Source organism: Achromobacter sp. ACM04 (genome assembly GCF_014851465.1).
Lineage (GTDB): Bacteria > Pseudomonadota > Gammaproteobacteria > Burkholderiales > Burkholderiaceae_B > Achromobacter > Achromobacter aegrifaciens.
In genome coordinates this window covers 841,020-955,629 of sequence record NZ_JACUZS010000002.1, presented here as the reverse complement: position 1 = coordinate 955,629, position 114,610 = coordinate 841,020, and the positions used below count along the sequence as shown (strand labels likewise).

Annotated in this window: 97 protein-coding genes (2 of these 97 only partly in view); 49 read left to right on the top strand and 48 right to left on the bottom strand. The window is 66.7% G+C overall.

The window, feature by feature from the left end:
* Window positions 1–499: the 3' end of a class I adenylate-forming enzyme family protein gene (locus IB259_RS15160; RefSeq protein ID WP_175159880.1), read on the top strand. It extends 1,040 nt beyond the left edge of the window; 499 of the gene's 1,539 nt are visible here — the last part of the coding sequence; its start codon lies off the left edge, out of view; the stop codon is at window positions 497–499.
* Window positions 500–515: 16 nt separating this feature from the next.
* Here the strand turns inward: IB259_RS15160 and IB259_RS15155 are convergent, their stop codons facing one another.
* Window positions 516–1,424 (bottom strand): LysR family transcriptional regulator, encoded by a 909-nt coding sequence (locus IB259_RS15155; protein WP_054452101.1) that lies wholly within the window; start codon window positions 1,422–1,424, stop codon window positions 516–518.
* A gap of 135 nt (window positions 1,425–1,559) precedes the next feature.
* On the opposite strand from IB259_RS15155, the gene IB259_RS15150 reads away from it, so the two are divergent.
* The gene (locus tag IB259_RS15150) at window positions 1,560–3,086 is read left to right on the top strand and encodes an argininosuccinate lyase (RefSeq protein ID WP_054452100.1); all 1,527 of its coding nucleotides are present in this window, start codon (window positions 1,560–1,562) and stop codon (window positions 3,084–3,086) included.
* A gap of 45 nt (window positions 3,087–3,131) precedes the next feature.
* Here IB259_RS15150 and IB259_RS15145 read toward each other — a convergent pair whose 3' ends face one another.
* The 16 genes from IB259_RS15145 to IB259_RS15070 form a co-directional block, all read right to left on the bottom strand.
* Window positions 3,132–5,612: a heavy metal translocating P-type ATPase gene (locus IB259_RS15145; protein WP_192329427.1), complete on the bottom strand. Its 2,481-nt coding sequence runs from the start codon at window positions 5,610–5,612 to the stop codon at window positions 3,132–3,134.
* Window positions 5,613–5,714: 102 nt separating this feature from the next.
* Complete coding sequence (locus IB259_RS15140) at window positions 5,715–6,449, bottom strand: cytochrome c biogenesis CcdA family protein (RefSeq protein ID WP_192329425.1); 735 nt, start codon at window positions 6,447–6,449, stop codon at window positions 5,715–5,717.
* A 15-nt stretch (window positions 6,450–6,464) separates the two neighbouring features.
* Window positions 6,465–7,319, bottom strand: a complete 855-nt coding sequence (gene ccmI, locus IB259_RS15135) for a c-type cytochrome biogenesis protein CcmI (RefSeq protein ID WP_119450387.1) — start codon at window positions 7,317–7,319, stop codon at window positions 6,465–6,467.
* A complete protein-coding gene (locus IB259_RS15130; protein WP_082400815.1) occupies window positions 7,316–7,774 on the bottom strand; it encodes a cytochrome c-type biogenesis protein in 459 nt (152 codons plus the stop codon). The genes ccmI and IB259_RS15130 overlap by 4 nt, the downstream gene beginning before the upstream one ends.
* Window positions 7,771–8,292, bottom strand: a complete 522-nt coding sequence (locus IB259_RS15125; protein WP_054452096.1) for a DsbE family thiol:disulfide interchange protein — start codon at window positions 8,290–8,292, stop codon at window positions 7,771–7,773. The genes IB259_RS15130 and IB259_RS15125 overlap by 4 nt, the downstream gene beginning before the upstream one ends.
* Window positions 8,289–10,265: a heme lyase CcmF/NrfE family subunit gene (locus IB259_RS15120; RefSeq protein WP_192329423.1), complete on the bottom strand. Its 1,977-nt coding sequence runs from the start codon at window positions 10,263–10,265 to the stop codon at window positions 8,289–8,291. Before IB259_RS15120 ends, IB259_RS15125 begins: the two co-directional genes overlap by 4 nt.
* Entirely contained in the window at window positions 10,262–10,729 is a 468-nt protein-coding gene (gene ccmE, locus IB259_RS15115; protein WP_175212657.1) for a cytochrome c maturation protein CcmE, read from the bottom strand. The genes IB259_RS15120 and ccmE overlap by 4 nt, the downstream gene beginning before the upstream one ends.
* A complete protein-coding gene (ccmD, locus tag IB259_RS15110) occupies window positions 10,722–10,904 on the bottom strand; it encodes a heme exporter protein CcmD (protein WP_370126740.1) in 183 nt (60 codons plus the stop codon). The genes ccmE and ccmD overlap by 8 nt, the downstream gene beginning before the upstream one ends.
* Window positions 10,901–11,635 (bottom strand): heme ABC transporter permease CcmC, encoded by a 735-nt coding sequence (ccmC, locus tag IB259_RS15105; protein WP_042795263.1) that lies wholly within the window; start codon window positions 11,633–11,635, stop codon window positions 10,901–10,903. The genes ccmD and ccmC overlap by 4 nt, the downstream gene beginning before the upstream one ends.
* A gap of 7 nt (window positions 11,636–11,642) precedes the next feature.
* The gene (gene ccmB, locus IB259_RS15100) at window positions 11,643–12,311 is read right to left on the bottom strand and encodes a heme exporter protein CcmB (protein WP_054452339.1); all 669 of its coding nucleotides are present in this window, start codon (window positions 12,309–12,311) and stop codon (window positions 11,643–11,645) included.
* Window positions 12,312–12,323: 12 nt separating this feature from the next.
* Window positions 12,324–12,938 carry a cytochrome c biogenesis heme-transporting ATPase CcmA gene (gene ccmA / locus IB259_RS15095; RefSeq protein ID WP_125472239.1) on the bottom strand — a complete coding sequence of 205 codons (615 nt, stop codon included), beginning with the start codon at window positions 12,936–12,938 and terminating at the stop codon, window positions 12,324–12,326.
* Between the two features lie 189 nt (window positions 12,939–13,127).
* Window positions 13,128–13,961, bottom strand: coding sequence for a copper resistance protein B (locus IB259_RS15090; RefSeq protein ID WP_225591326.1), 834 nt, complete (start codon window positions 13,959–13,961; stop codon window positions 13,128–13,130).
* A 218-nt stretch (window positions 13,962–14,179) separates the two neighbouring features.
* The gene (locus IB259_RS15085; RefSeq protein ID WP_192329421.1) at window positions 14,180–16,015 is read right to left on the bottom strand and encodes a copper resistance system multicopper oxidase; all 1,836 of its coding nucleotides are present in this window, start codon (window positions 16,013–16,015) and stop codon (window positions 14,180–14,182) included.
* Between the two features lie 42 nt (window positions 16,016–16,057).
* The gene (locus IB259_RS15080) at window positions 16,058–16,549 is read right to left on the bottom strand and encodes a plastocyanin/azurin family copper-binding protein (protein ID WP_042795260.1); all 492 of its coding nucleotides are present in this window, start codon (window positions 16,547–16,549) and stop codon (window positions 16,058–16,060) included.
* A gap of 78 nt (window positions 16,550–16,627) precedes the next feature.
* Entirely contained in the window at window positions 16,628–18,010 is a 1,383-nt protein-coding gene (locus IB259_RS15075; protein ID WP_192329419.1) for a heavy metal sensor histidine kinase, read from the bottom strand.
* Window positions 18,007–18,681 carry a heavy metal response regulator transcription factor gene (locus IB259_RS15070; RefSeq protein ID WP_119450383.1) on the bottom strand — a complete coding sequence of 225 codons (675 nt, stop codon included), beginning with the start codon at window positions 18,679–18,681 and terminating at the stop codon, window positions 18,007–18,009. The genes IB259_RS15075 and IB259_RS15070 overlap by 4 nt, the downstream gene beginning before the upstream one ends.
* Window positions 18,682–18,967: 286 nt before the next feature.
* Between IB259_RS15070 and IB259_RS15065 the strand changes: the two genes are divergently transcribed.
* Complete coding sequence (locus IB259_RS15065) at window positions 18,968–20,110, top strand: glycosyltransferase (RefSeq protein WP_054452088.1); 1,143 nt, start codon at window positions 18,968–18,970, stop codon at window positions 20,108–20,110.
* A gap of 25 nt (window positions 20,111–20,135) precedes the next feature.
* On the opposite strand, the gene IB259_RS31005 is transcribed toward IB259_RS15065, so the two are convergent.
* Window positions 20,136–20,258 (bottom strand): putative transporter small subunit, encoded by a 123-nt coding sequence (locus tag IB259_RS31005; protein WP_208949752.1) that lies wholly within the window; start codon window positions 20,256–20,258, stop codon window positions 20,136–20,138.
* Between the two features lie 28 nt (window positions 20,259–20,286).
* Window positions 20,287–21,978 (bottom strand): sodium:solute symporter family protein, encoded by a 1,692-nt coding sequence (locus tag IB259_RS15060; protein ID WP_054452087.1) that lies wholly within the window; start codon window positions 21,976–21,978, stop codon window positions 20,287–20,289.
* 612 nt (window positions 21,979–22,590) lie between these two features.
* On the opposite strand from IB259_RS15060, the gene IB259_RS15055 reads away from it, so the two are divergent.
* Window positions 22,591–23,793, top strand: a complete 1,203-nt coding sequence (locus IB259_RS15055) for an amidohydrolase family protein (RefSeq protein ID WP_192329417.1) — start codon at window positions 22,591–22,593, stop codon at window positions 23,791–23,793.
* Here IB259_RS15055 and IB259_RS15050 read toward each other — a convergent pair.
* Window positions 23,777–24,649, bottom strand: coding sequence for a LysR family transcriptional regulator (locus IB259_RS15050; protein WP_054452085.1), 873 nt, complete (start codon window positions 24,647–24,649; stop codon window positions 23,777–23,779). The two genes, IB259_RS15055 and IB259_RS15050, sit on opposite strands and share 17 nt — an antisense overlap.
* 129 nt (window positions 24,650–24,778) lie before the next feature.
* On the opposite strand from IB259_RS15050, the gene IB259_RS15045 reads away from it, so the two are divergent.
* Entirely contained in the window at window positions 24,779–25,450 is a 672-nt protein-coding gene (locus IB259_RS15045) for an ankyrin repeat domain-containing protein (RefSeq protein ID WP_192329414.1), read from the top strand.
* A 71-nt stretch (window positions 25,451–25,521) separates the two neighbouring features.
* Here IB259_RS15045 and prpF read toward each other — a convergent pair whose 3' ends face one another.
* The 8 genes from prpF to IB259_RS15005 all read right to left on the bottom strand — a co-directional run bounded on the left by prpF (window position 25,522) and on the right by IB259_RS15005 (window position 36,606).
* Window positions 25,522–26,706 carry a 2-methylaconitate cis-trans isomerase PrpF gene (prpF, locus tag IB259_RS15040; RefSeq protein ID WP_054452083.1) on the bottom strand — a complete coding sequence of 395 codons (1,185 nt, stop codon included), beginning with the start codon at window positions 26,704–26,706 and terminating at the stop codon, window positions 25,522–25,524.
* Window positions 26,707–26,768: 62 nt separating this feature from the next.
* Window positions 26,769–29,378, bottom strand: a complete 2,610-nt coding sequence (gene acnD / locus IB259_RS15035) for a Fe/S-dependent 2-methylisocitrate dehydratase AcnD (RefSeq protein ID WP_192329412.1) — start codon at window positions 29,376–29,378, stop codon at window positions 26,769–26,771.
* Window positions 29,375–30,085, bottom strand: a complete 711-nt coding sequence (locus tag IB259_RS15030; protein ID WP_054452081.1) for a GntR family transcriptional regulator — start codon at window positions 30,083–30,085, stop codon at window positions 29,375–29,377. Before IB259_RS15030 ends, acnD begins: the two co-directional genes overlap by 4 nt.
* Before the next feature lie 130 nt (window positions 30,086–30,215).
* On the bottom strand, window positions 30,216–32,018 hold the full coding sequence (locus IB259_RS15025) for an NAD(P)/FAD-dependent oxidoreductase (protein ID WP_175159904.1): 1,803 nt from the start codon (window positions 32,016–32,018) through the stop codon (window positions 30,216–30,218).
* A gap of 206 nt (window positions 32,019–32,224) precedes the next feature.
* Complete coding sequence (locus IB259_RS15020; protein ID WP_192329410.1) at window positions 32,225–34,117, bottom strand: sigma-54-dependent Fis family transcriptional regulator; 1,893 nt, start codon at window positions 34,115–34,117, stop codon at window positions 32,225–32,227.
* A 107-nt stretch (window positions 34,118–34,224) separates the two neighbouring features.
* The gene (locus tag IB259_RS15015; protein WP_054452078.1) at window positions 34,225–35,196 is read right to left on the bottom strand and encodes a tripartite tricarboxylate transporter substrate binding protein; all 972 of its coding nucleotides are present in this window, start codon (window positions 35,194–35,196) and stop codon (window positions 34,225–34,227) included.
* Window positions 35,197–35,227: 31 nt separating this feature from the next.
* On the bottom strand, window positions 35,228–36,016 hold the full coding sequence (locus IB259_RS15010; RefSeq protein ID WP_054452077.1) for an alpha/beta fold hydrolase: 789 nt from the start codon (window positions 36,014–36,016) through the stop codon (window positions 35,228–35,230).
* On the bottom strand, window positions 36,013–36,606 hold the full coding sequence (locus IB259_RS15005; protein WP_054452076.1) for an amino acid synthesis family protein: 594 nt from the start codon (window positions 36,604–36,606) through the stop codon (window positions 36,013–36,015). Before IB259_RS15005 ends, IB259_RS15010 begins: the two co-directional genes overlap by 4 nt.
* A 126-nt stretch (window positions 36,607–36,732) precedes the next feature.
* On the opposite strand from IB259_RS15005, the gene IB259_RS15000 reads away from it, so the two are divergent.
* The gene (locus IB259_RS15000) at window positions 36,733–37,641 is read left to right on the top strand and encodes a LysR family transcriptional regulator (protein WP_119450374.1); all 909 of its coding nucleotides are present in this window, start codon (window positions 36,733–36,735) and stop codon (window positions 37,639–37,641) included.
* A 20-nt stretch (window positions 37,642–37,661) separates the two neighbouring features.
* Here the strand turns inward: IB259_RS15000 and IB259_RS14995 are convergent, their stop codons facing one another.
* A complete protein-coding gene (locus IB259_RS14995; protein ID WP_125470169.1) occupies window positions 37,662–38,567 on the bottom strand; it encodes a LysR substrate-binding domain-containing protein in 906 nt (301 codons plus the stop codon).
* A 102-nt stretch (window positions 38,568–38,669) separates the two neighbouring features.
* On the opposite strand from IB259_RS14995, the gene IB259_RS14990 reads away from it, so the two are divergent.
* The 14 genes from IB259_RS14990 to IB259_RS14925 all read left to right on the top strand — a co-directional run bounded on the left by IB259_RS14990 (window position 38,670) and on the right by IB259_RS14925 (window position 55,333).
* Window positions 38,670–42,212: an indolepyruvate ferredoxin oxidoreductase family protein gene (locus IB259_RS14990; protein ID WP_192329409.1), complete on the top strand. Its 3,543-nt coding sequence runs from the start codon at window positions 38,670–38,672 to the stop codon at window positions 42,210–42,212.
* Between the two features lie 315 nt (window positions 42,213–42,527).
* Window positions 42,528–43,385, top strand: coding sequence for an N-acyl homoserine lactonase family protein (locus IB259_RS14985; RefSeq protein WP_054452072.1), 858 nt, complete (start codon window positions 42,528–42,530; stop codon window positions 43,383–43,385).
* Window positions 43,386–43,394: 9 nt separating this feature from the next.
* A complete protein-coding gene (locus IB259_RS14980; RefSeq protein WP_054452071.1) occupies window positions 43,395–44,354 on the top strand; it encodes an ABC transporter ATP-binding protein in 960 nt (319 codons plus the stop codon).
* Window positions 44,351–45,064, top strand: a complete 714-nt coding sequence (locus tag IB259_RS14975) for an ABC transporter permease (protein ID WP_119450371.1) — start codon at window positions 44,351–44,353, stop codon at window positions 45,062–45,064. The genes IB259_RS14980 and IB259_RS14975 overlap by 4 nt, the downstream gene beginning before the upstream one ends.
* A complete protein-coding gene (locus tag IB259_RS14970; RefSeq protein WP_192329408.1) occupies window positions 45,061–46,437 on the top strand; it encodes a GldG family protein in 1,377 nt (458 codons plus the stop codon). Before IB259_RS14975 ends, IB259_RS14970 begins: the two co-directional genes overlap by 4 nt.
* A complete protein-coding gene (locus IB259_RS14965) occupies window positions 46,434–46,973 on the top strand; it encodes an electron transporter SenC (protein WP_082400813.1) in 540 nt (179 codons plus the stop codon). The genes IB259_RS14970 and IB259_RS14965 overlap by 4 nt, the downstream gene beginning before the upstream one ends.
* A gap of 315 nt (window positions 46,974–47,288) precedes the next feature.
* On the top strand, window positions 47,289–48,194 hold the full coding sequence (locus IB259_RS14960) for a branched-chain amino acid ABC transporter permease (RefSeq protein WP_054452067.1): 906 nt from the start codon (window positions 47,289–47,291) through the stop codon (window positions 48,192–48,194).
* Window positions 48,194–49,174 (top strand): branched-chain amino acid ABC transporter permease, encoded by a 981-nt coding sequence (locus IB259_RS14955; protein ID WP_054452066.1) that lies wholly within the window; start codon window positions 48,194–48,196, stop codon window positions 49,172–49,174. Before IB259_RS14960 ends, IB259_RS14955 begins: the two co-directional genes overlap by 1 nt.
* A gap of 2 nt (window positions 49,175–49,176) precedes the next feature.
* A complete protein-coding gene (locus tag IB259_RS14950) occupies window positions 49,177–49,917 on the top strand; it encodes an ABC transporter ATP-binding protein (RefSeq protein WP_054452065.1) in 741 nt (246 codons plus the stop codon).
* Window positions 49,918–49,921: 4 nt separating this feature from the next.
* Window positions 49,922–50,578 (top strand): ABC transporter ATP-binding protein, encoded by a 657-nt coding sequence (locus IB259_RS14945; protein WP_192329407.1) that lies wholly within the window; start codon window positions 49,922–49,924, stop codon window positions 50,576–50,578.
* Between the two features lie 17 nt (window positions 50,579–50,595).
* Window positions 50,596–52,032: an aldehyde dehydrogenase family protein gene (locus IB259_RS14940; protein WP_119450368.1), complete on the top strand. Its 1,437-nt coding sequence runs from the start codon at window positions 50,596–50,598 to the stop codon at window positions 52,030–52,032.
* Between the two features lie 25 nt (window positions 52,033–52,057).
* A complete protein-coding gene (locus IB259_RS14935; RefSeq protein WP_192329406.1) occupies window positions 52,058–52,810 on the top strand; it encodes a glucose 1-dehydrogenase in 753 nt (250 codons plus the stop codon).
* A 57-nt stretch (window positions 52,811–52,867) separates the two neighbouring features.
* Window positions 52,868–53,992, top strand: a complete 1,125-nt coding sequence (locus IB259_RS14930; protein WP_125470160.1) for a zinc-dependent alcohol dehydrogenase family protein — start codon at window positions 52,868–52,870, stop codon at window positions 53,990–53,992.
* Between the two features lie 36 nt (window positions 53,993–54,028).
* Window positions 54,029–55,333, top strand: coding sequence for an ABC transporter substrate-binding protein (locus tag IB259_RS14925; protein WP_054452060.1), 1,305 nt, complete (start codon window positions 54,029–54,031; stop codon window positions 55,331–55,333).
* Window positions 55,334–55,624: 291 nt separating this feature from the next.
* Here IB259_RS14925 and IB259_RS14920 read toward each other — a convergent pair whose 3' ends face one another.
* Entirely contained in the window at window positions 55,625–57,391 is a 1,767-nt protein-coding gene (locus tag IB259_RS14920) for a diguanylate cyclase (protein WP_192329405.1), read from the bottom strand.
* A gap of 197 nt (window positions 57,392–57,588) precedes the next feature.
* Entirely contained in the window at window positions 57,589–58,629 is a 1,041-nt protein-coding gene (locus IB259_RS14915; RefSeq protein ID WP_175212641.1) for a DUF2235 domain-containing protein, read from the bottom strand.
* Window positions 58,630–58,970: 341 nt separating this feature from the next.
* Here IB259_RS14915 and IB259_RS14910 point away from each other — a divergent pair, with 341 nt between their 5' ends.
* Window positions 58,971–59,723 carry a 5'-methylthioadenosine/adenosylhomocysteine nucleosidase gene (locus IB259_RS14910; protein ID WP_192329404.1) on the top strand — a complete coding sequence of 251 codons (753 nt, stop codon included), beginning with the start codon at window positions 58,971–58,973 and terminating at the stop codon, window positions 59,721–59,723.
* Window positions 59,724–59,735: 12 nt separating this feature from the next.
* Here the strand turns inward: IB259_RS14910 and IB259_RS14905 are convergent, their stop codons facing one another.
* Window positions 59,736–59,900 carry a hypothetical protein gene (locus IB259_RS14905; RefSeq protein WP_166738255.1) on the bottom strand — a complete coding sequence of 55 codons (165 nt, stop codon included), beginning with the start codon at window positions 59,898–59,900 and terminating at the stop codon, window positions 59,736–59,738.
* A 56-nt stretch (window positions 59,901–59,956) separates the two neighbouring features.
* Complete coding sequence (locus IB259_RS14900) at window positions 59,957–61,348, bottom strand: tetratricopeptide repeat protein (protein WP_225596862.1); 1,392 nt, start codon at window positions 61,346–61,348, stop codon at window positions 59,957–59,959.
* A 181-nt stretch (window positions 61,349–61,529) separates the two neighbouring features.
* Between IB259_RS14900 and IB259_RS14895 the strand changes: the two genes are divergently transcribed.
* Entirely contained in the window at window positions 61,530–61,976 is a 447-nt protein-coding gene (locus IB259_RS14895) for a hypothetical protein (RefSeq protein ID WP_225588880.1), read from the top strand.
* Here the strand turns inward: IB259_RS14895 and IB259_RS14890 are convergent.
* A complete protein-coding gene (locus IB259_RS14890) occupies window positions 61,973–62,242 on the bottom strand; it encodes a PAAR domain-containing protein (RefSeq protein WP_042795237.1) in 270 nt (89 codons plus the stop codon). The two genes, IB259_RS14895 and IB259_RS14890, sit on opposite strands and share 4 nt — an antisense overlap.
* Window positions 62,243–62,278: 36 nt before the next feature.
* On the bottom strand, window positions 62,279–62,530 hold the full coding sequence (locus tag IB259_RS14885; protein WP_054452057.1) for a hypothetical protein: 252 nt from the start codon (window positions 62,528–62,530) through the stop codon (window positions 62,279–62,281).
* Window positions 62,531–62,702: 172 nt separating this feature from the next.
* On the opposite strand from IB259_RS14885, the gene tssA reads away from it, so the two are divergent.
* Window positions 62,703–63,803 (top strand): type VI secretion system protein TssA, encoded by a 1,101-nt coding sequence (tssA, locus tag IB259_RS14880; RefSeq protein WP_192329654.1) that lies wholly within the window; start codon window positions 62,703–62,705, stop codon window positions 63,801–63,803.
* Between the two features lie 57 nt (window positions 63,804–63,860).
* On the opposite strand, the gene IB259_RS14875 is transcribed toward tssA, so the two are convergent.
* The 5 genes from IB259_RS14875 to IB259_RS14855 all read right to left on the bottom strand — a co-directional run bounded on the left by IB259_RS14875 (window position 63,861) and on the right by IB259_RS14855 (window position 71,730).
* Complete coding sequence (locus tag IB259_RS14875; protein WP_119450364.1) at window positions 63,861–64,655, bottom strand: OmpA family protein; 795 nt, start codon at window positions 64,653–64,655, stop codon at window positions 63,861–63,863.
* 2 nt (window positions 64,656–64,657) lie between these two features.
* Window positions 64,658–65,641 (bottom strand): type VI secretion system-associated protein TagF, encoded by a 984-nt coding sequence (gene tagF, locus IB259_RS14870; protein WP_054452055.1) that lies wholly within the window; start codon window positions 65,639–65,641, stop codon window positions 64,658–64,660.
* The gene (gene tssM, locus IB259_RS14865) at window positions 65,638–69,342 is read right to left on the bottom strand and encodes a type VI secretion system membrane subunit TssM (RefSeq protein ID WP_225596882.1); all 3,705 of its coding nucleotides are present in this window, start codon (window positions 69,340–69,342) and stop codon (window positions 65,638–65,640) included. Before tssM ends, tagF begins: the two co-directional genes overlap by 4 nt.
* 119 nt (window positions 69,343–69,461) lie before the next feature.
* A complete protein-coding gene (locus IB259_RS14860) occupies window positions 69,462–70,850 on the bottom strand; it encodes a hypothetical protein (protein ID WP_192329402.1) in 1,389 nt (462 codons plus the stop codon).
* Between the two features lie 28 nt (window positions 70,851–70,878).
* Complete coding sequence (locus IB259_RS14855; RefSeq protein ID WP_054452053.1) at window positions 70,879–71,730, bottom strand: M15 family metallopeptidase; 852 nt, start codon at window positions 71,728–71,730, stop codon at window positions 70,879–70,881.
* Between the two features lie 310 nt (window positions 71,731–72,040).
* Between IB259_RS14855 and IB259_RS14850 the strand changes: the two genes are divergently transcribed.
* From IB259_RS14850 to IB259_RS14815, 8 genes are all read left to right on the top strand, one after another.
* Complete coding sequence (locus IB259_RS14850; RefSeq protein WP_054452052.1) at window positions 72,041–72,790, top strand: hypothetical protein; 750 nt, start codon at window positions 72,041–72,043, stop codon at window positions 72,788–72,790.
* Between the two features lie 26 nt (window positions 72,791–72,816).
* Window positions 72,817–75,690 (top strand): type VI secretion system Vgr family protein, encoded by a 2,874-nt coding sequence (locus IB259_RS14845; protein WP_192329401.1) that lies wholly within the window; start codon window positions 72,817–72,819, stop codon window positions 75,688–75,690.
* 13 nt (window positions 75,691–75,703) lie between these two features.
* Complete coding sequence (locus IB259_RS14840) at window positions 75,704–76,663, top strand: DUF4123 domain-containing protein (RefSeq protein ID WP_192329399.1); 960 nt, start codon at window positions 75,704–75,706, stop codon at window positions 76,661–76,663.
* A complete protein-coding gene (locus IB259_RS14835; RefSeq protein ID WP_054452049.1) occupies window positions 76,656–77,435 on the top strand; it encodes a DUF3304 domain-containing protein in 780 nt (259 codons plus the stop codon). The genes IB259_RS14840 and IB259_RS14835 overlap by 8 nt, the downstream gene beginning before the upstream one ends.
* Window positions 77,428–79,746 (top strand): DUF2235 domain-containing protein, encoded by a 2,319-nt coding sequence (locus IB259_RS14830; RefSeq protein WP_054452048.1) that lies wholly within the window; start codon window positions 77,428–77,430, stop codon window positions 79,744–79,746. The genes IB259_RS14835 and IB259_RS14830 overlap by 8 nt, the downstream gene beginning before the upstream one ends.
* A gap of 190 nt (window positions 79,747–79,936) precedes the next feature.
* Window positions 79,937–80,467, top strand: a complete 531-nt coding sequence (locus IB259_RS14825; protein WP_147400242.1) for a hypothetical protein — start codon at window positions 79,937–79,939, stop codon at window positions 80,465–80,467.
* 75 nt (window positions 80,468–80,542) lie between these two features.
* Window positions 80,543–80,899, top strand: coding sequence for a hypothetical protein (locus tag IB259_RS14820; RefSeq protein WP_192329397.1), 357 nt, complete (start codon window positions 80,543–80,545; stop codon window positions 80,897–80,899).
* Between the two features lie 20 nt (window positions 80,900–80,919).
* Window positions 80,920–81,279: a hypothetical protein gene (locus IB259_RS14815; protein ID WP_192329395.1), complete on the top strand. Its 360-nt coding sequence runs from the start codon at window positions 80,920–80,922 to the stop codon at window positions 81,277–81,279.
* Between the two features lie 10 nt (window positions 81,280–81,289).
* Here the strand turns inward: IB259_RS14815 and IB259_RS14810 are convergent, their stop codons facing one another.
* From IB259_RS14810 to tssJ, 5 genes are all read right to left on the bottom strand, one after another.
* Window positions 81,290–81,916: a hypothetical protein gene (locus tag IB259_RS14810; protein WP_054452045.1), complete on the bottom strand. Its 627-nt coding sequence runs from the start codon at window positions 81,914–81,916 to the stop codon at window positions 81,290–81,292.
* Window positions 81,897–87,101, bottom strand: coding sequence for a type VI secretion system tip protein TssI/VgrG (tssI, locus tag IB259_RS14805; protein WP_192329393.1), 5,205 nt, complete (start codon window positions 87,099–87,101; stop codon window positions 81,897–81,899). The genes IB259_RS14810 and tssI overlap by 20 nt, the downstream gene beginning before the upstream one ends.
* A gap of 25 nt (window positions 87,102–87,126) precedes the next feature.
* Complete coding sequence (gene icmH, locus IB259_RS14800; RefSeq protein WP_223283522.1) at window positions 87,127–87,882, bottom strand: type IVB secretion system protein IcmH/DotU; 756 nt, start codon at window positions 87,880–87,882, stop codon at window positions 87,127–87,129.
* Between the two features lie 33 nt (window positions 87,883–87,915).
* Window positions 87,916–89,262, bottom strand: a complete 1,347-nt coding sequence (gene tssK, locus IB259_RS14795) for a type VI secretion system baseplate subunit TssK (RefSeq protein ID WP_054452043.1) — start codon at window positions 89,260–89,262, stop codon at window positions 87,916–87,918.
* Between the two features lie 65 nt (window positions 89,263–89,327).
* Window positions 89,328–89,945 carry a type VI secretion system lipoprotein TssJ gene (gene tssJ, locus IB259_RS14790; RefSeq protein ID WP_225588881.1) on the bottom strand — a complete coding sequence of 206 codons (618 nt, stop codon included), beginning with the start codon at window positions 89,943–89,945 and terminating at the stop codon, window positions 89,328–89,330.
* Window positions 89,946–90,134: 189 nt separating this feature from the next.
* Between tssJ and IB259_RS14785 the strand changes: the two genes are divergently transcribed.
* The 18 genes from IB259_RS14785 (at window position 90,135) to IB259_RS14700 (ending at window position 112,881) form a co-directional block, all read left to right on the top strand.
* On the top strand, window positions 90,135–90,800 hold the full coding sequence (locus tag IB259_RS14785; protein WP_054452042.1) for a hypothetical protein: 666 nt from the start codon (window positions 90,135–90,137) through the stop codon (window positions 90,798–90,800).
* A gap of 45 nt (window positions 90,801–90,845) precedes the next feature.
* Window positions 90,846–91,370: a type VI secretion system contractile sheath small subunit gene (gene tssB / locus IB259_RS14780; protein WP_013396290.1), complete on the top strand. Its 525-nt coding sequence runs from the start codon at window positions 90,846–90,848 to the stop codon at window positions 91,368–91,370.
* Window positions 91,363–92,856 (top strand): type VI secretion system contractile sheath large subunit, encoded by a 1,494-nt coding sequence (tssC, locus tag IB259_RS14775; RefSeq protein WP_059371264.1) that lies wholly within the window; start codon window positions 91,363–91,365, stop codon window positions 92,854–92,856. The genes tssB and tssC overlap by 8 nt, the downstream gene beginning before the upstream one ends.
* 41 nt (window positions 92,857–92,897) lie before the next feature.
* Window positions 92,898–93,401, top strand: coding sequence for a type VI secretion system tube protein Hcp (locus IB259_RS14770; protein ID WP_006395404.1), 504 nt, complete (start codon window positions 92,898–92,900; stop codon window positions 93,399–93,401).
* A 62-nt stretch (window positions 93,402–93,463) separates the two neighbouring features.
* A complete protein-coding gene (gene tssE, locus IB259_RS14765) occupies window positions 93,464–93,949 on the top strand; it encodes a type VI secretion system baseplate subunit TssE (protein WP_054452040.1) in 486 nt (161 codons plus the stop codon).
* A 54-nt stretch (window positions 93,950–94,003) separates the two neighbouring features.
* Complete coding sequence (gene tssF / locus IB259_RS14760; protein ID WP_175161380.1) at window positions 94,004–95,842, top strand: type VI secretion system baseplate subunit TssF; 1,839 nt, start codon at window positions 94,004–94,006, stop codon at window positions 95,840–95,842.
* A complete protein-coding gene (gene tssG, locus IB259_RS14755; RefSeq protein ID WP_175161300.1) occupies window positions 95,806–96,897 on the top strand; it encodes a type VI secretion system baseplate subunit TssG in 1,092 nt (363 codons plus the stop codon). The genes tssF and tssG overlap by 37 nt, the downstream gene beginning before the upstream one ends.
* A gap of 18 nt (window positions 96,898–96,915) precedes the next feature.
* Complete coding sequence (gene tssH, locus IB259_RS14750; RefSeq protein ID WP_192329391.1) at window positions 96,916–99,615, top strand: type VI secretion system ATPase TssH; 2,700 nt, start codon at window positions 96,916–96,918, stop codon at window positions 99,613–99,615.
* Window positions 99,616–99,629: 14 nt separating this feature from the next.
* The gene (locus IB259_RS14745) at window positions 99,630–102,332 is read left to right on the top strand and encodes a type VI secretion system Vgr family protein (protein WP_192329389.1); all 2,703 of its coding nucleotides are present in this window, start codon (window positions 99,630–99,632) and stop codon (window positions 102,330–102,332) included.
* A gap of 17 nt (window positions 102,333–102,349) precedes the next feature.
* Window positions 102,350–103,195 (top strand): DUF4123 domain-containing protein, encoded by an 846-nt coding sequence (locus IB259_RS14740; RefSeq protein WP_054452036.1) that lies wholly within the window; start codon window positions 102,350–102,352, stop codon window positions 103,193–103,195.
* Complete coding sequence (locus IB259_RS14735) at window positions 103,185–105,821, top strand: T6SS effector BTH_I2691 family protein (RefSeq protein ID WP_054452035.1); 2,637 nt, start codon at window positions 103,185–103,187, stop codon at window positions 105,819–105,821. Before IB259_RS14740 ends, IB259_RS14735 begins: the two co-directional genes overlap by 11 nt.
* A 17-nt stretch (window positions 105,822–105,838) precedes the next feature.
* Window positions 105,839–106,750, top strand: a complete 912-nt coding sequence (locus IB259_RS14730; protein WP_225596861.1) for a DUF6708 domain-containing protein — start codon at window positions 105,839–105,841, stop codon at window positions 106,748–106,750.
* A gap of 80 nt (window positions 106,751–106,830) precedes the next feature.
* Window positions 106,831–107,529 (top strand): glutathione S-transferase N-terminal domain-containing protein, encoded by a 699-nt coding sequence (locus IB259_RS14725; RefSeq protein WP_119450347.1) that lies wholly within the window; start codon window positions 106,831–106,833, stop codon window positions 107,527–107,529.
* A 63-nt stretch (window positions 107,530–107,592) separates the two neighbouring features.
* Entirely contained in the window at window positions 107,593–108,519 is a 927-nt protein-coding gene (locus IB259_RS14720) for a LysR family transcriptional regulator (protein WP_192329385.1), read from the top strand.
* 77 nt (window positions 108,520–108,596) lie between these two features.
* A complete protein-coding gene (tcuA, locus tag IB259_RS14715) occupies window positions 108,597–110,012 on the top strand; it encodes an FAD-dependent tricarballylate dehydrogenase TcuA (RefSeq protein ID WP_125470132.1) in 1,416 nt (471 codons plus the stop codon).
* Window positions 109,999–111,228: a tricarballylate utilization 4Fe-4S protein TcuB gene (gene tcuB / locus IB259_RS14710; protein WP_054452028.1), complete on the top strand. Its 1,230-nt coding sequence runs from the start codon at window positions 109,999–110,001 to the stop codon at window positions 111,226–111,228. The genes tcuA and tcuB overlap by 14 nt, the downstream gene beginning before the upstream one ends.
* A 74-nt stretch (window positions 111,229–111,302) precedes the next feature.
* Window positions 111,303–112,277 carry a tripartite tricarboxylate transporter substrate binding protein gene (locus IB259_RS14705; RefSeq protein ID WP_054452027.1) on the top strand — a complete coding sequence of 325 codons (975 nt, stop codon included), beginning with the start codon at window positions 111,303–111,305 and terminating at the stop codon, window positions 112,275–112,277.
* A gap of 40 nt (window positions 112,278–112,317) precedes the next feature.
* Window positions 112,318–112,881, top strand: a complete 564-nt coding sequence (locus tag IB259_RS14700; protein WP_192329383.1) for a hypothetical protein — start codon at window positions 112,318–112,320, stop codon at window positions 112,879–112,881.
* A gap of 14 nt (window positions 112,882–112,895) precedes the next feature.
* On the opposite strand, the gene IB259_RS14695 is transcribed toward IB259_RS14700, so the two are convergent.
* The 3 genes in view from IB259_RS14695 to cydB are tightly spaced (at most 28 nt apart) and all read right to left on the bottom strand, a layout consistent with a single transcriptional unit that may run on beyond the window.
* A complete protein-coding gene (locus IB259_RS14695; RefSeq protein ID WP_054452025.1) occupies window positions 112,896–114,308 on the bottom strand; it encodes a PLP-dependent aminotransferase family protein in 1,413 nt (470 codons plus the stop codon).
* 28 nt (window positions 114,309–114,336) lie between these two features.
* Window positions 114,337–114,480: a DUF2474 domain-containing protein gene (locus tag IB259_RS14690; RefSeq protein ID WP_082400805.1), complete on the bottom strand. Its 144-nt coding sequence runs from the start codon at window positions 114,478–114,480 to the stop codon at window positions 114,337–114,339.
* Window positions 114,480–114,610, bottom strand: the final stretch of a protein-coding gene (gene cydB, locus IB259_RS14685; protein WP_125470129.1) for a cytochrome d ubiquinol oxidase subunit II. It continues 877 nt past the right edge of the window; only the last 131 of its 1,008 coding nucleotides appear in the window; the start codon falls outside the window, past its right edge; it ends in the stop codon at window positions 114,480–114,482. The genes IB259_RS14690 and cydB overlap by 1 nt, the downstream gene beginning before the upstream one ends.

Sequence of the window (114,610 nt, the reverse complement as noted above, 5' to 3'; positions counted from 1 at the left end):
GGTCGACGACGACAACCGGCCGGTCGCCGTAGGCGCAGTGGGCGAGATCGTGGTGCGCGGACGTCCTGGGCGCACGCTGACCCTGGGCTACTACCGCGACCCGGCGGCGACGCAGGCCGTGTTCGAGGGCGGCTGGCTGCACACCGGAGATCTCGGCTACCAGGACGCCAAGGGCAACTTCTTTTTCTTCGGCCGCAAGAAGGAAGTGATCAAGCGGGCCGGCGAGAACATCTCGGCCGCGGAAGTGGAGGAGGCCCTGATGGGGCATCCGGCCGTGCGCGACGTGGCCGTGGTGGGTATACCCGATCCGGTGCGCGACCAGTCGGTCAAGGCTTTCGTCGTGCTGCACGCAGGGCACCAGGCGGATGCGGATGCCATCAAGACCTATTGCGCCGGGCGGCTGGCGTACTTCAAGGTGCCCGAGCACGTGCAGTTCATGGCTGAGCTGCCGCGCAACGCCAGCGGCAAGGTGCAGAAGCGCGCGCTGCTCGACGCCTGAACGCGGCCGCGAGTTCTCAGGCGTGGCCGGTAGCCGCCTTGCCCAGCCGGGCAAGGGCTTCGGCGACCTGATGGACGACGGACTGGCCCTGGTTGCGGTGGATGGCGATGGTGAACTCCAGCGTCAGCGGCGTCAGCGCCGGGTCCACCAGCACCAGGGTGCCGGCGCGAACTTGTTCGGCCACCATCATTTCCGGCAGCTGCGCGATGCCGCCGCCCGCCTCGACGACTTCGATCAGGCTGTTCAGACGATTGCAGCTGCAGATGTTGTCCAGGTTGGCGCCCATGTCGCGCAACTCGTCCTGCGCCGGGCCAAAGAAGCCCGACGGACGCGATACGCACCACAGCGGCTCGGTTTGCAGTAGCGATTGCATGCTGCGGGGCTTGCCTTCCGCGTCGCTAAGCAGCCGGGACGAGACCATCCACGACATGCGGGTCGTGCCCAGCGATTCGCAGATGAACTGGTCGTCGCGCAGATGATTGGCCATGATGGCAATGTCCAGCGCGCCGGACGTCAGGTGCTCCTGCAGCTTGATCGCCAGGTCCAGCTCGATCTCGTAGGAAACGCGCGGCAGGGCGCGGCGCAGCTCGGGCACCACGCGTGAAAACCAGGTCATGGAAATCTCGCCCATGCCGATGCGCACCGTGCCGGCCGCATTGTTGACGGCCTCCGCGTCGGTGAAGGCGTCTTCCACCGCCAGCAGCAGCGGTTCCACGCGTTCGACGAAACGGCGCGCGGGCACCGTCAGTTCCAGCCGGCGGCCGCGCTTTTCGAAGAGCGGAAAGCCCAGCGACTGCTCCAGCTCTTTCATGCGCGCCGAGACGGCGGGTTGGGAAGTGTGCAGCCGTTCGGCCGCAGCGCGGAAGCTGCCCAGCTTGGCGATCTGGCACAGGGTTTCGGCGTTGGTCAGATTCGGACGGGGCATGGGCGAATGTCGTGGTTTTTGCGCGGTATGTTAAAGGAAATCGTCAGGAAATCCCGCCTGGCTCGGTGAAATCCGCCATTTCCCCCCGTCAGGCCCGTCGATACACTGGCCGCTCGCCATCCTAACGAGACAGCCATGAGACATCTACTTCCCGCCCTGAGCGCCGCGCTTGCCTTGACGCTCGGCGCGCAGGCATCGGCCCAGCAAGCCCAGCCCGCGGCCTCCGTGCCGCGCGATCCGTTCTTCTGGCTGGGCGAGATCAACAAGGCCACTGCCGTCATCAACACGGACGAGGGGCTGCTGGACAAGTCCATGGCGCCGCGACTGGCGGCCGGCGTGGCCAAGGTGATCAACGACGGCAACCAGCCGGGCGCCAAGCGCCCGGCCAGCGTCATCACCTTCGAGCCGCTGCTGATCAAGGCGGCGGGCGAGGATGTGACGCTGCTGCACGCGGGGCGCTCCAGCCAGGACATGCACGCGACCTACCGCAGCGCCATCCTGCGCGACAAGCTGCTGGACCTGGCGGCCCAGCTGAACGCCACCTCCACCACGCTGGTGGAACTGGCGGGCAAGCATGCAGCTACCATCGTGCCGAACTACACCAATGGCGTGGCGGCGCAGCCTAACAGCTATGGGCACTATCTGCTGGGGCAGGCCGCCGGCCTGGCCCGCGACGCCCAGCGCATCCGTGAGGCCTACGTGCGCATCGACCGTTCGCCGATGGGCACGACGGTGCTCAACGGCACCAGCTGGCCGCTGGACCGCAAGCGCATGGCGCAGTACCTGGGCTTCGCCGCACTGGTGGACAACGCCTATGACGCCTCGCAGATCTCGTCCATGGATCAGCCGGTGGAAGTCGCCTCCATCGTCACCAGCATTGCGCTGCGCACGGGCAATTTCGTCGAGGACGTAATGACCCAGTACGCCCAGCCGCGTCCCTGGATCCTGCTGGAAGAGGGGGGCGGCAACACCTACGTGTCCAGCGCCATGCCGCAGAAGCGCAATCCCGGCCTGCTCAACGATACCCGCAGCGATGCCTCCACGGCCGTGACGCTGGCCATGGGGCCGGTGGTGCAGACGCACAACATCACGCCAGGCATGAGCGATCCGAAGGACGTGAAGCAGAATTCCGCCATGGTGGATGCCGGGATTTCGGCGCTCAAGCGCTGGGACCGGGTGTTGAAGGCCATGGTCCTCAGCCCCGACCGCGCGCTGGAAGAACTGAACAGCGACTGGACGGCCTCGCAGGAACTGGCCGACGTGCTGATGCGCAAGTACAAGCTGCCGTTCCGCGACGGCCACCACTTTGCGTCCGAGGTCGTCAGCTACGCCAAGGCCAACAACATCAAGCCGCTGGACTTCCCGTATGAGCAGGCGCGCCGTATCTATGCGGACGCCATGAAGGACTCGAAGTACGGCAACGAACTGCCGATGAGCGAGGCGGAGTTCCGCTCCACGCTGGATCCCGTGGCCATCGTCAAGAACCGCGCCACTTCGGGCGGTCCGCAGCCGGCGGAAATGGAGCGCATGCTGAAGGAAGCGCGCGCGCAGCTGGCTGAGCAGGACGCCTGGATCAAGGCGCGCCGCGCCCACATCAACGATGCGCTGGCGGAGCTGGACAAGAAATTCGGCGCGCTGGTGGCCAGCGCGCCGAAGCAGTAGAACCTGCGGGAAGAGCGCTTCCCGGCGGCTGCCGGGAAGCCCCGCTCAGCCGCGGGCCGGGAAGGGCGCGGCGAAGCGGCGCAGCCGCAACGCGTTGCTCAGCACGAACACGCTGGACAAGGCCATCGCGCCCGCCGCGAACACCGGAGACAGCAGGCTGCCGTTGACCGGATACAGCAAGCCAGCCGCTACCGGGATCAGCGCCACGTTGTAGGCAAACGCCCAGAACAGGTTCTGCTTGATGTTGCGGATGGTGGCCTTGGACAGCGCGATGGCGTTGGGCACGCCGCCCAGGTCTCCCGACATCAGCACCACGTCGGCGGCTTCGATGGCGATGTCCGTGCCGGTGCCGATGGCCAGGCCCACGTCCGCTTCGGCCAGGGCCGGCGCATCGTTGATGCCGTCGCCCACGTAGGCGATGGGACCGTACTGCTGCTTCAGGCGCTGCACCGCCGCGACCTTGCCGTCGGGCAGCACTTCGGCGACGACTTCGTCGATGCCGAGCTGGCGGGCGATGGCCTCGCCGGTGCGGCGGTTGTCGCCGGTGATCATCGCGACCTTCAGACCCAGGTCATGCAGGGCGCGGATCGCGGCGGCCGTGGTTTCCTTGATGGGGTCAGCCACGGCGATCATGGCGGCCAGCTGGCCGTTGATGGCGGCGTACAGCGGCGTCTTGCCTTCGTCGCCCAGGCGCGCGGCGTCCGAACCGAAGGACTCGACGCTCAGGCCCAGTTCGCGCATGAAGCGGTCAGCGCCGATCTCGACCAGGTCGCCGTCGACCCGGGCGCTGACGCCAAAGCCGGTGATCGATTCGAATTGCGAAATCGTGCCCAGCGCAATGTTCTCGGCGCGCGCCGCATCCACGATGGCTTGGGCGATCGGGTGTTCCGACTTGGCCTCGACGGTGGCAACCTTGCCCAGCACCGCAGCGCGTTCGAAGCCCTGTGCAACGATCAGGTCGGTCAGCTCGGGACGGCCCTTGGTCAGCGTGCCGGTCTTGTCCACGGCCACGACCTGCGCGTCCTTCAGCGATTGCAGCGCTTCACCCTTGCGGAACAGCACGCCCATCTGCGCGGCGCGGCCCGTGCCCACCATGATGGAGGTCGGCGTGGCCAGGCCCATGGCGCAGGGGCAGGCGATGATCAGCACGGCCACGGCATTGACCAGCGCGAAGGTCAGGGCGGGTTCGGGGCCGAACGTCAGCCAGATGATGAAGGTCACGACGGCCGCCGCCATGACGGCAGGCACGAACCACATGGTGATGCGGTCCACCAGGGCCTGGATCGGCAGCTTGGAGCCTTGCGCCTGTTCGACCATGCGGATGATCTGCGCCAGCAGCGTGTCGCCGCCGACCTTGGTGGCGCGGAACGTCAGCGCGCCGTTCTGGTTGACGGTGCCGCCGACCACTTCGGAGCCGGGCTGCTTTTCGACGGGCACGGGTTCGCCGCTGATCATGGACTCGTCGATGAAGCTGTTGCCTTCCACCACCTCGCCATCCACCGGGATGCGTTCGCCGGGGCGGACTTCGATCAGGTCGCCCGCCACCACTTCCTCGATGGCGAGTTCCAGCGTCGCGCCGTTGCGCACGACGCGCGCGGTCTTGGCCTGCAGGCCGAGCAGGCGCTTGATGGCCTCGGACGTATTGCCCTTGGCGCGTGCCTCCATGTAACGGCCCAGCAGGATCAGCGCCACGATGACCGCGGCGGCCTCGTAATAGACGTTGACGGTGCCGGCGGGCAGTAGTCCGGCCGCGAAGGTGGCGACCACCGAATAGGCATAGGCGGCGGACGTGCCCACCGCCACCAGCGAGTTCATGTCGGGCGCGCCGCGCAGCAGCGCGGGGATACCTTTCTTGAAGAAGCGCAGGCCGGGGCCGAACAGCACGATGCTGGCCAGCACGAATTGCAGGTACCAGCTGTTCTGCGTGCCGATGGTTTCGGCGATGACGTGGTGGAACGCCGGCACGATGTGCGCGCCCATTTCCAGGATGAACACCGGCAGCGCGAAGATCGTGGCGACGGTCAGCGCGCGCTTCAGTGACTTCAGCTCGGCGGCCTGGCGTTCGGCCACGGCGTCGGTGTCGCTGGCTTCGGCGGCCAGGGGCTTGGCTTCGTAGCCGGCCTTGGCCACCGCCTGGATCAGGGCGCTGGCGGGCACGCCGCCGGCCGCGGTGATGCTGGCGCGCTCGGTGGCGAGGTTGACGCTGGCGCTGCTGACGCCGGGCACCGCCTTCAGGGCTTTTTCGACGCGGCCCACGCAGGAGGCGCAGGTCATGCCGGTGACCGACAGTTCGATCGTGGTTTCGGCGACGGCGTAACCCGCCTTCTGCACCGCCTGCACGGCGGCGGCGACGTCCGGCGCCCCTGCAAACGTGATGTCGGCGCGTTCGGTCGCCAGGTTGACGCTGGCCTGGTTGACGCCCGGCACGGCCTTCAAGGCCTTTTCGACCCGGCCCACGCACGAGGCGCAGGTCATGCCTTCGATAGGCAGGCTGACCGCGACGCTGTCTGCTGGGATGGCACTCATATCCGCTCCTTGAAAACTTGGAATTTCCTGCTGATGGGTGTCACTATAAAGATTCCAATGATGTCAAGGTCAAGCGTTTGATCGGACGAGTTTTGACCTGGCTCAGCCCAGTCTGCCCAAGGCGGGGAAGGTCAGCAGCATCCAGATGGCGAAACGGGCCAATTGGCCGGTGGCGATGGCCCAGCCCATCACGATCAGGATCAGCCCGGTCAGGATCCGCAGGATCCGGCCGGCGCGTTGCAGGCCCTGCATGCGGCGCAGGAAGGGGCTCATGAACCAGGCTGCCGCTAAAAAGGGGACGCCCAGTCCCAGTGCGTAGACGCCCAGCAGGGCCATGCCCTGGCCCACACTGGCCGAGGCCGCGCCCAGCGCCAGGATGCCGGCCAGGATCGGGCCGATGCAAGGCGTCCAGCCGAATCCGAACGCGGCGCCCAGGATCGCGGCGCTGCCGGGGCTGCCCTGGCCCGCCGGATCGAACCGGTAGTAGCGCTGCGCCCAGGCGGGCAGGCGCAGGACGCCCAGCAACATCAAGCCCGCCAGCGCGATGATGGCGCCTGCGGCCAGGTTCAGTTCGTAGCGGTAGGACAGCAGCAGGCGGCTCAGCGCCGTGACGCTGGCCCCGAAGATGACAAAGACAGTAGAGAAGCCGGCGACGAAGCAGGCCGCCAGCCCCAGCATGCGCCAGCGCAGCGCACGGCCATCATCCGCGGACGCGCCGGATCCGCCCGCGATGTAAGACAGATAGCCTGGCACCAGCGGCAGCACGCAAGGCGACAGAAACGATGCGGTCCCCGCGATGAAAGCGGTGGCCAAGCCGATGAGGGACAGGTCAAGCATGACGGGCCGCCGCGATCATGGCGCAGCGCCTTCGCGCTGGCGCTGGCGGGCCAGCGTGATGCCCTCATTGACGGTGCGCGCCATGTCGCTGCCGGCAGGCAGCCTGGCCAGCAGGCGTTGCCAGAAATCGATGGCCGCCGGGAAATCGCGCTGGTCAAAGCGGCTTGCGCCCGCCAGCATCAGGGCCAGCGGCTCCTCGGGGTTGAGGTCCAACGCGCGCCGCAACAGCTGGTCAGGCTGTCCGCCGAAACCCCGGTTGGCGCTGAGCACCAGCGATTCGGCGTACTCGGCCAGGGCTGCCGGGTTGCTGTCCACCACCGGCGCGGCCCGGGCAAAGGACTGGACCGCGTCGGCGTGCCGGCCGAAGTAGCGGTGGGAACGGGCCAGCATCAGCCACCCCTGATAGTCGTCGGGATTGCTCGCCAGGCGGGTCTCAAGTTTGGCCACCATGGCCCGGATGTCGGCGGCGGTGACCTCGGGTTGTGCGACAGGCGCCTGAGGCGGGGCGATGGCGGCGGGGTTGCCCAGCGCCACATAGGCAATTATGGCGGCCAGAGGCAGCGCGAGGGCCAGGCTCGCAGGCAGCAGCCGGCCGGGGTTCGTCGCCGTGGCACGGTCTTGCGTTTCGCCGGCTTCTTCCAGCGCCAGCCGCTGTAGCTCGGTGCGCGCTTCGGCGAAGGCGTCTTGCGAGAGGATGCCGTTGGCGCGGTCCCGCTCCAGCTCGCGCAGCTGGTCGCGCAGCACCGCCACGTTCGCCGCCCGGCGCTTGTTGGCGGCGCTGGCGGCGGGCGCACGCCGCAGGGCGGCGATCAGCCATAGGGTGACGACGGCGGCCATCAACGCGGCCGACAGATAGAAGAGCTGAGTCATGTTCCAGATCCTTTTTCAGCGTCGACGCCCAGCAGGGCGTCGGCAGTCCGGCGCTCGGCAGGCGTCAGCGCGGGGCGGCGCTGGCGCAGCCTGCGACGGCGCAAGGTCAGGGCCAGCGCGGCCAGCCCGGCGGCCAGCAGCGCAGCCGGGCCGAACCAGAGCAGCAGCGTGGAGGCTTTCAGGCGCGGCCGGTAGAGAATGAAGTCGCCGTACCTGGCCTCCATATAGGCCAGGATGTCGGCCTCGGATTTGCCGGCGTCCAGCTGCTGACGGATCTCGCGGCGCAGATCGACGGCGAGGTCGGCGCGCGAGGCGGCAATGGATTCGTTCTGGCAGACCAGGCAGCGCAGTTCCGAGGCGATCTCGGTGACGCGGCGGTCGTCAGTCGAGCCTTGGGCGCCCGCGCCGTAGCCCAACGCCAGCGATAGCGCGAATACGCGCAGGAGTATCTTCATTGCAGCCCCCGGATCAGCGGAAGCAGGGTGTCGCGCAGCGATTCGCGCGTCACCGGGCCGATGTGCTTGTAGCGGATGGTCCCGGCCTGGTCGATGACGAAGGTCTCCGGCACGCCGTAGACGCCGTAGTCGATGCCGACCTTGCCGTCGGTGTCGGACACGGACGCCTCGTAGGAATCGCCGTTGCGCGCCAGCCAGGCGATGGCTTCGTCCCGTATGTCCTTGTAGTTCAAGCCTATGACAGGCACGCCGTGCTGCGACGACAACTCCTGGATATAGGGGTGTTCCGTCAGGCAGGCATAGCACCAGGACGCCCAGACGTTCAGCACCCATACCCGGCCTTTCATGCTCTCAGGCGTGAAGGTCTTCTGGGGCTCATGCAGTTCGGGCAGGGCAAACGCGGGCGCGGGCTTGTCGATCAGCGGCGACGGCACTTCGGACGGGTTTAGGGTCAGGCCTATTCCTAGAAAGAACACCAGCACCACGAAGCCCGCCAGGGGCCAGATGTAGCGGCTCATGGCCGGGCCTCCGCCGGCGCCTGCGGTACTGCGCGTTGCGGCTGTTTTTTCTCGCGGCGCTTCAGGCGGTAGCGCGGATCGCTGATCGCCAGCAGCCCGCCCAGGGCCATGAGGATGCAGCCGCCCCAGATCCAGTCGACGAACGGCTTGTAGTACAGGCGCACGCTCCAGGCGCCTTGCTCCATGGGTTCGCCCAGGGCGACGTAGACATGGCGCAGGCCGTTGGCGGCGATGGCCGCCTCCGTCATCGGCAGCGCCGAGGACGCATAAGTGCGCTTTTCTGGATGCAGGTCGCGCAGGCGCTTTTCGCCGCGGTAGAGCGCGAAGGTTCCCATATCGGATTCGTAGTTCGGGCCGCGCACGCGCGCCACGCCCTTGAATTCGACGCGATACGAAGCCACTGGCGCGCTTTGCCCGGGCTGCATCAGCAGATCCTGTTCGGTCTCGTAGCTGCCCACCAGCGTAACCCCCGTGACGAACACCGCCACGCCCAGGTGAGCCAGATGCATGCCCAGCCAGCTGCGTGGCTGGCGCCACCAGCGGTCGCGGGTCGCGCGGATGCGCTTGACGACGTCCACGGCGATGGCGGTCGCCAACCACGCGGCCAGTCCCAGCCCCAGCGCCGTGCCCCCGGACCAACGCTCGAAGAGCAGGGGAACGCCCACGCCCGCCAGCACGGCCAGCGCCGCGGGAATCGACAGGCGTTTGAGCAGGCTGCCAGCATCGGCCGATTTCCAGTTGGCCATGGGCCCCACCGCCATGAGCAGCAGCGCGGGCGCCATCAGCGGCACGAAGACCGCGTTGAAGTAGGGTGGTCCGACCGACAGCTTGCCCAGGCCCAGCGCGTCGATGAGCAGCGGATATAGCGTGCCCAGCAACACGCTCGCGGCGGCAACCGCCAGCAGCACGTTGTTGACCAGCAATAGCGATTCGCGCGATACGAACGCGAACTGGCCGCCGTGGCCGATCCGGGGCGCGCGCAGGGCATACAGGAACAGGGAGCTGCCGACCGTGGCGGTGAACAGCGCCAGGATGAATACGCCGCGCGCCGGGTCCGTCGCGAACGCATGCACCGAGGTCAGCACGCCCGAACGCACCAGGAACGCGCCCAGCAAGGCCAGCGCAAACGTGCCGATCGCCAGCAGCACGGTCCAGCTCTTGAAGCTGCCGCGCTTTTCGGTCACGGCCAGCGAGTGGATCAGCGCCGTGCCGGCCAGCCAGGGGATGAAGGAGGCGTTTTCCACCGGGTCCCAGAACCACCAGCCGCCCCAACCCAGCTCGTAGTAGGCCCACCAGCTGCCGACCGCGATGCCCAGCGTCAGGAACAGCCACGCCGCAGTGGTCCATGGGCGCGACCAGCGGGCCCAGACCGCGTCCAGATTGCCCGACAGCAGCGCGGCGATGGCGAACGCAAACGCCACCGAGAACCCGACATAGCCCATGTACAGCAGCGGCGGGTGGAAGATCAGGCCGATGTCCTGCAGCAGCGTGTTCAGGTCCAATCCGTCAGCCGGGGCCGGGACCAGGCGTTCGAACGGATTCGACGTCAGCAGCACGAACAGCAGGAAGCCCGCGCTGATCAGGCCCAGCACGCCGAGCACGCGCGCGACCATGGCGTCGGGCAACTGCCGCGAAAACAGGCTGACCGCGCCGGCCCAGCCCGTCTGCATGAACATCCATAGCAGCAGCGAGCCTTCATGCCCGCCCCAGGTCGCCGCGATGCGGTAGAACAAGGGCAATTGGGAGTTCGAGTTGTAGGCCACATAGGCCACCGAATAGTCCTTGGCCGCGAAAGACCAGATCAGCGCCCCAAGGCTGAACGAAACCAGCAGGAACTGGATCTGCGCGGCGGGCCGCGCAATGGCGATCCAGTCCGCGCGGTCCAGGGCCGCGCCGCGCAGCGCGAGCGCACCTTGCACCAGCGCCACGAACAGCGTCAGGATCAGGGCGAAATGAGCGAGTTCCGGAATCATCGGGAGCGGGCCTCCTGGGGGGCGGTCTTCGGTGCGGCCTGCGATACGGCCTGATCGATCGCGTGCTGTGCCTCGGGCGGCATGTAGTTCTCGTCATGCTTGGCCAGCACCTCGTCGGCGCGGAACAGGCCATCGCCGTCCAGCCGGCCCTGCGCCACGACGCCCTTTCCTTCGCTGAACAGGTCCGGCAGGATGCCTTCATAGGCCACGCGGACGGTGTGGGCCGTATCGGTCACGACGAAACGGACGGTGAGCGAGCCCGGCGTGCGCTGCACGCTGCCGCCTTCGACCATGCCGCCCACGCGGAAGGCGCGTCCAGCCGGCGCTTCGTTATTGCTGACCTGGGTGGGCGTGTAGAAGAACACCAGATTGCTCTGGAAGGCGTTGAGCACCAGCGCGCTGGCCACGCCCACCGAGGCCAGCCCGCCCAGGACGAGCCACAAGCGACGTGTCCGCTTACTCATCGCCGCCCTCCCGCCATTGAACGGGGGGCGGCCCCGCCAGGATTGCGCGGCGGCGGCGCGCCAGCAGCAGCTGTTCGCTGCCCAGCAGGAACGCCGTCATCAGCAGCGATCCCCACACGTAAAGCGCATAACCGCCCATGGCGAGGAACTCGCCCAGACTGGACCAGTGCATCATTCGCTACTCCATTGTTCGCGGATCCAGGCCGCGTGCCGCTCGCGCTCGAGCACGATGCAGCGCAGGCGCGCCAGCGCCGTTGCGATGCTGTACATCCACGCGGCCAGGGACATCAGCAGCATGCCGGCGAGCATGATGCCGGCCATGCTTGGTGCGGCGGTCAGCGAGACCGAAGCGCCCTGGTGCAAGGTGCTCCACCATTGCACCGAGAAATAGATGATGGGAATGTTGACCACGCCGGCCAGCACCAGCACCGATCCGGCGCGGTCGGCACGCTGCGGATCGTCGATGGCGGCCCTCAACGCGATATAGCCCGCGTACAGGAACAGCAGGATCAATTCCGAGGTCAGCCGCGCATCCCAGACCCACCAGGCGCCCCACATGGGCTTGCCCCATAGCGCGCCGGTCCACAGCGAAAGAAACGTGAACAACGCGCCGGTAGGCGCCAGCGCGGCGATCATCATGGCTGACAGCCTGCTGTTGAAAACCAGGTGGACCAGCGCCCAGAACGCCATCACCAGATAAACGAACATCGACATCCAGGAGACCGGGACATGGACGAAGATGATGCGGTAGCCCTGGCCCTGCTGAAAATCGGCGGGCGCGGCGATAAAGCCGATATAGAGGCCGGCCGCGGCCAGCAGGACCGCGGCCGTGGCGAACCAGGGGATTGCTTTTCCGGCCAGGGGATAGAAGGCCTTGGGCGAGGCATAGTGAAACCAGCGGATCATGGGTTCCTCATTCAAGCGAGATGCGTAGGGCGGCGGCCGCGCCCAGCGGCGCGAGGAACAGGGACAAGGCCAGCACGGCGCCCAACAGCGACAGGTGCGCATTCGCGCCCAGGCCGCTTTGCGCTGCCTGCACAGCGCCCGCGCCGAATACCAGAATGGGAATGAAGAGGGGCAGCACCAGCAGGGCCAGCAGCGCGCCGCCGCCGCGCGCGGTCAAGGTGAGCGCCGCGCCTATGGCGCCGATCAGGCCAAGCGCGGGCGTGCCGATGGCCAGGCCCAGCGTCAGGATCAGAAGGGCGGCGGCATCCAGGCCGAATTGCAGGCCCAGCACGGGCGCAAGCAAGGTCAGCGGCAAACCGGACAGCAGCCAGTGGGCAGCTACCTTGCCCAGCACGATCACCGGCAAGGGCGCGGCGGACAGTATCAACTGCTCCAGTGAACCGTCGCGATGGTCTGCCTCGAACAGGCGGCCCAGCGACATCAGGCAGGACAGCAAGGCCGTCACCCAGAGCACGCCTGGCGCAATGACGCGCAGCGTTTCCCGTTCGGGGCCGACCGCCAGGGGAAACAGGCTGGCAGCCACCAGGAAGAAGGCCAGCGGCGTCAGCGTGTCGCTGGCGCGCCGTTGGGCGATGCGCAGGTCGCGCAGCGCAATGGCTGCGAGCAATTTCGGCATGGAACTCATGCGCTAGGAGCCAAGCCGGATCTGCTTGTGCGCATGGTCCAGCGCGATCGCCTGATGGCTCGTCGCCACGATCGCGCCGCCATCGCGCAGATGGCGATCCATGGCGCGCGCCAGCCACGCGTGAGCGGTGGCGTCCAGGGCGGTCACGGGTTCGTCGAGAATCCAGAGGGGGCGGAATTCGGCAAGCAGGCGGGCGAGGGCCGCCCGCCGCCTCTGGCCAGCCGACAGGGCGCGGATAGGAAGATGCTGCTTGTCGTCGAGTCCTGCCTCGTGCAGCGCGGAGGCAATCGCCGCGGGACGCTCCGCGTGTCCGCTTGCGGCCTGTAGCGCCCGCAGATTCTGGATAGCGCTGAGTTCACCATTGAGGCCGTCGGCATGCCCCAAATAGAAGAACTGGCTGCGATAGTTGCTGCCAAGTTGCGAAATGCCGAGTCCCTGCCACAGCACCTTGCCGCGAGCGGGCTGCGCCAAGCCCGCCAGAATGCGCAGCAGGCTGGTCTTGCCGCTGCCGTTGCGTCCGTGGACGAAGAGGCATTCGCCGGGCGCCACCTGCAAGGCCAGTTGCTTGAACAGCGGGCGCTCCGCGCGCATGCAACCAAGATCCATCGCTTCAAGCATTGCCGCTCCGCCGCTGTGTGGACAAAGGGGCCACTATAGGGAGGCGCGTCTGACCGTCACATTGCTGGCGGTTTACATTCCTGTAATGTTCGGACGGAAACGGCCGTGTTTCAGCACAGATCGCGCGGATGCGGCCGTAGCAGTTGAAAAAGTTCTGGCCGACGCCGCGAGTTGCGGCGCCGGCGATACTTAGAACCAGATGCGCACGCCGGCCAGGATCGCGCGTTCGGAACGGCTTTCTCCGGCTTCGCTGGCGTAGCTGGCGGTCTTGCCGAACTTGCGTCCGAACGACACCCCGACATACGGGGCGAATTCGCGCGTGACCTCGTAGCGCAGCCGCAAGGAGAACGATGCGTCCGACAGCCCGGAACCCACGCCGCGCGCCTCGTCATTCTTGCCGTTCAGGCTGGCTTCGATTTCAGGCGTCAGGATCAGGCGCTGCGTGAGCAGCAGGTCGTATTCCGCCTTCAACGCCAGCGCGGTTCTGCCGGATCCGCCGACGTAGCCGGTGATTTCGGTTTCGATGCCGTAGGGCGCCACGCCTTGCACGCCGAACGCCGCCCAGTTGCGCTTCGGTCCCGTGCCGAAATCGCGCCGCGCACCGAGTTGCAGGTCCCAGAACGGCGAGATCGTGTGGCTCCAGAAGGCCTCGATCTTGGCGTCCGTGCTGCCGTTCAGGCGATCGCCTTCGCTTTTGATCCACAGCTTGTTCAGATCGCGGCCGATCCAGAACTGGCCGTCCCATTGCAGGCTGGTCTGTTCGTTGCGGTCGTAGGCGACGCCAAGCTTGTCGAACAGCAGGTGGCTGGTGACGACGTTGTCCATCATGTGCGGATGGATGCGGTAGGCGGCGTAGCGCTGCTCCGTGCTGCCGTCGCTGGAGGGCAGGGATCCCACCGGCGGGCCTTTGGGCGGGGATTCGTCCATGCCGGGCATGGCGCCGTGATCCATGCCCGGCATCGAACTGTGATCCATGCCCGGCATTGAGCCGTGGTCCATGCCTTTCATTGAACCGGGGGCCATGCTCTTCGTCGAGGTCGGATTCTGACCCTGCGTCGATCCATGGTTCATGCCAGGCATCGAGCTGTGGTCCATGCCTTGCATCGAGCCATGGTCCATGCCGTCCATCGTTCCGGCCGGCGCCTGCGCCTGGGCCAGTCCGGATGCGGCCGCAAGAAGGGCGGCGCCCGCGACGAGCCCGGACCAGTGCATTCTGGATGTCGTTGTTCTCATTATTCCCCCTATTCCACGACGACCGCGCGGAACATGCCGGCCTCCATGTGGAACAGCAAGTGGCAGTGATAGGCCCAGTTGCCGCGCGCGTCCGCGCTGACGCGGTAAGTGAGGCGCTGCGCCGGGTTCAGGCTGATCGTGTGCTTGCGCACCTGGAAATTGCCGTCGGCGGATTCGAGGTCGCTCCACAAGCCATGCAGGTGGATGGGGTGCGTCATCATGGTGTCGTTGACCAGCACGAAGCGCACGCGCTCGCCATACTTGAGCACGATGGGCTTGGCCTCGGTGAACTTCAGCCCGTTGAACGACCACATGTAGCGGTCCATGTTGCCGGTCAGGTGCAGTTCGATCTCGCGAGTCGGCGGGCGGTTGTCCGCGGGTTCGACCATGGAGTGCAGGTCCGCATAGGTCAGCACGCGGCGGCCGTTGTTGCGCAGGCCCACGCCTGGATCGTCCAGCCGGGTCGAAACGATGTCAGGCACCATGGAGTTGGCGGGACTGTACTCGGCGGGGTAGGGATGCTTGACCTCGACCATGCCGCCTTCGTTGCCGCCCGCGCCATGGTTCATGCCTGCCATTCCTGCCATGCCGGCGTGGTCCATGCCGGCCATGGAGCCGTGATTCATGCCGCCCTGAGCTCCATGGTTCATCGCACCCTGAGCGCCGTGGTCCATTCCCCCCGCTTGCGAGCCGCCCATGTCCATACCGGGCATGTCGTGCGCCATGCCCATGTCCATCATGGTCAGCACCTGCACCGGGTCCAGCGCCGGGATCTCGGCCTGCATGCCCTCGCGCGGGGCCAGCGTGCCGCGCGCATAGCCGGAGCGGTCCATGGCCTGCGAAAAGATCGTGTAGGCGCGCTCGTCCTGCGGTTCGACGATGACGTCATAGGTCTCGGCCACGGCGATGCGGAACTCTTCCACCTCCACGGGCCGCACGGCGAGGCCGTCGGCGGCCACCACCGTCATCTTCAGGCCGGGGATGCGCACGTCGAAGTAGGTCATGGCCGACCCGTTGATGAAGCGCAGGCGGATCCGTTCGCCCGGACGGAACAGACCGGTCCAGTTGCCGGCCGGCGATTTGCCGTTGGTAAGGAAGGTATAGGTTGCGCCCGAGACGTCGGCCAGGTCGGTCTGGTTCATGCGCATCTTCTGCCACATGAGCCGCTCGTTCAGCGCATTCTTCCAGCCGGATTTTTCGGCGTCGTCGATCAGGCTGCCGACGGTGGGCTGGATGTAGTTGTAGTAGTCGGGCATCACCTTGAGCTTGCGGAACACGCTCATGGGATCCTCGTCGGTCCAGTCGGACAACAGCACCACATAGTCGCGGTCCGCGCGCACCGGGTCCGGGCGCTTGGGGTCGATGACGATGGCGCCGTACAGTCCCGTTTGTTCCTGGAAGCCGGAATGGCTGTGATACCAGTACGTGCCGCTTTGCCCCACGTCGAACTGGTACGTGAAGGTTTCGCCGGGCGCGATGCCGGGAAAGCTCAGGCCGGGAACGCCGTCCATGCCGGTGGGCAGGATGATGCCGTGCCAGTGGATCGAGGTGTCTTCGCGCAGGCGGTTGGTGACGCGCAGCGTGACGCGGTCGCCTTCGCGCCAACGCAGCGTGGGCGCGGGCAGCATGCCGTTGACCGTGGTTGCGATGCGGGGAGCGCCAGTGAAATTGGCGGGGCTCTCGCCGATCTCCAGGTTGAACTCGGTGCCCGACAGCACGCTCTGCCGGGCGGCGCCGGCCTGCGCCCAAGAAGACGGGCTCCACAGACCCATGCCGGCCAGCGCGCCGCCCGTGGCCAGGCCCTGCACAAACCGGCGGCGCGGATTCGAAACTGCTCTACTCATGCTCTATCTCCCCGGTAGCCGGACCGGCATCCCGGCAGTGGATTACTTGACGGAAACCGCGCCCTTCATGCCGGCGGGATAGTGTCCGGGCTCCAGGCAGGCGAAGGCGACGGTTCCCGCCTTGTCGAAGGTCCAGACGATGTCGCCGGCCTTGCCCGCTTCCAGGGACACGGAGTTCGGCTCCTCGTGGCGCATGCCCGGGTCCTTGAGCATCATCTGGTAGTGGCTGTTCAGGTCTGCCGTGGTGCCCAGCACCATTTCGTGGCGGATCTTGCCGGAGTTGGTGACCTTGAAACGGATGGTCTCGCCCGCCTTGACGTCGATCTTGTCCGGCGTGAAGCGCATTGCATCCGTCATGTCGACCACGATCGTGCGCGAGACCTTGGCGGGGTTGCCGGGCTTGCCGATGGGGGCGGCGGCGTCATGGCCGCCGCCGTGGCCCGCGCCGTGGCCGGGGGCAGCCATGGCGCCGAAGGAAAGCAAAAAGACGCCCGCGGCCACGGCGCCTTGTGCGAGTTTCACCAGTTTCTTCATGCGTATCCTCTAGACTCGAATTGGGGGTAGGAGGCGCCACTTTAGTGACGCGCTCCACACCGCAACCTGTCGGGAGGATTACTTTCCTGTAATGTTCGGCGTCCGGGACAGCGTGAAGCCGACCTCGGTGCCCTGACCGCCGCAGCGCGCGAACGCGTTGCCGCCGTGCATGCGGGCAATGGCGCGGACGATGGCCAGGCCCAGGCCGTGCCCGTCGGCGCGCCGGCTGCGGGCATCGTCGCCGCGATAGAAGCGGTCGAAGATGCGCGGCAGCGCCTCGGCTGCGATCGGCGCGCCGGGGTTCCTGACCCTGATCTCGATCTCCTCTTGCCGGGTGATGCAATAGAGGTCGATGCCGCGTCCCCGTGGCGTGGCCCGGATGGCGTTGCTGAGCAGGTTGGCGATGGCGCGCCGCAACAGCCGCGGGTTGGCCATCAGGATGGCGGCGCCGTGCGCGGTCATGGACACGCCGGCTTCGTCCAGCGCGGCTTCGTAGTACTCGGCCACGCGGGCGACCTCGCGGCGCACGTCCACTTCCTGCAGGTCCCCCGCTGGTTCGCCGCCGTCGGCGCGGGCCAGGAACAGCATGTCGTTGACCAGCGCCTTCAGCCCTTCCAGCTCCTCCAGGTTGGATTCCAGCACCTCTCGCAGCTCCTGCTCGGAACGGGGGGACGACAGGATGACCTCGGCGCCACTGATCAGCGTGGCCAGGGGCGTGCGCAGTTCGTGCGCCACGTCGGCGTTGAAGCCTTCCATCTGCTGGTAGGCCGTTTGCACCCGGCCCAGCATGCCGTTGAAGGTATGAGTGAATTCGCGCAGCTCGCGGTCTATGCCCTGTTCCGGCAGGCGCACGGCAAGATTGTCCGGCTGGATCCGGGCGGCCTGCTGGGACAGGCGGCGGATGGGCGACAGTGAGCGCCGCACCGCCCATGCCGACAGCACCAGCGTGGCGCCGACCCAGGTGGCGCAGATCAGGACCAGCGCGGTGGCGAAGGCATACAGGAACTGCGTTCCAGGGCGCAGGTTAACGGCCACGGTGAGCTCGGCCCCCGGCAGCAGCGTGCCTTCCAGCGGCTCGCGCAGCCCGCGCATGTTCCAGCCGTCCTGCGAGTGCAGCCTGATCTCGCGCCCGGACAGCGGCCGCACGTCCACGGGCGGCGCCTCGCCGTAGAACACGCTGCCGTCGGCGAGCGTGATCCAGGTCTTGAGATTGCCGTGACCGACCATGATGTTGTCCAGGGCGCTACGCAGATCCTGCATCTGCGCCAGCGTGGTCTGCATGCCGATAAGGTGGTTGATGAGTTCCAGCTTGCCGGCCACCTCGGTGATCTCCTGGCGCTGCACCTCGCGCTTCAAGGCCCAGAACAAGGTGTAGCCGGCGATGCTGGACACCACCAGCGCAATGATGCCGAGCAGCAGCGTGAGGCGGATTTCCATCGAAGCGATGCGCGGCAGCTTCATTTTTCGCGCAGCTCCAGCACGTAGCCCATGCCGCGCACGGTATGCAGCAGCTTGGTTTCGAACGGGTCGTCTATTTTGGCCCGCAGGCGCCGCACGGCGACTTCGATGACGTTGGTGTCGCTGTCGAAGTTCATGTCCCAGACTTGCTCGGCCAGCACCGTCCGGGACAGCACCTGGCCGTGGCGGCGCAGCATCAGCGTCAGCAGCGTGAATTCCTTGGCGGTCAGGTCCAGGCGCATGCCGCCGCGTTGCGCCTTGCGCCGCGCCAGGTCCATCTCCAGGTCGGCAAGCTTGAGCAGCGTCGACTCCTGCCCGCGGCCGCGGCGCAGCAGGGCCTGGATCCGCGCCAGCAGCTCGGAAAAGGCGAAAGGCTTGACGAGGTAATCGTCCGCGCCGCCTTCCAGGCCGCGCACGCGGTCTTCCACCTTGTCGCGGGCGGTCAGCATCAGGACCGGCGTTTCCTTGTGCTTGCGCAGGTCCGCCAGCACGCCGAAACCGTCGACGCCGGGCAGCATCACGTCCAGCACCACCACGTCGTAATCGCCCTCGATGGCGGCGTGCCGTCCGTCGATACCGTCGCGGGCGATGTCGACCACGTAGTTGTGCTCGGTCAATCCTTTGCGGACGTAGTCCGCGAGCTTTCTTTCATCTTCGATCAAGAGGATACGCATGGGGCGCCTCGCATTCCTTGCACAAATGTAATGAGTCGGTCCGGCTTCTGTAATTGCCGACTGCGTAGAGTTCAGCGTGTCTGCCAAGTTCCCGCTTGGCGGCGCTGAAACACAAGGAGCGATCCGTGAGTGCTCGAAAATCTGTCTCGAAGAGCTTTGAAACGGCCAACGATGAAATTGCCGTTGCGGCGCATTATGCACCTTGCGCGCCGAAACGTGCACGGGGATATGCGCGGATGGCGGCCGCGGGGACCGGTCCGTCCAGGGCCTGAACCGGCGTTGCTCGATGAAGATCCTGTACACCAATTTCCATCGCGGCGATGGCGGCGGGCATACCACGTATGTGCTGTCGCTGGCCGGCGCGCTGCGCGGCGCGCACGATATCGTCGTGGCGGCGCCGCCAGACAGCCGGCTGTTCAAGACGGCCCTGGCGATGCCGGGCGTGCGGGTCGAAGCGCTGGATTTCCGCGGCGGCCTGCTGGCCGCGCTGCCCAATGCACGGCGCCTGCGGCGACTGCTGGTGCAGGAACGCTTCGACATCGCGCACGTCAACGGTTCTGCCGACCATCGTGTGTGCATGCTGGCAGGCTTGGGGCTGGGGGCGGACAGCCCTGCGGTGGTGTATACGCAGCACAACGACCGGATCGCCAGCAGCCTGGGCGCGACGCTGCGCGCCCGGCTGGCGACGGACCGCGTCATCTGTGTGTGCGAGCACACGCGCCGCAAGCTGGCGGGCAGCGCATTCGGGCGCTGCGGCCTGCGCACCGTGCGCAATGGCGTGGACGTGGAGCGGTTCATGCCCCCCGCGCCGCAGGCGAGGGCTGAAGCCCGCCGCCGTTGGCTGCCGGCTGCGCACGCGGGCCGGCTGGTGGTCGGCAGCAATGCGGGCACCGCGGACTACAAGCGCTGGCCGGACATGGTCGAGGCCCTGTCCTTGCTGCCTGTCGAGCTGCGGGCGCGTATCGTCATCATGATCGCTGGCGAGCCTCCCGGCGAACCTCAGCGCCGGCGGGTGCGTGAACTGGGCATGGAAGATCAGGTGATCTTCTCGGGCCTGCTGGACGACGTGCGGTCCTTCGTGGCCGCGCTGGACGTGGGCTTTGTGCTGTCCTCGGAGATGGAGACCATCTCGTTCGCGTGCCGCGAGATGATGGCCATGGGTGTGCCGGTCATCGTCAGCAATGCCGGCGGGCTGGCCGAGAATGTGTATCCCGGGCTGGACGGCTGGGTGGTCCCGGCGCGCACGCCCGAGGCCGTGGCAGGCGTGCTGCGCGAGATCCTGGCGCAACCGCAGCTACTGGGTCCCATGGGGCGCGCGGCGCGGGAAAAGGCAGTGCGGGACTTCGCCCTGTCCCGCTTCGTGGCGGACACGCACGCGGTCTACCTTGAAGCGCAGTCGCAGGCCCAGCGTCCGTTGCGGCTGGCGTGAATGCAACGGCCCCCAGCGTACGGCCTCAGACCATCGCTTGGCCGCTGCGCCTGGCAGCGCGGATGTCCCGCCACAGCGTCACGCACAGCAGCGCCAGGATGAGGGCGGAAATGGCGGGCCACACCAGGAAGTAGAACGTCAACCACATATCAGTCTCCTTGTTGCTGAATGGATGCTCAGCCTTGGGCCGGCTGGATTTCGGGGCGTTGCACGGCGGGCGCGGAAAGCGCGTCCTGCGCTTCCTGGAAGGAAGTCACGCGGTCCGCCAACAGGCTGAAATCGAAGCGCTGCTGGTTGCGCAGGCTGAGACCGGCGCAGACCGTGGCGCTGACGCCGTAGGCGGTCAGCGAGCCCATCAGGACGATGTACTCGCGCAAGGTGCCTACGAACACGGGCAGCATGACCAGCATGCCCAGGGCGCCCACCGCGAGCGCCGCGGTGCGGCCGAAGAAGCCGAACGTCATGAGGCCCAGCACCACGCCGCCGCCGATGGCCGAGCAGATCTCGAAGAACACGGCGACCGCGCCGGTGATGGGTAGCAATTCAAAGCGCACGACGGTGAACAGGATCACGGCGCTGAGCACGGCGCTGACGAAGGCGCGGTTGTCGACGCGGTCCCAGTAGAAGCTGGCGATGACGGGGAAAACGATGGCGCCCCACAGCGCGCCGACGAACACCAGCATGACCAGGATATCCAGGCGCAGGCTGGCGAATATCACGCCTATCATCGTGGCGACGATCATGGTGATACGGCCCCACCACAGCATGCGGCGCGGATCGGGGCGGCCGCCGGCCAGGTTCTTGGCGTAAACATCAGTCATGACGATGGCAGACAACGCGGCCAGGTCGGAGTCGGCGGTCGAAGACAGCGAGCCCACCACCAGCAGGAAGAACAGCGCAATGCCGAAGGGCGGCAGGTAGGTCGAGGCCATCTGCGGGATGATGTTGTTCATGTCGCCGTTGGCGGGCTCCAGGCCGACGAAAAGCGCCAGCAGCCCCAGCATGCCCAGTCCGATCACGACGGCGCCATATCCCGCCGTGGCCGTCAGGAACGTGGGCTTGATCAGGTCTTCGCGCACCGCGAACAGGCGCTGGGCGATGGTCTGGTTGCCGATGGCGTAGGCCAGCACGGCCACGAAATAGGGCGCGCCCTGTTCCAGGATGGCGCGGGTGGAATAGAAGTCCGCCTGGTCGGCGCTTAGGCGCCACATGTTTTCCGACAGCACGTCGGGTCCGCCCGCGTTGAAGAAGATGAGCGGGATGATGACGACCGCCGCGATGATCATGGCGGCCAGCTGCGCAAAATCCGTCATTACGGAAGTGCGGAATCCCGACCACAGTGTGTACGACAGCACGCCCAGGCCGGCGATGAGCACGCCCTGGATGAAGGTGAGCGGGCTCAGGATCGAGACCAGCGCGCCCGCCGCCGTGAAGTTCACCATCAGGCTGATGCAGCTGCCCACGATGTTCGACACCGCCATGATCATCTGGCTGGAGGTGCCGTGGCGCGCGTGTATGACTTCGGCCAGCGTGTGCGCCTTGGGCGCCAGCTTGCGGAAGCGCTTGCCGAAGGGATAGATGAAGAGAATCATCAGCGCGCCCCAGAAGCCGTAGTGCAAGGGGCCTGACAGGCCGTACTTGTAGCCCGAGGTGGCGCTGGCGTAGAACGATGCGGCCCAGATCCAGGTTGCGATCATGCTGGCGGTGGACAGGCCGAAGCCGACCGCGTTGTTCGACACCATGTAGCCATCGACGTTTTCGTTCTTCTGGCCGATAAGCAGCGACATGAGGAACGTCGCGCCATAGAACCCGACCAGCAGCAGGATGGCGGTGGTGGCGGATAGCTGAAAGAATTCTGTCTCTTGCATCGTCTTCGTCCTTTCTCCTTGACAGCGTGTTCATGACGGACAGTCATGGCTGCATGAAGGCCGTTTCCGCGGGATGCGATGGGCGGCAAACCCCTTTGACGCAGCCGAAACACCAGGCGAGCGGCCGTAGGCGCGATCGCATGCCTGCCCGGCGCGGACGTGACTGGACACGCCCGCGGACGGACAGCAATAAGGCACACCGTATAGGTGTCTTGCTGCCGCATAGCGCAGAACGCTGGTTGCTTTTTTACGTTGCCCGATGCGGCGAGCGATGGTCCTGCCTGGTAAGCAGGAGTTTTGTTCCGCAGCCTTTACGGCTGGGTGTGGGTGTTTCGGCGTTACACGCCGGGCCGCTGTGCGCGGCCGTGTGATGGATGCTTCCAGCGATGTGCATCGCCTGGCTGCATGCGTAATGAACTACAACAGGCGCCAAGTATAGGGACATACCCCGCGCTAGTCCAGCTTGCGTCCGCCAGGCGTGCATGCGCGGGTATCGCGAATCGCATTGGCGGGTATCGCAACACTTAATTGGCCGCCGTGCGCGCCATCCGATAAGGTGTACGCAAGCCCGGGCCATGCGTACGGCGTGGCCGCGCAAGACCGAGACGACACATGACAGACCGCGTATACCTCAATGCCGTGGGAGCAGACGGCAATCCCCTATACATGCACGTGCGCGATGGCCGCATCCTGGCGCTGGGCGCCGAGCCGCCCGTCCTGGGCGCGGCGCAGGTGACCGACCTGCGCGGACACCTGGTGCTGCCGGGCTTTGTCGACGGCCATATCCATCTGGACAAGAGTTTCGTCGGCGACCGCTGGCGGCCGCACCGGCCCGCGGACAGCCTGCGCGAACGGCTGGCCATCGAGAAAGAAGAGCTTGCGGCCGCGCCGCCCATCGAGGGGCGCGCCGATGTCCTTATCGCGCAAGCCGCGGCGTTCGGCACGGTGGCGATGCGCTGCCACGTGGACGTAGATGCCACGACCGGCTTGGCGAATCTGCATGCCGTCATGGCGGCGCGCGAGAAATGGCGCGGCATTGTCGATATCGAACTGGTGGCGTTCCCGCAGGCCGGCGTGATGTCCTGTCCGGGCACGCCGCAATGGCTGGAAGCGGCCGTGCGCGAAGGCGCCGGGGTAGTGGGCGGCATCGATCCCTCCACGCTGGACGGCGATGCCGAAGGCCAGCTGGATTGCGTGTTCGGCATCGCTGAGCGGCTGGGCGCCAAGATCGATATCCACCTGCATGAGCCGGGCGAGCAGGGCGTTGCGCAGATTGCGCGCATTGCCGCGCGCGCGCAGGCGCTGGGCCTGGCGGGTCGGGTCGCCATCAGCCACGCCTATGCGCTGGGCGATGTCGGCCAGAGGGCGTTGGAGGATGTGGCGCGCAAGCTGGCCGACGCCGGCGTGGCGATCATGACGAACGCGCCAGGTGACCGGGCCTTTCCGCCGGTATTGGCGCTGCGCGCGGCGGGCGTGCGCGTATTCACGGGCAATGACAACATCCAGGATTGCTGGTGGCCCTATGGCAATGGCGACATGCTGCAGCGTGCGATGCTGATCGGCTACCGCTCGGGCTTCTACACGGACGACGATCTGTTGACGGCCTTGCACATGGCGTCGCATGCGGGCGCGGCGGTGCTGGGCCTGGGCGGGTACGGCCTGCAGGTGGGCAATGAGGCGACCTTCGTGGTGCTGCCCGTGCCCAACGGCGCCGCCGCGGTTGCCGCGGTGCCGAGCCAGCGCGCTTTGTTCCGCAAGGGCGAACCCGTGGGCGAGGCGGCTCGGGCATACGCTGGCGTCACGCCGGCGGTGTGACCTGCGCGGCGCGTTGCGTGCAGAAGTCCTGCAATGCGCGCCGCAGCGCGTGACCCGCATCGCTGAGCCGCGAGCGCGCATACAGCGACAAGTGCAGGCCGCGCGGCGCCGGAAATCCTTCCTCGGGCGTGAGCAGCCGGTGTTCGGCGCTGGCGCAGGCGGCAGGCAGCAGGCTGATCCCCAGTCCCGCGGCGACGGCAGCGCTCAGGCTGGGCAGGCTGGGGCTGGAAAAGCGCACATGCCAGGGCTTGCCGCTGGTTTCCAGCATGGCGGTCATTTCCTGGCGGTACAGCGCGCCGGACGGAAAGGCCACCAGCGGCACGGCGGTGTCGGGCGCGGGCGGCGGCGCATCGCGGGCGGTGATCCAGCACAGGGGTTCGGGCCAGTGCGCATCGCAATCGGCGTCCACTTCCCATTGCTTGACCAGCAGCAGGTCCAGTTCGCCATCGCGGTAGCGCCGCAGCAGCTGATGACTGAGGCCGCCTTCGACTTCCACGCGCAGGCGCGGATAGGCCGCTTCCACGGCGGCCAGGGTAGGCATCAGCGTGGCGCCCATGAAATCCTCGGGCGCGCCCACGCGCACCACGGCGCTGGCCTGGGCGGCGGCCACGTTTTCGCGCGCCTCCTCAGCCAGCCGCAGGATGCTGCGCGCATAGCCCAGCAGGCGCTCGCCCTCCTCGGTGGGCAGGACATGGCGCTGCGTGCGGTCCAGCAGGCGGCAGCCCAGGTTCTCTTCCAGCCGGATGACGTGCTGGCTGACGGTGGATTGCGTCAGGTGCAGGTGTTCGCTGGCGCGGGTGAAGTTGCCCGTGTCCACGACGGTAAGAAAACTGCGCAGCAGGACGGGATCTAGCATTGGGATGTCCACTCGAATCTATCAAGCCAATTAATTTCATAATACTTGGGCCGGCCGCCATACTTGGAATCTCACGGGGCCGCGAGTCGATTCGGCTTGCCTCAAGCTGTTGATCTGGAGGAAATACCAATGTCTATCTTTCGTGCGGGCCGTCTTTGGCTGGCGGCATTCCTGTTGGGCATGGGGGGCGTAGCCGCGGCCGCGGGCCCGGACACCGCGCTGTTGGCCGCCGCGGGCAGTGGCGACGCTGCCCGCGTCAAGCAGATGCTGGGGCAGGGCGCTGCCGTGGATACGCGCGATGCGGACGGCAATACGCCGCTGCTGCGCGCGACGCAGGGCAATCATGTCGAAGCGGCACGCGTCCTGATCGAGGCCGGCGCCAACGTCAATGCGCAGAACTCGATCCGCGACAGCGCCTACCTGCTGGCCGGCGCCCGCGGCTATCGCGAGATCCTGGCGCTGACGCTGGCGCACGGCGCTGACCTGAAAAGCACCAACCGCTACGGCGGCACTGCCCTCATTCCCGCATGCGAGCGCGGCCACGTCGAAGTGGTGGACATGCTGCTGCGCGCCGGCGTGGACGCGGACCATGTGAACAACCTGGGTTGGACCGGCCTGCTGGAAGCCGTGATCCTGGGCGATGGCGGCGCGCGTCACCAGGCGATCGTCAAGCGGCTGATCGAAGCCGGCGCCGACGTCAACCTGGCGGACGGCAAGGGCGTGACGCCGCTGCGTCATGCGCGTGAGCGCGGACAGACCGAAGTCGTGCGCCTGCTGGAGGCGGCGGGAGCGAAGGGCTGAGGCGCTGGCGCTGCGAAAAAAAAAACGGGGCTTGCAAGCCCCGTTCTTCATGCAGGAAACGGCAAGCCGGATCAGAAGCCCTCGCGCGGCACGTGCACCCGGCCTTCCATCAGCACGCGGGCGCTGCGGCTCATGATGGCCTTGGTGACCTTCCATTCGCCGTCGACCAGCTTGGCCTCGGCGCCGACGCGCAAGGTGCCGGACGGATGGCCGAAGCAGACGTTGTCGCGTTCGCCGCCGCCCGCGGCCAGGTTGACCAGCGTGCCCGGCACCGCCGCCGCGGTGGCAATGGCGACGGACGCGGTGCCCATCATGGCGTGGTGCAGCTTGCCCATGGAGAGCGCGCGCACCAGCACGTCGATGTCGCCCGCGCCGATCTTCTTGCCGCTGGAGGACACGTATTCCTTGGGCGCCGCCACGAAGGCGACCTTGGGCGTGTGCTGGCGGCTGGCGGCCTCTTCCAGCGTCTTGATCAGGCCCATGCGCAGCGCGCCGTGGGCGCGGATGGTCTCGAAGCGCGCCAGCGCGGCCGCGTCGCCGTTGATGTCGTCCTGCAGTTCGGTGCCGCGGTAGCCCAAGGCTTCGGCGTCCAGGAAGATCGTGGGGATGCCGGAGTTGATCATGGTGGCCTTGAACGTGCCGATGCCAGGCACTTCCAGGTCGTCCACCAGCTTGCCGGTGGGGAACATGGAACCGCCGTCGCCTTCCTCGGCCGGGTCCATGAATTCCAGGCGCAGTTCAGCCGCCGGGAAGGTCACGCCGTCCAGTTCGAAGTCGCCGGTTTCCTGCACCGCGCCGCCCGTCATGGGGACGTGCGCGATGATGGTTTTCTGGATGTTGGCCTGCCAGATGCGCACGACGGCGACGCCGTCCTGCGGCACGCGGGCGGGGTCGACCAGGCCGTTGGTGATGGCGAACGGCCCGACGGCGGCGGACAGGTTGCCGCAATTGCCGCTCCAGTCCACGAAGGGCTGGTCGATGGAGACCTGGCCGAACAGGTAGTCCACGTCATGGTCGGGGCGCGTGCTTTTGCCGATGATGACGGTCTTGCTGGTGCTGGAGGTGGCCGCGCCCATGCCGTCGATCTGCTTGCCATAGGGATCGGGGCTGCCGATCACGCGCATGAGCAGCGCGTCGCGCGCGGCGCCGGGCACGCGCGCGGACTCGGGCAGGTCGTCGAGCTTGAAGAACACGCCTTTGCTGGTGCCGCCGCGCATGTAGGTGGCGGCTATCTTGGTCTGGGGAGCATGGGTCATGGGGCAGTCCTGATGATGGGTGTTGGGGCGGGCGCCGCGGCGCCCGTCCCGCCTATGGCGGATCAGCCGGCTTTCTTGTCGGCGCCGGAAGCTTCCAGGAAGTCCTGGGCAAAGCGCTGCAGCACGCCGCCGGCTTCGTAGATCGAGACCTCTTCGGCCGTGTCCAGGCGGCAGGTCACGGGGACTTCGACGGTTTTGCCGTTGCGGCGGTGGATCACCAGCGTCAGGTCGGCGCGCGGCTTGCGCTCGCCGATGACGTCATAGCTTTCGGTGCCGTCCAGGGCCAGCGTCTTGCGGTTCACGCCCGCCTTGAATTCCAGGGGCAGTACGCCCATGCCGATGAGGTTGGTGCGGTGGATGCGTTCGAAGCCTTCGGCGACGATGGCTTCCACGCCAGCCAGGCGCACGCCCTTGGCGGCCCAGTCGCGCGACGAGCCCTGGCCGTAGTCGGCGCCGGCCACGATGATCAGCGGCTGCTTGCGGTCCATGTAGGTTTCGATGGCTTCCCACATGCGCATGACCTTGCCTTCAGGTTCCACGCGGGCCAGCGAGCCTTGCTTCACCGTGCCGTCCGCGTTCTTCACCATTTCGTTGAAGAGCTTGGGGTTGGCAAAGGTGGCGCGTTGCGCGGTGAGGTGGTCGCCGCGGTGGGTGGCGTAGGAGTTGAAGTCCTCTTCGGGCAGGCCCATCTTGTGCAGGTATTCGCCCGCGGCGCTGTCCATCAGGATGGCGTTGGACGGCGACAGGTGGTCGGTGGTGATGTTGTCGCCCAGCACGGCCAGCGGCAGCATGCCGCGCAGCGTGCGCTCGCCTGCCAGCGCGCCTTCCCAGTATGGCGGGCGGCGGATGTAGGTGCTCTGCGCACGCCAGTCGTACAACGGGCTGACGGCGGCCTTGCGGTCGTCCTGGATGCCGAACATGGGGGCGTAGACCTTGCGGAACTGCTCGGGCTTGACCGCCGACTTCACCACGGCGTCGATCTCTTCGTCGCTGGGCCAGATGTCCTTGAGACGGATCTCGCGGCCGGCGGCGTCCGTGCCGAGCACGTCGCGCTCGATGTCGAAGCGGATGGTGCCGGCAATGGCATAGGCCACGACCAGCGGCGGCGAGGCCAGGAAGGCCTGCTTGGCATAGGGATGGATGCGGCCGTCGAAGTTGCGGTTACCGGACAGCACGGCGGTGGCGTAGAGGTCGCGATCGATGATTTCCTGCTGGATGACCGGGTCCAGCGCGCCCGACATGCCGTTGCAAGTGGTACAGGCGAAGGCCACGACGCCGAAGCCCAGCTGTTCCAGTTCCGGCGTCAGGCCGGCTTCGTCCAGGTACAGCGAGACGGCCTTGGATCCCGGCGCCAGCGAGCTCTTGACCCAGGGCTTGCGGGTCAGGCCCGCGCGGTTGGCGTTGCGCGCCAACAGGCCGGCGGCGATGACGTTGCGCGGATTGCTGGTGTTGGTGCAGCTGGTGATGGCGGCGATGATCACGGCGCCGTCGGGCATCTGGCCGGGATTGTTTTCCACCACGCCGGAGATGCCGCGCTCGGCCAGGTCGCTGACCGGCAGGCGGCGGTGCGGATTGGACGGACCGGCCAGGGTGCGCACCACGCTGGACAGGTCGAAGCGCAGCACGCGTTCGTATTCGGCCTGCTTCAGGCTGTCGGACCACAGGCCCGTGGTCTTGGCGTAGTTCTCGACCAAGGCGATCTGCTCGTCCTCGCGGCCGGTCAGGCGCAGGTAGTCGATGGTCTGCTGGTCAATCGAGAACATCGCGGCGGTGGCGCCGTACTCGGGCGCCATGTTCGAGATGGTGGCGCGGTCGCCCAGCGTGAGGCTGGCGGCACCTGCGCCGTAGAACTCCAGGTAGGCGCCCACGACCTTCTCCTTGCGCAGGAATTCGGTCAGGGTCAGCACGATGTCGGTGGCAGTGATGCCGGGCTGCGCGCGGCCGGTGAGTTCCACGCCGATGATGTCGGGCAGGCGCATCCACGAGGCGCGGCCCAGCATGACGTTCTCGGCTTCCAGGCCGCCCACGCCGATGGCGATCACGCCCAGCGCGTCCACGTGCGGCGTGTGGCTGTCGGTGCCGACCAGCGTGTCGGGGAATGCCACGCCGTCCTGCGTGTAGATGACGGGCGACATGCGTTCCAGGTTGATCTGGTGCATGATGCCGTTGCCCGGCGGCACGACTTCGATGTTGCGGAAGGCCTGCTTGGTCCAGTCGATGAAATGGAAGCGGTCTTCGTTGCGGCGGTCTTCCACGGCGCGGTTCTTGGCGAAGGCGTCGGGGTCGTCGCCGCCGTATTCCACGGCCAGCGAGTGGTCGACGATCAGCTGCACCGGCACCACCGGATTGACCTTGGCGGGGTCGCCGCCCTTGTCGGCAATGGCGTCGCGCAGGCCGGCCAGGTCGACCAGCGCGGTCTGGCCGAGAATGTCGTGACAGACCACGCGCGCCGGGAACCACGGGAAGTCCAGATCGCGGCGGCGCTCGATCAGCTGCTTCAACGCGTCGGTCAGCATGGCCGGATCGCAACGGCGCACCAGGTTTTCCGCCAGCACGCGCGAGGTGTAGGGCAGGCGGTCGTAGGCCCCGGGCGAGATCGCCTCGACGGCGGCGCGGGTGTCGAAGTAGTCCAGGCGGGTGCCGGGCAGGGGCTTGCGGTAGTTTTGGTTCATGCCTCGGTGCGCTGCAGGTTGCCCTGCGCGATCTGCTGTTCGATGTTGATACGGGATGCGCGGATGTGGCGGCGCATCAGGATTTCAGCCAACTCGCCATCGCCGTCGGCGATGGCATCCAGAATGCGGTGGTGTTCGGCGTAGGCCTGCCGGGGGCGGTTGGGGGTGGTCGAATACTGGATGCGGTACATGCGCGCCAGCTGGTAGAGCTCGTCGCACAGCATGCGGAACAGCATCTGGTTGCCGCTGCCCTTGACGATGCGGTAGTGGAAATCGTAGTCGCCTTCCTGCTGGTAATAGCCCAGCCCGGCCTGGAAGGCTTCGTCGCGTTCGTGCGCTTCCAGCACGGCGCGCAGCTCGGCGATTTCCGAGGGCGGCATGCGTTCGGCGGCCAGGCGGCAGGCCATACCTTCCAGCGATTCGCGGATTTCATAGAGTTCGGACAGTTCCTGCTGCGACAGCGACACCACGCGGGCGCCGGCGTGGGGCACGCGCACCAGCAGCTTCTGGCCTTCCAGGCGGTGCAGGGCCTCGCGCAGCGGGCCGCGGCTGACGCCATGGATGCGGGCCAGCTCGGGCTCGGAAATCTTGCTGCCGGGGGCGATTTCACCCTTGACGATGGCGGACTGGATCTTGCGGAAGATGTGTTCCGCAAGCGTCTCGTTGTCGCCGGGGGCGGCGCCGGGCAGGGTCAGCACCTTGCTCATTGTGTTGACAATCTTTCCGCTATGGGAAGAAAAATTCGGAAAAAAGCGCCGTGTGACGCAAGATTGTCAACAATTTACCTCGGCGGCGGGGCGGGCGCAAGCCCGCCCCAATGGGACGCAGGGCGGGCGCCTAGCGCTTGTGGTGCACTTCCTGCAAGCCATAGACCTGCACCGGCACGCCCACCTGCCGCGCCTTCAGCTGCAAGGACAGGTACTGCGAGTAGTGCCGCGACTGGTGCAGGTTGCCGCCATGGAACCAGAGCGCTTCCTGCTGCGTGGGCTTCCACATGTTGCGCTGCTCGCCTTCCCATGGGCCTGGGTCCTTGGTGGTGTCCGAGCCCAGGCCCCAGCACTTGCCGACCTTGTCCGCGACCTCGCGGTTGATCAGGTCGGCGGCCCAGCCGTTCATCGAGCCGTAGCCGGTGGCATAGACCACCAGGTCAGCCGGCAGGCTGACGCCGGACTTCAGCACCACGGCGTCGCGTGTCAGGTGGCTGACGTCGGTGCGTGACTGCAGCTTGACGCTGCCGTCGATGATCAGATCGCAGGCGCCGACGTCGATGTAGTAGCCGGAGCCGCGCCGCAGGTACTTCATGAACAGGCCCGAACCGTCGTCGCCCCAGTCCAGCATGAAGCCGGCCTCTTCGAGCTTGGCGTAGAACCCGGCGTCGCGTTCGCGCATCTGGTCGTAGAGCGGGATCTGGAACTGCGCCATGATCTTGTAGGGCAGGGACGCGAAAGTCAGGTCGGCCTTGCGGGTGGTCATGCCGTTGGCCAGCGCCTGCTCCGAATACAGGCCGCCCAGGCCGATGTCCATCAGCGTGTCGGAACGCACGATGTGGGTGGACGAGCGCTGCACCATGGTGACGTTGGCCCCGCCCTCCCACAGCGCCGCGCAGATGTCGTGCGCGGAGTTGTTGGCGCCGATGACGACCACGTTCTTGCCGCGGTAGGCGTCCGGGCCGGGGTGTTGCGAAGAATGCTGCTGTTCGCCCTGGAATTCGTCCTGGCCGGGGAAGGAGGGGACATTGGGCTTGCCGGACATGCCGGTGGCCAGCACCAGCTGCTTGGGCCGCAGTACCACGGGCTTGCCCTCGCGCAGCACCGTGACCTCCCATTCCTGTTTCTGCTCGTCGTAACGGGCCGACTGGCAGACGCTGGAGGTCCAGTAGTTGAGCTCCATGATCTTGGTGTACATCTCCAGCCAGTCGCCGATCTTGTCCTTGGGCGCGAAGACGGGCCAGTTCTCCGGAAAGGGGATGTAGGGCAGATGGTCGTACCAGACCGGGTCGTGCAGGCACAGGGACTTATAACGCTTTCTCCAGCTGTCGCCGGCGCGTTCGTTCTTTTCGATGATGATGGTCGGCACGTCCAGTTGGCGCAGGCGTGCGCCCAGCGCGATGCCGCCTTGGCCGCCGCCGATGATGAGCACGTAGGGCTGGGTCTGGTAGCCCAGTTCGGCGGCTTCCTGCTCGCGTTTTTCCAGCCAGGTCTGGCGCGTGCGGCTGCTGCCGTGTTCGGCGCCCTTGGGGCGGCGCAGGCCGCTGGGTTCCTCGTGCCCCTTGAGTTCGGACATGGTGGTCAGCAGAGTCCAGATCTTGCCGTCCTGGACGCGGATGTGGCCGTAGCCGCGCGCGCGGTTGGTCTCGATCTCGATCCAGCCTTGCAGCAGGCCGGCCTCCTGCGACACGGTTTCCTTCGGATCCAGGCTGAAGCGCACCGGCTCCACCTGCGACAGCTGGTGTTGCAGCATGTCGCGGATCTGGCCATGGCCTTCGAGCGTGCGGATGTTCCAGGTGAACAGCACCAGGTCGCGCCAGTAGCAGTCATCCTGGAACAGGGCCGCGACGCCGTCGATGTCCTTGTTGCCCAGCGCCGTGTTCAGGCGCGTGAGCACGGCGTCCAGGGCGGCGCCGGCTTGATCGGTCTGCATGTCTAGTCTCCTTGCCCGTGGCGGGCGATCGTTGTCGTGGCGGACCGGGACATGGTCCGCTGGCGGCCCCGGCCTGTGCCGGCCGGTGGGCGTCGATAACGATCAAGCAATCGGCATGCCAGCCCTGGCGCGCAGGAGAGCTGGACTGGATGCCGTGGCGCCGCGCCACACCTGTGGCGCAAGGGTGTGGCGCCCGGCCGTGGGCCTCAGGAGCGCGAGGAGACGCCGTGGCGCCGCATCTGGCGATGCACGGTGGAGCGGTCCACGCCCAGGCGCCGCGCCGCTTCGGAGACGTTGCCGCCGCAACTGGCCAGCATGGCGCGCAAGGCCGCCTCTGCGGGGCTGGCGGCGGCCGCCGCGGGCGCCAGTGCGTCGGGCAGGTCGGCGGGTTCGATCACGCCGTTCTCGCACAGCGCGGCGGCGACCGCGATGGCGTTGGCGAGTTCACGGATATTGCCGGGCCAGGCATGCGCCTTCAACGCCATCAGCGCGGCGGGCGCCAGCACGGGGGCGCCGGACTCGTCCTGGTGGCGCGCCAGCAGGCGGGCGATGAGCCATTCCAGGTCCGCACGTTCGCGCAGCGGCGGCACGGTCAGCGTGGCGGCATTGATGCGGTAATAGAGGTCTTCGCGGAAGCGCCCCTCGCGCACCAGGGCGGCCAGGTCGCGGTGCGAGGCCGACACCAGGCACAGGCGCACGGCGCGCGGGGCGTTGGCGCCGATGGGCGTGACCTCGGATTCGGCCAGCACGCGCAAGAGGCGGCTTTGCAGCGCCAGCGGCATGTCGCCGATCTCGTCCAGGAACAGGGTGCCGCCGTCGGATTCCTCGATCAGGCCCTTGCGGCCCTTGGCCGCCGCGCCGGTGTAGGCGCCGGGCAGGTAGCCGAACAGCTCGCTTTCGATCAGCGATTCGGGAATTGCCGCGCAATTCACGGCGACAAAGCGCCCGGCGCGCTGGCTGCTGTCGTGGATGGCGCGGGCCAGGTATTCCTTGCCGACTCCGGTTTCGCCTTGCAGCAGGAGGGGCAGCCCCTGCCGGGCCAGTTTGGCTGCGCGCGTCAGCATGGCCGCCATGCGAGCATCGCCGCCATCCAGACCGCGCAGCGCGGACGGCGCGCCGCGCACGGCGACCGAGGTTCCGCGCGCGTGCCGGTTGGGTTCGATGGCGTGCGCGAACAGCGCGTTGCCGTCGCGGGCCGCGATCAGGCGTTGCTGCGGCGCATGGGCGCGGGTGTAGCGCGGCAGGTCATCGAGCTGCACGTCGAAGAAACGGGTGACGGGCTGGCCGATCAGGCCGGCGGGATTGCGCCAGTCCAGGCCGGCGGCGCGCGCCAGCAGCTTGGCGCCGGTATGCGTCATGCCCAGGATGCGGCCGGAGCCGTCCAGCGATATCGCGGCCTCCGGGTCCACGTCCAGGAATTCCGGCGAGCGCGCGAAGCGCAGCACCCATTCGTTGCTGGTGCGCGCCATCAGATTGGCCATCTCGATGCGCCGCGTGGTGCTGGTGACCAGGTGCAGCGCCAGGTTCTGGCTGGCTTTCAGGATGGGCGAGCTCAGCAGCGAGATGTCCAGCACGGCCGCGAGTTCGCCGTCGGCGTTGTAGATGGGGGCGGCAGTGCAGGACAGGGGCGTGTGGGTGTTGTCGAAGTGGTCGGTCTGGTGGATGGTAAGGGCTTCGCCGCTTTCCAGGCAGGCGCCGACGGCGCAGGTGCCGGCGCGGCGCTCCGACCATTCCGACCCCAGATACAGTCCGGCCTTGCGCAGGCTGGCGGTCTGCTGCGCGTCGCCCAGGAATTCCACGGTGACGCCCTGGCGGTCGGCCAGCAGCAGCACGTAGTTCTGGCCGGCGACCTGGCGGAACAGATGGTCCAGGCCGGAACGCGCAATGGAAATCAGCGCTTCGGACTGCTGGCGGTGTTCGCGCAGCCGGCCATCCGGCACGATATAGGCCTCGCAGGCCTGGGCGGGATCCAGCCGGTACTGGTCCAGGCAGCGCAGCCAGCTGCTGACCACGTGCGCGTCGCGCTGGGTGGGGCGGCCCTGGCCGACTTGTTCGATCTCGCGGATATGGGCGGAGTGCAGGGATTCCTGACTAGGCATGTCGTCTCCATGTTGCGCCCGATCTGCGCCGGATCAACGGCCAGCATGCACAGAGGACGACACGCCTGTAAATGCTGGTTATCCAGCATCGGGACGTATGGGGGACGCTACAGGTCGACCTTGACCTTGCCGGCCTGCACCAGCCCCGCCACGTCGCGGATCTCCGCCAGCAGCGCCTGTTGCAGTTGAGCGGGCGTGCCGCCGGTGGGCTGGAAGCCCTGTTCGCCCAGTTTGGCGCGCACCGTCTCGGTCTGCAACGCGCGGTTGATGCCCTGGTTCAGCGCCGCGATGGCGGCTTCCGGAGTGCCGGCCGCGCAATAGGTGCCGAACTGGATCTGCGCCGAGAAGCCGGGGTAACCGCCTTCCGCCACCGTGGGAATGTCGGGGTACTTGGGCAGGCGTTCCGGGCTGGTCACGGCCAGCACGCGCAGGCGTCCGCCTTGCAGATACGGTTCCACCGCCGCCACGGTGGCGACCACCACCTGGATCTGTCCGCCCAGCAAGTCCGTCATCATCGGGCCCGTGCCGCGGTACGGCACGTGCAGCATGTCGATGCCGCAGGCGGCCTGCAGCAATTCGGTGGCCAGATGTTGCGGCGTGGCGTTGCCGGGGGAGCCGAAGGTCAGCCCCTTGGGCTCGCGCTTGGCCTGGGCGACGAGTTCGCCCAGGGTCTTGGCAGGCAGGTCCGCATTGACCGCCACCATGTAGGGCGAACGCGCAATCGGGCAGACCGGCGCCAGTTGCTTGAGCACGTCCTCGGGCGGCTTGGCGTAGTAGCGCACCGACGGCACCAGGCCGGCAAACAGCAGCACGCTGCCGTCCTTGGCGCCGTTGGCGGTGTAGTCGGCGCCCAGCATGCCGCTGGCGCCGGGCTTGTTCTCAACCACCACCGGGCGGTCCAGCGCGCCTTCCAGCGTGGCGGCGATCACTCGGCCCAGCACGTCGGTGCCGCCGCCGGGCGGGAAGGGCACGATGACGCGCAAAGGGGCTTCGCGCGCGCTGGCAGCGCCGCCGAGCGCGGCGCCCAGCGGCGTGAGCGCCAGGGCCGCCATGTTCTTCAGGATGGTTCTGCGGTTCATATTGTTTGTCTCCATATCCACTCTACGCGGGCTAGGCCGCGCTTGGCGCGCCGGCAGCCGGCAGAAAAAATCCATGCAGCGCCGCCGCCACGATGGCCGGTTCCTCCACCGGCAGCATGTGTCGCTGGCCTGGCACCACCTGCGCCTGCGCATGGGGCAGCGCTTCGGCCAGTTCCCGTGTCATGCGCGGGGTCGAGCCGACGTCCAGTTCGCCGGTCAGCGCCAGCGCGGGACAGGCGATGTCTGGCGCGGCCTGCGCCAGGATCGGGTCGCCCTGCGCGAACACGCGGTAAGCGGCCAGGAAGCTGGCGCGGTCGTTGTCCAGCAGGCGCTGGCCGATGCTGGCCACGCGCTCGGGACGCCGGGCCTGGAACGCGGGCGTGAACCAGCGCTGCAGCGAGACCTGGGCCGCGGCTGCGGGATCCTGCGTGGCAGCTGCTTCCAGCCGCGCCAGCACGGCGCGCGTTTCGTCCGCGCTGCGGCGGAACACCGTGCTCAGCAAGGCCAGGCGCGTGACGCGTTGCGGGCGTGCGGCGGCATAGGCGCCCGCGATCAGGCCGCCCATGGAATAGCCCAGCAGATTGGCGCTTTGCCAGCCGGCGCGATCCAGTTCCGCGTCCAGCTGCGCGATGTAGTCCTGCACCGTCACTCCATCGGCGACGGCGGGGGCGCGGCCATGGCCCAGCATGTCGTAGCGCAGCACCTCGAAATGCGGCTCCAGCAGCGGCGCCAGATCGTCCCACAAGGTGTGGTCCAGGCCGACGCCATGCAGCAGCACTAGCGGTACGCCGCGGCCCGAACGGCGAAAATGCGCGCTCATTTGGCCTGCGCCTCGCGTTCCAGTTCCTGCAGGTCGGAATAGCGGTTGCCGATCCGATGATGCGGACGGCCCGAGGTCGCCGCGCCCAGGGCGATCACGATTTCGTCGGGGGCGGGCGCGTCGTTGATGGTTGTCTGCACGGTCAGATAGTGCGAGCGCAGGCCTTCGTCGAGCTTGTGCATCAGCGGCACGGTGATCACGCAGCCGGGGCCGCCGCGCATATTGGTGAAGCTCAGGTAGCTGGTGCCGCCAACCGCGCCGCGATAGGCGTTGCCGAAGCGCAGGGTGTGGATCAGCGCCGAGGCGTGTTCGACTTCGCCGGCCGTGCCCACGACCGCGGCCTTGCCATAGGCTTCAACCTGGTCGGCCGAGCCGGCCTGACGCAGGATTTCCGCGACCAGCAGCTCGCCCAGCGGCGGCGCGGCTTCCAGAATCTTGGGCCGCAGGTCTTCCTGGAACGGCTGGCCGGCCCAGGGATTGCGGATCACGGCCGCGGCGATGACCATCACCAGCGGGCGCTCGGCGGCGCGACCGCCTTCGATCAGGGTTTTTTCCACATAGCTGACTACCTTGCGCACTTGCAAAGACATAACCGCTGCTCCAGTACCTGTAGGAATGAAAGACGCGGCCATTGTTGAAGGCAAGGCGGAGTTTTGACAATCCAAATTAACTCAAGTTAATTTTGGAAAATCCGAATTTTCAGCAGCCCTGAAGCCATGTCCGCGCCCTTGAAGATCCAGCATCTGCGCCAGTTTCTGTTGGCGGCCGACCACGGCAGTTTCCGTCTGGCGGCCGAAGGCACATTCCGTTCGCAGGCGGCCGTGTCGGCGGCCATGCAGGATCTTGAGCAGCAGCTGGGCGCGCCGCTGTTCGAACCCGGCAAGCGCGCGCAGCTCACGCCCCTGGGTATAGCCGTGGCCCCGCTGTTCCGCGAACTGCTGTCCACCCACGACCGGGTGCTGGACGCGGCGCGTCAGTTCGGCCTGGGCAGCCAGGGACCGGTATCGCTGGCGGTGATGCCGTCGCTGGCCGACGAGTGGCTGCCGCGTTTGCTGGAGCGCTATGCGCGCAGCCACCCCGCGATCCGCATCCGCGCCGTCGACGAGTCCTCGCAGGATGTGCACCGGCTGGTGCTTGGCGGCGAGATCCAGGTAGGGGTGGCAGGGCAGGTGCCGCGCACGGCGGAAGTGGCATTCGCGCCGGTGGCGCGCGACGCGTTTGGCCTGGTGTGCCGCAAGAGCCATCCGCTGGCGCGGCGGCGCGGCCCCGTGCCCTGGTCGGCGTTGGCGGGCGAGCGCCTGATAGGCAATGCCACCTTCGACACGCTGAAGAACCGGCAACTGGGCAGCGCCATCGAGGACCCGTTCATGGTGGTGTCGAACCGCGCGTCGCTCCTGGCCAGCGTGGTCAGCGGGCTGGGCGTGACGGTGCTGCCGGTGCTGGCGCGGCCGGCCGCCGCGACCGGACTGGCCTTCGTGCCGCTGGCCGAACCCACGGTCGAGCGCATCGTCGGCGTGCTGACCCGCAAGGAAGAAACGCTGCTGCCGTCGGTGGCTGCCATGCATGCATTGGCCCTGCGTTCCCTGGCCCAGTTCACGCGCCGCAAGGGCGCGATCCTGGTATAGCGGCCAGGCGTGCTGCGGCGCTAGACGCCGCAGGCGTAGATCATGAACTGGCGGAAGGCTTCGGCGGGCTTGGCCAGCCGCGCTTGCGGATGCCACAGCAGCCCGGCCTCCATGGGCGGGACGGCATCGGTAATGGGTACGGCCTCGATCTTGCGGCCCTCCAGCGACCACGGACGGTAGACCATGTCCGACAGCATCGTGACGCCGAAGCCATGCGCAACCAGCCCGCGAAGCGCCTCCATCGAGCGCGTGCGGAAGGCGATGTCGGGCTGCAGGCCGTGGGCGCGCCAGTAGGCCAGCGCGGAGCGTTCGCCTTCGTCCATTTCCAACAGGATGTAGGGATAGCCGGCAATGTCGGCCAGCGACGGCGCCGATGCCTGCGCCAGCGGATGGCCGGACGCGGTCCATAGCTGCCGCCGCGAGCGTACCAGCACCTGGTGGCCGAAGCGCTCGCGCCGTTCCACGTTGGACAGCAGCGCCACGCCCAGCTCGACCTCGCCGCAGGTTACGGCGGCTTCGATCTCGGGCCGGTCGAGGTCGACAAGGTCCAGCTCCACGTCGGGATAGCGCCGCCGGAAGCGCGCCAGCAGGTCGGGCAGGAAGTAGCCCAGCACCGTGTAGGACGCGGCGATCCTCACTGCGCCGCGCAGCGCATAGCGCTGGAAGCCGGGTTCACGCAGGGCGTCGTCCAGCGAGTCGAGCACTTCACGCGCCCGCTGGTGGAAGTTATGCCCTTCGGGCGTCAGGGTGACGCCATGCGGATGGCGGTCGAACAGCCGCACGCCCAGTTGCGCCTCCAGCGCCAGGACGGCGTTGGTGACCGCGGATTGGGAGACATGCTCGTCGGCGGCGGCCATGGAAAACCGGCCGGTCCGGGCGGCAGCCGCGAAGTAGCGCAGTTGGCGCAGGGTGACATCGTTAGCCATCTGTTTAGCGCATACCTGATACCTGAATATATGAATATACGATAACCAGCCTGCTTCCTACACTGCGGCAAAACACCAAGAACCGGAACGCAGGAGACAAGCGTGGACACCCCCCTTTCCGCAGGCGCGGCCGATACCCATGGCCTGACGCTGGACGACAAGTACACCCGCAGCCACGGGCGCATCTATCTGAGTGGCACCCAGGCCCTGGTGCGGCTGCCGCTGTTACAAAAGCAGCGCGACCTGCAGGCCGGCCTGAACACCGGCGGCTACATCTCTGGCTACCGCGGCTCGCCGCTGGGCGGGCTGGACCAGGCCCTGTGGAAGGCCAAGCGCCACCTGCAGGCCAACGACGTGGTGTTCCAGCCCGGCGTGAACGAAGACTTGGCCGCCACGGCGGTATGGGGCTCGCAGCAGCTGAACCTGTTTCCGGGGGCGGCGCGCGACGGCGTATTCGGCATGTGGTACGGCAAGGGGCCGGGCGTGGACCGGTCGGTGGACGTACTCAAGCATGCCAATTCCGCCGGCAGTTCGGCGCATGGCGGCGTGCTGATGCTGGCGGGCGACGACCATGCCGCCAAGTCCTCGTCGGTGGCGCACCAGTCCGAGCACGTGCTGATCGCCAGCGGCATCCCAGTGCTGTATCCGTCCAACGTGCAGGAGTACCTGGACTACGGCCTGCATGGCTGGGCCATGAGCCGCTACACCGGCCTGTGGGTGGCGATGAAATGCGTGACCGACGTGGTCGAGTCCAGCGCTTCGGTGGAAGTGGATCCGGACCGGGTGCAGGTGGTGCTGCCCGAAGACGTCTTGCCCGAAGGCGGTCTGAACATCCGCTGGCCCGACACGCCGCTGGCGCAGGAGGCGCGGCTGCTGGACCACAAGTGGTATGCGGCGCTGGCCTATGTGCGCGCCAACAAGCTGAACCGCGTGGTGCTGGATTCCCCGCAAGCGCATTTCGGCATCATGACCGCGGGCAAGGCGTATCTGGACGTGCGCCAGGCGCTCAACGACCTGGGCCTGGACGAGGCGGCCTGTAGCGAGGCCGGCATACGCGTGCTGAAGGTGGGCTGCATCTGGCCGCTGGACGCGCAGGATGCGCGCGAGTTCGCCACCGGCCTGAAAGAGATCCTGGTGGTGGAGGAAAAGCGCCAGATCCTGGAATACGCGCTGAAGGAAGAACTCTACAACTGGCGCGACGATGTACGGCCACGCGTCTACGGCAAGTTCGACGAACGCGACAACGGCGGCGGCGAATGGTCCACGCCGCGCGGCGGCTGGCTGCTGCCCGCGCGTCACGAGCTGTCGCCCGCGCTGATCGCCCGCGCCATCGCCGCGCGGCTGGAAAAGGCCGACCTGTCGGATGCGCTGAGAGCGCGCATCGCGGCGCGGCTGGCTGTCATCGACGCCAAGGAGCGCGAGGCTTCCCGTCCCACGCTGGTGGAAGAGCGCAAACCCTGGTTCTGTTCCGGCTGTCCGCACAACACCTCCACCCGCGTGCCCGAAGGCTCGCGCGCCGTGGCCGGCATAGGTTGCCATTACATGGCGATGTGGATGGACCGCAAGACCGACACCTTCAGCCAGATGGGCGGCGAGGGCGTCGCCTGGCTGGGGCAGAAGGATTTCACCGCTGAGCGTCACATCTTCGCCAACCTGGGCGACGGCACCTATTTCCATTCGGGGTTGCTGGCCATACGCGCGGCAGTCGCCGCGCACGCCAGCATCACCTACAAGATTCTCTACAACGACGCCGTCGCGATGACGGGCGGGCAGCCGGTGGATGGCGTGCTCACGGTGCCGCAGATCGCCGCCCAGATGCAGGCCGAAGGCGTGGTCAAGACCGTGGTGGTGACCGACGAGCCGGAAAAGTACGCCGGCGCTACCGCGTTGCCGCAGGGCGTGGAGGTGCACCACCGCAAGGCGCTCGACGACGTGCAGCGCGCCTTGCGCGACATCGCTGGCACGACGGTGCTGATCTACGACCAGACCTGCGCCACCGAGAAGCGCCGTCGCCGCAAGCGCGGCGAGTATCCCGATCCGCCGCGCCGCGCCTTCATCAACGAGTCGGTCTGCGAAGGTTGCGGCGACTGCTCGGTGCAATCCAATTGCCTGTCGGTCGAGCCGCTGGATACGCCGCTGGGCACGAAACGCCGCATCAACCAGTCGTCCTGCAACAAGGACTTTTCCTGCGTGGAGGGCTTTTGCCCCAGCTTCGTCACGGCGGAAGGCGCGACGCTGCGCAAGCCGGGCACGGGCAGGGATCTCCCCGCGTTGGCCGAACCGCCGCAGCCCGACCTGGCAGGGATCCGTCCGCTTGGGGCCTACCGCGTGGTGATCGCGGGCGTGGGCGGAACCGGCGTCGTGACCATAGGCGCGCTGCTGGGCGCGGCCGCGCATCTTGAAGGCAAGGGCGTGACCGTGCTGGACATGGCCGGGCTGGCGCAGAAAGGCGGCGCCGTGCTCAGCCACGTGCAGCTGGCCAATCGCCCCGCGGACCTGCATGCCACGCGCGTGGCGCTGGGCGAGGCCGACCTGGTCATCGGCTGTGACGCGCTGGTGTCGGCGTCGCCCGAAGTGCTGTCGCGCCTGCGCCCGGACCATGGCCGCGCCGTCGTGAACAGCAGCGCCGCGCCGACGGCAGCCTTCCTGTCGCAGCCGAGCTGGCGCTTCCCCGGCGCGCAAGCCGAAGCCGCGCTGGCGCGCAGCACGGGCGACAACTGCGATTTCATCGAGGCCGGCCCGCTGGCCGAGGCCCTGCTCGGCGACACCATCTACGCCAATCCGCTGCTGCTGGGCTATGCCTGGCAGCAGGGCGGCCTGCCGCTGGCGCTGGACAGCCTGCGGCGCGCCATCGAGCTGAACGGCGTCTCGGTCGAAAAGAACCTGGCCGCCTTTGAACTGGGCCGGCAAGCCGCGCATCATGGCGCCGCCGCGCTCAAGCCGGCGCCGCGGGCGCAGGTGATGGCCTTGCCGGAGTCCCTGGACGGCCAGATCCAGCGGCTGGCGCAACACGTACGCGCCTATCAGGACGAGGCCTACGCCGCGCGCTTCCTGGATGCGGTGGCAGCGGTGCGGGCGCGCGAAGCCGCGCTGGCGGATCCGCAGCGTTTCGAGGTCACGCAGGCGGTCGCGCGAAACCTCGCCAAACTCATGACTTACAAGGACGAGTACGAGGTGGCGCGCCTGTACGTGGATCCGGCCTTCAAGGCCCGGCTGCGCGAGCAGTTCGAAGGAGAACCCGGCCGCGACTACCAGCTGCGCTATCACTTGGCGCCACCCGCGCTGGCGCGCCGCGACGCGCGCGGGCGCCTGCAGAAGCGCGCCTACGGTTCGTGGATGGGACTGGCGTTTCGCGCGCTGGCGCCCATGAAGCGGTGGCGCGGCACCTGGCTGGACGTGTTCGGCAAGACCGCCGAACGCCGCATGGAGCGACAACTGGCGGCCGACTACCTGGCGCTGGCCGAGGAGTTCTCCCGCACGCTGGACGCGGCCAATCACGCCACGGCGCTGGAACTGGCCGCGCTGCCTGACACGATCCGTGGCTATGGCCATGTCAAGGAGCAGAACGTCGAACGGGCGCGCGCGCGGGAAGCCGGGCTGTGGGAGCAGTACCGCGCGCCGGCGCGGGAAACGCTGGCGGCTTGAGACCGCTACGCCGACAGGGCGGCAATCGTGCCGCCCTGTCGGCCATTAGGGATTCCCGCCACTTTGGGCCCGCCGAAACCATGCTTAAGCATTTCTCAATAGGCAGACTCGGGGGCTTGCGTCAGAGTTCTGCATCATGAAACGGCCGCCAGACGCCGTTGCCCGTCGCGCCGCCGAGCGCGGCGGTCGCGATGCCCGCACACAGAAGATTGCCTGCCTTTTGCACACCAGCCGAGAGCCCGGGGAAACACCGGGCGCCGGCTGACCGGCCGTTGCCGTCCGGCAGCGGCTCCCTGTTGGTCCGAGGAGACAACAATGAGCAAGAGTTGGAAAGCGCTGTTGGGCGCGGCCGCCGTCATGGCGGGAGGGTGGGTCCACGCGGCCGACGCGCCGCCGGACATCAAACTGATGCAATTGTCCGTGGGCAAGATCGAGCTGGACAAGGGCTTCATGACCGCCATGGTGGACGTGGGCACCAAGATCAAGATTCCCGTGCCGGCCTACGTGATCCAGCACCCGCGCGGACTGGTCTTGTTCGATACCGGCATGAACCAGGCCACGGCCGACGGCAACTGCGCCAATTACTGGGGGCAGGGCCTGTGCGGCGCGTTCAACTCCATCCAGGGGCGCGACGAAGTGGTGGACCGCCAACTCAAGGCCGCCGGCTTTGACGTGAACGACGTCAAGTACGTGGTGTATTCGCACTTCCACCTGGACCATGCAGGCAACATCAAGATGTTCCCCAAGGCGCGCCACGTGGTGCAGAAGGCGGAGTTGCGGGCCGCATGGTGGCCGGAGAAATTCCAGCGCGCGGCCTATGTCATGAAGGACTTCGATACCACGCGCGACTACGACTTCATCCAGGTGGAAGGGGATTTCGACCTGTTCGGCGACGGCAGCATCGTGCTGCTGGACACCAAGGGCCATACCCAGGGCCACCAGTCCCTGCAGGTCAAGCTGAAGAACACGGGCACGGTGCTGCTGGCGGCGGACGCCATCTACACGGGCGAGAACGAAGCCGGCGTGATTCCGGGCATCACCTGGAACACGGCCGCTTCCATGCTGGCCATCGACCGGCTCAAGCAGATCCGCGACGCGCGCCAGGGACAGCTCTGGTACAGCCACGATGCGGAGCAGCACGCGCAGAACGCCAAGACCAAGGTCTTCGACTGAGGAAGCGCCATGCAGCCGGTAGTCGCCTTGCATGAAGTCTGCAAGTCGTTCGGGCCGCGCCAGGTCCTGCATTCCCTGAGCCTCAGCGTGGGGCCAGGGGAAATCGTGGGCCTGCTGGGTCCGAACGGCAGCGGCAAGACCACCACCTTGCGCCTGATGGCGGGCTTCTACGCGCCCGATAGCGGCCGCATCACGATCCGCGGCCGTCTGCCGGCCGCGGGGCGCGGCAACGCCGACATCGGCTATCTGCCCGAGCGCGCGCCGCTGTATGACGCGCTGACGGTGTCGCAGTACCTGGAGTTCGTTGCCGGCGTCAAGGTCGAGGGCGGCGCGCGCGCCCGGCGCCAGGCGACAGAGCGGGCCATCGAAGGGTTCGATCTGCAGGGCCTGACGCGGTCCAACATAGGCCGGCTGTCCAAGGGACAGCGCCAGCGCGTCGGTCTGGCGCAGGCCGTGCTGAACGACCCGCCCGTGCTGTTGCTGGACGAGGCCACCAACGGACTGGATCCGGTGCAGATCGTCGAAGCGCGCGCCATGATACGGCGCTGCGCGCAGGGACGCGCCGTGGTGTTCAGCAGCCATCTGATGCAGGAAGTGGAGGCCCTGTGCACCCGCATCGCCATCCTGCGCCAGGGACGACTGGTGGAGGATGCGGCGCTGGGCGAGACGCCGGCCGCGCTGCAGCTGAGCCTGAGGTTGCCCCAGGCGCGGCACGCGGCCCTGCGCGCGGCCCTGCTTGCTTGCCCCGGAGTCAAGGGCGTCGACGCCGAGCCGGTCGACGCGGACCATAGCAAATGGCGCATAGGCTGGGACCGCCAAGAGGGCGGCGAGGCGAGCTGCGACGTCGTGCTGCGTATCGTGCTGGCGCATGCGGAAGTGCGCGCGGTGCTGTCCATGCACGACGCCGTCGAGGCCCGCCTGTTGGCCGCGCTGGCGCCCAACGACCCGCAACTGCGGAGGCGCGCATGAGGAGCTTTCTCGCCCTGTACCGCAAGGAACTGCGCACCGACTTCGGCTCCCCCGTGGCGCTGGCGGTGGTGGCGGTGTTCTGGGCACTGTCGGGCTATCTGTTCAGCTTCAACCTGTTCTTCGTCAGCACGGGGCAGATGGTGACCGCCTTTCACAACATGACCATTCTGCTGATCCTGGTGATGCCGCTGGTCAGCATGCGGGCCTTCGCGGAAGAAGCGCGGCAGGGCACGCTGGAGCTGCTGCTGACCTTGCCGCTGCCGGACTTCACCTTGGTCGCGGCCAAGTACGCGGCCGGATTGACCGTGCTGGCGCTGATGCTGGCGGGCACCGCGTCCGCGGTGCTGCCTCTGGCCTGGTACGGACAGCCGGACTATGGGCCCATCGTCGGCGGCTACATCGGCGTGTTCCTGTACGGCGCGCTGTTCCTGGCTATCGGCATCGCGATGTCCAGCGCCTGCACCAATCAGATCGTGGCGGCCAGCGCCACCTGGGGACTCCTCGTGCTGCTGTGGTTCATCGACTATCCCGCCGCGCTGGACGCCTTTCCCGCGCTATCACCGTTCTTCCAGGCCCTGTCGCTGTCGGCGCAGCACGTGGACTTCATCCGCGGCGTGCTGCCAGGCCCGGCCACGCTGACTTTGGCCAGCCTGACGCTGCTGGCCTTGATGGTGGCCGCGGTCAACCTCAAGCGCTGGAGGCTGAGATGAAACCCGACGCTCCGCGCCGCGCCATAAAGCGCCTGGCGTTATGGCTGCCGGTGATGGCCGTGGCGGCGCTGCTGCTGGCGCTGAACCTATGGGCATCGCGCCATCTGGGGCGCCTGGACCTGACCGCCCAACGCCTGTACAGCCTGGCTCCCGAAAGCATCGAGGTGGCGCGCCGTATCAACCAGCCCGTCGAGGTCACCTGGTTCTACGACCTGCGCAACAAAAGCATGGTCGACGCGCTGGAGCTGCTGCGCCAGTACCAGCGCGCCAATCCGCTGATCCAGGTGCGCGGCGTGGATCCCGCGCTGCGCCCGGCCGAGGCGCGCGAGGCCGGCATCCAGTTCGCCGGCAGCGCCGTGCTGGCCGCAGGCGAACGCCGCATGACGATCAACGGCGGCACCGAGACAGATTTCACCAATGCGCTGATCCGTATCAGCCAACGTGGCGCGCAGACCGTCTGCTTCACGCAAGGGCATCGCGAACCCGCGTTGGACAGCCTGACCTCGTTGGACGACCTGGAAGAGCATGACGGCGATGAGAATCTGGTGGCCCGGGTCGAGGTGCATGAGCAGCATGGCATGGCGATGGCGCGCAACGCGCTGCGCACATTGGGCTTCGCTACGCGCGGCGTGAACGCGGGCAGCCTGGCGCAAGCGCTGCCGCAATGCTCGGTGGTGGTGGCCGCCGGTCCGCGTACGCCGTTCGGCGCGAGCGATGCGCAGGCGCTGCGTGAATGGACGGCCGCGGGCGGCAAGACGCTCTTGCTGCTGGAGCCGGATTCGGTCCACGGCCTGGATGCCTTGCTCGGCGACTTCGGCATCGCGCGTCCGGCGGGCGCGCTGGCGGACCCGGCCAGCCACTACCGCAACGATCCCGGCAGTCCGGCCGTCAGCGATTACACGCGGCACAAGCTGACGCGCGGCCTGCCCTTGAGCTTCTTCCCAGGCGCGGCCGGCCTGGAACCCGCAGGCGACAGCCTGCCCCGCGGGGTGGTGGTGACGCCGCTGGCGCAGACCTCCGACCAGGCGCTGCTGCCCGGCCGGTCCGCCGCGCGCTACGCGCTGATGGCCTTGGCCACGCGCAACGCCCAGGGCGCGGACGGCGCCGCGCTGCCCATGCTGCTGGTGGCGGGGGACAGCGATTTCGCGACCAACCGCCATTTCGCCACCCTCGGCAACGGCCCGCTCTTCACCAACGCGGTATCCCTGTTGGCGGGCGAGGACGCCTTGCTGACGATACGGCCCCGGCATTACGAGAACCGCCGGGTCGAGCTGACCAACCGCCAGATGCGCGCGGTCTTCTGGACCAGCACGGTGGCCTTGCCCCTGCTGGCGCTGATGGCCGGACTGCTGATGTGGTGGAGGCGCCGATGAACGTCGCGCGTACCGGATGGTCGCTGCTCCTGGCCGCAGGCATCGGCCTGTCGCTATGGCAATGGCGGGAGGCAACCGAGTCGCCGCAGCGCCGTGGCGGCCATACCCATCTGCACGACGACTCCGGCAAGCCCGCGCGGCTCTATGCCTGGAGCCCGGCCGATGCCGTACAGGTGGTCCTGACCGCGCCCGACGGCACGCTGAGGCTGCGGCGCGGCGCGCAAGGCTGGGCAGCGGAATCAGCGGCGACAGCTGGCGGTTTCGATGCCGGGGAGTTCGTGGCGCTGTTTTCGCAGGCCCGCAGCGACCGCGTGCTGGCCCCGCAGCCGGACCAGCCCTATGGCCTGGCGCCGCCGCAACTGCGTATCGACGTCCTGGACGCGTCCGGTGGCACGCTGGCGAGCCTGGAAGTAGGCGCGCTGGCACCCGATGGACTAGGCCGTTATGTGCAGGTGCCCGGGGAACAGACGATACGCATCATCCCCGACTACCAGACCCGCGCGCCGCTGGCCGCTATGGCGGCTGCAGCTCCTTGAATACGCGGCACTCTATCGTCCGCGAAGCCGGGCTTGCACAAAGATAAATAGTCGCTGAAAAGGCGCATACCTATACTTCAAAGCCATTAACAGGCGGGTTTCGACGGCATCGGAAGAATGCAGGGAAACCAGCCGGAAAAGGGCCTTCCGGCCTGTCCGCGGTGCATCGCGGGGCGGACTCGGAAAGGTTGATAACGAGACATGGGCGCGCCGCGCGCGCCAGGGCGACGGCCCGCACAGCCAGGCTTGCGATCGATGTTGCAGGGCAACGGATTCGCGGGCGCGGCAGGTGCACAGCGCTTTGGGAGAAAACGCTTGACCTTGGATCTACTGCCTCTCGCCTTGGTGGACGGCGTGGCGTACGCCAGTCTGCTGTTCCTGGTATCAATGGGGTTAACCCTGGTGTTTGGCGTGATGGGCATCCTGAACGTCGCCCATGGGGCCTTCTACGCGTTCGGGGGCTATGCCGCCGCCAGCTTCGTCATGTTCCTGGCGCCCAAGACGGACTCTCCCATCCTGCTGTTCGCGGCGCTGTTCGTGGCCGCCGTCGCGGTCGGGCTGGCGCTGGGCAGCATCATGGAGTTCCTGCTGATCCGTCGCGCCCAGAACTACGATCCCATCCTGAAGCTGCTGCTCACGTTTGGCGCCTTCCTCATGCTGGAGGACATCCAGCGCATGCTGTGGGGCGCGCAACCCTACAGCGCCAGCGAAGTGGTCAACAGGCTGGGCAACATCGAGATCGGCGACATCACCTACACCACTTATCAACTGGTGGTGGTTCCGGCGACCGCGCTGCTGGCCTACGTGTGCCTGGAATTCTTCCTGCGCCACACCAAGCTGGGCAAGCAGACCGTGGCCACCACGCACAACCGCGAGGTCGCGACCTCGCTGGGCATCAACGCCAAGAAGATCGGCTACGTCACCTTCGTGATAGCCACCATTCTGGGCGCGCTGGGCGGCGCCATGGCAGCGCCGACCACTTCGCTCGTGCCGGGCGCGGGCACCGACATGACCGTGCTGTCGTTCGCGGTGGTCGCCACCGCCGGCCTCGGCCAAATCACGGGCGCGCTGATCGCGGCGCTGCTGATCGGCGTGATCCGCGCCATCGCCGTCTATGCCGCGCCGGAACTCGAGGTGGCAGTGCCGTACATCATCATGGTGCTGGTGCTCATCATCCGGCCGCATGGCCTGTTCACCGTGGCGCAAGCGAGGACGATCTGATGAAAGTTCCCGTCCTCAGCCTGTTGGCCGCGCTGCTTACGCTATTCCTTGGCTACACGTATTCCTGGACCATCACGCCCATCGTCATCGGGCTGACCTACGCCATCGCGGCGCTGGGCGTATCGGTGATGGCCCGCGCCGGGCAGATTTCCTTCGGCCACGCGATGTACTCCTGCATCTCGGCCTACACGGTGGCCTTCCTGGCGCGCGCCGTGCCAGGCGCGGACGCGTTGACGCTGATCCTGGCCGGCGTGCTGGCCAGCTTCCTCGCGGCGGTGGTCATCGGCCTGTTCGTGGTGCGCTACCGCGGCATCTTCTTCGGCATGCTCAACCTCGCCCTGAGCATGGTGCTGTTCGCGCTTCTGGGCAAGCTCTACACCTTGACGGGCGGTTCCGACGGCTTGCGCATCGTGCGGCCGGCGATGGCGGGCTTCGTCATGGAGCGGGAATCGTTCGAGCGTGCGCTGCTGGTGCTGACGCTGGTCCTCTCCCTCGTCCTGGCGTGGTGGGTGCAGCGCTATTTCCGATCCGGCAGCGGCCAGGCCCTGTCGGCGATCAAGACCAACGAAACGCGCCTGGAGTATCTCGGCTTTTCCGCCTACTTCATCATGTGGAAGGGCTACCTGCTGTCGGCCGTGGTGGTCGGTTTCTCGGGCGCCATCCTGGCGCTGATGCAAGGACTGGTCACACCGGAAATCGGCTCCTGGCTGCGCTCGGGCGAATTCGTCTTCATCACCATCCTGGGCGGCGCCGGCCATGCGGCGGGCGCTTTCCTGGGCGCAGTGGGATTCGAATCCGTGAAGCTGATCTCGGCCGCCTACTTCCCGGGCCTTTGGCAGTTCCTGCTGGGCCTGACCCTTATCCTGGTGATCTTCATGTTTCCCACCGGCTTCGTCGGGCAGATCATGAAACGCGCGGCAGCGCAGCGGCGCGAGCAGACCCGCGCGCAGGCCCCAGCCCGGATCCCGGTGAGGAACTGAAAATGAAACCCCTCATTCAAACCAAAGACCTGTACCTGGCCTTCGGCGGCGTGGTGGCCGCCGACAACATCAATTTCGAGCTGCACGAGGGCGAGCGCCTGGCCGTGATCGGGCAGAACGGCGCGGGCAAGACCACCTTCATCAACATCTGCACGGGCTATCTGGCGCCGTCCAAGGGCAAGGTCTATTTCGATGGCCGCGACGTCACGGCGATGGCGCCGCGCAAGATCGTGCGGCTGGGCCTGGGTCGCTCGTTCCAGCTGCCGCAGCTGTTCACCGAGCACACTGTGCGCCAGTGCGTGCAGATCGCCGCGGCACGGCGCAACAAGGAGCTGAGCTGGTTCCGTTCGCTGGAAAGCACCATCGACGAAAAGGAAGTCGATGCCACGCTGGATCTGGTAGGCCTGCTGCCCGAGGCCGAGGAGATCTCCATCGGGCTGCCCGAAGGCAAGCGCAAGCTGCTGGACGTGGCCATGGCGCTGGCCTTGCGGCCCAAGCTTCTGATCATGGACGAGCCCACCAGCGGCGTCGCATCCGAGGACAAGTTCGGCCTGATGGAAACCGTGATGCATGCGCTGGATGAGCGGCGCGTGACCAGCTGGTTCGTCGAGCACGACGTGGACATCGTGTCGCGCTATGCCACGCGCGTGGCGGCCTGGATCTCGGGCAAGGTGGCCGCGGACGGCACGCCCGATGAAGTCTTGAACAACGCGCAGATCAAAAGCGAAGTGCTGGGGGCCTGAGAACATGCTGAACCTATCGGGCGTCAACGTAGACCTGGCCGGAAACCGCATCCTGCGGGACGTCAGCGCCAGTTTCGAAGCCTCCAAGACCATCGGCATCGTCGGCCGCAACGGCGCGGGCAAGACCACGCTCTTGCGCACCATCATGGGCCTGACGCGGCTCAAGTCCGGGAAGATCTCCTTCGACGGCGCCGACTTGACCGCGTTGCCCGGCCATCGGCGCGCGGCCCTGAAGGTGGGCTATGCGCCCGAGGACCGGGTGATCTTCCCGACCATGACCGTGGAGCAGAACCTGCACCTTCCTTGCGAAGTGCAAGGCCAGTCCAAGGCCGAGATCGAGGCGCGCGTCACGACGGTGCTGAAGGTCGTGCCGCAACTGGAGCCCATGCTGCAACGCTCCGGCTCAGCGCTGTCCGGGGGGCAAGGCAAGATGGTGGCGCTGGCGCGCGCCGTCATGGTGGGCACGCGCCTCTTGATGCTGGACGAACCCTTCCAGGGCCTCGCGCCCAAGCTTGCGCGCGACTACACCGAAGCGCTGGCGCGGCTGAAAGAGCTGCAGCCCGACTTGTGCGTGGTGATCACCGAGTCCAACGTCAAGTTGCTCGGCGACATCCCCGACCAGATATGGACGATCGAGCGCGGCTCGATCACGCTGAACTGATTCCACGGAGACATTCCATGACGCAGATGATCATCAACGGCCGCCAGGTCGATGCCGCGGACGGCCGCAGCATCGAGGTGGTTTCGCCGGTAGACGGCAAGGTATTTACCACCATTCCGCGCGGCCAGCAGGCCGACGTGGACGCGGCGGTGCGGGCGGCGCGCGCAGCGCTGGACGGCGAGTGGGGCGGCATGACCGCGCTGGAGCGCGGGCGGCTGCTGCTGCGCCTGGGGGAGAGCGTGCTGGCGCATCACGAGGAACTGGCGCAGCTGGAATCGCGCGACACCGGCAAGCCCATGTCCACGGCGCGCGCCGACATCACGGTGCTGGCGCGCTACTTCGAGTTCTACGGCGGCGCGGCCGACAAGGTGCATGGCCAGACCATTCCCTTCCAGAAGGACTACTCGGTCCAGCTGATCCGCGAGCCGCTGGGCGTCACGGCCCACATCATTCCCTGGAACTATCCGGCGCAGATGTTTGGCCGCAGTGTGGCGCCCGCGCTCGCCATGGGCAACGCCAGCGTGGTCAAGCCGGCCGAAGACGCCTGCCTGTCCATCATCCGCGTGGCCGAACTGGCGCTGGAAGTCGGTTTCCCGGCCGGTGCGTTGAACATCGTGACGGGCCTGGGCGAAGAGGCCGGCGCCAGCCTGTCGCGCCATCCCGACATCAACTTCATCACCTTCACGGGCTCCAACGAGGTCGGCGTGCTGATCCAGCAGGCTGCCGCCGTCAACGCAGTCAAGTGCGTGCTGGAACTGGGCGGCAAGTCGGCGCATATCGTGTTCGACGACGCTCGCTACAAGCTGGCCATTCCGGCCATCGTCAAGGGCATTGTCCACAACGCCGGCCAGACCTGCACTGCCGGCAGCCGCCTGCTGGTGCAGAAGGGCATCTACGCCGATTTCATGAAGGCGTTGGCCGAGGAGTTCTCCAAGGTGCGCGCGGGTACGCCCGACATGGACCTGACCTGCGGTCCGGTAGTCAACAAGGCGCAGTACGACCGCGTAAATCGCTATATCGCGAAGGGCCTGGCGGACGGATTGAAGGTGATGGCTGAGGGCGCCATCGCCGACGGCGTGCCGGAGGGCGGCTACTTCGTCAAGCCGACGCTCTTCAGCGCTGCGACGCATGACAGCGACCTGCTGACGCAGGAGATATTCGGGCCGGTGCTGGTGGCACTGCCGTTCGACACCGAGGCCGATGCCATCCGTCTGGCCAATGCAACGGAATACGGCCTGCTGGGCGCGGTCTGGACCGAAAACGGCGGACGCCAGCAACGCGTGGCGCGCGGCATCAAGTGCGGCCAGGTCTACATCAACGGCTTTGGCGCGGGCGGCGGCGTGGAGCTGCCGTTTGGCGGGGTGAAGAAAAGCGGGCACGGCCGCGAGAAGGGCTTCATCGCGCTGGAAGAAATGAGCACGACCAAGACGCTGATCCAATACTACGGCGAATGATCGCCACACCATCCGGAGACAAACAATGAGTCAGTTGCAAGGCAAGGTCGCCATCGTCACGGGCGGAGGCAGCGGTTTCGGCGAAGGCATCGTCAAGCTGTACGCCAAGGAAGGCGCCCGCGTCGTCATTGCCGACATCAACAAGGAGGCCGCCGACCGCGTGGCAGCCGAAGTCGGCGCCGCCGCCTTGGCAGTGAAGGCCGACGTGTCCAGCCGCGCCGATATCGACAACACGGTGCGGACCTGCCTGGAGAAGTTCGGCGCCGTAGACATCGTGGTCAACAACGCCGCCATCACCCACAAGAACCAACCCATGCTGGACGTGGACGAGGCCATGTTCGACCGCATGTTCGACATCAACGTGAAGTCCATCTACCACATGGCGCAGGCCGTGGTGCCCGTCATGCGCAAGCAGAAGCGCGGCGTGATCCTGAACGTGGGCTCGACCGCCGGCATCCGGCCGCGTCCGGGCCTCAGCTGGTACAACGCGTCCAAAGGCGCGGTCAACGTGCTGTCGAAGTCCATGGCGGTGGAGCTGGGACCCGACGGCATCCGCGTCAACGCCATCTGCCCGGTGATGGGCATCACCGGCATGTTCGAACTGTTCATGGGCCTGCCCGACACGCCCGAGAACCGCGCCAAGTTCGTGTCGACCATTCCGCTGGGCCGCTTCTGCCAGCCTTCGGATGTGGCTGCTGCAGCGCTGTTCCTGGCCAGCGACGCCGCCGAGTTCATCACCGGCGTCGAGTTCCCGGTGGACGGCGGCCGCACGGTCTGACGTGCCGCGCCCGGCCTGTCCGGGCGCTTCTCCTTACTTTTTGTGAGTGACTGGCGTATGAAAATCAGAGCGGCGCTGTTGAGGGAAGTGGGGGTGGAAGGCCCCTATGCCCAGACCCGGCCATTGAGCATTGCCGAGATCGAACTGGACCCGCCCGGCACGGGCGAGGTGCTGGTGCGCATCAAGGCGGCCGGACTATGCCATTCCGACCTGTCGGTCATCAATGGCGACCGGCCCCGCGGCGTCCCTATCGTGCTGGGCCATGAGTCGTCCGGCGAGGTCGTGGAAACCGGCCCCGGCGTAACCGATCTGAAGCCAGGCGACCATGTGGCCATGGTGTTCGTACCCAGCTGCGGCTGCTGCAATCCCTGCATGGAAGGCCGGCCGGCCTTGTGCGAACCGGGCGCCGCGGCCAACACCAAGGGCACATTGCTGGGCGGCGAGCGCCGCCTGCACATCGGTGACGAATATATCAACCATCACACCGGCGTGTCCTGCTTCGCGGAGTATGCCGTGGTGTCGCGCCGTTCCTGCGTCAAGGTGAACGTCGAACTCAGCCATCGCGAAGCAGCGCTGTTCGGCTGCGCCGTGCTGACGGGCGCGGGTGCGGTGCTGAACCGGGCCCGCATCAAGGCGGGCGATACTGCCGCCATCGTCGGCCTGGGCGGCGTGGGGCTGAGCGCCCTGCTGGCTGCTGTGGCCGCCGGTGCGCGCCGCGTCGTGGCGATAGACCTCAGCGACGAAAAGCTTGCCCTGGCCAGGGAGCTGGGCGCGACGCACGTCGTCAATCCCAGGCAGGTGAAATCCGATGACGATCTCTATGACCTGGCCGGCGGCCGGGTGGATTATGGCTTTGACATGGCCGGCGCGGTGCCCGCGTTCGAGACCGCCTACAAGCTGACCCGCCGTGGCGGCGCCACCGTGACGTCGGGCCTGCCCAACCCCAAATTCAGTTTTCCTCTGTCCTTGTCGCAGATGGTGGGCGAAGAGCGCGAGATCCGGGGTAGCTACCTGGGCTCCGGCGTGCCGGCCATCGACATCAGCCGCTACATCGACCTGTACAAAGCGGGCCGGCTACCGGTCGACCGCATGATGGGTAAATCGTTTTCGCTGGACCAGATCAACGAGGGGTTCGATCACCTCGCAACCGGCGGCAGCCTGCGCGACGCCATCGTTTTCTAAGGGCATAGACCCGATACCAACACTGGAGACAAGACCATGAAGACTTCTAGATTGGCGGCGCTGCTGGGCGCCACCCTGCTGTCGGGCGCGGCGGCGCTGGCAAGCGCGGCGGACAAGCCCAAGGAACTGAACATCGGCATCTCGACCTATCTGTCTGGGTCGGCGTCCGTGTTCGGCGTGCCGGCCCGCGATGCGGCCGAGATCCTGATCCAGGACATCAACGCCAACGGCGGGATCGACGGCGTGAAGCTGGTGCCCAGCTACATCGACGAAGGCGGCGGCGGCGAAAAGCTGCTGTCTGAATACCGTCGCCTGGCCGAGGGCGGCACGCGCGTCATGCTGTCGGCTATCTCCAGCGGCCATTGCAACATCGTCGCGCCGGTGGCTGAAGACCTGAAGGTGCTGAACGTGCTGTGGGACTGCGGCACCGAGAAGGCGCTGGAAGGCAAGAAGTACAAGTACGTGGTGCGTACCCAGGCCAACGCCACCACCGAAATGGTCGCCCAGGTGCTGTACCTGATGAAGGTCAAACCCGACTTCAAGACCATCGCCATCGTCAACCAGGACTATGCCTGGGGCCGGGATTCGCGCGACATCTTCCTGGCCGCACTGAAGAAGTTCAAGCCAGACGTCAAGGTCGTGGCCGAGATGTTCCCCAAGTTCGGCGCGGCCGACTTCTCCACCGAGATCAGCCGTCTGCAGGCTTTGCGCCCGGACGTCATCGTTTCCACTTCGTGGGGCGGCGACCTGGACAACTTCGTGCGCCAGGCTTCGCAGCGCAACCTCTTCAAGAACTCGACTTTCGTGCTGTCGTTGGCAGAAAGCTCGCTTGAGCGCCTGGGCAATGCCTTGCCGGAAGGCGTGTATGTCGGCGCGCGTGGCGACCACTACTTCCTGCATCCGGAAACCAAGGACGATCCCCAGCACCAGGCATTCGTGAAGAAGTTCCACGACAAGACCGGCGCCTATCCCATCTATTCGGTCTATCACATGGTGCAAGCGATCCAGGGCCTGAAGGCGGGCTACGAGAAGGCGATCAAGGATAACGCCGGCGCCTGGCCCAGCCCCGAGCAGGTGGCTGCGGCAATGCATGACGTGACCTTCAAGGGCTACGGCCGCGAGGTGAAGATGCAGCGCGCCGACGGCCAGGGCCTCGAAGCGCAGTTGTTCGGTGTGACGAAGAAGAGCGACAAGTATCCGTTCAAGGTGCTGGCCGATATCACCATCGTCCCGGCTGAATTGGTGACTCCGGGCGTGTCGGACACGTCCATGGAATGGATCGACAAGAGCCTGACGCCCGATGTGCTGAAGAGCGATCAGATCAAGGTGTATTCGAACTGAGCAAGCAGGTGTGAGCTGGCATGGCCCCGGCGGGAAACCGCCGGGGCTTTTTTTTCACGATGGCTCCAGTACGCATGTCAACTCGTGCGCGCCAACCAAGGTGGACATGAAGGTCACGGTCCAGAAGACGATGGCGAGAGGTTCGGGCGCGGGTTCAGTCAGGATAACTTGGAGAACATGCGGCGTCTGCTCGAATCCCGCGGAACGCTGTTCTTCAAGAATGACAAGCCATAGTCGTGCATTCCCTGGCGTAGTGCCGCTGCTGCCAAACGGGGGAGGCTCGCCCGCGCGTCAAGCCATCTGTTCGAGCAGCACGCAGTTGCGGCCGGTCAGCTTGGCCTTATATAGCAATTCGTCGGCGCGGCGCGACAGGTTTTCCAGCGCTGCCGTATCGCTGCCGCGGGCGTGGGCCACGCCGAAACTGGCGGTCATGCTGAAGCTGGCGCCTGCGCCGGCACTGATCCGCGTTTGCGCGATGCTCAGCCGCATGCGTTCCGCGATGTCCCGGACGCGGTCGGGGTTGCGGCTGCGGCACAGCACCGCGAACTCTTCGCCGCCCACGCGCGCGACCACGTCGGATTCGCGGAAGGTCTTGCGGCACAGATCGGCCACGGTCTTGAGCGCTTCGTCGCCTGTAGCGTGGCCGTGCGTGTCATTGATGGACTTGAAGTGGTCGATGTCGAACAGGATGAAGCCCAGACCGCTCTGCGGATCGTTGCGGATATCGTCCAGCGAAGCTTCCAGGCGCTTTTCGAAGGCGCGGCGGTTCAGCAGGCCGGTCAGGAAATCCGTTTCGGCCATGATGGCGAGGTCTTGAATCAGGCGGTCGCGTTCGAGTTCCAGCTTACGCACGGCGGTGGCGTTGTCGTTGAGCACGTTCAGCGCCTTGAACATGCCGTTGACTTCGCCCCGGTACTGGTCGGCGGGAATGGGTGGCACATCGCCGCCTTTCGCGATCGCGCCGATGATGTTCGTGGCGCGGACGAAAGGCCGGATGACGCGCTTGCGGAACATGGTCAGGCCGATTATCAACGCGGCCGTGAGCATCGCCGCGGCCGCCAGGGTGGTCAGCAGCACGCGGATCGCGGCCTGGCGGTTTTCTCCGATGCGCCGCTCCACTTCGTTGAGCATCAGGTCGCGAAACCGGACGATGGACTTCATGCGCGGCACATAGTTCGCGCCGAGTTCGTACATCGACACCAATGACTCCTCCGGCGCCCGTTCGGCAATGGCGCGCACGCTGTCGAGGTAGCTCATGCCATCGCCGAAGTACTGCTGCTGCAGCTCGCGGTAGGCGAGGGAGGATGCGTATCGCGGCATGCTGGCGATGTTGGCGTCGATCAGGGCGCGCAGTTCGTCGATGCGGCCGATCACGCGTTCTATCCTCAGCTGATCGCTGGCGGTCAGCGTGCGGCGCTTGCTGAGGGCCGGCGCGAACGTGGAGCCGACCAGTCCCGCCTGTTCGCGCAGTTCGCCGGCCAGCAGCGCCAGGGACAGCAGGTCGAAGTCTTCGCCCTGGTTCCGGGCGACCAGGCCGATGCCGTCGGACATCGCGGCGCGCAGTTCGGGAACCACCGCCACCATGTCGCCGACCACTGTCCACAGGTTGTGGCCGGACGTGTTGGCGCGGGGCGCGGCGATGGCCGCGTCGGCGCTGGCGCGGGCGTTCAACAGGGACTCGCGGATGCGCTGGATGTTGGTGAATTCGCGGGCGCCGTTGGGATTGAGAGGTGCGCGGTAGAGCGCAAGCAGGTCGGCGACTTGCGCATTGGTGCGCTGGCGGGCTTCGGCCAGCGCACGCAGGATGTTTTCGGGGACCGGCAGGTCGGAGCCCAGCGCCGAGTTCATTGGGCCGCGTTCGGCGGATACCGCTTCCATCGTCATCAGGGTCGTGCGGACTACGATGAAGCCCCGCATGGCGTCGTCGGTGGCGGCCAGCGACCGCCAGTTCTGCTGCACCACGATCACGGTCAGCATGGAGACCGGCAGCGCTACGCTGGCTGCCAGCGTCAGGAAATACCTTTCAAGGGATTTGAGAGCAAAGACATTGCGGAACATGCGTAAACATCGGCTCGGAACAATGACTGGTGGCCGGAGGTTACTTGAAATGGGCCGCCCAATGCATGGTTTTCCCGCCACAGTCCGACGGAACGAAGTTTGTATCGCTTTAAGTCGTAAAGTCTCATTTGCCAGCGCATTGCATCACTCTATTGCGAGCGCTTTCAGGGCTTCTTCCAACATGCGCGGCGGGCCCATCATGGCCGTGAGACGGGCAGCTTTTCCAGCGCGTTCTTGAAGTCGGGATACTCCTTCAGGAAATCCAGGCTGCGCCCGAACCGTTTCAGGAGTTGGTCGTCCACCGTCAGATTGAGCACGGTCGCGCCATCCCACAGCCTGGGGCGCTTTTTTACATGGATCAGCACCTTCTCCGTGAACTCGCGGTAGGAGTCGTGCGGCTCGCATTGGTCGTAGTCCGTGGCGACACGTTGCGCCAGTCCGGCCTCCAGGCCGACCTGGCGCGCCTTCTCCTGCAGCCACGAGGCGGGCAGCGTCTGTAGGCTGCCGTCCCGGTAGCCGCCGCCGACGTCCGAATGGGCGCCGATGAACCAGCGCTGCTCGACCGGATGGTCGGCTGGACGCGGCTCGGAGTCAGCCAGCCGGGTCCACAGGGTAGGCGCATACGGTTCGCGAAATTCGTTGGTGGCGATTGCGTGATAGGCGTGATGGACGTGGTTGCTGAGTTCGGTGTCGTGGAAGTTGTAGAACCTGGAGAAACCCGGAAAAGGGATGCCGCCTACCGGTATGCCCAGGCTGCCGACCGTGTCCCAGACGCCGACGAAATGCACGTCGGTCTCGCGCGAGAAATTCACGCGGAAGGTCGCGGCTTCCAGCGAGGAGGGGATGCAGTCGTCGCGGTAGAGCGCATAGGCTTGCTCCACGTTGTTGTCGGAGGGATCGTTCAGCAGGCCGCATTTGCGCACCATGCCGGCCAGGCTGCGGGCGGAGTAGGCGCCACGGCTGAACCCGAACAGGAAGATGCGGTCGCGCGGTTGGTAGCGCTGGCAAAGCCAGCGGTAGCCCGTGCGGATATTGGCCGACAGTCCTGCCCCAAAGGCGCCGCCGGCGAACTTGTCGATGGCCGCCCACAGGCCCTGGCCCTGCGTGCCTACGCCTTCGATATAGAACGTCTCCTGCGTGGAGGTCTCGGGCGCCGCCTTGTAGAGTTCGTAGACGTTGGTGCGGTCATTGGGTTCGTTCCAGGTCCCGTCGAAGAATACGGCCAGATTCTTCACCATGATCGTTCTCCACAGATTGAGTCTTGCAATGAATCTGTTTGCTGGCATGGTCCGCGTCGTGCGCGACGGTAAGCTAGCACGGCGTTCGGACAACGCCGGGTGCATGGTTTCCCTGCTGCATGGACGTACACCGCTTTTTTGACTAGCTAATTGGTCGCAATCCAGCGCATTGTCTGGGTTCGCACGGCGGCGCGGGCGCAGGAGGAAAACTTCACTACATCAAAAGTAGCAATCCTCCAGGCAAGCGCGGGGAGGCCCGCACGCGTTGGCGGCCGCGCCGGGCATGGAGTATGTTGCGGGGCAGGGCGGCCGCGGGCCGCGCATCAATCGAGTAGATGTACATGGGACGTTTAGCCATATTGGGCGCCTTGCACGAAGAGATCGCCGACCTGCTGGCGGCGATGGATCCGGGCGCCGCCATTCACCGCATTGCCATGCGCGACTTCCACGTCGGCACCTTGTGGGGCACGCCTTGTGTGATTGCGTTGAGCCGGATTGGCAAGGTGGCCGCGGCTGCGACAGCATCCATTGTGATCCAGGAATTCAAGGCGTCGCGGGTGGTCTTCACCGGACTGGCGGGCGGCTTGCATGAGGATGTGGCGGTGGGCGATGTGGTCGTGGCCAGTGCGTTGATGCAGCACGACATGGACGCGCGCCCGCTGTTTGGACAGTATGAGATTCCCCTGTTGGGGCGCGAACGCTTCGATGCGGATCCGGTCCTGAGCGAACGGCTGCTGGAAAGCGCGGGACAGTTCGTGCGCCAGGGCGGCTTGCCGGTGGGACCAGGCGGACAGCCGCCGCGGGTGCACCATGGGCTCATCGCCACCGGCGACGTCTTCGTCAACAGCAATGACTATGCGCACCAGCTACGCCAGCGCCTGCCCGATGCGCTCTGCCTGGAAATGGAAGGCGGGGCGATGGCGCAGGTCTGCTACGAATTCGGCGTGCCCTTCGCTGTGCTGAGGGTGATTTCGGATCAGGCCGATCATGCCGCGAAGGCGGACTTCACTGACTTCCTGGTGAACCTGGCGCGGGTCTACACCGCCGGCATCCTGGCGCCCCTGCTGAAGTCGGGCGCGCTGCGGGAAGCCTGAGGCCGGCGCTGGTCAGCGGCCGGTGTCGGGGTAGTTGGGGCCGGCGTCGTGGAAGCCGCCCTGGCTGTAGGGATTGACCGCGCCGGGATGGGGCGGGCCGCCATTGCCCTGCGCGCAACCGGCCAGGACCAGGGCCGTGGCCATGAGAGTAAGCAAGCGGATCAGGGCGGATTTCATGGTGGTCTCCTGCGCGTACCGCTGCTGCGGGGCGCTGCTGGTCTGTCTTCGTTATTTTACGCTTTGACGGCAGCGCCAGTCCTGATCTTGCGTTTGGTCTGCGGCGCCGCGCAGCGCTGCTGATAGGCCTGCACCGCTCGGGAATTCGCGGCCTGGAAGTAGGGGTGCGGATGACCGGCCTCGCGCAGCGCGTCGTACATGCGCCCGCCCCACACGCATTGGGCCTCGGCTTGTTTCCAAAGCCCAGTGGCCAGGTCTTTTTGGCCGTGGCGCCACAGCGCCAGGCCGTAATCGGCCACGATTTCCTCGTCGCGCGGAATCTCGCGGTAGGACTGCTTCAGCAGGTCCAGCCCGCCGTCGACCTCGCCCCTCAGGACGAGGATCCAGCCCAGCGTTCCCAGGTTGTAGGGAAGGGCGCCGGCCGTGGCTATCGATTTGTGCGCTTGCGCCTCGGCTTGCGCCAGGTAGTCGGGAAAATCCGCCAGATAGTAGGCGATGCTGTTGGCCCAGTCGGGATCGTCCCGCAGGGGGACGTCGGCTTGGCGCCGCTGCAATTCCAGCGCGTCTTCCAGCGCCAGGGCGGGCAGGCCCAGCAGGCGTTCCAGCTTGAATCTTGCGCGCAGCACGTCATGATCCACGGGCTCGGATCCTGAGCGGGCGCGTTCCAGCCATAGGCGCGCCAGGTCGGCGCGGCCGGCCATCAGCAGCAGGTTGGCCATGTCCAGCTGTTGCTGCGGCTCTGCGCCGCAGGCGGCGGTATCCACCAGTTGCAGCGCGCCCTCGGCATCGCCCTGGCTGAACTTGCGGTTGATGGCGTCCAGCTCGTCGAAGCAGCGGCGGTTCTCTGCCGCATTGGCCTCGACCGAGATCGAAAGGGAGGCCGCCGGCCGGGCGTGGCTGAAGTAGGCGGTATTGCCCTGCGCGGTGCTGTACCCAAGGTCTACCCATTGCTCACCCCAGCGCACATGCATGGTGGTGATGTAAGGCCACCCCCCCAGCGGACCATTATCCCCGCCGCTCTGCAGCTGGAAAACACTGCCCCAGGCGCCGCTCCCTATGCGCCGGATCAAGGTGAAGTCTTCGGCGGAATGCGCCTCGCGGGTCCAGATCCAGGCGCTGCGGCCCAGCGCGTCGGTGACGCCGTGCACGATGCCGTCGTGGTCGGGCGTACCCTCGATGGCCTTGTCCTCGCCTGTCAGGAACAGGCGGTATGGCGTATTGGGAGCGATGCCGCCGCCGCGGCTGTTGTCCAGCCTCAGGATCAGGTAGCGGCCATGTTCACCCTTGCCGTACTGCGGCATGCCTTGGGGCGGCGTCGCGGGCGTGTTGCGGGTGGCGGCTTTCCGGGAGGACGAGCCGGCGGAGGCATATGCCGGCAAAGCCGCCAGGGCGAGCGCGAGCGCGCCGGACAACAGCAACGGGTACAGCCTGGATTGCGGAAGCGTCATGGGTGCTGCTTGAGGTCTGAGCGGTGGAGCCTGAGAGACAGGCGGCATTCTCTCAGAGAACGCGGCGCGCCGCTGCCTGGCGAGCAATCGCGCCGGGCGGTGCGTATCGGATGCAGCGGGATTCCTCCTGTGGCATTCTTGCGCCCGCACCCCGCCGCCGCACGCGGCGCATTCCCGTTCCATGATGCCGAAATTCTTCCTGCGGTTCTGTGATTTCCTGCTGCTCTCTGCTGCGGCGGCGCTGTTCGGCGCTTGCCTGACTTCAGTGCTGAAGACCGATGCCTACGGCTGGATGATTCCGGATGCGCCGTTCATGTACGGGCCGTTCGACTTCTACGTCGATGCCGCCTTGGCGGGGCTGGCCGGCCTGCTGGCGCTGGCGCTGGCCGAGCGCGCGGCGCGGGTGCGCCGTTCGGCCGCATGGCGGGCCGCGGCGACGCTGGCCGCCGCGCTGGTTGCGCTCTATCTGGCGCCGCCCGAGGCCCAGGTGTTCGGCAACACCTGGGCGCCGGGCGAGGCCACGATGGAATTGTTCGTGGCGCAGTGGCGCATGGTGCTGCCTATTGCGTTCACCGTGCTGGCGCTGCGCCTGGGATTGAGGCGCCTGCTTGCGCGGTCCGGGGTCTAGCCCTGCTCCAGCCGGTAGAACTGCTGGCTTGCGATCAGCGTGGCGCCGCAGGATGTCTTCATGCCTTCCAGCGCGGTGCGTCGGTCCGAACTGACGGCGGCCGCGCCTTCGACGATGGTATGCGTGCCGCTGCACTTGGGGCAGGTGACGCGGTCGCCCAGCCGGGCCATGGGCTGGCCGAAGATCATTACTGTTTCGTCGCCCGTGACGACCACTCCGCCATGCGAGGTGCGGTCGCCCTTGCGTATCACCGATAGCTGCGCCATGGCTGCCTGTTGCCCTGTCAGTTTGGTTATGTGTGCTTACAGATAGGTGCCGTCCGGCGCCTGCCGCGGCGTGCCGGTGACGAAGCTGCCGTCGGGCGCCATGCGCACCGGACCGTCGCCGCCCAGATAGCGGCCGTCAGGCGCGCGCTGCGGCTTGCCGGCAACGTAAGTGCCATCCGGTGCGCGGGTGATGGGTCCGCCGTCGCCGACGTAGGTGCCGTCGGGGCAACGGCGCGGCTTGCCAATGATGAAGCGGCCGTCGGGCATCATGTGGAATGACTTGTTCATCGCGCATCCTTGTCCTGGGGAACCCGCATGATATCCAGGGTCCGTGATGCGTTTTGTAATAGGACGTGTCATCTTCAAACGCGCAGTCGTTACAGATATGGGAGGATCGGTCCTCTTGTCGCTGCCCGCCGCTGGCCCGGCGGCCGCGATCCTGCCATCCGACCAGATCTATATGAGCGATATCGACACATTGCTGCAGCCCATTGCGGGCGAGGCGCCCTGCGGCGTCGACATGGTGTTCTCAGCCGAATTTGACGCCATCCGCGAAGCCCGCCGCCACGATGATCCGAACCTGGACCAGGGCGACTGGGTTATCGACATCAAGGAGGCCGACTGGCCGGAAGTCATCCGCATTTGCACCACGGTGCTGCGCGAACAGAGCAAGGACGTGCGCGTGGCCGCCTGGCTGGCCGAGGCCTGGGCCAAGACGCGCGGCTTCGCCGGCCTGCGCGACGGCTATCTGCTGGTGGACGGCCTGTGCCGCCACTACTGGGACGGCCTGCACCCCGTGCCGGACGAGGGCGACGTGCAGCAGCGCGTGGGCAACCTGGCCTGGCTGCTGGCACGCTCGCAACAGCTGATCCGCGAGCTGCCGCTGACCCAGTCGGAGGGCGGGCGCTATGGCGCGGCGCTGTGGGACAGCGCCTCGCAACTGGCCAACGCGGTCAAGCGCGCGCCGCAGAACGCGGCCGAGATCACGCGCGGCAAGCTCACGCTGGACCAGTTCGACGCGGCGCGGCGCGACACGCCGCCCGCTTTCTATTCCGAACTGGAAGGTAATCTGCAAAGCTGCTTCGCGGCGCTGGATACGCTGGAACAGACCCTGGCGCAACGCCTGGGCGACGAGGGCCCGGCCTTCTCGCCGGTGCGCGACGCGTTGCGCGACGTGACCGAGCTGACCCGCCGCTTCGCCCGCGACGCCGGGCTGCTGGTGCGCGCGAATACCGCGGCGCCGGCCGCTCCCACCGCTGCGCCCGCAACTGCCCGGATGGAGCCGACCTTGTCCGCTGCCGACCCTGTTTCCGCCGCGCCCGCAGCCGCGCGCGGCCCGCTGCAAACGCGCGAGCAGGCGCTGGCGCAGCTGCGCGAAGTGGCGGAGTTCTTCCGCCGCACCGAGCCTCACAGCCCCGTGGCCTATCTGGCCGACAAGGCCGCCAGCTGGGGCGAGATGTCGCTGCACCTGTGGCTGCGCACCGTCCTCAAGAACGGCGATGCGCTGTCCGGCCTGGAAGAGCTGCTGGGCGTGCCCAAGCCGCCGGACCACAACGGCTGAACGCAAAGTCACTGTTTGCACAAGCCGGCCCGCGCGGGCCGGCCAAGCGCCAGGCGCCTAGCGGCTGGCGCGGAACTCGATGCGGCGGTTCTTGGCGCGGCCTTCGGCCGTGGCGTTGGTGGCGACCGGCTGGTCAGGCCCCGCGCCCAGCGTCTCAAAGCGCGCGGGCGGCAGGCCCTTGTCCACCAGGTAGGTTTTGACGGCATCGGCGCGCGCCTGGCTCAGCGCCAGGTTGGTGCTGCGGCTGCCGGAGCTGTCGGTGTGGCCGATGATCTGCACCTTGTCGCTATGCAGCTTGGGCACCACGTCCGCCACCTTGTCCAGCAGCTCGCGGCCGCGCGCGGTGAGCGTGGCGCTGCCGGTCTCGAATTCCACCACACGGTTGGTCAGTACCTGGTCCAGCAAGCCCTGTTCGTCCTTGCTGGCGGATACGCGCAGGCCGTTGACGATCTTGTAGGTGGGATTGAGCGAGGTCGCGAAGGCGCTGGCTATCTGCTGGCGCGAGGCTTCATTCTGCACCTCGCCGCGCAGGCGGATCTGGGTGCCGTCGATCTCCAACTGGCCGCGGTTGATCTGTTTCAATGGCTGGCCGATGAGCTTGCCGACGTGCTCCGACCAGTTCGGCGGCGCGACCACGCCGCCCACATCGATCTGGTCGATCACGTTGCCCACGCCATACACCTGCTGCAGCCGGGCCAGCACATCGGCCTTGGCGGCTTCGTCCGGCACGGCGCCGCTGGCCACGACCTGGCCGGGCTGGGGGATGACGTTGGCGGGCACCACCGTGGCCGCGTCCTGGGCTGCGGCCGTGCAGGCATACAGCGCCGCCATGAGCATGAAGGAAAGGCGCATGGTCAGGCTCCGGTAAAGACTTCAAGAAAGGTGTCGAGCGCCAGGCGCAAGGACAGGCGCGGCTGGTCCAGATAGCTGGACAGCTTGGCCAGGCCGTGGCTGGCCGATACGTGGTTGCGGACCCAGGGCGCGTCCTCCAGCACGATGTGCTGTTCGGCATACGCCTGCGGCGTGGACAGCAGGCTGGCCAGCGTCTGCGGCGAGGCGCCGCGGAAATCCACGGCCAGCCGATGCTTGCCGGCGATGCGGCCGATGAAGAGGGTGATCTCGAAGTCCGCGCGCGACAGGAAGGGCGAGATCAGCGTCATCCAATAGGCGGCCACCAGGTTGATGTAGAGCGGATCGTCCGGCAGCGGCAGCGACAGTCCCTTGTCCAGCTGCGAGGAGCCGCTGGACATCACCGGCTCCAGCAGGATGCCCAGCGCCAGGATGATGTCGTGCACGCGCGCGGCGTGGCCGTTGCCGCGCAGCATCGCCTCCAGCCGCTCCACGGTCTGCAGGTCGACGAAGGCGTCGAAGCCGTCGTCGGCCGCTGTGCGGATTTCGCCTTCCAGTTCGTTGAGCGTTTGCAGCGCCGAGGCGGGATCGCCGTCCTGCATCAGCAGGGCAGCGGCGCCGCTCATGCGGTTCCACATGCGGCTGAAGGCAATGGGGCTGCGGGCAATGAAGGCCAACGGCTTCTGCACTTCCACCGAGGTGGCGGAAAGGAAAGGGTAGCGGCGGCCCGACAGGTCCTGGCTGGGCTGCAGATGCCCCGCGATGGCCAGTTTGCCGCGCGACCCCAGGATGGCGAACGGCATGGGCTCGGCTTCGTCGTAAAGCGCCTTCCAGTGCGGTTCCTGCGCCAACATCTCCATGGTGCTGGCGACCCAGGCATCCAGCGTGGCCATCAGCTGCGGATGTGAAGTGTTCTTCACGAAATCACCGCGGCTGGGAATCTTGCCGAAGTAGGCCGTGCGGAACAAGGGGGACTGCGGGCTGCTCATTGCGGCGCTCCGGGTTGCGTCTGGGCGGAGGATTCGGGAGAGGCGCCGATCACGGACGAGGGCAGGCGCAGGTTGCGCAGGCCCTGGCTGCCGCCGGGCTCGCTGCCGCCGGCGCCGGGCGCCTGGGCGTTGCTGATGATGCGCAGCTTCACCGGCACCGTCACGTTGGATTTGCCCCAACTCATGTTGAAGCTGCCGTCGGCGTTGGCGGTGCGCTGGGCCGTGGAGATCAGGCGTTCCAGGCCGAAGCGGCCGGGTTCGTTGACGATCTCGACCACGCTGCCGTCGAAGGTGGTGGCGGTGATGCGCGCGCCGGGGGCGCCCTGGGCGTTGGGCCACACGAAATTGACCCACTGGGGCGGGGTATTGCGGTAGCGCAGCTGCTGGCCGTCGATCTCGATGGTGTACTCGGTCACGCCGGCCGCGGGCTTGGGCTGGATCTGGAACAGCGTCTGCGGCTGGCTGGCCGCGCCGCTGCCGGCCGCGCCTCCCGAGAGCGGCGCCACCCACTGCGCGAAATTGGCCGTGAAGGTGGGCTGCAGGCTCACGCCCATGTCGCCCCAGGTGCGTGCCGTGAGGATGTCGCCGCGGCGCACCGTCAGCGGACCCAGCGTGTCGTTGACGTACTTGGCGATGCTGCCCTGCGGGCCGAACACCTGGCCGATCTCATCGCTGCTGGCTTCGACGCTGGCGCGGCTGGCAAAGGGGTACTTCTCCGCCAGGGTCTGGTTGAACGGGCGGTAGACCTGCGCGTTCCAGACCTTGTTCAACTCGGATTCCGCTGGCTGCATGGTTACGGCGTAGGCCTGGATCAGCGGGCGCACCAGCAACGGGCGCAGGGTCTCGCGCTGCGTCGCCGACATGCCCGCCAGCATCTGCTCGTCCACCAGCTTCAGCGCGTCGGCCAGTTCCGAGTCCTTGCCTTCCAGCGTCTGGCGCATCAGCGTCAGCGCGCCGGGGCCGGGATCGCCCTGGTTGTTCAGCAGGTTGAAGCGGGTGCGGATCTTGGACAGCGCGCCCATGTAGTTGCCCAGCAGCGACTGGTTGTCGCGCGTGACCACCAGGCGCGCCACGTCGGAGAATTCGCGTCCCACCGGACCCATTGGAATCGCCTCGCCGTTGGCGGCGGTGGCGGGCGCGGCGGACGGCGGCGTCTGGCGCAGGATGACGCGCTTGAACCAGCCGACCACGCCGCTCTGGGCCTGCTGCAGCCCGGCGTTGATCAGCGAAGGGTTGTCCCAGGAGGTCTGCTCATAGGTGGTATTGATGAGCTTGGCGATGGGCGAGGTCTGCGGATCGCCCAGGCGGTTCATCGCGCCCACCGATTGCTCGAAGCTGGTGAAGGGCTTGATCGTCACGCCGCGCAGGAATTTCTGCCACTCCTCGGCGTACTCGGTCTTGTACATCGTCGCCAGGCTTTTCTGGATCTGCTCCGGGCTGCCTTCCAGCGTCAGGTCGTCGCGCGCGTTCACGCCCAGCACCCAGTCGCTGGTCTGCACTTCCTTCTTGGCGGCCTCGCCAATGGCGGGCTGAATGTACTGTTCCCAGGCTTCGCGCGTGAACGTGCCGGGGATGGCGTAGCTGCCGGCGACCACGCCCGCGTCGTTCTCGCCCACGATGCGCGCCACCGTCATGGCCTGGAAGCGCGTCGCGGCGCGCGCCTTGAGCGTGGCATAGGCGCGTTCGCGCGCCGGCATGCCCTGCATCACGGCGCGCAGGCTGCCGCGGGTCTTTTCGACCAGCGCCAGATTGGTGTCGATCTGCGGCCAGCCTTCGTCCTGCGCGCGGCCGACATAGAACGAAATCAGCCGCTCGGCGCTGCGGATCAACTGGTCGCGCGGCATGGCGCCGCGGTTGGTTTCCAGCCAACCGCGCCAGAAGCGCGTGATCTGGTCTGACAGGTGCGTGGGGTCCACGTGCTGATGGTTGGCCATCATCAGGTAGGTCTTGAGCGCGTTGTAGGCGTCGTCCGCGTTGGTGGGCGAGGCGTCCTGGAACAGCGTGTCGCCATTGCCCGCGTGCGCGGCGCGGGCCTGCTGCGGCGCCGGTTGCGGCGCGTTGCCGCTGGCTGCTGCGGCGGAGGTGTCGACCTTGGCCAGGAAGTCTTCCAGGCTGGCCTTCACCGGCGTCAGCATGAACTGGCGCGCGCCGTTGTAGTACTCGGCCAGCAACCGCTCCTTCAGCACATCGCCATGGTACAGGCCCAGCCCCAGGGACCACGGACGGCTGGAGGAATAGCGATCCAGCTGTTCGATGCGGTCCTGCAGGATTTCCATTGCTTCGAGCCTGCTTTGCAGGTCGGTGCGCTCGCTTTGCAGGCGCACCACCTTGTCCAGGTCGGCTTGCACGTTCTGCGCCAGTTGCCGGTTGCCCAGGTAGGACCAGCTCCAGCCGCCCAGTACCAGCCCCAGCGCCAGCACCAGGCCGAAGAAGGCCAGGTAGCGCATGCGCGTCTTGGCGGGACTGGCGTGCTGGCGCACCAGTTTCTTGTCCGCGAAGATCACGCTGGAGAACAGGTCGCGCAGGAAGAAGCCATTGTTGGAGGTGACGCTGCGCGACTGCGCGCGCGCGGCGGGACGCAGTTCGAATCGTTCGGCCAGGCGCTCGGTGGAAGTGCTTTGCGTGATGCCTTCCTGCAGCGCGCTGGTGAAGTAGAAGCCGCGGAACACCGGCTTGTACTGGAACGGATTGGTCTCGAACAGCGTGGACAGGAACGTGCGCAGCGCCGGCTTGATGCCGGCGAATTCCAGCGGGAACGTCAGCAGGCCTGGCGGCAGGTCGCGACTGTTGCGCAGGGAGATCTGCGCCGTGCCCATTTCCTTCAGGCCTTCATACAGTTCGTCGAAGCGGCTGTCGAACAGCGCCAGCACGTCGCGGTTTTCCTCGGCGCCGTAGGGCAGGGTCGCGCCCCAGACACGGTCGCGCTCGCTCTGGTCGCTGTCGGAGAAGAACTCGCTGAAGCCCGAGATCAGGTCGGCCTTGGTGAAGATGATGTAGACCGGCGCGAACACTTCCAGGCGGTCGGTCAGCTCCTGCACGCGCTGGCGCAGGTTCTTGGCCAGGTTGATCGCGAACTCCGGACCCGCGCCTGTCAGCTCGTCGATGCTGGCGGCCACGATGATGCCGTTGATGGGCGCCTTGGGACGGTGCCGCTTGAGCAGGTCCAGGAAGCCCATCCATTCATTGCGGTCCTCTTCATGCACCGAGTAGCGTCCGGCGGTGTCCAGCAGGATGCCTTCGGTGGTGAAGAACCAGTCGCAGTTGCGCGTGCCGCCCACGCCGCGGACCGCCGCGCCGTTCTTGTCCGCAAAGGGGAACTGCAGGCCGGAATTGATCACGGCGCTGCTCTTGCCGGCCGCGGGGTTGCCGATGACGATGTACCAGGGCAGCTCGTACAGGGCCTCGTTGCCCGAGGTCTGGCCGATCTTCGAGGTCTTGATGGTGCGCACCGCCTGGGTCAGCCGCGTGCGCAGCGCTTCCACGTCGTTGCGGTTGGCGGCGGCGCCCGTCTGCACCTGCTGCTCCAGCATGTCGCCCAGGTTCTTGTTGGCCTTGCGGGTACGCCGCCGGCGCCACAGATAGGCGCACAGCCACAGCAGCACGCATACGCCCAGGGCTATGCCCGCCCAGACCAGGCCGATCTCCACCGTGTCGGCGAACAGGAACAGGAAGACCACCAGGGCCAGCAGCCCGAGCGCCATGAAGGTGCGCGGATTGGCCAGCGCGCGCGAGGACCAATGTCGGCCTTCGCTGATGGCGCGGGAGGCGCCGGATAGGAGATCGGAGGGGCTGCGCATGGTTTGAGCTATGTTCTTGTGGGTCAGGCGGGAAGGGTTTCGGAAGGCGACACCAGCGCCAGCGTCCGCAGCGCCGGGTCCTGGGTCATGAGGGCGAGCACGGGCGCGCCGGCCTGGGCGCAGGCGGCGCCCGCGACGGCCACGGTCAGCAGATGCGCGGCCGCGCCGGTATGGCCGCAGCCGGAACCTACTGCCAGGCAGTCCTGGTTGGGGTCCAGCGCCGGAAACAGCGCAGCAGCCAGGCCGGCGGTCTCCAGCGGGCGGCTGCCGCGGTGGTCGGCATCGCTGATCAGCGCGGCCACGCCATCGGCGGGTTGGCCTTGTTCGGCCAGGAATTGCGTGGCCAACTCGGTCACGCGTGGCTCATGCAGCGCGCCGCGCGCGTCGGCGTCGACCGCGCGCTGTGTTTGTGCGGACAGGGTCAGGGTCAGCGCGGAGTCGCTGCGTGCGGGCTCGCCGCCAGGCGCATGGGCGCCCAGGTCCAGCAACAGGCCCGCCGCGGCTTCGCCAGGCACCTGGCCTTGGGGATTGGCGTTCGACATGAGCCGGCCGGCGGCGTCCCATTGCTCGACGCGCGTCGCATCGATGTGGGAGTCGGCGACAGCAACCAGGCGTAGCGTGGCGCTGCGCGCGGTCAGGGGTTCCTGCGCCAGCTGGCGCAGCAGTCCATCGCTGGTGAGCGCGTCTGGCGCGGCGTGCAGGCGCTGGACTATGCGGCTGGCAGGCCACGCCGCCGCCGCGAGTGCCTGGTCCACGGCATGGTCGCGCACGGCGTCGGACCAGTCGGCGGGCAGCAGCAGTTCCAGCTGCAGCAGCGGCCATGCTTCGTCATGTTGCGGTTCGCCTTGCTTCAGCACGATGGCGCGCGCTTCCAGCGCCAGCGCCTCCACCACCTCTGCCAGCAGGGCGGTTGCGCGCACGCGTTCTTCTTCGAGCGCGGCGGCCGGGGCGCGGGCCTCGCGCGCCGCGGCGCGCAGCGCATCGGTATCGAGCTGCGGCGCGCGCGCGCTGAAGACAGGAAAGCCTTGCGTGTTCTTGAAGGAAGGGTCCAGATCCGGACGCTGCTGCGCGGCCAGTGCGGCATGGATCGCGATGGCCTCGCTGCCTACGGCGGCGCTGGCAGCGCTGGCCAGCACGCGCAGACTCGCGGCCTGGGGAGCGGGTTCGGCGGTCTGGGCGGCGTCGTCCTGCGCGGGCTGCGCCGGCGCGGCGCGGGCCTCGCGGCGCGCACGCACGATGCGCGCGCCGCTCCAGGCGGCGGCGATCAACGCCAGCGGCAGCGCGAACAGATAAAGGCCGATGTCCACGCCCGTAGGCAGCGTGCGCGACTCCTGCCACCAGATGATGACGGCGAGCCAGACCACGCCGAAGACGAGGGCCAGCAACAGCCCGGTTTTGAGTATGCGGCTCATGGATGCGATATGACGCTTTCGGAGTTGATCATTGCGCGGCTCCGCCATTGCGCCGCATGACGCCGGGGCGGCGCAGCTCGGTGTGGCCGAAGTCCATCATCTTCCAGCGGCCGCCCCAGGTCAGGCCGACGCGCTCGGCGGTTTCGCCGAACAGTTCGTAGCCGCGCATGGCCCAGGGATCCTTTTCGGACACGACCACCTTGCCGTCGCGCAGGAAGGCGCTGTCCGCGGCCAGGCCGAACTGGTGATAGCTCTGGTAGGCGCCGGCATTGGTCACGTGCGAGCCCATCTTGGCAAGCTCCGCCTGGCGGTCGGGGCTGCGATAGCCTTCGATCAGCACCATCTCGTAGCCGTGCTCTTCACGCATCACGCGGTACGCGGCCAGCAGGCGCTGGCGGTAATCGGCGTCCAGCAGGTTCCAGTCGCGGCTGGCGCCGCCCAGGTTGGGACGCACCAATTCCACTTCGCGCGTGGTGAACGCTTCGGGCGGCAGCGGAGGCGGCGGGACCAGTCTTTCGCCGGTCAGCAAAGCCTGGATGCGAGGGTCCGGGCCCGCGGTCCGATCCTCGTAAACAAATGTGTGATTGTGTCGCATGACGAAAGCGAAAAGTGACGGAAGCAACACAACCAGCAGGCCCGCAGCGATGTGCCAGCGGTATGCCGAAAACGCGCCGCCAGCCTTTCCAAAGCCCGTGCGCAGCGCCTGTGCGGAGTCGCCCATCGCCCCTCCTGCGTGTCCCGCGCCGCGCGCCATGCCCTGGCGTATTCCCTGTGCAAGCGCGCGCGCTCCCCTTGCCGTGGCCTCCCGCAAGGACGGAAAGACAAGCAACGCGGAAACGCCGATGGCGAGCAGAAAGTAGAGAGGCAGCAGGAGAAGCAAGGAGGTCCCTCAGTTACGAAGGCGTAATCTTTTGTTCTATTCGGGATTCAGGCAAGCGCTTGGACGTTGCAAAACGCGTCTGTGGCTTAGAACTCGTAACAAGAATCGATGATGCGAAAGAAGTCATCAGGTATTCTCGAACCCCTTGGTTACAGGGGTTTAGACGACCTCTGAAGACACGGGACTTCGCATGGCAGAAGACGAAAAAAGATCGCGATCACCGACCTCTGTTCCCAGCTTGCTCGCAGGACGCTCACCGTCACCGGATGAACGCGCAGCGTCGCGCATCCTCGCCGCGCTAGAGGGGCGAGTGCCGGACGCCGAAGTCAAACACCTGGCGCCCAAGCGCCGTTCCCGCTTGCCGCTGGCCTTGCTGCTGCTATTGCTGACGGGCGCCGCGGGCGCGGTGCTATATAGCGTGTTCGATACGCCGCCGCTGCCTGTGGTCGCTGAATCGACTCCTCCGGTTACGCCGCCAGCGCAGCCCGCCGCCGCGCCAGCCGCTCCAACAGCGGGTGCGCGCGTGGCCGCTGCCGATCCCGACCCGCAGCCTTCTTCCGCGGCCGTCATCGAAGACCATCCTCTCGCGCAATTGGGACTTCCCAATGCCGATGAGGACCGCGCGCCCGAGAACCCCTTGTCTGCGTTGGCCGTCACCGCCGCGCCGCCGCAGCCTCGCGCTGCGTTGCAGGCGCAGGCCGCTGCGCCCAAGGCAGCCGGGCCCACGGTGCCGCGCGCGATCACTTCGCAAGGCTCGCCCAAAGCGTCGCCCCAGGCCGCGCCGCAGCGCGCCAAGACGCCGCGCAACGATTCCGACGCCGCATTGCTGGCCGCGCTGATGTCCTATGGCCTGCCGCCGGCGTCGCCGCCCGGTACCAAGGTCTACAAGAACGACGGCGTCTTCGTCCGCGAACTGCCGGGCTCGCCCCTGGCGGCCCGGTTGGAGCAATGCCGCAAGCTGGGCTTCCTGGAAAGCGAGCAATGCCGCTTGCGGGTGTGTTCGGGCTATTGGGGCACGGCGCCCGAATGCCCCAATCCGCAAGCCCAGGTCGAACCCTGAGTCTTCAGAGAAGGTTTTTTTCCGCAATGGATCCGACTGCAACGCCTGGCCTGTTCAGTTCCGACGCCCGCCTCTACAGCCTGGAAGGCGAGGGCGCGCTCGCCTCGCTGCAGGTCGAGGGCTGGATCGCGCGCGAAGCCTTGTCGGGCGTTTCGCAGACGCGCGTGGTCGCGCTGTCCGACGACGCCGGCCTGGAATTGCGCGACATGATCGGCCGCCCCGTGACACTGTGGACCACGCGCGCCGACGGCAGCCGCGCGAGCCGCAGCGGTCTGGTCCGCGAAGCCGAACTGCTGTCGGGCGACGCGGGCCTGGCGCGCTACCGCTTGACGGTCGCGCCCTGGCTGTGGCTGGCCACGCAGCAGCGCAACAGTCGCGTGTTCGAAGCGCGTTCCGTGCTGGACATCGTCAGCCATGTGTTGGGCGGCTACGAAGGCTATGTGCATCGCGTGGCTCCCGATGCGGCCGAAGCGCAGGCCGGCGTGGCGCCGCGCCCCTACACCACGCAGTACCGCGAGACCGACTATGACTTCATCAGCCGCCTGCTGGCCGAAGCAGGCCTGGGCTGGACGACGGTCGAAGATCCGGAGGTTCCCGCGCGCCACGTCGCGCTGATCTTCGCCGACAGCCGCGGCCTGGCCGAGGATGCCGAGTCGGCAGGCGGCGGCGTGCGCTTTCACCGCGCCGGCGCGACCGAGTCGCGCGACACCGTGCAGGCCATGTCGCGCCAGTGGCGGCGCGGTCCTGACCGCGTCACCGTCCTGGGCTGGCACGGTGGCGGCAAACGCGCCGTGGCGGCAGAGGCGCTGGCGCGTCCGGCAGACGGCACTGACGATGCGGGCCTGGAATGGTACGAGGTGGCAGGCCACGGCAGCTTTGCTGATGAGGCCGAGGCGCGGCGCCAGGCCACGCTCGCGATGGAAGCCGTACAAGCCGGCGCTGAGACTTTTGTCGGCCAGGGCGGGGTGCGTACCTTCCGTTCCGGCACGCGTTTCACGCTGCAGAACATGTCTCCACTGGGGCCTGCCGGCGAAGAAGGCTTCGAGCCCGCCTTTGCGCTGGACCGGGTCGAGCACGTCGGCATCAACAACCTGCCGCCAGAAACCCGAGCCTCGCTGTCGCAGCGCTTGGGCGGGCTGGACGCACATTTGGCCTTGGATACCGAGGCGCCCGCGGCGCCTGGCGCGGCGGGTTCGAACGCCGATCCGTCGCGGCCCGACGCCGCGGTGTTGGCGAAAGCGCGCGAGGTCGGCTACGCCAACCGCTTCCAGGCGGTGCGTTGCGACCGCCCCTGGCGGCCAGCGTTGCCGCAGACACGCGGCGCGCGCCTGAGCGGCGCGCCTTCGGTCCATGGCGTGCACACGGCCATCGTCACGGGCGCCGACGGCGCAGTGCAGGCGCAGGGCGAGGACGAGATCCTGCGCAACAAGCGCGGCGACGTGCGCATCCGATTCCATTGGCAGGCAGACGATGCCGAGGGGGTGGCCAAGAGCCGCTGGGCCCGCGTGGCGCAGCGCCAATCGGGCGCAGGCATGGGCATGAGCTTCGTGCCGCGCATCGGCCAGGAGGTGCTGGTGCGCTTCCTGGACGACGACGTTGACCAGCCCATCGTCGTGGGCGCGCTGTACAACGGCCGCGGCGAGGGCGGCACGCCCGCCACGCCGGGCGGCCGGGACGGCGGCAAAGCCGACACCCAGGTCTACACCGCCGCGCGCGATGCCGCACCCAGCGCCCAGGCCAACCTGGCGGGAGGCAACGCGCCTGCCTGGCATGGCGCCGCGGGCGGCGACGAGAACCACCGCAACGCCGCCGCGCTGAGCGGCTTCAAGAGCAAGGAGTTCGGCGGCTCGGGCTACAACCAGATCGTGTTCGACGACAGCGACGGACAGCTGCGCCTGCAGATCAAGAGTAGCCAGGAAGCCAGCGAACTGAACCTGGGCCACCTGATTCATCAGGCCGGCAACTACCGCGGCGGACTGCGCGGCCTGGGCGCCGAGCTGCGCACCGACGCCTACGGCGCCGTGCGCGGCGGCGCGGGCGTGCTCCTCAGCACCTACGCCGGCACCGGCGCCAGCGCCGGCCCCGCAGGCGAGGCTGCGGGCTTGCAGGCGCTGGCCAGCCAGGCCGACCAGATGGCGCGTTCGCTGGATGGCGTGGTCGGCGCGCACCAGGGCTTGCGCCTGGCGAGCGCGCTGGGCTCCAAGGGAGCGGAAGCCAGCGTGCTGGACGACGGCAAGGCGCCTTTGGCCGCCATGCATCGCGCCGTGTCCGGCACCGTCGCAGGCGAAAGCCTGGATGGTGCGCGCAGCGACGCTTCGGCCAAGCACACCCAGGCGGCCGAGGGCAAGGTGCCGCACCTGACGGATCCGGTCGTGTTCATGGCCGCGCGCGCGGGACTGGCGCAGGTCGCTGGCCAACACATGCAATACACCGCCGGCGAGACCGTGCACTGGTCGGCCGGCAAGGACCAGAACCTGGCGGTGATGGGCGCGCTGCGCGTGCACACCGGACAGGGCCTGGGCATCGTCGCCGGCCTGCAGCAGGGCGGCGCGGACTCCGGCCTGGACCTGATCTCCGCCACGGGCGACGTGCATGTTCAGGCCCAGCACGACATCCTGCGCGTGCAGGCGCAGAAGGACATCACCATCGGCAGCGCGCAGACCAACGTCGAGTATGCCGCGCCCAAACGCATCCGCATCGCCACCGCGGCCGGCGCCAGCATCGTGCTGGAAGGCGGCAACATCACGGTGACCGCGCCGGGGCGGATCGATGTGAAGACGGGGAACAAGCAGTTTGCGGGGCCGGACCGCATGCCTTACGCTTTTCCCCAGTTCACGGTCTGCAAACAATGCGTGCTGGACGCGCACGATGGCGTGCAGTCCATCACGGACAAGGCATGAGGCGGGCAAGCGCATGACGGATTGGCAATCCCTGCTTGGCGAGACGTTGCGGCATGCTGAAATCAGCCGCATCGAAACGGGCGAGGCAATGCATGCCTATCTGCTCGTGGATTTCCGCAACCGCGCGGAGCTGGCCGCGCCGATCAAGAGCAGCGCTCAAGTCAGCCACGGTTCGGTCTGGCTGGGAACGGATCTGGCCGTATACGGTGAAATCGCGCCCCTGCTGATCGAAATAGACGATCTGACGCGTTTTGAACTGGGGCGCGACACGGACGGGCCATACACCTCTGAACTATTGCGGCTGCTGCGCAGGGTGTACGAGGCGGACGGTGGGCAGTTTGCGGTCACCCATATCCTGTCGCCCATGGCCCTGGCCGAACTAATGGCACATTGCGCGTACTACGGCGACTATGGCTTGCCGGACGGTCGCGAGTATTACCTGCACTTCTACGACAGCCGCATTCTGGACCGCGCTTTTCAGGTCTGGAGCGAAGCAGAGCGCGAACGTTTCCTGGGGCCGCTGACGCTCATGCGCTATTTGCGCCGGGACGGTTCCATCGCCGAGTGGAAGGGCGGTGGAGAACGTGAATTGAGCGCTGCGGCGCTGCCGGCGCCACAGCCGTTTACGTTGGCGCAGCATCAGGCGCTGCTGGATATGGATTATCCGGACAAGCTGACCCAACAAATCCGCCGCATCTATATGGGAGTTCTGGGCAGCGACCTGCGGCAGGACGAATTGCATGAGCAGGTGCTGGAGCAGATGGCGCGGGCGCGTGCCTACGGGATAGAAAGCGAGCGGGACATGCTGGACTATGTGGCGTGGGGTATCACAATATCGCCGCGTTTTGATGAACACGAGGTGATTCAGCCCGCGCTGCGCGCATTCAAGGGCTCTGGGCTGTCGCAGGCGCTGGAGGATGTGCCTGACGACGTGTGGGATGGATTGTTGCGGGAGGGGACGGGAAATGCGTAAGGGCCTGATTGTCGTTCTGATGTGGCTGGGCTTGCTGGCGGGCTGCAATGGCGAGCCTACGTACCAAGGCGTGACCTTGGTTGCCTTCAACTACACACCTTGGGACCTTGACACCATTCAACTGACCGACAACGCAGGCCGCAGCGCCAGCTCGGGTGCGGTCGGCGTTGGCGGCGGAGAAGGGTCGGGTACGTGTTGCTACACGCTGAAAGGCACCGATTTCGTCGTGAAATGGAGCGGCGCCGACGGCGAAGAAGCGATCAAACATTTGTACGACGGCAAGCTCGACGAGGTGATCTTTCATAAGGAAACGAAGGTGCATTTCCCTGCGGCGCAGATTCCTTCGGGTGACGGTCCGTTGTACATGGAGTTGCACATCTATCCCGACGAGCACATGGAAATCGCATTGAGCCGAAAGTTGCTTGGGCAAACGCGTCTGCCGCTGGTTTCCGTCACGGATTGGCTTTATGCCGCTCATCGAGATGCGCTTCAGGGGTACAGGGATGGCTATGCGGTATTGAGGGCCGTGGGAAAGGTAGCGAGGACGGCTTGGATTGAATACCGTATTGAAGACAAGCGCGACATGCAGCAATACATGCTGCTGTATTTTACGGTTTCGCCAAATTTTGATCGAGATCCGAAGATTGCCGCAATGCTGGCCAAGCCGGGCCGCCAACCGGGCGACTTTGCCAAGGCTGTCGAGGCTATGCCTGAAGGAGAGATTGCACGTCTGAGGGCGGAAGAGAAGGCTTCAGGAGAGAAGAATGGTTGACAAAACCTCGGGTGGCCTGCCGCCGGAAGATCGTACGCCGGCTTCCGTATTGAAGAAGATGGCCGAGAACGAAGCTGCGTATCCCAAGGACGATTGCCTGGAGTGCGGTGCGGTCATTCGGATCGGGTTCTTCTTTGATGGTTTCGGGCGCAGCCGGGACGTGGACCGGAATGATCCGACGTTCTATTCGAACATTTGCAGGCTTTGGGAGGCACACTACATTCAGACGGATCTGGGGCGTCCCGAGAAGCAATTCTGGTTTCGCTTCTATTACTCGGGACTGGGAACCGAGTTGAACGAGGATGCAAAAGAAAAGCAAGACGCCCTGATCTATGCGGCTACCGTCGCGGGCAGCAAGGCGCTGAGCGAAAGCGCCAAGAATCTTGGCAAGGCGGGCCAGAACATCGCCCGGCTGGATGAGATTCCTGAGCATGACGTTCTGAAGCGCTTACGAGCCGCGACGCAGAAGATGATCAAGGAAGGCTCCTTCCAGCCTATGGTAAAGGCCTACAACGACGTAGTGAAGGACGTCAAAACGCTTCCCGACAAGGCTGTGCGGATATGGAATGCCTGGGATCCCGAACGCCTGGCAAATCGTGCGAAAGCCACGGTACAGGGGTTCTGGTCCGGCTTCAAGAGAAACCCCTTGAAGGTCGCATGGACTGCGGGAAAAGAGGTCGTCAAGACCACCGCGATGGAAGGGGTACCCGTGATCCGGGACAATGAGACGGTCGCCTATCTCATGGGAACAGGAGTCGACACTCGGGTCGACGCCGCTCTACGTCAGCTCAAGGCAGCCCATGACGCGGTCAGCGCCGAGATGAACAATGTGCGGCGCATAGAGATCTCCGTGTTTGGCGCCGACCGTGGCGGTGTGATGGCTCGCCAATTCATCAACGACTTGGTCAAGAAGTATCGGCGTCGGAACGATCAAGACCTGGTGATGCCGGGGAAGGAGGGGGCTCCCGCTGCGGAGATCCGGATCCGGTTTCTTGGCCTGCTGGACTCCGTTTCCTCCATCATGGACGAGAGCACCTTCTTGGGATTCATGCCATTTACCGACTTGCTGAAGCAAACCCACAAGGACCGTGCCTTGACGGTGCCGGCCGCCGTGGAGAAGTGCGTTCACTTCGCAGCAGGCCATGAACTGCGCGCCAATCAGCGCATCGACAGTCTGGAGAAGACTCGGGGCGAGCAGTATCTCTATCCAGGTTCCAGCGGCGATGTCACTGGAGTGAGTCCGGCAGGCTCCTTGGGTGCTCGCACGGAACTCTCTCGGGTGCCCTTGCGCGATATGTTGCACCAAGCCCTGGCAAGCGGCGCAGCGATGTACAGCATGGAACAGCTCTTCAAGGTTCGGCCGCTGATCGCCATCAAATTTTCCCTGGCGTCACGCGTGGGGGAGGGGGCGCAGAGCTATGGCATCGCTGAACTGGTGGACGCATATCGCGGCGTGGTGAAGTATGAGAAAGGCATGGACTTCATTCCACACATGGAAGTATTCCTGCGGTGGCTCGCAGTGCGCTACCAGGATCCCGTCTTCAAGGCTGATATGTCGGATCCTGCCGAAAAATGGATCCAGGATCGCGATTTCTTCACTCCGGAGCAGGAATACAACGAAGAGTTCAGGCGCGTATCCATGCTGCCGCGCGAGGAACGCAACAAGCCCGAGAACACGGCTCGCCTGAAAGAGCTGGAAGCGCTCAAGGACGAACGTTGGAATCGTGCCGTCGCGAGCCGTGGAGAATTGCCGCCGCAGCGTTTCAAGCCGCTATGGCAGCGGCTGGAAGAAGAGTACCGTGCGCTCGAAGAGGGGGAGCGCCAGGACATTGCGAATGAACAGCGCAAGGAAGAATTTCGCAGGAGAAATCCGAATTCGGTGCATGCCATGGAGGCGTGGGAACAGAATCTCAAGGATATGCAAAGAATGCGCAACGAGCTCATCACACGCGGCGGCGGCACGCTGACCGAAGAGGACAAGCCGAAAGATCCTTTCGCTGATATGAAAGCCAAGCGCGAAGTGCAAAAGCGCCTGCTCAACGTATGGCGCGAGGCGAGCGCCGGGACCAACCCTTTGCCTCCTAAGGTCATGGCGCTGTTCGACTTCCTGGTGCATGACGCCATGTTGAGCAGCTGGCCCGATCATTTGCTGGCCAGCACTTCACTGTATTTCCGCGTGCGGGACAAGGACATTTTTGGCAAGACCGACTTCAAGGCGGAACAAGCCAAGTTCAAGTCGGACAATGAGTCGGCATCGCGGGTTGATCAGATGCGCGCCAATCTGGATGGAATGGCTCCGGTTCGTCCGTAGCTGTGTCGGCGTCGGAAGCATCCGGCTTGAGTGATAGAGCATAGGGGATGAGCATGCCGCGAGAGCGTCGGGGACTCTAGCCAGCTCGCTTTGCGACAGCAACAGAAATGCCAGAGCCCGTGGATGCGCAGGAATCGGTGTGGAACCAGTGGCGACTGGGCAAGCCTATGATCAAAGTGGGATGTCGAGGATGTCTGAGCGGAATCAGGGAAAGACAGGGCGCTCGCAACTCGGGCGGTTGGTCGCACTCGGTGTACTGGCGGTGATCGCCGTGGCGGCGGGGGCTTATGTCTACGTAGAGCGAAGCCAGACGCAAAATTTTCAACGAAGCGCGTTGGAAGGATCGGTGGCGGTCTACTCGTACAACTTTACGCAGTACGACGTGGCGTATTCGTTGATGCCTGGTCTGCGATGGATCGCCAGAGCGAATTCGGCCACAGGAAATAATGTGCAGTCATTCGGTTACAGGCCAGCTGCGCCTGATGCTCCGATGCAGATATCGTGGCGCTATGACTCTGGTCCTCAAGCAACGGGAGAGGGAGACTATCCATTTGTCGTGATGCTTCCACAGCCACAGCGGCCAGCGGGCGCCGTGGTGCTGGAATTGCGTATCTATCCCGATGGCAAGGCTGCTGCGCGCTATGTCACGCGTCCGCTGGTATCGGATTTCAGCAACGTGGCCCCTGAGCTTCCGGGAAGCGATTGGGTGTCGAATCGATGATCACGTCAGAAGTCCGGATAGAGATAAACCTTGATGAAGCGGGTCATCGGAGAGCTTGATCCGTAGGAGACGGTTGTGCGTGAATTCGTCATGTGGTCCACCGACATGATCCTCTACGCCACAAAAGCCCTGGGTTTTGCGCTGCCCCTACTCTATCTCCTCGGGATCGCAGTCCACGTGCGCCCAAACCGTTTCGGAGCCCTGGGCTCCGCGGCATCGCGCAAGTGGTTTGCCGTGTCCATGGTAGCCGTCTGGGCGTTTGCGGCCGTGGGTGCCCTGCTCGTCTATTACGTCGCCCGGAACTATGACCGTTGGTATGGGTATTTCCTGTTCTTTTTTCCCTACTATCTGGGACCGGCGCTGATTTTGTCCGTGATCGGCCTGTGGGTCCGGTACAGGTTGTGCAAGGGGGTGGTGAAGGACAATGCCTGATGTGCCGCTAAAATCCCGCCATGCTTCCGCCTCAAGTCCTCGTCGCCCTTATCGTCCTGATGCTCGCCGTCGTCATCCCGCTGTTCGCGGTGACGATCCAGCTAAGCCGTTTCATCCATTGGTCCTTCTGGGCTGACAAGACCACGCGCGGCGAGCGGCCGCATTTCACGGGGCCGGTGCTGGCGCTGATCTTCAGCACCCTGGCCGCCAGCGATTTCGTGGGCTATGAACCTTTTCTGACGATCTCGGAGATGAATCCGGTGCCGATCGAGGCCAGGGCCTACTTCACTGTTGCGATGCTGGCGCTGGCCGTCTGGTGCTGGGCCTATGGGCGGTCGATCCGGGACCGAGCGCTGCGCATGATCGGCCGGGGCTCCTGAAGAAAAGCGCCTACTTCGCCGCCTGCACTTCGATCTTCACCGTATTCGAGCGCACGCCGTTCGATTCGATATACACCTCGTAGACCGCCGGATCCTTGGGCAGCTGCACCTGCGCCGCAAGGTCGGTGCTGAACTGCGTGCCGACGCTGATGCCCGGGCTGATGGGGATGCCCTTGGGCGGACGCGAGCTGGGGATCTCGTCCACTTCCATGCCGGGGCGTTTGCGCGGCTTGTATTCGTAGGCCACGCCTTCATAAACCGCCTTGGTCTGCGTATTGACGGCGACGAAGCGCGGCAGCTTCTGGTTCTGCGATACGGGAATGATGCCTTGCGCGCAGACCGGGATCACCAGCGCGCCGGACGCCTGCGGACGCACGCGCGCGGGCGCGGCGATGTTGAGCTGGTCGTCGCTGCCATGGTTGGGCGGAATGCAGGCATGGTCGCGCACCGTGCCGATGGGGGCGGTGGCGAACGAGGGCGGGTCGATCCAGTCGGTGTTCATCGTGGTCTTCTGGGGATGTGGGGTGGGGCGCGCGGCGGTGGCGGCGCCAGGCGCGGCCATGGCCATCGCGGCCGCGAGCAGCAGGGCCAGCGCCGGCGCCACGCGGCGCCGCGCGTCAGAACGAGGGCCAGCCATTGGACATGTCCGTCTTGCGTACGGCCTGGGCGCAGCTGGCGCAGAAGCGGATGCTGACGCAGTCGCCGCCGAACATGACGCAGGAGCCGGTGTGGCTGGGATCGGCCTGGCTGGCGGGCAGGCCGAAGTGGCAGTGGTTGCCGAACTGGGAGTAGAAATACGGACCCTTGTCGAGTTTGGACGAGTCCATGTCGGCTTCATCGGGATGGGCGCGTACCCACTCGGGTCCGCTGGGCGTCATGCCGATCAGGTGGCCGATCTCGTGCACCAGCGTCTGCTGCAGATAATCCAGCGTGTTGGGCTCCCAGGGGCTCATCGCCGCCACGCCAAGGAGGTTGGTGCCAGGGAACGCCACGCCGCCCGCGGAGCTTTCCAGCAACCGGACCTTCAGGATGATCTTGCCCGAGGTCGGCACGGGCACCAGGCCCGCCATGCGGATGTTCAGGGTGTCGCAGGCCTTGGGATTCGCAGGGTCGTAAGGCACCGGGGTCATGCGATCCTTGGGGATGGGGACCTGCCTGATGCCGGCCGCGGGGTCGGTGTACTCGAACAGGCATTCGACGTACCAGTCCACGCCGGGCTCGATGTGATACCACAGGAAGCTGAGGGTGCCGTCGGCGTTGACGAACTGCACCTGCTTGTCGGCCGCGCCGGGGCCGGCCGAGGCTTGCACGTAAATGGGCTGGACGGGCAGCATCGTGGCCAGCCGGTCGATGTGGCAGACGACGAGCGTATAGGGCTCGTGATCCGGGCCCTGCGACCCTGGATAGACGGAGGCGGCCAGCCGGCGCAGGCGTTCATAGCCGTCGTCCGTGAACACGTCCATGTTGGCGTCGCCGCGCGTGCTGACCGGCGGCAATTGCACGACGTCCACACCATGCCGCGCGTATTCCGTAGCGGTCGGCTGGAAGCCGTGGCGGCGCGCCAGAGCCTCGGGGCCGGGCAGCATGATCTCCTGGAGATATAGCCGCCTTGCGGTCTCGACCTGCTCCGTGGAGATGATCTGGTTCTTGTCGTTCACCACCTCGAAGGTATAGGTGTTCAGGCCGGCGGCGGGCAGGGTGATGTTGTCGACCACCTTGGTGCCGTCGGCGTCGGTTACGTAGCTGTAGGAACGCTGGTTGGGCTCGCGGTACAGCGGTTGGCGGCTTTGCTCACGCGCGGAGTACACCGCGTTGCCCGGACGCGGGCTGACCTTGACGCTGAAGCGATGCTGGCCGGCCTTGTTGAAGCGCACGCGGATCCTGGGCCTGTTGGTCTGGCGGTCCAGGCTGTCCAGCGCCTGGCCATCGTTCCAGACCTCGTCCTCTTCCTTCAGGTTGACGTACTGGAGCTTGGCGCCGCTCCTGGCCCGGTAGGCGGACGGCGTGGGTGCGCCGGCATCCGGCGTCCCGGCCGCTGCGGAGCCGCCCGCGTCCTGGCCGCCGGGCGCGCCAGCGGGCCTCGCCACAGGGCCGGGCAGGCCGACGCCGGCCATTTCCATGACCCGCTTGGCCATCGCCGGATAAGGCGAGTTCGCCACCGCCGGAATGTTCATGATCGCCTCCGCCACCTTGGGCAGCGTGACGTTGGATATCGTGGGCGATTGCAGGATGGCGCCGACCACGGACGGAATCGCGGAGTCGGTCAGGCCCGGCGTGCTGAGTATGGCGCCCGCCACCGCGGGCAGATTGCCCTGGTTGACGTCGGGCATGGTCAGCAGCGTGTTCACCGCCGAGCTCAGCGCGGCGGGGCGGCCGCCCATGGCGCCCATGGCCTGGCTCATGACCGGGCCAATGGCGGACCCCACGCCGCCGCTGCCGGCGGCGGTCAGGTTGGACGCGGCGCCCAGGGCGGATGCCGCCGTGGCGTTGCCCATTGCCGTGGCGGCGCTGGAAGCGCCCGACAGCATGCCCGAGGCCGACGGGCCGGCGCCTGCGGCCGGCGAGGCGACGGTGGATGCCTGCGAGGCCAGGGCCGACGCCTGCGTAGCCATGCCGCCGGCCCTGGACACGGCGCCTGCCGCGTCAGTCAGCGCCTGGGGCATGGAAACCGCGCCGGCCAGCGCGTCGCCAGCGCCCTGTGGAATCTTCATGGTGGAGAGGCCGCCGTCCATCAGCGACGGCGTTGCCATGCTGGCCAAGGACTGCGTGGCGCCGTTAGCCAGTGAGGACGTGGCGCCGCCAGTCAGCGACGGAGCCACATTCTGCATGGCCGTTTGCGCCATGCCGCCGGCCTTTGCCATGGCGCCCGACATCAGTTCCGAGCCCGCCTTGCCCGCTGCCTGCATGGTCTTGCCGGCCATCGCGCCCAATTCCTGCACGGGCTTGAGCGCTTCGCCGGCCATGCTCTTGGCCTGGTCCAGCATGCCGGAGGCGCCATCGGCCGCGGCGGACAGGCCCTTGGATACGGCGGTTGCGCCGCTTGCAAGCGCCGCGCCCGCGCTACCCAGCAGCGAGCTTTGCGATCCGCTGGCTGCAGCTGCTGTGGGGCCTCCAGCCGCTGGAGCCGAGGCGAACGCGCCCGTCGCGCCGGCCGCATTCAGCGCCTGGCCGGAGCCGGCTTGCGCCTGCAACTTGGCCTTGGGGCGGTGCACCAGTTCGGCCGTGACCAGCATCGGATCGCCCACTTGCGAGGACGGCAGCGCGGGCAGCGCGGCCGCGTCGCTGGCAGGTCCGATCAGGTTGTGCGATGCGCCCTTGACCGAGAACATCCCCGGCCCCTTGAACAGGATGTCGCCGCCATTCATGACGATGCTGGCGCCGGCGGCCTGCAGGGTGATGCTCTGGTTCGCCAGGATCTCGATGCTGTCGGTGGTGGAGGTGACGGTGATGTCCTGGCCGGCCAGCATTTCCAGCATGTCGGTATGCGCGTGGATCGACACAGGCGATTCGGCGGCGACGGCGCGGATGCCGCCGTCCTGCACGAACAGGCTGGTGGAGCGGCCGGAGGCCGTGGCAAAGGTCTGGCGCGCGGCCACGTGGCCGTCGGCCTGCGCGGTGACGTGCAGGTTTTCGCTGGCGTGCAGGATGGCTGAGGCGGGCGTGGCGAAGTTCAGGGAGGACGGCGCGTCGATCAGCATGCGGGCGCCGTCGATGCGCTCCACTGCGTCCGTGCCGGTGCGTTCGCCGCCGCTGGCCTTGACCGCCTGCTGGCCGCCTACGCTGCCCGGATAGCGGCCATCGCCCTTGGGATCGATGGCGCGGGTCAGCGTGTCGTATTGGCTGGTGGCCGCGAGCGCGCGCGCCTGGCGCTGCGTGCCGGCGGCATCCAGGCGTTGCGCCGCATTCTGCGCCCCGCGCAGCAGCGCCAGCGCTTCCTGCGCGTCGGCCTGGGTGGAGCGCGCGTCCTCGCGTGCGTTGGCGGACAGCAGCATGCCTTGTCCTGAGCGCACCACGGTCCAGGCATCCGAGCGCAGCTCGAAGCCGGTGCCGCGCCATGCGCCGCGACTGGATTCATCCGCGCCCTGTTCGACCAGATAGCCCAGGCCCAGCTGCGTGGCGCCGATGGAACTCGACAGGCGCGTGCGCATCTGCCGCGGCGTGTCGTCGAACAGCCATTGGCTGTGGCCCTCGCCGTCCAGGCCCTTGCTGTGCCAGCCGCTGAGCCTGCCGGGATGATTGGCTTCAGCGTCCTCGCCGGCGGACCAGGGCGGCAGGTCGGCGTCGTTGTACAGCTGGGCCGAGGCCACGGGCTGGTCGATGTCGCCGTCCAGGAATTCGACCAGGACCTCGGTGCCTTTGCGCGGCAGATGGTGCGCGCCCCAATTGGGACCGGCCTGCGCGCCCGCAACGCGCAGCCAGGTGCCGGAACTGTCGTCGCCCGGCGCATTGCCGGTGTCGTCGCCATGGCTGCGGTGCGCCAGGCCACCCGGTAGCGGACGCGCGCCGCGCTGCCAGGGGAATTGCACCTTGATGCGCAGGTCGCGGCCCGAGGAAATGGGCGCGTCCTGCGCAGCCACCACTACGGCCGCCAGGCCTTCGGGCGCCGTGGGCTTGGCGCGCCAGCCGGGCATAAGCGGCGCGGCTGCCGGCAGGGCGCCGAAGGTATTGCGGTATGAGCCATGTTCCAGATCGGAATCGCCCAGCGCCTGGGCGGCCTGGCTGCCCAGGTTGTTGGCGGCTTCGTGTTCGACGTGCAGCAGCGTGTAGCGGTTGCCGCCCATCTCATCGACGGCCTGGCCCGAGCCCGCGGCGTAGCGGCTGTGCTGCGTCAGCGTGAAGTCATGGCCGGGCATCATCTGGCGGGCCGTGCCGCCGCCGTCGAAGCGCACCATGCGGGCTTCATGCGCCTGCAGGCTGCGCGCGGCGGCAAGCTCCGCGCTGTCGCCGTCTGCATGGCGGCCGTGGCCGTCGTAGTCATAGTCTTCAAGGCGGGGCACCGCGCCGGCCTGGACGTCGGACTGCGCATGCGCCGCATGCGCGAGCAGCTTGCGGTCGTCCCAGGCCAGGCGCGTCACGGCATTAGGCCGTACCGCCCGGGACGCGCCAAAGCGCGTGATGCTGTCCTCGGTTTCCGTTGCGTCGCTGCGGTGAAAGCGCAGCGCGGCGTCGGGGCAGGGGGGCCGCGCCGCGCGCGTGTCGAACACGACCAGCCGGTGCCGCGCGCCGCCCGAGGCTTCGTCCTGCTGTTCGCCCTGCTGGTGGTCGAAGCGGAAGCTCAAGCCGGCTTCGGCAATCAGGCGCAGTACGAAGGCCAGGTCGGTCTCGCGGTACTGTGTGCGTAGTGGACGCGGCGCGGGCGGTTCGGCGATGTCGAACGAGTAGGCCGCCTGCGGATAGTCGGCGAAGATCTCGCTCAGGATGTCAGTGACCGACTTGTCCTGGTACAGAAAGCTGTCGCGGCGCAGGCCCAGGGCTGCCAGCCAGGGCGCGGCGTGCAGCCGGTAGCGCGCCAGGCCGCCGTCTGCGCCCAGCGCGTCCACGCCTTCCACCACTGCATGCCATTGGCGCCTGTTGCCGTCGGCCAGCAGCAGGCTGACGCTGATCTCGCGGCCCAGCAGGGCTTGCACATCCAGTTCGGCCGAGGACGCCAGGCAATCCAGCGTCAGGGCAAACAGTTCAGACACGCCTTCGCGCAGGACCATCCGTTCTACCGCCAGCGCTGCATCCAGGGGCGTGCGCATCTGCAGCATACGGGCGTTCTGGGAGAGGGCGGCAACATCCAGGCTGCTGAATCCGGCGGGCGCTTGGGAACGGTCGGTCATGGTGCTGAGCGGTGGCCTGAGGCCTTCAGGGTAGCGAGATGGTCAGGTGCGCGGCGCGCGGGCCGATCTTGACGATGTCATGGTACGGAGCCATGGCGGTCTGCATGTCGCGGTTCAGGAAGTGGCTCATGCCCAGATAGGCCAGCAGCCCCAGCAGCGCGAACAACGCGCCGATGCTCCACAGCGGCACGTCGCGCTTGAGCGTGTGGGCGATCTTGTCGGGCAGGGGCCAGTGCGGCGCGAAGCCCGCGCGCTTGCCGCGCAGCAACGTGATTTCATCGCCAAGCCGCGCCGTGAGATAGCCCAGCTTCTCCTGGCCTTCGATCATGTACTTGCCCTGGAAGCCCAGCAGCAGGCACATGTAGAACACTTCCAGCGATTGCAGGCGCGGCGCGCCCTGCGCGCGCAGGTCTTCCAGGCGCGCGAAGAAATTCTCGCCCGCAAGCTGTTCGCCAAACAGGGTCAGCTGCAGCGGCTGCAGCATCCAGGCGTCGCGGATGGAAAAGCCCGAATTCAGCACGGTCTCGTCCACCGCGGCGCAAAATGCGTACTTGGTGGCGTAGACGTCCTCGGCCGGAATGTCCATCTTCTTCGCGCTGCGCTCGAAGTCTGCCAGGAACTGCTGCACGCGCGCCGAGAACGAGGCGGCGTCCACGGGTTCCTGGCCGCTTTTCAGCAGGAACAGCATCAGGAAGCCGTCGTACAGCAGGTCCAGCAGGGACTTCGCGGGGCGCGAGCCATAGAAATCGGCGGCTCGGGGAGGGAGCGAGGCTCCGGGCATCAGGGTAGGCGCGGCGGCGGTCATGGGCAGGCTCTAGCGGGTGACGGCGATGAGGTCCAGTTTCAGTTCAGGTATGCCCGAGGGGGCATAGATGGCGATGCTGCGTGCCTGCAGCATGCGGTCATACAGCGAGCCGCGTGTTTGCAGGGTGAAGTAGCAGGCGCCCGGCTTGACGGGCACGGCGGGCGGAACCTGCGGCGTGTAGACGAGCTGCACGCCGGGCATGGCCGAGAGCACCAGCTTTTCCACGTCGTCGGGCGCGCCCACCTTGAAGCGCAACGGCACGGTCTCGGCCAGTTCGCTGGCCGGCGTGGCGGCGGATACCGACAGGTAGAGCGCGGTGGTCTCGTCGAGCTTGCCGGAATCCAGCCGGCCGACGTGGAACGAGGGGCGCAGTTCTTCCAGCACGATGGAGAAGTAGCGGGTGGAGATGACGGTGTCGAGCAGGTCGCGCAGGATTTCGTCCAGCTGCGCGAAGGCCGCGCCCGGCGCGTCATGCTGGTAGGCCGGCAGGTCCGCCAGGGTGTGCACCTTGGAGAAGGTCATGAGCGCGCCGGCCAGCCGCAGCATTTCCTGGAACAGGCGCTCGGGATGCAGCTGCGGGTTGTGGAACAGGTGCGACAGCGCGGAATAGGCTTCGTTGCAGGTGTGCAGCAGCCAGAACGAGGCCACATCGCCCGAGCGGAACTCGATGATGTTCTTGTTCGGTTCGCGGTGAAAGCCATAGAGCGCGTTGACCTTGGCCTGCAGTGCGTCCAGCAGCCGGCGCAGCTGTTCGAACAGCGCGCTGCACGCCTGCACCGTGACGCTGGGGGCGATGAAGCTGGTGTCCAGCTCGTAGCCGGCGCTGGCCGTGCGGCGCACGCGCGCTACGGGAATGGTCAGCAGCGCGTCGCGTGGCTCGTGTTCCGACAGCAGGCGCACGTTCTTGCGCAGGAAGGCAAGTTCGGCCGTGCTGGCGTTGGTGTACAGATCCGGCGCGGGGCTGTCCTGGTGCGCATAGCGCGCATCGAAGCCCTGTTCCTGGCGCGTGTCCCGATAGTTGCCGCCGATGTCCTTCATCGGATGCAGCGCCAGGTAGAACACCGCCGTGCTGGCGCCGTCCAGGCCGTCCAGCGCGACGGCGGGCGGCAGGTCGTCGTTATGGGGGGCGCTGTAGATTTCGCCGTCGGGAAATATCGCGGAGAGCTCGGTGGCGCGCAGCATGCCGTTGGCAAGCGCCGCCGCGTCGAAGCGCGCCGCGCGCAGGCCCCATGCATAGGGATGCAGCGCGCGGCTCATTTCCGCGAGGCGGGCCTCGTGGTACGCGTCTTGGCGTTGAAAATGTTGGGGCCGCAGGAACAGCCCCTCTCCCCACAGTATCTTCGCTGAATGGCTCACGTTTGCTGGCTCTTGCTTCTTATATATAGAGGGCGTCGATGACGGCGGCTAGGCGCGGCTTGCGTTCAGTTCGGGCATTGCACCGAGCCGAGGCGGGCCGGGTCGAAGCCGGGCACGCCCGGTGGCAACACTATCTGTCCGGTGACCACGGTCATCGCGCAGGCATGGGCGCCCATGACGATGCCGGTGTCCTCGGCGGTCTTCACTTCGAATACGTATTTCCAACGCTGCGGCGCGGGCGCGTAGAACAAGCCCGCGACAGCGATGTAGGCGGCGGTTTTAGGCACTTTTTCCAGGTGTTCGTAGCGCTGTCCCGGCGTCAGTGTGACTTCGCGTGCAGCGATGATGCTGTCACCCAACGCCGCCTTTTCGGCGTCAGTATCAACCAATTGCGTGAGCGGTGCGCGCTGAAATGCCTCGGCATTCTTCAAATAGTATATTTTCGTAACCACAGCCATTGGCTGTCCGCTACTCGCATTCAAATTTTCTCCGGCATGTATCGCCAATTTCACATCGATTGGCGCGTTCGGGTCTTTTTTCAGGCCCGCCATATCCATCATGCCGCCGGTCATTCCGGCCACCGCTCCGATCGCTGAAACCGCTGCGCAACCGCTGATTACGGGGCTTGCCGCGATGATGGCCGCTGCTGCCATGCACCGAGAAAAATAGAGATGTTTTGACATGGCTCTTTATACCGGAAGCCTGCGACAACATACAGATCACGGCACGATGAGCGAAGTTTCTGCGCGAGTTACATGAAGTAATGCACTGTAGTGCTGCGCTAACAAAAGGTTGTTGAAATACGCGGCCTTGGTTACACCCTCCTACATACCAAAAAAATGCACATATCCCGGGTTCTCCTCATCGGCGCAATGATGGCCTTCCTCGCGGGCTGCGCCACGTCCCCCAAGCCGCAGACCGACGCCGAGTACAAGCAGTCGATGACGCACGCCACGCAGACGCTGGCTGCCAAGGGCAACGATCAGGCGGTTGCCGAGTTCCAGGAAATAGCCCTGCTCAATCCCGCGCGCGGCGAGCCGTGGTCGTACATCGCCAAGATCCGCTTCGACGAGCAGAAGTACGGCGAGGCCATCGTCGCGGCCGATGAAGCGCTGAACCGCGACCCCGAAGACTTCACCGCCAAGACCGTGCGGGCCGTGGGCGGCCTGCGCGTGGCCATGCAATCGCTGGCCGATCTGCGCGCCAACGCGCTGTTGGCGGGCAACGCCCGCACTGATGCGGTGGCGCTGGCTGCCGCCATGCGTGAAACCCTGGGCCAGGACGTGCTGTTCCCCGAGGGTTACAAGCCCCCGCGCCCGCGCCAGCCGCGGCGCAACGATGCGCAGGGCGCGGCCGCCGCGCAACAGGCCAAGCCTGCCGCCAACGCGGCGGCGGCGACGCCGCCCGCTACGCCTGCGGCCCCCGCGGCGAATTCCGCTGCGGCTCCCGCCGCAAAGCCGCCTGTGGCCCCGGCTGCTTCCGGCGCCGCGCCGGCCGGCCGCGCGCCGGATCCGTTCGGCAACCTCCTCAAACCCTGATCGGGCCCCACGGCCTCTTCACTATGCACTTCGCTTGGAGCCCCCATGGCTAAGAAAGAAAGCGTTCAGAAAAGACTCCAGAAAGTACGTCCGCCGCGCGTGCAGCTGACCTATGACGTCGAGAAGGGCGACGCGATCGAGCAGAAGGAACTGCCGTTTGTCGTGGGCGTGGTCGGCGACTTCAGCGCGCAGTCCGAAGCCGAGCTGCCGCGCCTGAAAGACCGCAAGTTCGTCAACATCGACGTCGACAACTTCGACGACGTGATGCGCGGCCTGGAGCCGCGCGCCGCGTACCGCGTGAAGAACCGCCTGACCGACGAAGGCGGCACCTTCGGCGTGGACCTGAAGTTCCGCTCGGTCGAGGACTTCCGGCCCGAGGCCGTGGTGCAGCAGATCGAGCCGCTCAAGGAGTTGCTGGACATCCGCACCAAGCTGGCCGACCTGCGCAACAAGCTGGCGGGCAACGACAAGCTGGAAGACCTGTTGGGCGAAGTGCTCAGCAGCACTGAAAAACTGCAGCAACTGACCAGCGAAGCCGGCAAGAACGGCAAGGGAGGCAGCAATGAGTAATTCCGCCGCCGCGCAGAACGTATCCGCGCCCGCCGCCGAGGCCGACTCGGGCCTGCTGGACCAGATCGTCGAACAGAGCCGCGTGGCCAAGTCCACGGCCGAGCACGACCGCGCCAAGGATCTCATCGGCGAGCTGGCCCGTGAAGTCATGAAGGGCACCGTCGTGGTCTCGGACAACCTGTCCGCGATGCTCGACGCCCGCGTGGCCGAGCTGGACCGCCTGATCTCGGCCCAGCTGAGCGAAGTAATGCACGGCGCCGAGTTCCAGAAGCTGGAAAGCACCTGGCGCGGCCTGCATTACCTGTGCCAGGAGAGCAACACCGGCCCGATGCTGAAGATCAAGGTGCTCAACGTCACCAAGCGCGATCTGGTGCGCGACTTCCAGACCGCCATCGACTTCGACCAGAGCCTGATGTTCAAGAAGGTCTACGAAGAAGAGTTCGGGACCTTCGGCGGTTCGCCGTTCGGCGCGCTGCTGGGCAACTTCGAGATCACGCGCCAGCCCGAGGACATGTACTTCATCGAACAGATGTCGCACGTGGCCGCGGCTTCGCATGCGCCCTTCATCGCCTCGGCCTCGCCCGAGCTGCTGGGCCTGGACAGCTTTGCCGACCTGGGCCGCCCGCGCGACCTGGCCAAGGTGTTCGATACCGTGGAATACACCAAGTGGCGCAGCTTCCGCGATTCGGAAGACTCGCGTTACGTGGGCCTGACCATGCCGCGCTTCCTGGGCCGCCTGCCCTATGACCCGAAGGAAGGCACTTCGGTAGAGGGCTTCAATTTCGTCGAGGAAGTGGACGGCACCGACCATGCCAAGTACCTGTGGTGCAACGCCGCCTGGGCCTTCGGCGCGCGCCTGACTGCGGCCTTTGCCGACTTCGGCTGGTGCGCGGCGATCCGCGGCGTGGAAGGCGGCGGCCTGGTCGAGAACCTGCCGACCCACACTTTCAAGACCGACGACGGCGAAATCGCCCTGAAGTGCCCGACGGAGATCGCCATCACCGACCGGCGCGAAAAGGAATTGAGCGACCTGGGCCTGATTCCGCTGGTGCATTGCAAGAACTCGGACTACGCCGCGTTCTTCGGCGCGCAGTCGGTGCAGAAGGCCAAGAAGTACAACACCGACAGCGCCAACGCCAACGCGGTGCTGTCGGCCCAGCTGCAATACATCTTTTCGGTATCGCGCGTGGCGCACTACCTGAAGGCCATGATGCGAGACAAGATCGGCAGCTTTGCCTCCGCGCAATCTGTCGAGAGCTTCCTGAACCGCTGGGTCTCGCAGTACGTGCTGCTGGACGACAACGCGAGCCAGGAGCAGAAGGCGCAGTTCCCCTTGCGGGAAGCATCGGTGCAGGTTGCCGAGGTGCCGGGGCGTCCCGGCGTGTTCCGGGCCGTGGCGTTCCTGCGGCCTCACTTCCAGCTCGATGAGCTTTCGATTTCGTTGCGCCTGGTCGCGGAACTCCCCGCCCAAGCCCAGAAGTCGTGACCACCGTCGGATTCGACGATTTTTAACCAGAGAGGCTATTAATGAAGGACATCTACGTCAAATTCGGCAACCCCGCACTCAAGGGCGAGTCGCAGGACAAGGACCATCCGGACTGGATCGAAGTCGGATCGTGGCGCCATGAAATCATCCAGCCGCGTTCGGCTACCGCCTCCACCTCCGGCGGCCACACCGCCGAGCGCACCGAGCATGGCGAGATGGTCTTCACCAAGGACCTGGACGTGGTCAGCCCGCTGCTGTATCAGCACGCATCCGGCGGCACGACGTTCGACGAAGTGACCATCGATTTCCTGCGCGCCGACGGCGAAGGCAACCGCGTCAAGTACCTGGAAATCAAGCTCAAGTACGTGATCATCTCGCGCGTGGCGCCGGAAGTCGTCAGCGAAGGCCTGCCGCACGAATCGTTCTCGCTGAAGTACGCCGCCGTTCAGTGGAAGTACACGCAGCAGAAGGTGGGCGGCAACCAGGGCGGCAACGCCCAGGGCGCATGGAGCCTCACCAAGAACGACAAGACGTACTCGGTCTGAACCTGACCGCATGAACGGCAAAGGCCCCGGCCGGTCCGGCGCCTTTGCTCAATGAGGCCGCGATGAAGGGATTCGAACCCAGCCTGTTCGACAAGTTGTTCGACGGCGACGGGCAGACACCGCATGCGTTGCGACGCCTGTCGGTGGAAGAAATCAAGGAAACGGTCGCGCGCGACATCGAGGCCCTGCTCAATACGCGCATGGTCTTCACAGAAGACTCGCTCAAGCGCTTTCCGAACTGCCAGCGGTCCATCCTGACCTATGGCTTGTCGGATTTTTCCGGCCTGAGCCTGGCCAGTCACTACGACCGCGAGTTCATCTGCCGGTCGCTGGAGCAGGCGATCGCCCGCCATGAGCCGCGCCTGACGCATGTGCGGGTGTTGCTGCAGGTGGACAGCCGCGCGACCTCGGTGCTGTATTTCGCGATTACCGCGATGCTGGACGTGGGGCCTGCGCATGAGCCGGTCACGTTCGACGCGACGTTGCAGCCGTCCACCTTGCAGTACTCGGTGAGCAAGGGCCGGGCCAAGGCCGCGGCGGCCGCCTGATAACAAACCATGCACGCGGGCGCCGGCGGCAAGCCGCCGGCGAAGAAGGGAAAGATGGAAGAACTGCTGCCTTACTACGAACGCGAACTGGGCTTTCTGCGCGGTTCGTCGCGCGATTTTGCGCAGCGCTATCCCAAGATCGCCGCGCGGCTCGGGCTATCCGGCGAAACCTGCGAGGATCCGCACGTCGAGCGGATGATCGAATCGTTCGCGCTGCTGGGCGCACGCATCAACAAGAAACTGGACGACGACTATCCGGAATTCACGGAAGCGTTGTTCGAGGTCATGTACCCGCATTACCTGCGCCCGTTCCCTTCGTGCTCGGTGGCGCAGTTCGACATGGGCGGCATGGCCTCGCAGCTGACCGCGCCGGTGCGCATGGCGCGCGGCACGGAATTGAAGTCGCATCCCGTGCGCGGCGTGGCGTGCCGTTTCCGCACGGCGTATGACGTGACCCTGGCGCCGGTGAGCGTACGCCAGGCGGTGTTCGCGGCCACGGCCAATGCACCGTCTGCAGCCAGCCTGCCGGCGGGCGTGACGGGCCGGTTGTCGCTGACGCTGGCCTGCCTGGCAGAAACCCAGAATTTTTCCACCCTGGCGGTGGACCGCCTGCGCGTATACCTGCATGGCGAGCCCTCATTCGTAGCCGCGCTGCGAGACTGCCTGTTCCTGCGCACCGCCGCGGCCTATCTTGAAACACAGCCGGGCCGCTGGAACCGCATGCAGGATGTGCCGCTGGCGGAGGTGGGGCTGTCCGAGGACGAAGCCCTGATCGACTTCCCGGCCAGCTCGCATCCCGCCTACCGGCTGCTGGCGGAGTACTTCGCGTTCTCCGAGAAATTCAACTTCGTGGACATCGACCTCGCGGCGCTCAGGCGCGCGGCAGGGCCGGTGCGTGAAATCACCCTGCATCTGGCATTGAAGGGCGTGCGCGCGGATTCGAACACGGCGCGCCTGCTGGAGTCGGCCTCCGCGGACAATTTCCGGCTGGGCTGCACGCCCGTGGTCAACCTGTTCGCGCAACGCGCCGATCCCATCCGCGTCACCCATGCGCAGGCGTCCTATCCGGTGGTGGCCGACGCGCGCCGCGCCTATGGCTACGAGATCTATTCGATCGACCGCGTGCGCCAGGTGCGGCAGAACATGCAGGGCGATTCGGTGGTGGAATTCCGACCCTTCTATTCGCTGCATCATGGCGAAACGCCCGAGGGCGCCGGTCACTACTGGACGGCGCGACGCAATGCCATGGTGGCCGAGCGCAGTCCGGGCTACGAAATGGAGTTGTCCATCGTCGACATCGATTTCGATCCCTCGCTGCCGCAGACCGAGACCCTCAGCCTGGAACTGACCTGCACCAACCGTGACCTGCCCGCGCATCTGGCGGTGGGGCAGCCGGGCGGGGACCTGTTCCTGGAGGGCGGCTCGATCGCGCGTGAGATCCGCATGTTGCGCCGGCCGACGCACACGCATCGTTTCCAGCAGGGGCGGGCGGCGCACTGGCGCCTTATTTCGCATCTGGCTCTGAACCACCTGTCGCTGGTCCACAGCGGTCTGCCTGCGTTGAAAGAGACGCTGCGGCTGTATGACCTGTCGCACTCCGCGGTGGCGGCGCGCCAGATAGAAGGGCTGGTCGGCCTGGACTACAAGCCTGCCACGCACTGGATGCCCGGCGAGCCGTTCGCGACCTTCGTGCGCGGCATCGAGATCCGGCTGACGATCAACGAAGACAACTTCGTCGGCACCAGCCTGCATGCCTTCGTGGCGGTGATCAACCGCTTTTTCGGCCTATACGTGCATGCCAACAGCTTCGTGCAGCTGGTTGTGCTGTCGCGCCGCGGCGCGGAAGAAATCCTACGGTGCGCTCCATGCAACGGCGACGCGATCCTAGCGTAATCGAATCGCTGCTGGCCGAGCCGCAGCGCTTCAAGTTTTTCCAGGCCGTGCGCGTGCTGGAGTCGTGGTTCGCGCGGCAGGAAGGCAGCCGCGCGCGCAACGCTGTGCCCGCGCACCTGCGCTTCCTGAACTCGTCTTCGCTGGGCTTTCCCGCCAGCGAGATCGCCGCGCTGACAGCCTATGACAAGCAGGGCCAGGCGCTGGAAGACACCGAAGCGCGGCTGGCGGCGCTGGCAGCGGGCAACCTGGGACGAGTGGAGATCGAACCGGCCTTCTTTGGCCTGTTGGGCGCACAGGGCGCCATGCCGCTGCATTACACCGAGATCCTGAGCACGCGCGAGAGCTCGCGGCGCGACCGCGGCGCCCGCGCCTTCTTCGATATCTTCTCCAACCGGGCGGCGGCGCTGTTCTACGCGGCCTGGAAGAAGTACCGCATGCCGGTGCGGCACGAGACCGAACAGGACCACCATTACCTGCCGCTGCTGCTGGCGCTGGGCGGCATCGGCCATCCGGCGCTGCGCGACCGCCTGCAGTCGGGGCAGGGTCGGGTGTTCGACGAATCGCTGGCGCACTACGCCGCGGCCGCGCGCCAACGGCCGGTATCGGCGGCCTACCTGCAACGGGTACTGGCGGACTACTTCCAGGTGCCGCTGCGGGTGGAGCAGTTCGTCGGGCGCTGGTATCACGTGCCGCCGCAGAACCGCACGCAGCTGGGCATGCCTGGCGCGGTGCTAGGCGTGTCGGCCATGGCCGGCGACCGCATCTGGCAGCGCGACATGCGCATCCGGCTGTGGATCGGCCCCTTGTCCAAGGACGCGTTCACCGACTTCCTGCCCGGCGGTGCGCGCGCCCAGGCGCTGGAGAAACTCCTGACCATGTTCGGCGGCATGAGCTTCGAATACGAAGTGCGGCTGGTGATGGCCAAGGAAGACGTGGGCGGCAGCGTGCTGGGCGAAGGCGGCGGCGCGCGCCTGGGCTGGAACTCCTTTCTTTGCACCGAAGCGGTGGCATCGGACCGCGATGACGCCAGCTACGAATTGCACACCATCCATTGAGACTAGACGACCTGGAATATGGCCACACCCTTGAAGACCCTGATTGGAAAGCTCAACCAGACCTGCCGCCAGGCGGCCGAGCGCGCCGCCAGCCTGTGCATGGCGCAGGGGCATTATGAGGTGGACTTGGAGCACCTGTTCCTGGCGCTGCTGGAAAAGCCGGCCAGCGATTTCAGCATGGTGGCGCGGCGCAGCGGTATAGAGGCCTCGGTGCTGGAAGCGGACCTGAACGCCGAGATCCGCGGCTTCAAGAATGGCAACACGCGCACGCCGGTGTTTTCGCCGCATCTGCCGCGGCTGTTCGAACATGCCTGGCTGATTGCTTCGCTGGACACGCAGACCACGCGCATCCGTTCCGGCCATCTGCTGCTGGCCTTGCTGACCGAGCCCGACCTGGCCCAATTAGCGCGCCGCGGTTCGCGCCTGTTCGAATCGTTCAGGCTGGATGAACTGAAGCACGATTTCGCCGCGCTGACGGCGGGCTCCGAAGAGGCGGGCCAGTCGGTGGCGCTGGGCGACAGTCCGGCGGCGGACGCTGCCCAGGACGGCGCGGCCCCTGCTGCAGGCCTGTCCAAGACGCCGGCGCTCGACCAATACACCGCCAACCTGACCGAGCGCGCGCGCGAAGGCAAGATCGATCCGGTGATCGGGCGCGATGCCGAAATCCGCCAGATGATCGACATCCTGACGCGTCGCCGCCAGAACAATCCCATCCTGACCGGCGAGGCCGGCGTGGGCAAGACCGCGGTGGTCGAGGGGCTGGCGCTGCGCATCGTGGCGGGCGACGTGCCGCCGGCGCTGGCGGGCGTGGCCCTGCGCACGCTGGACATGGGCCTGTTGCAGGCCGGCGCCAGCGTCAAGGGCGAATTCGAGAACCGTCTGAAGAATGTGATCGACGAGGTCAAGCAAAGCTCCACGCCCATCATCCTGTTCATCGACGAAGCCCACACCATGATAGGCGCGGGCGGGCAGGCCGGACAGAACGACGCAGCCAACCTGCTCAAGCCGGCGCTGGCGCGCGGTGAACTGCGCACCATCGCCGCCACCACCTGGAGCGAATACAAGAAGTACTTTGAGAAGGACGCCGCGCTGGCGCGCCGCTTCCAGGTCGTGAAGGTGGAAGAACCCAGCGAGGAACTGGCCGCCAGCATGCTGCGCGGCATGGCGCCGCTGATGGAGCAGCACTTCGGCGTGCGCGTGCTGGACGAGGCCATCGTGGCCGCCGCGCGTCTGTCGCACCGCTATATCAGCGGCCGCCAGCTGCCGGACAAGGCCGTCAGTGTGCTGGACACGGCCTGCGCGCGCGTGGCCTTGGGCCGCAGCGCCACGCCGGCACTGATCGATGACGCGCGCCACCGCCTGGCGCGCCTGGAGACCGAACGCGCCGCCCTGCGCCGCGAAGCCGCGGCGGGCGCGGCGCAATCCGCGCGCCTGCGCGAACTGGATCAGGAAATGGACGCCACGCGCGCCGCGTTGACGGACGCGGAAGCGCGGCTGGAGCAGGAAAGCGAGCTGGTCAGGCAGATCCACGCGCTGCGCGAGGAACTGGAAGCGGCGGGAACGGACGTGACGCCGGAGCCCGCCGGCAAGCGCCGCTCGGGCAAGGCGGCCGAACCCATCGCCACGCCCGGCCAGGCGCAACTGGCCGAACTGCAGCAGCAACTGCGCGCCTTGCAGGGCGAGGCGCCGTTGGTGCCGGCCTTCGTGGACGCGCAGGTCATCGCCGAGATCGTGTCGGCCTGGACTGGCATTCCGCTGGGCCGTATGGTCAACGACGAAATCCGCACGGTGCTGGAACTGCAGCCACTGCTGGCCGAACGCGTCATCGGCCAGGACCATGCCTTGCACGCCATCGCGCAGCGCGTGCGCACCGCGCGCGCCGGCCTGGAGGACCCGAACAAACCCAAGGGCGTGTTCCTCTTCATTGGCCCCTCGGGCGTGGGCAAGACCGAGACCGCGCTGGCCGTGGCCGACGTGCTGTATGGCGGCGAACGCAAGCTGGTCACCATCAACATGAGCGAGTACCAGGAAGCCCACAGCGTATCGGGCCTGAAGGGCTCGCCGCCGGGCTACGTGGGCTACGGCGAGGGCGGCGTTCTGACCGAGGCGGTGCGCCGCCAGCCCTACAGCGTGGTGCTGCTGGACGAAATCGAGAAGGCTCATCCGGACGTGCTGGAGCTGTTCTTCCAGGTGTTCGACAAGGGCGTGATGGACGACGCCGAAGGCCGCGAAATCGATTTCCGCAACACGCTCATCATCCTGACCTCCAATGTCGGGTCCTCGGCCATCATGCAGGCGTGCCTGAACAAGAGCGCGGAGGAACGGCCCGATCCCGAGGCCTTGCAGGAACTGTTGGCGCCGCAGCTGTACAAGGCCTTCAAGCCCGCCTTCCTGGGCCGCATGAAGACCATCGCCTATTACCCGGTGGACGACGACGCGCTGGCCCGCATCATCGGGCTGAAGCTCGGCCGCATCGCGCAGCGGGTCCAGGCCAATCACCGCGCCGTCTTCGAATGGGACGAGGCGCTGGTGGAGGCCGTGCTGGCGCGCTGCACCGAGGTGGATACGGGGGCGCGCAACGTCGACCACATCCTGAATGGCACGCTGTTGCCGCAAATCGCGGAACAGGTGCTGGGCCGCATGGCGCAGGGCGAGGCCATCGCCCGCATCCGCGTTACCGCCGGCAAGAACGGCGATTTCCGTTACCGCCTTGCCTGACGCCGGAGTCTGACATGCCGATGGATAATGCCGGCCTTTCCCGAATGTCGATCGCGTCGGTCGACCAGGCCAACCGTTTGCTGGACCTGCGCACGCCGCTGGGCGCCAACCGGCTCGTCGCGGAAACGCTGTCCGCCACGGAGACCCTGTCGGACGGCGCGTTCCGGCTGGAACTGACGGCGCTGTCGGACGATGCCGGCATCCCCTTGTCCGAACTGCTGGGCAAGCCGGCGACGCTGCGCCTGCAGACCGCGCTGGGCCGCGAACAGCCCCGTGTCTGGAATGGCTACATCATGGCGGCCGAGTTCCAGGGCGCCAACGGCGGGCTGGCGCGCTATGGATTGACGCTGGAGCCCTGGCTCGCGTTTCTGCGCGCGCGCCGCGACAGCTTTGCCTATCAGGACAAGACAGTCATTGAAATCGTCGACAGCATCTTCGGCGATTACAAGGACCAGGGGGGGCTGGCGCCGCAATGGCGTTGGGTGGTGAAGGACCGCGCCGCCTACGCCAAGCGCAGCCTCACCGTGCAGTATCGCGAAACCGATCATGCCTTCGTCGAGCGCCTGCTGGCCGAAGAAGGCCTGTTTTACTGGGTGGAGCATGAGGCCGGCGAAGGCGAGGGCAGCCACACGCTGATCATTGCCGACCACAACGGCGCCTTTCAGCCCGGCCCGCAGGCCAGCGTGCGCTTCGCGCGCGCCGACGTGACGGAGACCGAGGACAGCATCCAGCAATGGAGCCGGCGCGCACGCTGGCAAACCAATGCGGTGCGCATGGCCAGCTGGGACTACCGCAGCGCCCAGGCCAGGCCGGTGGCGGCCCAGGTCGATGGCGGCGGCGCGAAGGGCGCGATGGATCTGGTCGTCAATGACTATCCCGGCCAGTACGCCTACGAGGACAGTGCGCAGGGCGAACGCCTGGCGCACATCGCGCTGGCCGCGCTGCGCGTGGGCCAGGAAAGCTGCGAAGGCGCGGGCACGGTGCGCACGCTGGCGCCGGGCCAGCGCTTTGAGCTGACCGGGCATTATCAGCAGGGCGGGGCCGCCTATGTGGCGATCGCCGTGCGGCACGAGGCCCGCAACAACTTCGACGAGGACCTGGGCCGCGCCGTGCGCGAGGCGCTGGGCGAGACCGGTCCGCAGGCAGCCGAGGCCGACTTCTACCGCAATACCTTTACCTGCATCGGCATCGATACGGAATTCCGCAAGGCCACGCGCGACGGGCACGGCGAACGCCTGCATCCGCGGCCCACCGTGTACGGCGCGCAGACCGCGCTGGTGGTGGGCGCCGAGGCGCCGGTGCACACCGACCGCGATCACCGCGTCAAGGTGCAGTTCCATTGGCAACGCGGCAAGGCTTCCAGCAGCCGCCTGGAGCATCCTTCGGGCGACGAGAACGCGCCGGCCAAGGACGAACTTGGCACGTGGGTGCGGGTGGCGGAGTCCGTGGCGGGCGGCGACTGGGGCGGGAATTTCGTGCCGCGCGTCGGCCAGGAAGTGCTGGTCGAGTTCCTGCACGGCGACATCGACCGCCCCGTGGTGGTGGGCGCGCTCTACAACGGCGCAGGCGCCGAGGACGCCGCGCACAACCAGGTGCAAGGCGGCGCCGCCAACGCCACCGGCAACGCGCCCGCCTGGTTCGCGGGCGGCGCCGACGGCCATGCGCACAATGTGGTGATGTCAGGCTTCAAGACACAGGCGCTTGCCAGCAGCGGGCAGGGCACTGGCGGCTACAACCAGCTGGTGCACGATGACACGCCCGGACAGTCGCGCCTGACGGCGTCGACCACGCAGGCAGAGAGCCGCTTGAACCTCGGTCATATCAAGCAGCAGCGCGACAACGAAAGACTGCAGGACCTGGGCCACGGCGCGGAACTGTCGACCCGAGAGGCGGTGGCGCTGCGCGGCGGCTCCGGTCTGCTGATCAGCGCGGACCTGCGCGGGAACGCCGAGGGTGCGTTGCTGGACAGCTCGGAAGCGGCCAAGCAGATCGAGCGGGCGGCGCGTTCAGCGGAGGAGTTGGCGCAGGCGGCAGCGCGACAGAAGGCGGTGCTGGAAGACGGTCCGGAAACACTGCCGGCGCAGGATGCATTGAAGCACGTCCTGGAGGTGATCGACGCGAAGCAGGACGCGCCCGAGGGCGAGCCCGTTGCCGCCTATAGCGAACCACAGTTGCAGGTGAGCGCGCCCAGCGGCATCGGCCAATACACGCCGGCCGACGCCTTCCTGGCGGCCGGGGCGTCGTTGGCGCAGGTGGCGCCGGACGTGAACTGGGTCAGCAGCGCCAACCTGGCGGTGGGCGTGGCCGGCGGCGCGGTGTTGTTCACGCTTGGCCGCAAGGCGTCCGGCGGCAGCCCGGTGCAGGGCCAGGGGCTGCTGCTGCATGCGGCGGGCGGCAAGCTGCGCCTGCACAGTCAGGATGCCAAGATGACTCTGTCCGCGGAAAAGGCGGTGACCTTCGCGTCGGCGCAGGCCGGCGTGACGGTGCAGGCGGCCAAGCGCGTGCTGGCGACGGCCGGCGGCGCCTATGTGCGGGTGGAAGGCGGCGGCATTCAGCTCCATGCGCCGGGGAAGGTCGAGCTGAAGGCCGGCGTGCATAACTGGGTCGGCCCGGAAAGCAGCCAGGCGAACCTGGTCTTCAACGAAGCCAGCCCCTTGTGCGAAGCGCGCGTGCGCGGCGCGGCCCAGCGCGGCGGCGCCGTGGTGCCGCTGGGTTGAGGCGGGAGGAAGGCGGCATGCTCGATTACCAGGCTTTCAGCGCCCATGGCTTTGGCCTCATCCAGGACGAGCGGACGGCCGGCGTGCCGGCCTGCGTCCAGGCCGAAGCCCTGGTGCCGCCGGCGCTACGGAAAATGCCGGGACTCATGCCCCGGTTGGTGGACCTGACCGCAATGCCAGCGGCGGACAAGGCGCAGGCGCTGGCTAGCCTGAACCAGGCCTTGCTCGATGGCGAGGATCTCTGGCTGGGGCTGCTGTTGCAGTCCGATCAGCCCGCCGATGCCGTCGCCGCGCATCTGCGCTCGCGGATGATCGTCGACATCGCGGGACAGGGGCCGTGCTTTTTCCGCTTTTTTGATCCGCGCGTTTTGGTCCAGCTGCCATGGATGTTGGACCCGGCGCAGCTGGTCTGGCTTTGCGGGCCGGTGCAGCGCTTCGTGTTCCACCTGGATGGCGCATGGCGTGCGGTGGCGCGCCCCGACGCCGAGGGGGCGGCGCGTCCGAAGCTGAGCGTGGATCAGTCCTTCGCCTTGACCCAGGTGCAGGCCCTGAATGAAGTGCTGTCGGACCTGGATACGCTGGAGCCCGAAGGGCGCGTCGCCTTGGGCCAGAAGGTGATGGCGCATTTCCGCACGGCCCGCGAACTGGGCCTGGCGACCGCGCAGGAACGCAAGGCGTTTGCACGGCATGCCCTGGACGTGCACCCCGCCTTCCACCGCCACGAGCGGGTCCGCGCCTGCCTGGCAGCAATGCAGCCCGAAGATGATTACCCCTACCTTGCTGCGGTCCAGGACCTGTCCGATGAGGACTGGTCCAGCGTGCGCGCGGATATGGAACGAACTGGAGAGCCCGATGGCCGATGATGCAAAGAACTGCGGGAAGAAGCGCTCGTCGCTGGATTGCGGAGAGGATTGCCCGTTTCACCGGATCGGCCTGCCCATCATGCCGCTGCGCTACGCGGTGCTGAAGAACGACGGTGCCTTTGCGGCGCTGGACGGCGACCTGAACACGCCGCAGCTGGCAGAGCGGCCCCTGGGTGACAGCGCGCGCTATGGCGTGCGGCTGCTGCGTCCGGGCTATCTGTACGTCTATGACGAGGCGCGCTCTGAGCTGAAGGGCTACTACGTCAACGAAAACGCCACGCTGTACAACTTTGATCTCGACAAGCCGGTGCAGGACTGCGACCGGACCTTTACTTGCACGATGGACCACGAAGCCAAGGCTTCGCTGCTGACCATTCCGAACGCCAAAAAAGCGACATTCGTATGGTTGGCGTTTTCGGACGTGCAGTGGACCAAGGACGTGTGCAAGGCGCACAAGGGCAAGAAGGGCGCCGATATGCGCGAGCGGCACATGTTCAAGTTCGATGTGCAGGCCTGGCTCAGCAGCGGCAAGCACGCCAATGCCAAGAGCATCAACACCCTGAAGGATACGGCCGCGGACTACCAGGTGCATCGCAAGCGCGACCTGGATCAACATCAGAAGCAGCAGTTGCTGGGTTGGAGCACCGTCGGCTATTACGACGTGAAGGGCTGGATGGGGGAAATGATCGAGAACGCCGCGGAGGCCTTCCTGCCCGGCAAGGGCCTGATGCTGGCGCTGCCGGACAGCACCGGAATCCTGCAGGATCTCGCGCGGCTGATGCGCATACGCTTCGACGACTTCGTATCGAACAAGGAGGACCTGCGTCCCCTGACCGTGTCGAAGTCCATCGAGTCTCTTAGCGAAATCATCATGCAGTCGGCCGAGAGCGAGTTCCTGGAGCAAAGAGGCCGGGATGCCACCAACCATACGGTCTATGGGACCACGACTCCGAGTATGGGAGCCGGCCCGGGAGGGTCGGGGGCCGGGGGGCTGGCGGTAGGCCAGATGCTGGCGGACTGGCTGATGCCGGAGAACAAGAAGCAGCGCATGGCCGAGGCGGAGGACTATCGCCATCCGACCGAGGCCGAGCGCGGCAAGGTGCGCTGGGAAGCCTGGTCGAAGTACTTCGACAATTACGACGAGAACGCGCGCAGGGCATGGCAGAAGGGATTCGACGAGCGCTTGGCGCAATTCGACGCGGCGACCATCGTGCCCTTGGCGAAGGCGCACGTGGCGTGGATCACCTGCCAGAAAACGCTCGATTCGTTCGAATGCAACTACGACTCCAATAACGCGGATAGCGGTGCGGTTTACCAGACGGTCCTTGCGTTGTGCATCGACGGAACCCAGGACAAGCGCATTTGCTTCAAGCAGTATGCGGACTGGCTACAGGGGGAACCGGACGACACGCGCAACCTGTTGCTGCGCGCCATGTTCCACAACCAGGATTTCGTGGTCAAGAAGGTGGTCGAGGCGCACGAAGCGGCGCTCGACTGGAAGGCCATCCCCTGGGGCAATCTGCACGAGGCCTACAAGACCGGGCTCAAGGTGCTGAGCGAAGGTCAGATGGACAAGACCGCGCGCCTGCTGGAGCAGGTCATGGGGCCGGTTGTGCATGTGCTCAGGCTGGGCGTGGATAGCGGCATCGCGCGCAAGCTGGCGATGTACGTGGGCCTGCTGGCGCGGCAGAACGTGGCGATCGTGGAAGTCGAGGGCGGCAAGAAGGCTTTCCGCGCCGCGCTGATCCGCGAGGTACTGCGCCAGCATGGCAGCCAGGTGAGCATGCGCCAGATGGAGCAGGCGGTGGCGGACGAGCTGCGGCGGTTGGAGGTGCGCGGCGAACAGCTGGAGGGCACCGACAAGAAGCGCTGGTTCATGCTGGTGGACAGGGACGCTGCCGCCAATGTGTCAACGGACCTGCGGGCCGCGGATAGGGCCAGGGCCTTGGCGCAGACCACCATGACGGTCGAGGAATACGAAGCCCGGGAACTGTCGCGCTGGCGCACCGCGATCAACACGGACGTCCGTGTCGGCGTCGTCGGCTGCCTGTTCCAGACTGTGGCGGTGTACAAGCTCTGGAGCGACCTGGAATCGGCCATGCCTCACGAACGCAGCGACGCGAGCTGGAAGTTCGTGGTCGGCATCGCGTCGGCGGGCGGCTCGGTGGCAGACGTACTGGGCGTGGCGCTCAAGAGCCGGCAGGCCGCGGGTATGCGGCTGGGGATTGGGGTGGGACTTGAAACCACCGGTTCTCTGCTGGTGCGATGGGGCGGCCGCATAGGCGTCGTCACTGGCGTCATCATGGCCGTGTTCGATTTCAAATCTGCCGCGGACCAATTCACGATTGAAAAGAACGGCTTGATGGGCGGGCTTTACCTTGCCTCGGGTATCCTCAGCCTGGTTGTCATCGGAGCGTTCGCCCTGTCGGCCACGGTCGTGGGCCTGATCGCGGCGGTGCTCCTGATCATCGTGGCGATATTGATAGAGAAGTTCAAGGGCAACAAGATCGATGAATGGCTGAAGCGCTGTCTGTGGGGGAAACTGCAGGGACAGGCCGGGGCCGATTACTACTATGGGGTGCAGCAAGAGATGAACAGCCTGCGCGTGGCCTTGGGAGGGTCGTGATGGACTTTACGGGACTGATGTCCAGGTTCCCTAACGATCGTCCGCTTTCGGAGTTCGACCGCGAGCATCGCTTGCTGCAAAAGAAGCGTCTCGATGTGCCGCTGCTGGCGCAGCTCTGCGTCGTGAAGATGAATTCCAACAGCCTGCTGTCGGTGGATCGCTGGTATGGCTGGCGAGGCTTTATTGCACTGATCGGCGCCATAGGAATCGCCTTTGGTGTGGGTGGCATCCTGATGCTGGCCTGGATTCTGGTAGTGGGCGATCTGCCCAATGAGAACGGTCTCTGGGAAGCGATCTTCATCGGAATGGCGATGTTCGCCATGCTGGGCTTGGCTGGCGTCTGGATTGCGTGCAAGGAGATGTTCCGTTGGACCTACTATCCCATCGCGCTGGACCGCAAGCGCCGGCTGGTACACGTGTTCCGGCTGAATGGCACCGTCTTGACGGCGCCCTGGGACAAGATTTACTTCACGCTGGGCCGGGGCAAGGGCACGTTCGGCTGGCTCAACTGGGACATACGCGGCCTGATCCTGGCCGAGGACGGCGCCACGGTGCAGGACACCTTCGCCTTTTGCATCGCCACCAGCCGCGTCGAAAATGCCTATTCCCACTGGGAGTTCCTGCGCCGGTACATGGAAGAGGGTCCTCAGGCGGTGCTGGATGCGGTCCTGTACTGCATGCCCGTCGACGGCAAGCGCGAGAGTTTCGCCTTCAGCAAGGAACGCATCTTCGCCAATGATGCGCAGAGCCCTGGCCTCATGTATTTGGTCATGGTGCCCTTCAACTACCTGCATGCCATCATGCGCTGGGCGGTGATGCAGACCAGCAAGATCCCGGCGTTTCCGCCGGAGATCGAGGCCACGCTGCAACCTGAGCCGGGCGACAAGTACGTGCGCGATGCGTCGATGAATCCCGAAGACCTGCGCTAGGGGATTTCATCCGGCGGCGCGGCGGACCGGATTTGCGCTAGGATTACCCCGACCTTTCCGCCCCTCCCTGGAGCCCCCGCATGACCGACCTCAGCGCCTTTCCCATCACCAAGAAGTGGCCCGCCCGGCACCCCGACCGCATCCAGCTGTATTCGCTGCCCACGCCCAATGGCGTGAAGGTGTCGATCCTGCTGGAGGAAACCGGGCTGCCCTACGAGGTCCACCGGGTCAGCTTCGACGCCAAAGACCAGTTTTCGCCCGAATTCCTGTCGCTCAGCCCGAACAACAAGATCCCGGCCATCCTCGATCCCAATGGTCCCGAGGGCAAGCCGCTGGGCCTGTTCGAGTCGGGCGCCATCCTGATCTACCTGGCCAGCAAGGCGGGCAAGTTCCTGCCGGCGGACACGGCGGGGCGCTATGAGACCCTGCAATGGGTCATGTTCCAGATGGGCGGCATCGGCCCGATGTTCGGCCAGCTGGGCTTCTTCCACAAGTTTGCGGGCAAGGACTATGAAGACAAGCGCCCGCGCGACCGCTACGCGGAAGAATCCAAGCGCCTCTTGAACGTGCTGGACCAGCGCCTGGAAGGCCGCGACTGGGTGATGGGCGACGAGTACACCATCGCCGATATCGCCATCCTGCCCTGGGTGCGCAACCTGGTGGGTTTCTACGGCGCGGGCGAGCTGGTGGAGTTCTCGCGCTTCAAGAATGTCGCCCGGGTGCTGGAAGCCTTCGTGGCGCGTCCTGCGGTGGCCAGGGGCCTGACGATCCCCGGATAACGCCGCGCGTACCCTGCCTCTACAATCGGCCCTGTCATTCCTTCTGGAAAGCCGGGGCCGCCCATGGAACTGCGCCAACTGCGTTACTTCGTCCGCGTCGTGGAGGCGGGCAGCATCGGCCGCGCCGCGCAGTCCATAGGCATGGTGACCTCGGCGCTCAGCCAACAGATCAGCCGGCTGGAGGGCGAGCTGTCCACGCGGCTGCTGCGGCGCAGCGCCAGCGGCGTGGAGCCCACCGACGCGGGCTTGGCGTTCTTCCGTCAGGCGCAATTGGCGTTGCGCCACGCCGACGATGCGGTACATGCCGCGCAGCAGGCCAGGCTGGCGGGCCACGTCAGCGTGGGCCTGCCTTCCACCACCGCCGCCATCCTGGGCGCGCCCTTCGTGCAGGCCATGAACGAGCGCTATCCCGACATCCGCCTGCATCTGGTGGAGGCGCTGTCGGGCCATCTGAGCGACATGCTCAACGGCCGCATGCTGGACCTGGCCATCGTGTTCCAGGCCGAATCCGCGCGCCGCTGGAGCGTGACGCCCTTGCTGGACGAGCCGCTGTTCCTGCTGGCGCGGCCGGACATGGCGGGTTTGCCTGCCGGCGAGACCACGCGCATCGAGGCCATTGCGCATCTGCCTCTGGTCCTGCCCAGTGGACGCCACGGGCTGCGGGCGCTGGTCAACAACGCGTATCAGCAGTCGGGCCGCACGCCGCTGGTGGCGGTGGAGGTGGACGGCCTGCCGGTGCTGATGGACGTGGTGCAACTGGGCCACGTGGCCACCATCCAGCCCAGTTCCGCCATGGCCCGGATCGCGCCGGGCCAGCTGCACATGGCGCGCATCGACGACGCGCACCTGTACCGCCCCAATCTGCTGGCCAGCCTGTCCGAGGACGAGCTGTCGCCCGCGGCGCTGGCCGCCCGCCTGGTGCTGGCCGACGTGTCGCGCACGCTGACGCGCGAGGGCAAATGGCCGGTGGTGGCTCTTCACGATTCATGAAGACCTGTTGACGGCTGGCTGATATCGGCGGGCGCTGCCGCTCGCTACAGTCCGTTCCTTGGAAGAGGAACGATGGCATGGTCGACGTCTTGGTGGTGGGAGGGGGCAACGCGGCGCTGTGCGCGGCCCTGATGGCGCGCGAGGCCGGCGCCAGCGTGCTGCTGCTGGAAGCGGCGCCGCGCGAATGGCGCGGCGGCAATTCGCAGCACACGCGCAATCTGCGCTGCATGCACGACGCGCCGCAGGACGTGCTGGTCGAGGCCTATCCCGAGGAAGAATACTGGCAGGATCTGCTCAAGGTGACGGGCGGGCTGACCAACGAGCATCTGGCGCGGCTGGTCATCCGCGAGTCCTCCACCTGTCGCGACTGGATGCGCCGCCATGGCGTGAACTTCCAGCCGCCCTTGTCCGGCGCGCTGCACGTGGCGCGCACCAACGCCTTCTTCATGGGCGGCGGCAAGGCCCTGGTCAACGCCTACTATCGCAGCGCCGAAGCGCTGGGCGTGCAGATCCGCTACGACGCGCCGGTCGACTCGCTGGAGCTGGAGGAAGGGCGCTTCGTGGCGGCGCGCATCGGCCATGAGCGCATCGAGGCGCGCGCCTGCGTGCTGGCGGCCGGCGGCTTCGAATCCAACCGCGAATGGCTGCGCGAAGCCTGGGGCCAGAACGAGCGCGGCGAATGGCCGGCCGACAATTTCCTGATCCGCGGCACGCGCTACAACATGGGCGTGCTGCTGAAGTTCATGCTGGACGCCGGCGCGGACAGCATCGGCGATCCGTCGCAGTCGCATTGCGTGGCAATCGATGCGCGCGCGCCGCTGTACGACGGCGGCATCTGCACGCGCATCGATTGCGTGTCGCTGGGCGTGGTGGTCAACCGGGAGGCCAGGCGCTTCTACGACGAGGGCGAGGACTTCTGGCCCAAGCGCTACGCGATCTGGGGCCGCCTGACAGCCATGCAGCCGGGCCAGATCGCCTATTCCATCATTGACGCCAAGGCCGTGGGCCGCTTCATGCCGCCGGTGTTCCCGGGCGTGCAGGCCGACACCTTGCCGGAACTGGCGGTGAAGCTGGGGCTGGACCCGGCGGTCTTCGAGCAGACCGTGCGCGACTACAACGCGGCCTGCCGCGTCGGCAAGTTCGACCATACGGCGCTGGACGACTGCCATACCGAAGGCCTGGCGCCGGCGAAGACGCACTGGGCGCGGCCCATCGACACGGCGCCGTTCTATGGCTATGCCTTGCGGCCCGGCATCACCTTTACCTACCTGGGCCTGAAGGTGGACGACACCGCCGCGGTCCGGTTCAGCGACGTGCCCAGCGACAACCTGTTCGTCGCGGGCGAAATGATGGCAGGCAATGTGCTGGGCAAGGGCTATACGGCCGGGGTGGGGATGTCCATCGGCACGGCCTTCGGCCGCATCGCCGGCACCCGGGCCGCCGCCGCCGCGCGCGGCCGGCATAACGCGGAAGCACGACATGAAGCAGCTTGAAGCCCTGGCCCGCGAGGCCCAGTCCTTTTCCACGCAGCATGGCGAGGCAGCGCCCGTCATGGCAGAGCAGCCGGTGCGCTGGCATGGCAAACAGGCCGAACGCCGGGCGGATCTGCTGACGGGCGATGAAACCGAAGTCGCCCGCGTCATGCAGATCTGCAACGCCTGCCGCTATTGCGAAGGATTCTGTGCGGTGTTTCCCGCCATGACCCGTCGCCTGGAATTCGGCAAGGCCGACTTGAACTACCTGGCCAACCTGTGCCACAACTGCGGCGCCTGTCTGCATGCCTGCCAGTACGCGCCGCCGCACGAGTTCGCGGTGAACGTGCCGCAATCCATGGCGCGGGTGCGGATGCAGACGTACACCGATTATGCCTGGCCCGCAGCGCTGGGCGCCCTGTATAAGCGCAATGGCCTGACCGTGTCGCTGGCCGCCGCTGCGGGCTTGGCACTGTTCCTGGCGATGGCCGTGCTGATGGCGGGCGGCTTGTTCCATGAGCCCATGGCCGGCAATTTCTACGCGGTGTTCCCGCACAACACGCTGGCGCTGATGTTCGGCGCGGTGTTCGGCTTTGCGATGCTGGCGCTGGGCGTGGGCGTGACGCGCTTCTGGCGCAATGTCAGTCCGGGCGCGGCCACAGGCGCTGCAGTGGCGGAAGCGGCGCATGACGCCCTGCGCCTGCGCTACCTGGATGGGGGGCATGGCAAGGGCTGCAACAACGCGGACGACGCCTTCACCTTGTGGCGCCGCCGCTTCCATCACTTCACGTTCTACGGCTTCATGCTGTGTTTCGCCGCCACCAGCGTGGCGACGCTGTATCACTATCTGCTGGACCAGCAGGCGCCGTATCCCTTCTGGAGCGCGCCTGTGCTGCTGGGTACGGCAGGCGGCGTCGGCCTGTTGATCGGACCCGCGGGACTGCTGTGGTTGAACCTCAAGCGTCATCCACAGCAGGGCGACGCGGCGCAAAAGCCCATGGACCGCGGCTTCATTGCGCTGCTGTTCCTGACCAGCGCCACGGGCCTGGCCTTGCTGGCCGGCCGCGACGGCGGCGCGATGGCGCTGCTGCTGGCGATTCACCTGGGCGTGGTGATGGCGCTATTCCTGACGCTGCCCTACGGCAAGTTCGCCCACGGCATCTATCGTTCGGCCGCGTTGTTGAAGTGGGCCATCGAGAAACGCCAGCCCAACAAGCTGCAACTGGGCTCGGATTGAAGCACCGCGCAGCCGCGCGGCCATGACGGCGTCCGTCGACGGCGCCGCGACCGACAACAAACCAGGAGACTTCAATGTTCCGCACTTCCTTGCTGGCGCGTGCCGCGCTGGCCGCCTGTCTGCTGCCGGCCTTGCCGGCGCAAGCCCAGTCCTTCCCCTCGAAGCCGATCACGCTGGTGGTGCCGCATTCCGCGGGCGGCACTTCGGACATCCTGGCGCGCACCGTTGCGGCGGAGGCGGCGAAGACGCTGGGGCAAACCATCGTCATCGACAACAAGGGCGGTGCCAACGGCACCATCGCCGCCAAGCAGGTGGCGATGTCCGCGCCGGACGGCTACACGCTGCTCTTGGCAACTGCCAGCACGCACGGCATCAATCCGTCCTTGTACTCGCGGATTTCGTACGATGCGGTGAAGGACTTCACGCCCGTGACGCTGCTGGCCACCGTGCCCAATGTGCTGGTGGTGGGCAAGCAGGTGCAGGCTGCCAATGTGCAGGAGCTGGTCGCCTACATCCGTTCGCAGGGCGACAAGATCAACATGGGCTCGGCCGGCGCGGGCACGCCCGGCCATCTGGCCGGCGAGATGTTCAAGAGCGCCGCGAAGCTCCAGTTCACGCACATCCCCTACAAGGGCGGCAGTCCGGCCATCACCGACCTGATCGGCGGCCAGATCGACTTCATGTTCACGACCATTCCCGGCGTGCTGCCGCACGTAAAGGCCGGCACGCTGCGCGCGCTGGCGGTTACCTCGCCGCAGCGTTCGCCCGCCATGACGGATATCCCCACCATGGCGGAATCGGGCCTGCCGGGCTTTCAGGCCGTGTCGTGGCACGGCATCGTTGCGCCGGCGGGCACGCCGGACGCGGTGGTCGCCACGCTGAACCAGGCGTTGAGCGGCGCGCTGGCCGCGCCGGCGGTCAAGCAGCGCCTGATGGAAGAGGGCGCGCAGGCCTCCAGCCTGAACACGGCGGCGTTTGGCGCCTTCATCCAGAGCGAGATCGCGGCCTGGGCCAAGGCCATCAAGGATTCGGGCGCCACGGCGAACTGATACCGGGGGCGTAGAGCGGGGCAGTGTCCTAGAATGACGCATGCTTATTGCCCTGCTCACCACGCTGGCCCTGGCAACGGGCAACGCGGCTGCCTTCGAACTTTCCTGCTTCTATGCGGACAAGACCGACGAAGGCGCATTCGGCCACGCGGAACAGTGCGCCCGCGAGGACGGCGGCGGCATCGTCTTCAACCCCGAAATCTTGCGCCGCATGCAGTTCGGCGCCGATGGTCTGGCGCCCGCGGCCGTCGCTGGCTGGCGTTGGGTGCGGCCGGATGGCCGGTCGGTGTCCGTGATTACCTACGACAACGGCCCGGACGAGTTCGAGGAAGGGCTGGCGCGCGGGCGCAGGCCGGAAGGCATGGCCTACTACGACAAGCAGCTGGACCTGGCGCTGGCCACCTCCTATGCGTGGGCTGAGCCTTTCAGCGGCGGTCTGGCCGCAGTGTGCAGCCATTGCGTCAGCGTGCAGGATGGCGAGCATTCCGTGATGGTCGGCGGCGATTGGGGCGCCATCGACCGCAAGGGCGTCCTGGCGCTGCCCCTGCGGCCGGACGCTGCGTCCTTGCGCAGCGATCTGGAGGCCGCGAGAAAGCGCCGCTGAACGACGCTCGCGGATCAGCCGCCCGCCAGCAGCTTGCCCAGCGTCGCCATGCCTTGCTCCATTTCGGGATTCCAGGGATGGCCGCCGTTCAGCCTCAGGAAGTTGCCGAAGGCGCCTGACGCTGAAAACAGCGGACCCGGGGCGATGCTGATGCCGTGTCCCAGCGCGGCGCGGTGCACCTTGAGCGTGTCGATATGGGCCGGCAGCTCCACCCACACGAAGTAGCCGCCCAGCGGTCGCGTGGCGCGCGTGCCCTTGGGGAAGTAGCGGGCGATAGCTTGCAGCAGTTCCCCTTGCTGCTGGGCCAGCGCCTGGCGGAATTGCCGCAGGTGACGGTCGAAACCGCCTTTTTCCAGATAGGCTGCGATGGCCGCCTGGGTGGGCGCGGCGGTGGCCAGGCTGGTGGTGAGCTTGTTGCGCATGATGCGCCGCGTGTAGCGGCCGGCGGCCACCCAGCCCACGCGGTAGCCCGGCGCCAGGGTCTTGGAGAACGAAGAGCAGTGCATGACGATGCCATCGCGATCGTAGGCCTTGGCGGGGCGCGGACGCTGCTCGCCGAAGTACAGCTCGCCGTAGACGTCGTCTTCGATCAACGCCACGTCGTGGCTCGCAAGCAACCGCACCAGCGCTTCCTTCTTGTCGTCGGGCATCAGGCTGCCCAGCGGGTTCTGGAAGGTGGTCATGAGCCAGCAGGCTTTGGGGCGGTGGCGCAGGATGGCCTGCTCCAGCGCCCGCAGGTCTATGCCTTCGCGCGGATGCGTGGCCACTTCGATGGCGTGCAGGTGGTTGCGCTCCAGCGATTGCAGCGCGGCGTAGAAGGTGGGGGATTCCACGATGACCGCGTCGCCGGGCTCGGTGACCGCCGCCAGGCTCAGGTTCAGCGCGTCCAGCGCGCCGTTGGTGATGATGATGTCGTCCACCGGCACCGACATGCCGTCGGCCAGGTAGCGCAGCGCGATGGCGCGGCGCAGCGCCGCGTCGCCCGGACTGAGGTCGTCGATCGAGCCCCAGGGGTCCAGGCGCTGCACCGTGGCCGCCATGAACTTCGCCAGGCGTCCGTAGGGCAGCAGCGACGGGTTGGGAAAGGCCGAGCCAAAGGGCAGCATGTCGCGGCGCAGGGTGGCGTTGAGCACCTGCAGCACGTTGTCGCTGACGTCCACCGGATGGCGTCCGGCGCTGGCGCTGGACAATCCGTCCAGCTCCGGCAGCGTGGCGTGCGGCGCGCGCAGCACGTAATAGCCGGAGCGGTCGCGCGCCCGGATCAGGCCGCGGGCTTCCAGCAGGTAGTAGGCCTTGAACACCGTCGACGGGCTGACCCCGCGGCTGGCGCTGGTCTGCCGTACCGAGGGCAGGCGGTCGCCCGCCTGCAGCAGGCCCGATCGGATCGAGGCGGTGATTTCTTCTGTCAGCCGTTCATAGCGCTTCATGGGGCGGGTCCGTTTGCGTGGGTCGTATTCAGGTCGACATGCCGATGGATCTCATCACCAGGCGCAGCGCATAGGCCGCCACGCCCAGGGCCGCGACACTGCATGCCCAGATCATCGCCAGCCAGAGCAGGCGGCTGCGCCATGAGGGCAGGGAGGATTGGGAGCCGTTCATCAGTGGAACTCCTCGCCAAGGCGCACCTTGCCCCGGAACACGTAGTACGACCAGGCGGTGTACATGAGAATAATCGGAATGATCGCCAGCGCTCCCACCAGCGCGAAGCCCAGGCTTTGCGGCGGCGCGG

What these genes read in the sequence shown, in the direction of transcription:
- IB259_RS15155 (WP_054452101.1), bottom strand. Translation starts at nt 1,424, where the DNA reads ATGCCCCGTCCGAATCTGACCAACGCCGAAACCCTGTGCCAGATCGCC.
- IB259_RS15150 (WP_054452100.1), top strand. Translation starts at nt 1,560, where the DNA reads ATGAGACATCTACTTCCCGCCCTGAGCGCCGCGCTTGCCTTGACGCTC.
- IB259_RS15145 (WP_192329427.1), bottom strand. Translation starts at nt 5,612, where the DNA reads ATGAGTGCCATCCCAGCAGACAGCGTCGCGGTCAGCCTGCCTATCGAA.
- IB259_RS15140 (WP_192329425.1), bottom strand. Translation starts at nt 6,449, where the DNA reads ATGCTTGACCTGTCCCTCATCGGCTTGGCCACCGCTTTCATCGCGGGG.
- ccmI (WP_119450387.1), bottom strand. Translation starts at nt 7,319, where the DNA reads ATGACTCAGCTCTTCTATCTGTCGGCCGCGTTGATGGCCGCCGTCGTC.
- IB259_RS15130 (WP_082400815.1), bottom strand. Translation starts at nt 7,774, where the DNA reads ATGAAGATACTCCTGCGCGTATTCGCGCTATCGCTGGCGTTGGGCTAC.
- IB259_RS15125 (WP_054452096.1), bottom strand. Translation starts at nt 8,292, where the DNA reads ATGAGCCGCTACATCTGGCCCCTGGCGGGCTTCGTGGTGCTGGTGTTC.
- IB259_RS15120 (WP_192329423.1), bottom strand. Translation starts at nt 10,265, where the DNA reads ATGATTCCGGAACTCGCTCATTTCGCCCTGATCCTGACGCTGTTCGTG.
- ccmE (WP_175212657.1), bottom strand. Translation starts at nt 10,729, where the DNA reads ATGAGTAAGCGGACACGTCGCTTGTGGCTCGTCCTGGGCGGGCTGGCC.
- ccmD (WP_370126740.1), bottom strand. Translation starts at nt 10,904, where the DNA reads ATGATGCACTGGTCCAGTCTGGGCGAGTTCCTCGCCATGGGCGGTTAT.
- ccmC (WP_042795263.1), bottom strand. Translation starts at nt 11,635, where the DNA reads ATGATCCGCTGGTTTCACTATGCCTCGCCCAAGGCCTTCTATCCCCTG.
- ccmB (WP_054452339.1), bottom strand. Translation starts at nt 12,311, where the DNA reads ATGCCGAAATTGCTCGCAGCCATTGCGCTGCGCGACCTGCGCATCGCC.
- ccmA (WP_125472239.1), bottom strand. Translation starts at nt 12,938, where the DNA reads ATGCTTGAAGCGATGGATCTTGGTTGCATGCGCGCGGAGCGCCCGCTG.
- IB259_RS15090 (WP_225591326.1), bottom strand. Translation starts at nt 13,961, where the DNA reads ATGGCCCCCGGTTCAATGAAAGGCATGGACCACGGCTCAATGCCGGGC.
- IB259_RS15085 (WP_192329421.1), bottom strand. Translation starts at nt 16,015, where the DNA reads ATGAGTAGAGCAGTTTCGAATCCGCGCCGCCGGTTTGTGCAGGGCCTG.
- IB259_RS15080 (WP_042795260.1), bottom strand. Translation starts at nt 16,549, where the DNA reads ATGAAGAAACTGGTGAAACTCGCACAAGGCGCCGTGGCCGCGGGCGTC.
- IB259_RS15075 (WP_192329419.1), bottom strand. Translation starts at nt 18,010, where the DNA reads ATGAAGCTGCCGCGCATCGCTTCGATGGAAATCCGCCTCACGCTGCTG.
- IB259_RS15070 (WP_119450383.1), bottom strand. Translation starts at nt 18,681, where the DNA reads ATGCGTATCCTCTTGATCGAAGATGAAAGAAAGCTCGCGGACTACGTC.
- IB259_RS15065 (WP_054452088.1), top strand. Translation starts at nt 18,968, where the DNA reads ATGAAGATCCTGTACACCAATTTCCATCGCGGCGATGGCGGCGGGCAT.
- IB259_RS31005 (WP_208949752.1), bottom strand. Translation starts at nt 20,258, where the DNA reads ATGTGGTTGACGTTCTACTTCCTGGTGTGGCCCGCCATTTCCGCCCTC.
- IB259_RS15060 (WP_054452087.1), bottom strand. Translation starts at nt 21,978, where the DNA reads ATGCAAGAGACAGAATTCTTTCAGCTATCCGCCACCACCGCCATCCTG.
- IB259_RS15055 (WP_192329417.1), top strand. Translation starts at nt 22,591, where the DNA reads ATGACAGACCGCGTATACCTCAATGCCGTGGGAGCAGACGGCAATCCC.
- IB259_RS15050 (WP_054452085.1), bottom strand. Translation starts at nt 24,649, where the DNA reads ATGCTAGATCCCGTCCTGCTGCGCAGTTTTCTTACCGTCGTGGACACG.
- IB259_RS15045 (WP_192329414.1), top strand. Translation starts at nt 24,779, where the DNA reads ATGTCTATCTTTCGTGCGGGCCGTCTTTGGCTGGCGGCATTCCTGTTG.
- prpF (WP_054452083.1), bottom strand. Translation starts at nt 26,706, where the DNA reads ATGACCCATGCTCCCCAGACCAAGATAGCCGCCACCTACATGCGCGGC.
- acnD (WP_192329412.1), bottom strand. Translation starts at nt 29,378, where the DNA reads ATGAACCAAAACTACCGCAAGCCCCTGCCCGGCACCCGCCTGGACTAC.
- IB259_RS15030 (WP_054452081.1), bottom strand. Translation starts at nt 30,085, where the DNA reads ATGAGCAAGGTGCTGACCCTGCCCGGCGCCGCCCCCGGCGACAACGAG.
- IB259_RS15025 (WP_175159904.1), bottom strand. Translation starts at nt 32,018, where the DNA reads ATGCAGACCGATCAAGCCGGCGCCGCCCTGGACGCCGTGCTCACGCGC.
- IB259_RS15020 (WP_192329410.1), bottom strand. Translation starts at nt 34,117, where the DNA reads ATGCCTAGTCAGGAATCCCTGCACTCCGCCCATATCCGCGAGATCGAA.
- IB259_RS15015 (WP_054452078.1), bottom strand. Translation starts at nt 35,196, where the DNA reads ATGAACCGCAGAACCATCCTGAAGAACATGGCGGCCCTGGCGCTCACG.
- IB259_RS15010 (WP_054452077.1), bottom strand. Translation starts at nt 36,016, where the DNA reads ATGAGCGCGCATTTTCGCCGTTCGGGCCGCGGCGTACCGCTAGTGCTG.
- IB259_RS15005 (WP_054452076.1), bottom strand. Translation starts at nt 36,606, where the DNA reads ATGTCTTTGCAAGTGCGCAAGGTAGTCAGCTATGTGGAAAAAACCCTG.
- IB259_RS15000 (WP_119450374.1), top strand. Translation starts at nt 36,733, where the DNA reads ATGTCCGCGCCCTTGAAGATCCAGCATCTGCGCCAGTTTCTGTTGGCG.
- IB259_RS14995 (WP_125470169.1), bottom strand. Translation starts at nt 38,567, where the DNA reads ATGGCTAACGATGTCACCCTGCGCCAACTGCGCTACTTCGCGGCTGCC.
- IB259_RS14985 (WP_054452072.1), top strand. Translation starts at nt 42,528, where the DNA reads ATGAGCAAGAGTTGGAAAGCGCTGTTGGGCGCGGCCGCCGTCATGGCG.
- IB259_RS14980 (WP_054452071.1), top strand. Translation starts at nt 43,395, where the DNA reads ATGCAGCCGGTAGTCGCCTTGCATGAAGTCTGCAAGTCGTTCGGGCCG.
- IB259_RS14975 (WP_119450371.1), top strand. Translation starts at nt 44,351, where the DNA reads ATGAGGAGCTTTCTCGCCCTGTACCGCAAGGAACTGCGCACCGACTTC.
- IB259_RS14970 (WP_192329408.1), top strand. Translation starts at nt 45,061, where the DNA reads ATGAAACCCGACGCTCCGCGCCGCGCCATAAAGCGCCTGGCGTTATGG.
- IB259_RS14965 (WP_082400813.1), top strand. Translation starts at nt 46,434, where the DNA reads ATGAACGTCGCGCGTACCGGATGGTCGCTGCTCCTGGCCGCAGGCATC.
- IB259_RS14955 (WP_054452066.1), top strand. Translation starts at nt 48,194, where the DNA reads ATGAAAGTTCCCGTCCTCAGCCTGTTGGCCGCGCTGCTTACGCTATTC.
- IB259_RS14950 (WP_054452065.1), top strand. Translation starts at nt 49,177, where the DNA reads ATGAAACCCCTCATTCAAACCAAAGACCTGTACCTGGCCTTCGGCGGC.
- IB259_RS14945 (WP_192329407.1), top strand. Translation starts at nt 49,922, where the DNA reads ATGCTGAACCTATCGGGCGTCAACGTAGACCTGGCCGGAAACCGCATC.
- IB259_RS14940 (WP_119450368.1), top strand. Translation starts at nt 50,596, where the DNA reads ATGACGCAGATGATCATCAACGGCCGCCAGGTCGATGCCGCGGACGGC.
- IB259_RS14935 (WP_192329406.1), top strand. Translation starts at nt 52,058, where the DNA reads ATGAGTCAGTTGCAAGGCAAGGTCGCCATCGTCACGGGCGGAGGCAGC.
- IB259_RS14930 (WP_125470160.1), top strand. Translation starts at nt 52,868, where the DNA reads ATGAAAATCAGAGCGGCGCTGTTGAGGGAAGTGGGGGTGGAAGGCCCC.
- IB259_RS14925 (WP_054452060.1), top strand. Translation starts at nt 54,029, where the DNA reads ATGAAGACTTCTAGATTGGCGGCGCTGCTGGGCGCCACCCTGCTGTCG.
- IB259_RS14920 (WP_192329405.1), bottom strand. Translation starts at nt 57,391, where the DNA reads ATGTTCCGCAATGTCTTTGCTCTCAAATCCCTTGAAAGGTATTTCCTG.
- IB259_RS14915 (WP_175212641.1), bottom strand. Translation starts at nt 58,629, where the DNA reads ATGGTGAAGAATCTGGCCGTATTCTTCGACGGGACCTGGAACGAACCC.
- IB259_RS14910 (WP_192329404.1), top strand. Translation starts at nt 58,971, where the DNA reads ATGGGACGTTTAGCCATATTGGGCGCCTTGCACGAAGAGATCGCCGAC.
- IB259_RS14905 (WP_166738255.1), bottom strand. Translation starts at nt 59,900, where the DNA reads ATGAAATCCGCCCTGATCCGCTTGCTTACTCTCATGGCCACGGCCCTG.
- IB259_RS14900 (WP_225596862.1), bottom strand. Translation starts at nt 61,348, where the DNA reads ATGACGCTTCCGCAATCCAGGCTGTACCCGTTGCTGTTGTCCGGCGCG.
- IB259_RS14895 (WP_225588880.1), top strand. Translation starts at nt 61,530, where the DNA reads ATGATGCCGAAATTCTTCCTGCGGTTCTGTGATTTCCTGCTGCTCTCT.
- IB259_RS14890 (WP_042795237.1), bottom strand. Translation starts at nt 62,242, where the DNA reads ATGGCGCAGCTATCGGTGATACGCAAGGGCGACCGCACCTCGCATGGC.
- IB259_RS14885 (WP_054452057.1), bottom strand. Translation starts at nt 62,530, where the DNA reads ATGAACAAGTCATTCCACATGATGCCCGACGGCCGCTTCATCATTGGC.
- tssA (WP_192329654.1), top strand. Translation starts at nt 62,703, where the DNA reads ATGAGCGATATCGACACATTGCTGCAGCCCATTGCGGGCGAGGCGCCC.
- IB259_RS14875 (WP_119450364.1), bottom strand. Translation starts at nt 64,655, where the DNA reads ATGCGCCTTTCCTTCATGCTCATGGCGGCGCTGTATGCCTGCACGGCC.
- tagF (WP_054452055.1), bottom strand. Translation starts at nt 65,641, where the DNA reads ATGAGCAGCCCGCAGTCCCCCTTGTTCCGCACGGCCTACTTCGGCAAG.
- tssM (WP_225596882.1), bottom strand. Translation starts at nt 69,342, where the DNA reads ATGGCGCTCGGGCTGCTGGCCCTGGTGGTCTTCCTGTTCCTGTTCGCC.
- IB259_RS14860 (WP_192329402.1), bottom strand. Translation starts at nt 70,850, where the DNA reads ATGAGCCGCATACTCAAAACCGGGCTGTTGCTGGCCCTCGTCTTCGGC.
- IB259_RS14845 (WP_192329401.1), top strand. Translation starts at nt 72,817, where the DNA reads ATGGATCCGACTGCAACGCCTGGCCTGTTCAGTTCCGACGCCCGCCTC.
- IB259_RS14840 (WP_192329399.1), top strand. Translation starts at nt 75,704, where the DNA reads ATGACGGATTGGCAATCCCTGCTTGGCGAGACGTTGCGGCATGCTGAA.
- IB259_RS14835 (WP_054452049.1), top strand. Translation starts at nt 76,656, where the DNA reads ATGCGTAAGGGCCTGATTGTCGTTCTGATGTGGCTGGGCTTGCTGGCG.
- IB259_RS14830 (WP_054452048.1), top strand. Translation starts at nt 77,428, where the DNA reads ATGGTTGACAAAACCTCGGGTGGCCTGCCGCCGGAAGATCGTACGCCG.
- IB259_RS14825 (WP_147400242.1), top strand. Translation starts at nt 79,937, where the DNA reads ATGTCTGAGCGGAATCAGGGAAAGACAGGGCGCTCGCAACTCGGGCGG.
- IB259_RS14815 (WP_192329395.1), top strand. Translation starts at nt 80,920, where the DNA reads ATGCTTCCGCCTCAAGTCCTCGTCGCCCTTATCGTCCTGATGCTCGCC.
- IB259_RS14810 (WP_054452045.1), bottom strand. Translation starts at nt 81,916, where the DNA reads ATGGCTGGCCCTCGTTCTGACGCGCGGCGCCGCGTGGCGCCGGCGCTG.
- tssI (WP_192329393.1), bottom strand. Translation starts at nt 87,101, where the DNA reads ATGACCGACCGTTCCCAAGCGCCCGCCGGATTCAGCAGCCTGGATGTT.
- icmH (WP_223283522.1), bottom strand. Translation starts at nt 87,882, where the DNA reads ATGCCCGGAGCCTCGCTCCCTCCCCGAGCCGCCGATTTCTATGGCTCG.
- tssJ (WP_225588881.1), bottom strand. Translation starts at nt 89,945, where the DNA reads ATGTCAAAACATCTCTATTTTTCTCGGTGCATGGCAGCAGCGGCCATC.
- IB259_RS14785 (WP_054452042.1), top strand. Translation starts at nt 90,135, where the DNA reads ATGATGGCCTTCCTCGCGGGCTGCGCCACGTCCCCCAAGCCGCAGACC.
- tssB (WP_013396290.1), top strand. Translation starts at nt 90,846, where the DNA reads ATGGCTAAGAAAGAAAGCGTTCAGAAAAGACTCCAGAAAGTACGTCCG.
- tssC (WP_059371264.1), top strand. Translation starts at nt 91,363, where the DNA reads ATGAGTAATTCCGCCGCCGCGCAGAACGTATCCGCGCCCGCCGCCGAG.
- IB259_RS14770 (WP_006395404.1), top strand. Translation starts at nt 92,898, where the DNA reads ATGAAGGACATCTACGTCAAATTCGGCAACCCCGCACTCAAGGGCGAG.
- tssE (WP_054452040.1), top strand. Translation starts at nt 93,464, where the DNA reads ATGAAGGGATTCGAACCCAGCCTGTTCGACAAGTTGTTCGACGGCGAC.
- tssF (WP_175161380.1), top strand. Translation starts at nt 94,004, where the DNA reads ATGGAAGAACTGCTGCCTTACTACGAACGCGAACTGGGCTTTCTGCGC.
- tssH (WP_192329391.1), top strand. Translation starts at nt 96,916, where the DNA reads ATGGCCACACCCTTGAAGACCCTGATTGGAAAGCTCAACCAGACCTGC.
- IB259_RS14745 (WP_192329389.1), top strand. Translation starts at nt 99,630, where the DNA reads ATGCCGATGGATAATGCCGGCCTTTCCCGAATGTCGATCGCGTCGGTC.
- IB259_RS14740 (WP_054452036.1), top strand. Translation starts at nt 102,350, where the DNA reads ATGCTCGATTACCAGGCTTTCAGCGCCCATGGCTTTGGCCTCATCCAG.
- IB259_RS14735 (WP_054452035.1), top strand. Translation starts at nt 103,185, where the DNA reads ATGGCCGATGATGCAAAGAACTGCGGGAAGAAGCGCTCGTCGCTGGAT.
- IB259_RS14730 (WP_225596861.1), top strand. Translation starts at nt 105,839, where the DNA reads ATGTCCAGGTTCCCTAACGATCGTCCGCTTTCGGAGTTCGACCGCGAG.
- IB259_RS14725 (WP_119450347.1), top strand. Translation starts at nt 106,831, where the DNA reads ATGACCGACCTCAGCGCCTTTCCCATCACCAAGAAGTGGCCCGCCCGG.
- IB259_RS14720 (WP_192329385.1), top strand. Translation starts at nt 107,593, where the DNA reads ATGGAACTGCGCCAACTGCGTTACTTCGTCCGCGTCGTGGAGGCGGGC.
- tcuA (WP_125470132.1), top strand. Translation starts at nt 108,597, where the DNA reads ATGGTCGACGTCTTGGTGGTGGGAGGGGGCAACGCGGCGCTGTGCGCG.
- tcuB (WP_054452028.1), top strand. Translation starts at nt 109,999, where the DNA reads ATGAAGCAGCTTGAAGCCCTGGCCCGCGAGGCCCAGTCCTTTTCCACG.
- IB259_RS14705 (WP_054452027.1), top strand. Translation starts at nt 111,303, where the DNA reads ATGTTCCGCACTTCCTTGCTGGCGCGTGCCGCGCTGGCCGCCTGTCTG.
- IB259_RS14700 (WP_192329383.1), top strand. Translation starts at nt 112,318, where the DNA reads ATGCTTATTGCCCTGCTCACCACGCTGGCCCTGGCAACGGGCAACGCG.
- IB259_RS14695 (WP_054452025.1), bottom strand. Translation starts at nt 114,308, where the DNA reads ATGAAGCGCTATGAACGGCTGACAGAAGAAATCACCGCCTCGATCCGA.
- IB259_RS14690 (WP_082400805.1), bottom strand. Translation starts at nt 114,480, where the DNA reads ATGAACGGCTCCCAATCCTCCCTGCCCTCATGGCGCAGCCGCCTGCTC.